Source organism: Bradyrhizobium neotropicale, assembly GCF_001641695.1.
GTDB lineage: Bacteria > Pseudomonadota > Alphaproteobacteria > Rhizobiales > Xanthobacteraceae > Bradyrhizobium > Bradyrhizobium neotropicale.
Genome location: NZ_LSEF01000028.1, coordinates 116,220 through 218,261, shown reverse-complemented (window position 1 = coordinate 218,261; position 102,042 = coordinate 116,220). Strand labels below are relative to the sequence as shown.

102 protein-coding genes, 1 other RNA gene and 2 pseudogenes are annotated in these 102,042 nt (G+C 65.0%); 69 read left to right on the top strand and 36 right to left on the bottom strand.

Annotated elements, in window-relative coordinates:
- Positions 1–556 (top strand): UTP--glucose-1-phosphate uridylyltransferase (locus AXW67_RS43815; RefSeq protein ID WP_245315440.1); only part of this gene is annotated, 556 nt, incomplete at its 5' end.
- Positions 557–637: 81 nt separating this feature from the next.
- Here AXW67_RS43815 and AXW67_RS06910 read toward each other — a convergent pair.
- Positions 638–2,134, bottom strand: a complete 1,497-nt coding sequence (locus AXW67_RS06910) for a GGDEF domain-containing protein (RefSeq protein ID WP_063677250.1) — start codon at positions 2,132–2,134, stop codon at positions 638–640.
- 147 nt (positions 2,135–2,281) lie between these two features.
- Between AXW67_RS06910 and AXW67_RS06905 the strand changes: the two genes are divergently transcribed.
- A complete protein-coding gene (locus tag AXW67_RS06905) occupies positions 2,282–2,545 on the top strand; it encodes a DUF7662 domain-containing protein (protein WP_063677303.1) in 264 nt (87 codons plus the stop codon).
- A 67-nt stretch (positions 2,546–2,612) separates the two neighbouring features.
- Here AXW67_RS06905 and AXW67_RS06900 read toward each other — a convergent pair whose 3' ends face one another.
- Together AXW67_RS06900 and AXW67_RS06895 are read right to left on the bottom strand one after the other, a co-directional pair.
- Positions 2,613–5,489 carry an EAL domain-containing protein gene (locus AXW67_RS06900; protein ID WP_027553894.1) on the bottom strand — a complete coding sequence of 959 codons (2,877 nt, stop codon included), beginning with the start codon at positions 5,487–5,489 and terminating at the stop codon, positions 2,613–2,615.
- A 141-nt stretch (positions 5,490–5,630) separates the two neighbouring features.
- Positions 5,631–6,629: an NAD(P)H-quinone oxidoreductase gene (locus AXW67_RS06895; RefSeq protein WP_063677249.1), complete on the bottom strand. Its 999-nt coding sequence runs from the start codon at positions 6,627–6,629 to the stop codon at positions 5,631–5,633.
- 112 nt (positions 6,630–6,741) lie between these two features.
- Here AXW67_RS06895 and AXW67_RS06890 point away from each other — a divergent pair, with 112 nt between their 5' ends.
- Positions 6,742–6,933, top strand: coding sequence for a DUF1192 domain-containing protein (locus AXW67_RS06890; protein WP_063677248.1), 192 nt, complete (start codon positions 6,742–6,744; stop codon positions 6,931–6,933).
- A gap of 739 nt (positions 6,934–7,672) precedes the next feature.
- Positions 7,673–8,182: a protease adaptor protein RcdA gene (rcdA, locus tag AXW67_RS06885; protein WP_027553891.1), complete on the top strand. Its 510-nt coding sequence runs from the start codon at positions 7,673–7,675 to the stop codon at positions 8,180–8,182.
- A 202-nt stretch (positions 8,183–8,384) separates the two neighbouring features.
- On the opposite strand, the gene rpmE is transcribed toward rcdA, so the two are convergent.
- Positions 8,385–8,612 carry a 50S ribosomal protein L31 gene (gene rpmE, locus AXW67_RS06880; RefSeq protein WP_063677247.1) on the bottom strand — a complete coding sequence of 76 codons (228 nt, stop codon included), beginning with the start codon at positions 8,610–8,612 and terminating at the stop codon, positions 8,385–8,387.
- Positions 8,613–8,811: 199 nt separating this feature from the next.
- Here rpmE and AXW67_RS06875 point away from each other — a divergent pair, with 199 nt between their 5' ends.
- Positions 8,812–10,662, top strand: a complete 1,851-nt coding sequence (locus AXW67_RS06875) for an ABC transporter ATP-binding protein/permease (RefSeq protein ID WP_063677246.1) — start codon at positions 8,812–8,814, stop codon at positions 10,660–10,662.
- A 203-nt stretch (positions 10,663–10,865) separates the two neighbouring features.
- On the opposite strand, the gene AXW67_RS06870 is transcribed toward AXW67_RS06875, so the two are convergent.
- The 3 genes from AXW67_RS06870 to AXW67_RS06860 form a co-directional block, all read right to left on the bottom strand.
- The gene (locus AXW67_RS06870; RefSeq protein WP_063677245.1) at positions 10,866–11,312 is read right to left on the bottom strand and encodes a GNAT family N-acetyltransferase; all 447 of its coding nucleotides are present in this window, start codon (positions 11,310–11,312) and stop codon (positions 10,866–10,868) included.
- Complete coding sequence (locus tag AXW67_RS06865; protein ID WP_027553887.1) at positions 11,312–12,340, bottom strand: peptidoglycan -binding protein; 1,029 nt, start codon at positions 12,338–12,340, stop codon at positions 11,312–11,314. The genes AXW67_RS06870 and AXW67_RS06865 overlap by 1 nt, the downstream gene beginning before the upstream one ends.
- Before the next feature lie 142 nt (positions 12,341–12,482).
- A complete protein-coding gene (locus AXW67_RS06860) occupies positions 12,483–13,499 on the bottom strand; it encodes a hypothetical protein (RefSeq protein WP_063677244.1) in 1,017 nt (338 codons plus the stop codon).
- Between the two features lie 185 nt (positions 13,500–13,684).
- On the opposite strand from AXW67_RS06860, the gene AXW67_RS42650 reads away from it, so the two are divergent.
- The 4 genes from AXW67_RS42650 (at position 13,685) to AXW67_RS06840 (ending at position 19,694) form a co-directional block, all read left to right on the top strand.
- Positions 13,685–13,933: a hypothetical protein gene (locus tag AXW67_RS42650; protein ID WP_161491232.1), complete on the top strand. Its 249-nt coding sequence runs from the start codon at positions 13,685–13,687 to the stop codon at positions 13,931–13,933.
- Positions 13,930–14,946, top strand: a complete 1,017-nt coding sequence (locus AXW67_RS06850; protein WP_063677242.1) for an SAM-dependent methyltransferase — start codon at positions 13,930–13,932, stop codon at positions 14,944–14,946. The genes AXW67_RS42650 and AXW67_RS06850 overlap by 4 nt, the downstream gene beginning before the upstream one ends.
- A gap of 231 nt (positions 14,947–15,177) precedes the next feature.
- Positions 15,178–16,371: an efflux RND transporter periplasmic adaptor subunit gene (locus tag AXW67_RS06845; protein ID WP_145927449.1), complete on the top strand. Its 1,194-nt coding sequence runs from the start codon at positions 15,178–15,180 to the stop codon at positions 16,369–16,371.
- A gap of 167 nt (positions 16,372–16,538) precedes the next feature.
- Positions 16,539–19,694: a multidrug efflux RND transporter permease subunit gene (locus AXW67_RS06840; RefSeq protein WP_063677240.1), complete on the top strand. Its 3,156-nt coding sequence runs from the start codon at positions 16,539–16,541 to the stop codon at positions 19,692–19,694.
- Between the two features lie 133 nt (positions 19,695–19,827).
- On the opposite strand, the gene AXW67_RS06835 is transcribed toward AXW67_RS06840, so the two are convergent.
- A complete protein-coding gene (locus AXW67_RS06835) occupies positions 19,828–20,043 on the bottom strand; it encodes a hypothetical protein (RefSeq protein WP_063677239.1) in 216 nt (71 codons plus the stop codon).
- A gap of 154 nt (positions 20,044–20,197) precedes the next feature.
- On the opposite strand from AXW67_RS06835, the gene AXW67_RS06830 reads away from it, so the two are divergent.
- Complete coding sequence (locus AXW67_RS06830; RefSeq protein ID WP_145927448.1) at positions 20,198–20,542, top strand: hypothetical protein; 345 nt, start codon at positions 20,198–20,200, stop codon at positions 20,540–20,542.
- 34 nt (positions 20,543–20,576) lie between these two features.
- On the opposite strand, the gene AXW67_RS06825 is transcribed toward AXW67_RS06830, so the two are convergent.
- From AXW67_RS06825 to tkt, 8 genes are all read right to left on the bottom strand, one after another.
- Positions 20,577–21,362, bottom strand: coding sequence for an inositol monophosphatase family protein (locus tag AXW67_RS06825; protein WP_063677237.1), 786 nt, complete (start codon positions 21,360–21,362; stop codon positions 20,577–20,579).
- Between the two features lie 85 nt (positions 21,363–21,447).
- Positions 21,448–22,536 (bottom strand): tetratricopeptide repeat protein, encoded by a 1,089-nt coding sequence (locus AXW67_RS06820; RefSeq protein ID WP_063677236.1) that lies wholly within the window; start codon positions 22,534–22,536, stop codon positions 21,448–21,450.
- Positions 22,537–22,545: 9 nt separating this feature from the next.
- Positions 22,546–23,220: a thiamine phosphate synthase gene (locus AXW67_RS06815; protein ID WP_063677235.1), complete on the bottom strand. Its 675-nt coding sequence runs from the start codon at positions 23,218–23,220 to the stop codon at positions 22,546–22,548.
- Between the two features lie 2 nt (positions 23,221–23,222).
- Positions 23,223–24,248 (bottom strand): class I fructose-bisphosphate aldolase, encoded by a 1,026-nt coding sequence (locus AXW67_RS06810; RefSeq protein ID WP_063677234.1) that lies wholly within the window; start codon positions 24,246–24,248, stop codon positions 23,223–23,225.
- 255 nt (positions 24,249–24,503) lie between these two features.
- Positions 24,504–25,571, bottom strand: a complete 1,068-nt coding sequence (fba, locus tag AXW67_RS06805; RefSeq protein WP_027553876.1) for a class II fructose-bisphosphate aldolase — start codon at positions 25,569–25,571, stop codon at positions 24,504–24,506.
- 53 nt (positions 25,572–25,624) lie between these two features.
- Positions 25,625–26,818, bottom strand: a complete 1,194-nt coding sequence (locus tag AXW67_RS06800) for a phosphoglycerate kinase (protein ID WP_027553875.1) — start codon at positions 26,816–26,818, stop codon at positions 25,625–25,627.
- A 180-nt stretch (positions 26,819–26,998) separates the two neighbouring features.
- Complete coding sequence (gene gap / locus AXW67_RS06795; RefSeq protein ID WP_063677233.1) at positions 26,999–28,006, bottom strand: type I glyceraldehyde-3-phosphate dehydrogenase; 1,008 nt, start codon at positions 28,004–28,006, stop codon at positions 26,999–27,001.
- A 170-nt stretch (positions 28,007–28,176) separates the two neighbouring features.
- The gene (gene tkt / locus AXW67_RS06790; RefSeq protein ID WP_063677232.1) at positions 28,177–30,162 is read right to left on the bottom strand and encodes a transketolase; all 1,986 of its coding nucleotides are present in this window, start codon (positions 30,160–30,162) and stop codon (positions 28,177–28,179) included.
- A gap of 288 nt (positions 30,163–30,450) precedes the next feature.
- Here tkt and AXW67_RS06785 point away from each other — a divergent pair, with 288 nt between their 5' ends.
- The 5 genes from AXW67_RS06785 (at position 30,451) to AXW67_RS06765 (ending at position 32,976) form a co-directional block, all read left to right on the top strand.
- Positions 30,451–30,771 carry a DUF4164 domain-containing protein gene (locus AXW67_RS06785; RefSeq protein ID WP_027553872.1) on the top strand — a complete coding sequence of 107 codons (321 nt, stop codon included), beginning with the start codon at positions 30,451–30,453 and terminating at the stop codon, positions 30,769–30,771.
- Positions 30,768–31,151, top strand: a complete 384-nt coding sequence (locus AXW67_RS06780; RefSeq protein ID WP_027553871.1) for a cell division protein ZapA — start codon at positions 30,768–30,770, stop codon at positions 31,149–31,151. The genes AXW67_RS06785 and AXW67_RS06780 overlap by 4 nt, the downstream gene beginning before the upstream one ends.
- Positions 31,152–31,209: 58 nt before the next feature.
- Positions 31,210–31,371: non-coding RNA, 6S RNA (ssrS, locus tag AXW67_RS06775), on the top strand.
- A 206-nt stretch (positions 31,372–31,577) separates the two neighbouring features.
- Complete coding sequence (locus AXW67_RS06770) at positions 31,578–32,174, top strand: 5-formyltetrahydrofolate cyclo-ligase (RefSeq protein WP_063677231.1); 597 nt, start codon at positions 31,578–31,580, stop codon at positions 32,172–32,174.
- Positions 32,152–32,976 carry a TIGR00282 family metallophosphoesterase gene (locus AXW67_RS06765; RefSeq protein WP_063677230.1) on the top strand — a complete coding sequence of 275 codons (825 nt, stop codon included), beginning with the start codon at positions 32,152–32,154 and terminating at the stop codon, positions 32,974–32,976. The genes AXW67_RS06770 and AXW67_RS06765 overlap by 23 nt, the downstream gene beginning before the upstream one ends.
- A gap of 73 nt (positions 32,977–33,049) precedes the next feature.
- Here the strand turns inward: AXW67_RS06765 and AXW67_RS06760 are convergent, their stop codons facing one another.
- The 5 genes from AXW67_RS06760 to AXW67_RS06740 form a co-directional block, all read right to left on the bottom strand.
- Positions 33,050–34,393, bottom strand: a complete 1,344-nt coding sequence (locus AXW67_RS06760; protein ID WP_063677229.1) for a c-type cytochrome — start codon at positions 34,391–34,393, stop codon at positions 33,050–33,052.
- Positions 34,390–36,567: a xanthine dehydrogenase family protein molybdopterin-binding subunit gene (locus AXW67_RS06755; protein WP_063677228.1), complete on the bottom strand. Its 2,178-nt coding sequence runs from the start codon at positions 36,565–36,567 to the stop codon at positions 34,390–34,392. The genes AXW67_RS06760 and AXW67_RS06755 overlap by 4 nt, the downstream gene beginning before the upstream one ends.
- Positions 36,568–36,575: 8 nt before the next feature.
- Positions 36,576–37,040 carry a (2Fe-2S)-binding protein gene (locus tag AXW67_RS06750; RefSeq protein WP_201723644.1) on the bottom strand — a complete coding sequence of 155 codons (465 nt, stop codon included), beginning with the start codon at positions 37,038–37,040 and terminating at the stop codon, positions 36,576–36,578.
- Between the two features lie 336 nt (positions 37,041–37,376).
- On the bottom strand, positions 37,377–38,801 hold the full coding sequence (locus tag AXW67_RS06745) for a methyl-accepting chemotaxis protein (protein ID WP_027553865.1): 1,425 nt from the start codon (positions 38,799–38,801) through the stop codon (positions 37,377–37,379).
- Between the two features lie 183 nt (positions 38,802–38,984).
- On the bottom strand, positions 38,985–40,745 hold the full coding sequence (locus AXW67_RS06740; protein WP_063677226.1) for a methyl-accepting chemotaxis protein: 1,761 nt from the start codon (positions 40,743–40,745) through the stop codon (positions 38,985–38,987).
- 209 nt (positions 40,746–40,954) lie between these two features.
- On the opposite strand from AXW67_RS06740, the gene AXW67_RS06735 reads away from it, so the two are divergent.
- The 10 genes and pseudogenes from AXW67_RS06735 (at position 40,955) to AXW67_RS06695 (ending at position 47,561) form a co-directional block, all read left to right on the top strand.
- Positions 40,955–41,701 carry a YebC/PmpR family DNA-binding transcriptional regulator gene (locus tag AXW67_RS06735; RefSeq protein ID WP_027553863.1) on the top strand — a complete coding sequence of 249 codons (747 nt, stop codon included), beginning with the start codon at positions 40,955–40,957 and terminating at the stop codon, positions 41,699–41,701.
- A 219-nt stretch (positions 41,702–41,920) separates the two neighbouring features.
- Positions 41,921–42,098 (top strand): annotated as a pseudogene (locus AXW67_RS43810) (crossover junction endodeoxyribonuclease RuvC); the annotation flags it as partial.
- 1 nt (position 42,099) lies between these two features.
- Positions 42,100–42,442 (top strand): crossover junction endodeoxyribonuclease RuvC (gene ruvC / locus AXW67_RS06730; protein WP_245315439.1); only part of this gene is annotated, 343 nt, incomplete at its 5' end.
- On the top strand, positions 42,439–43,056 hold the full coding sequence (ruvA, locus tag AXW67_RS06725) for a Holliday junction branch migration protein RuvA (protein ID WP_063677224.1): 618 nt from the start codon (positions 42,439–42,441) through the stop codon (positions 43,054–43,056). The genes ruvC and ruvA, both read left to right, overlap by 4 nt.
- 20 nt (positions 43,057–43,076) lie before the next feature.
- Positions 43,077–44,111 carry a Holliday junction branch migration DNA helicase RuvB gene (gene ruvB / locus AXW67_RS06720; protein ID WP_201723646.1) on the top strand — a complete coding sequence of 345 codons (1,035 nt, stop codon included), beginning with the start codon at positions 43,077–43,079 and terminating at the stop codon, positions 44,109–44,111.
- A 101-nt stretch (positions 44,112–44,212) separates the two neighbouring features.
- Complete coding sequence (locus AXW67_RS06715; RefSeq protein WP_027553859.1) at positions 44,213–45,082, top strand: DUF6869 domain-containing protein; 870 nt, start codon at positions 44,213–44,215, stop codon at positions 45,080–45,082.
- A 104-nt stretch (positions 45,083–45,186) separates the two neighbouring features.
- Positions 45,187–46,107, top strand: coding sequence for a metallophosphoesterase (locus AXW67_RS06710; protein ID WP_063677222.1), 921 nt, complete (start codon positions 45,187–45,189; stop codon positions 46,105–46,107).
- 113 nt (positions 46,108–46,220) lie between these two features.
- Complete coding sequence (ybgC, locus tag AXW67_RS06705) at positions 46,221–46,625, top strand: tol-pal system-associated acyl-CoA thioesterase (protein WP_051310752.1); 405 nt, start codon at positions 46,221–46,223, stop codon at positions 46,623–46,625.
- A gap of 81 nt (positions 46,626–46,706) precedes the next feature.
- Complete coding sequence (locus AXW67_RS06700) at positions 46,707–47,174, top strand: nuclear transport factor 2 family protein (RefSeq protein ID WP_027553856.1); 468 nt, start codon at positions 46,707–46,709, stop codon at positions 47,172–47,174.
- Positions 47,175–47,324: 150 nt separating this feature from the next.
- Positions 47,325–47,561 carry a hypothetical protein gene (locus tag AXW67_RS06695; RefSeq protein WP_063677221.1) on the top strand — a complete coding sequence of 79 codons (237 nt, stop codon included), beginning with the start codon at positions 47,325–47,327 and terminating at the stop codon, positions 47,559–47,561.
- A 53-nt stretch (positions 47,562–47,614) separates the two neighbouring features.
- Here AXW67_RS06695 and AXW67_RS06690 read toward each other — a convergent pair whose 3' ends face one another.
- The gene (locus AXW67_RS06690) at positions 47,615–48,319 is read right to left on the bottom strand and encodes a type 1 glutamine amidotransferase (RefSeq protein WP_063677220.1); all 705 of its coding nucleotides are present in this window, start codon (positions 48,317–48,319) and stop codon (positions 47,615–47,617) included.
- A gap of 50 nt (positions 48,320–48,369) precedes the next feature.
- Positions 48,370–49,296, bottom strand: a complete 927-nt coding sequence (locus AXW67_RS06685; protein WP_063677219.1) for a LysR substrate-binding domain-containing protein — start codon at positions 49,294–49,296, stop codon at positions 48,370–48,372.
- A gap of 271 nt (positions 49,297–49,567) precedes the next feature.
- Here AXW67_RS06685 and AXW67_RS06680 point away from each other — a divergent pair, with 271 nt between their 5' ends.
- The 9 genes and pseudogenes from AXW67_RS06680 to AXW67_RS06640 all read left to right on the top strand — a co-directional run bounded on the left by AXW67_RS06680 (position 49,568) and on the right by AXW67_RS06640 (position 57,781).
- The gene (locus tag AXW67_RS06680) at positions 49,568–50,602 is read left to right on the top strand and encodes an ABC transporter substrate-binding protein (RefSeq protein WP_063677218.1); all 1,035 of its coding nucleotides are present in this window, start codon (positions 49,568–49,570) and stop codon (positions 50,600–50,602) included.
- Between the two features lie 26 nt (positions 50,603–50,628).
- Complete coding sequence (locus AXW67_RS06675) at positions 50,629–51,669, top strand: ABC transporter ATP-binding protein (protein ID WP_063677217.1); 1,041 nt, start codon at positions 50,629–50,631, stop codon at positions 51,667–51,669.
- A pseudogene (locus tag AXW67_RS06670) lies at positions 51,666–52,564 on the top strand (ABC transporter permease). The gene AXW67_RS06675 and the pseudogene AXW67_RS06670 overlap by 4 nt, the downstream one beginning before the upstream one ends.
- Entirely contained in the window at positions 52,561–53,367 is an 807-nt protein-coding gene (locus tag AXW67_RS06665; RefSeq protein WP_063677216.1) for an ABC transporter permease, read from the top strand. Before AXW67_RS06670 ends, AXW67_RS06665 begins: the two are co-directional and overlap by 4 nt.
- A gap of 8 nt (positions 53,368–53,375) precedes the next feature.
- Positions 53,376–54,572, top strand: coding sequence for an NAD(P)/FAD-dependent oxidoreductase (locus AXW67_RS06660; RefSeq protein ID WP_245315438.1), 1,197 nt, complete (start codon positions 53,376–53,378; stop codon positions 54,570–54,572).
- Between the two features lie 19 nt (positions 54,573–54,591).
- Positions 54,592–54,888 (top strand): (2Fe-2S)-binding protein, encoded by a 297-nt coding sequence (locus AXW67_RS06655; RefSeq protein WP_027553848.1) that lies wholly within the window; start codon positions 54,592–54,594, stop codon positions 54,886–54,888.
- On the top strand, positions 54,885–56,303 hold the full coding sequence (locus AXW67_RS06650) for an FAD/NAD(P)-dependent oxidoreductase (RefSeq protein ID WP_063677214.1): 1,419 nt from the start codon (positions 54,885–54,887) through the stop codon (positions 56,301–56,303). Before AXW67_RS06655 ends, AXW67_RS06650 begins: the two co-directional genes overlap by 4 nt.
- Positions 56,300–57,421 (top strand): NAD(P)/FAD-dependent oxidoreductase, encoded by a 1,122-nt coding sequence (locus AXW67_RS06645; protein WP_063677213.1) that lies wholly within the window; start codon positions 56,300–56,302, stop codon positions 57,419–57,421. The genes AXW67_RS06650 and AXW67_RS06645 overlap by 4 nt, the downstream gene beginning before the upstream one ends.
- Positions 57,422–57,433: 12 nt before the next feature.
- Positions 57,434–57,781, top strand: coding sequence for a RidA family protein (locus AXW67_RS06640; RefSeq protein WP_063677212.1), 348 nt, complete (start codon positions 57,434–57,436; stop codon positions 57,779–57,781).
- Between the two features lie 236 nt (positions 57,782–58,017).
- On the opposite strand, the gene AXW67_RS06635 is transcribed toward AXW67_RS06640, so the two are convergent.
- The gene (locus AXW67_RS06635) at positions 58,018–59,346 is read right to left on the bottom strand and encodes a dicarboxylate/amino acid:cation symporter (RefSeq protein WP_063677211.1); all 1,329 of its coding nucleotides are present in this window, start codon (positions 59,344–59,346) and stop codon (positions 58,018–58,020) included.
- Between the two features lie 136 nt (positions 59,347–59,482).
- Here AXW67_RS06635 and AXW67_RS06630 point away from each other — a divergent pair, with 136 nt between their 5' ends.
- Complete coding sequence (locus AXW67_RS06630) at positions 59,483–60,799, top strand: solute carrier family 23 protein (RefSeq protein WP_063677210.1); 1,317 nt, start codon at positions 59,483–59,485, stop codon at positions 60,797–60,799.
- Positions 60,800–60,872: 73 nt separating this feature from the next.
- Positions 60,873–61,709 (top strand): SDR family oxidoreductase, encoded by an 837-nt coding sequence (locus AXW67_RS06625; RefSeq protein ID WP_063677209.1) that lies wholly within the window; start codon positions 60,873–60,875, stop codon positions 61,707–61,709.
- Between the two features lie 29 nt (positions 61,710–61,738).
- On the opposite strand, the gene AXW67_RS06620 is transcribed toward AXW67_RS06625, so the two are convergent.
- The gene (locus tag AXW67_RS06620) at positions 61,739–62,347 is read right to left on the bottom strand and encodes a hypothetical protein (RefSeq protein WP_145927445.1); all 609 of its coding nucleotides are present in this window, start codon (positions 62,345–62,347) and stop codon (positions 61,739–61,741) included.
- 449 nt (positions 62,348–62,796) lie between these two features.
- On the opposite strand from AXW67_RS06620, the gene AXW67_RS06615 reads away from it, so the two are divergent.
- The 11 genes from AXW67_RS06615 (at position 62,797) to AXW67_RS06565 (ending at position 76,156) form a co-directional block, all read left to right on the top strand.
- Complete coding sequence (locus tag AXW67_RS06615) at positions 62,797–63,951, top strand: hypothetical protein (RefSeq protein WP_161491231.1); 1,155 nt, start codon at positions 62,797–62,799, stop codon at positions 63,949–63,951.
- Positions 63,952–63,967: 16 nt separating this feature from the next.
- Positions 63,968–64,537 (top strand): hypothetical protein, encoded by a 570-nt coding sequence (locus tag AXW67_RS06610; RefSeq protein ID WP_063677206.1) that lies wholly within the window; start codon positions 63,968–63,970, stop codon positions 64,535–64,537.
- A 137-nt stretch (positions 64,538–64,674) separates the two neighbouring features.
- A complete protein-coding gene (locus AXW67_RS06605) occupies positions 64,675–65,808 on the top strand; it encodes a helix-turn-helix transcriptional regulator (protein WP_063677205.1) in 1,134 nt (377 codons plus the stop codon).
- A 179-nt stretch (positions 65,809–65,987) separates the two neighbouring features.
- Entirely contained in the window at positions 65,988–67,184 is a 1,197-nt protein-coding gene (locus tag AXW67_RS06600) for a YadA family autotransporter adhesin (RefSeq protein WP_082907804.1), read from the top strand.
- 51 nt (positions 67,185–67,235) lie between these two features.
- A complete protein-coding gene (locus AXW67_RS06595) occupies positions 67,236–68,042 on the top strand; it encodes an NAD-dependent protein deacetylase (RefSeq protein WP_245315437.1) in 807 nt (268 codons plus the stop codon).
- Positions 68,043–68,168: 126 nt separating this feature from the next.
- On the top strand, positions 68,169–70,253 hold the full coding sequence (locus AXW67_RS06590) for a hydantoinase/oxoprolinase family protein (protein ID WP_063677203.1): 2,085 nt from the start codon (positions 68,169–68,171) through the stop codon (positions 70,251–70,253).
- A gap of 2 nt (positions 70,254–70,255) precedes the next feature.
- Positions 70,256–71,914, top strand: coding sequence for a hydantoinase B/oxoprolinase family protein (locus AXW67_RS06585; RefSeq protein WP_063677301.1), 1,659 nt, complete (start codon positions 70,256–70,258; stop codon positions 71,912–71,914).
- Between the two features lie 390 nt (positions 71,915–72,304).
- Positions 72,305–74,020: a pyrroloquinoline quinone-dependent dehydrogenase gene (locus AXW67_RS06580; RefSeq protein WP_063677202.1), complete on the top strand. Its 1,716-nt coding sequence runs from the start codon at positions 72,305–72,307 to the stop codon at positions 74,018–74,020.
- 62 nt (positions 74,021–74,082) lie between these two features.
- Positions 74,083–74,463 carry a c-type cytochrome gene (locus AXW67_RS40280; RefSeq protein WP_245315436.1) on the top strand — a complete coding sequence of 127 codons (381 nt, stop codon included), beginning with the start codon at positions 74,083–74,085 and terminating at the stop codon, positions 74,461–74,463.
- A gap of 38 nt (positions 74,464–74,501) precedes the next feature.
- Positions 74,502–75,269: a substrate-binding periplasmic protein gene (locus AXW67_RS06570; RefSeq protein ID WP_027553182.1), complete on the top strand. Its 768-nt coding sequence runs from the start codon at positions 74,502–74,504 to the stop codon at positions 75,267–75,269.
- Between the two features lie 2 nt (positions 75,270–75,271).
- Entirely contained in the window at positions 75,272–76,156 is an 885-nt protein-coding gene (locus AXW67_RS06565; protein ID WP_082907802.1) for a sugar phosphate isomerase/epimerase family protein, read from the top strand.
- A gap of 49 nt (positions 76,157–76,205) precedes the next feature.
- Here the strand turns inward: AXW67_RS06565 and AXW67_RS06560 are convergent, their stop codons facing one another.
- The gene (locus AXW67_RS06560; protein ID WP_063677199.1) at positions 76,206–76,850 is read right to left on the bottom strand and encodes a glutathione binding-like protein; all 645 of its coding nucleotides are present in this window, start codon (positions 76,848–76,850) and stop codon (positions 76,206–76,208) included.
- Between the two features lie 103 nt (positions 76,851–76,953).
- Between AXW67_RS06560 and AXW67_RS06555 the strand changes: the two genes are divergently transcribed.
- Positions 76,954–77,601: a TetR/AcrR family transcriptional regulator gene (locus AXW67_RS06555; protein ID WP_063677198.1), complete on the top strand. Its 648-nt coding sequence runs from the start codon at positions 76,954–76,956 to the stop codon at positions 77,599–77,601.
- 43 nt (positions 77,602–77,644) lie between these two features.
- Here the strand turns inward: AXW67_RS06555 and AXW67_RS06550 are convergent, their stop codons facing one another.
- Positions 77,645–78,610: a 2-hydroxyacid dehydrogenase gene (locus tag AXW67_RS06550; protein WP_063677197.1), complete on the bottom strand. Its 966-nt coding sequence runs from the start codon at positions 78,608–78,610 to the stop codon at positions 77,645–77,647.
- Between the two features lie 141 nt (positions 78,611–78,751).
- Between AXW67_RS06550 and AXW67_RS06545 the strand changes: the two genes are divergently transcribed.
- From AXW67_RS06545 to AXW67_RS06530, 4 genes are all read left to right on the top strand, one after another.
- Complete coding sequence (locus tag AXW67_RS06545) at positions 78,752–79,120, top strand: YciI family protein (RefSeq protein ID WP_027553187.1); 369 nt, start codon at positions 78,752–78,754, stop codon at positions 79,118–79,120.
- Positions 79,117–80,415, top strand: a complete 1,299-nt coding sequence (locus AXW67_RS06540) for an RNA polymerase sigma factor (protein WP_063677196.1) — start codon at positions 79,117–79,119, stop codon at positions 80,413–80,415. The genes AXW67_RS06545 and AXW67_RS06540 overlap by 4 nt, the downstream gene beginning before the upstream one ends.
- 158 nt (positions 80,416–80,573) lie before the next feature.
- Complete coding sequence (locus AXW67_RS06535) at positions 80,574–81,110, top strand: SRPBCC family protein (protein WP_063677195.1); 537 nt, start codon at positions 80,574–80,576, stop codon at positions 81,108–81,110.
- Between the two features lie 36 nt (positions 81,111–81,146).
- Complete coding sequence (locus AXW67_RS06530) at positions 81,147–81,560, top strand: VOC family protein (RefSeq protein WP_063677194.1); 414 nt, start codon at positions 81,147–81,149, stop codon at positions 81,558–81,560.
- Between the two features lie 108 nt (positions 81,561–81,668).
- On the opposite strand, the gene AXW67_RS06525 is transcribed toward AXW67_RS06530, so the two are convergent.
- The 4 genes from AXW67_RS06525 to AXW67_RS06510 all read right to left on the bottom strand — a co-directional run bounded on the left by AXW67_RS06525 (position 81,669) and on the right by AXW67_RS06510 (position 84,118).
- On the bottom strand, positions 81,669–82,022 hold the full coding sequence (locus AXW67_RS06525; RefSeq protein ID WP_063677193.1) for a hypothetical protein: 354 nt from the start codon (positions 82,020–82,022) through the stop codon (positions 81,669–81,671).
- 374 nt (positions 82,023–82,396) lie between these two features.
- On the bottom strand, positions 82,397–82,576 hold the full coding sequence (locus AXW67_RS06520) for a hypothetical protein (RefSeq protein WP_145927443.1): 180 nt from the start codon (positions 82,574–82,576) through the stop codon (positions 82,397–82,399).
- Positions 82,577–82,750: 174 nt separating this feature from the next.
- A complete protein-coding gene (locus AXW67_RS06515; RefSeq protein WP_027553193.1) occupies positions 82,751–83,188 on the bottom strand; it encodes a hypothetical protein in 438 nt (145 codons plus the stop codon).
- Positions 83,189–83,329: 141 nt separating this feature from the next.
- A complete protein-coding gene (locus tag AXW67_RS06510; RefSeq protein ID WP_027553194.1) occupies positions 83,330–84,118 on the bottom strand; it encodes an SDR family NAD(P)-dependent oxidoreductase in 789 nt (262 codons plus the stop codon).
- A 219-nt stretch (positions 84,119–84,337) separates the two neighbouring features.
- Between AXW67_RS06510 and AXW67_RS06505 the strand changes: the two genes are divergently transcribed.
- From AXW67_RS06505 to AXW67_RS06470, 9 genes are all read left to right on the top strand, one after another.
- Entirely contained in the window at positions 84,338–84,703 is a 366-nt protein-coding gene (locus AXW67_RS06505) for a nuclear transport factor 2 family protein (RefSeq protein ID WP_063677191.1), read from the top strand.
- Positions 84,704–84,825: 122 nt separating this feature from the next.
- Positions 84,826–85,242 carry a YciI family protein gene (locus AXW67_RS06500; protein WP_063677190.1) on the top strand — a complete coding sequence of 139 codons (417 nt, stop codon included), beginning with the start codon at positions 84,826–84,828 and terminating at the stop codon, positions 85,240–85,242.
- 153 nt (positions 85,243–85,395) lie between these two features.
- Entirely contained in the window at positions 85,396–85,800 is a 405-nt protein-coding gene (locus tag AXW67_RS06495) for a YciI family protein (protein WP_063677189.1), read from the top strand.
- Between the two features lie 43 nt (positions 85,801–85,843).
- Positions 85,844–86,206 (top strand): YciI family protein, encoded by a 363-nt coding sequence (locus AXW67_RS06490; protein ID WP_063677188.1) that lies wholly within the window; start codon positions 85,844–85,846, stop codon positions 86,204–86,206.
- Between the two features lie 196 nt (positions 86,207–86,402).
- Positions 86,403–87,155, top strand: a complete 753-nt coding sequence (locus AXW67_RS06485; RefSeq protein ID WP_063677187.1) for a TetR/AcrR family transcriptional regulator — start codon at positions 86,403–86,405, stop codon at positions 87,153–87,155.
- 121 nt (positions 87,156–87,276) lie between these two features.
- Complete coding sequence (locus AXW67_RS06480; RefSeq protein ID WP_027553200.1) at positions 87,277–87,765, top strand: DUF2852 domain-containing protein; 489 nt, start codon at positions 87,277–87,279, stop codon at positions 87,763–87,765.
- Positions 87,766–87,966: 201 nt separating this feature from the next.
- The gene (locus AXW67_RS43075; protein WP_201723643.1) at positions 87,967–88,143 is read left to right on the top strand and encodes a hypothetical protein; all 177 of its coding nucleotides are present in this window, start codon (positions 87,967–87,969) and stop codon (positions 88,141–88,143) included.
- Positions 88,144–88,209: 66 nt separating this feature from the next.
- Positions 88,210–88,464: a hypothetical protein gene (locus AXW67_RS06475; RefSeq protein ID WP_063677186.1), complete on the top strand. Its 255-nt coding sequence runs from the start codon at positions 88,210–88,212 to the stop codon at positions 88,462–88,464.
- A complete protein-coding gene (locus AXW67_RS06470) occupies positions 88,461–88,715 on the top strand; it encodes a hypothetical protein (protein WP_063677185.1) in 255 nt (84 codons plus the stop codon). Before AXW67_RS06475 ends, AXW67_RS06470 begins: the two co-directional genes overlap by 4 nt.
- Before the next feature lie 138 nt (positions 88,716–88,853).
- On the opposite strand, the gene AXW67_RS06465 is transcribed toward AXW67_RS06470, so the two are convergent.
- The gene (locus AXW67_RS06465; protein ID WP_063677184.1) at positions 88,854–89,354 is read right to left on the bottom strand and encodes a winged helix-turn-helix transcriptional regulator; all 501 of its coding nucleotides are present in this window, start codon (positions 89,352–89,354) and stop codon (positions 88,854–88,856) included.
- Positions 89,355–89,566: 212 nt separating this feature from the next.
- Between AXW67_RS06465 and AXW67_RS06460 the strand changes: the two genes are divergently transcribed.
- The 4 genes from AXW67_RS06460 (at position 89,567) to AXW67_RS06445 (ending at position 92,954) form a co-directional block, all read left to right on the top strand.
- Positions 89,567–90,226 carry a 2-hydroxychromene-2-carboxylate isomerase gene (locus AXW67_RS06460; RefSeq protein WP_063677183.1) on the top strand — a complete coding sequence of 220 codons (660 nt, stop codon included), beginning with the start codon at positions 89,567–89,569 and terminating at the stop codon, positions 90,224–90,226.
- 73 nt (positions 90,227–90,299) lie between these two features.
- Positions 90,300–91,880 carry a class I adenylate-forming enzyme family protein gene (locus AXW67_RS06455; protein ID WP_063677182.1) on the top strand — a complete coding sequence of 527 codons (1,581 nt, stop codon included), beginning with the start codon at positions 90,300–90,302 and terminating at the stop codon, positions 91,878–91,880.
- Between the two features lie 42 nt (positions 91,881–91,922).
- The gene (locus AXW67_RS06450; RefSeq protein WP_063677181.1) at positions 91,923–92,213 is read left to right on the top strand and encodes a type 1 periplasmic-binding domain-containing protein; all 291 of its coding nucleotides are present in this window, start codon (positions 91,923–91,925) and stop codon (positions 92,211–92,213) included.
- 30 nt (positions 92,214–92,243) lie between these two features.
- A complete protein-coding gene (locus tag AXW67_RS06445; protein ID WP_063677180.1) occupies positions 92,244–92,954 on the top strand; it encodes an SDR family NAD(P)-dependent oxidoreductase in 711 nt (236 codons plus the stop codon).
- A 61-nt stretch (positions 92,955–93,015) separates the two neighbouring features.
- Here the strand turns inward: AXW67_RS06445 and AXW67_RS06440 are convergent, their stop codons facing one another.
- Complete coding sequence (locus AXW67_RS06440; RefSeq protein ID WP_063677179.1) at positions 93,016–93,534, bottom strand: DUF2231 domain-containing protein; 519 nt, start codon at positions 93,532–93,534, stop codon at positions 93,016–93,018.
- A 118-nt stretch (positions 93,535–93,652) separates the two neighbouring features.
- Positions 93,653–94,063 carry a hypothetical protein gene (locus AXW67_RS06435; protein WP_063677178.1) on the bottom strand — a complete coding sequence of 137 codons (411 nt, stop codon included), beginning with the start codon at positions 94,061–94,063 and terminating at the stop codon, positions 93,653–93,655.
- 980 nt (positions 94,064–95,043) lie between these two features.
- On the opposite strand from AXW67_RS06435, the gene AXW67_RS06430 reads away from it, so the two are divergent.
- The 3 genes from AXW67_RS06430 to AXW67_RS06420 are packed head-to-tail and all read left to right on the top strand — an operon-like array spanning position 95,044 to position 98,371.
- Entirely contained in the window at positions 95,044–96,393 is a 1,350-nt protein-coding gene (locus AXW67_RS06430) for an efflux RND transporter periplasmic adaptor subunit (protein ID WP_082907801.1), read from the top strand.
- 14 nt (positions 96,394–96,407) lie between these two features.
- Entirely contained in the window at positions 96,408–97,139 is a 732-nt protein-coding gene (locus AXW67_RS06425) for an ABC transporter ATP-binding protein (RefSeq protein WP_063677299.1), read from the top strand.
- On the top strand, positions 97,136–98,371 hold the full coding sequence (locus AXW67_RS06420; protein WP_063677177.1) for an ABC transporter permease: 1,236 nt from the start codon (positions 97,136–97,138) through the stop codon (positions 98,369–98,371). Before AXW67_RS06425 ends, AXW67_RS06420 begins: the two co-directional genes overlap by 4 nt.
- Positions 98,372–98,542: 171 nt before the next feature.
- On the opposite strand, the gene AXW67_RS06415 is transcribed toward AXW67_RS06420, so the two are convergent.
- Both AXW67_RS06415 and ggt read right to left on the bottom strand, forming a co-directional pair.
- Positions 98,543–98,830: a hypothetical protein gene (locus tag AXW67_RS06415; RefSeq protein WP_063677176.1), complete on the bottom strand. Its 288-nt coding sequence runs from the start codon at positions 98,828–98,830 to the stop codon at positions 98,543–98,545.
- Positions 98,831–99,114: 284 nt separating this feature from the next.
- On the bottom strand, positions 99,115–100,851 hold the full coding sequence (ggt, locus tag AXW67_RS06410; RefSeq protein WP_063677175.1) for a gamma-glutamyltransferase: 1,737 nt from the start codon (positions 100,849–100,851) through the stop codon (positions 99,115–99,117).
- A 589-nt stretch (positions 100,852–101,440) separates the two neighbouring features.
- Between ggt and tolQ the strand changes: the two genes are divergently transcribed.
- Positions 101,441–102,042, top strand: a 602-nt coding sequence (gene tolQ / locus AXW67_RS06405; protein ID WP_245315452.1) for a protein TolQ, incomplete at its 3' end; no start/stop codon positions are given.

The window sequence follows — 102,042 nt, the reverse complement described above, 5'->3', positions numbered from 1 at the left end:
GCTCGGCCTCGGCCACGCCGTCTGGTGCGCGCGCGACATCGTCGGCAACGAGCCGTTCGCGGTCGTGCTGCCCGACGAGCTCGTGCTCAACACGCCGGGCTGCCTGAAGCAGATGATCGAGACGGCGGCCACCCTCGGCGACAAATCCAACCTGCTCGCGGTCGAGGCGGTGCCTGACCATCTGACCCATCAATACGGCATCTGCGGCGTCGGCAAGCGCAACGGCAAGATGTTCGAGGTCGACGGCATGGTCGAGAAGCCGCCGAAGGGCACCGCGCCCTCCAATCTGTCGATCACCGGCCGTTACATCCTCCAGCCGGAGATCTTCAAGATCCTGGAAACGCAGGAGCGCGGCGCGGGCGGCGAGATCCAGCTCACCGACGCCATGATCGGCCTCGCCAAGTCGCAGAAGTTCTACGGCGTCGAGTTCGAAGGCGAACGCCATGATTGCGGCTCCAAGGCCGGCTTCCTGCGCGCCAACATCGCCTACGGCCTGAAGCGCCCGGAGCTTCGCGACGGATTGATGGCGGAGATGAAGAAGTATCTGGAGCAGTAGCGCGGGCTGCTTGCTCACGCATTATTTCGCCATCCCTCCTGGTGTGGTGCGTGAAACCACACTGGCGGCGAGGACTGCGCCTCACGCCACCAGCGACAGCTTCGGCAGGCTCGCGACCACGGACTGGTTGCGGCCGCCGGCTTTGGCGGCGTAGAGCGCCTTGTCGGCTGCGTTCACCAGGATCGACCAGTCCAGGCCGGCGGTGGGAACGAGGCTCGCGATGCCGCAGGAGACCGTCGACGTCGTCTGGTCGTCGGACCAGCCCTGCACCTTGCAGCGGATCGTCTCGGCGATCTTGAACGCATCGGTGGCCGAGGTGTTTGGCAGCAGCACGGCGAATTCCTCGCCGCCGTAACGCGCGGCGCAATCGCCGGCGCGGCGTACCGAATCGGAAATGCAGATTGCGATGCCGACCAGCACCTGGTCGCCGGCCTGGTGGCCGAACGTGTCGTTATAGGCCTTGAAGTGATCGGCATCGATCATCAGAAGCGCAACGGACGTCTGCTGGCGCATGGCGCGGCGCCATTCCACGTCGATGACGGAATCGAACTTGCGGCGGTTGCGTAGGCCGGTGAGCGCATCCGTCGTTGCCATCTCCTCGAGCTTGCGCTCGGCCTCGGCGCGCCGGCCGATCTCGCGGGCGAGCACGATGGTCGAGCCCAGCACGAACAGTGCGAGCACCAGCACCACGGCGCCGATGCGCAGGGCCTCCGTCCGCCAGAGCGCGAAAACGACGTCGAGCGGCTTTCCCGCCACCACGAACAGCGGACTGGCCCCATTGCTGCGGACGTAAAGGCGCGGCGTTTCGTCGATCGGTCCTTGTCCTGCGAACGAGCTGCCGATCCTCAGATTGTTGGCCTTCCAGCGCTGACGCTCGGAGAGGTTCGTGCCGATCACGTCGAGGTCGAACGGCCGCCGCATCATGATGGTGCGGTCGCGCCTGAGCACGGTGATGGTGTCCTCGGGCTCGAGGCTCAGCCGCTCGAACAATTCATGGAAATAGCTGAAGCGGATCGAGCCGGCGACGACGCCCATGAAGCCGCCATCGGTGTCGCTGATGCGCCTGCTCAGCACGATCGAATAGGCGCCACGGAACAGCGTCGGGCGGCTGATGAACAGGCCGGCGCCGGGATTGTCGCGATGGACCCTGAAATAGTCCTCGTCGCTGCGGTTCTCCGGGACGGGATCGAGCGTGGAGGCGTCGATGGTGAGCCTGCCCTCGGCGTCGAACACCTGGATGGCGCCGAAGTGCCTCGCCGTGGTGGCATGGTCGAACAGGATGAGCTGGCGGATCGGTTTCGAGACGGTGCCGATCTCGGGCAGCAGCATGTTGCTGGCGACCGCCTTGAGCGACAGGTCGTAGACGTCGATGTTGCGGCTGATGTCGGCCTCGATGGTCGTGGCCAGGTTTTCCAGCGTCTGGCGCGCGAGCGCCTCCTCGCCGCGACGCATGTCCAGCATGACGTTGACGCAAATGGCGGAAAAGCCGATCACCGTCACGACCGACGAGACGATCAGCAGCTTCGCCGAAATCCGCCATGGCCGGCGGGCCATGACTTCGCGCCATCCAGACAGCATCGCTTGCTCCCGACACCAACGGATGCGCCCGAATGATTGCGTAGTGTTTAAGTCGGGACCAGGGTAGTGCAATCGGTTAAGAATTGGTTTCCAGGGCGCACGCTTTTAGGCAAGGCAGGCCTTTGGACCAGCGAGATGAGGACGGCGGTGAACGACTACGACGCGCTACGCGATTACCTGATGCGGCAGAAGCAGACCGAGTTCGTGTTGAGCTTTGAACAGATCGAGGAGATCATCGGCGCCGCACTGCCGCGCGCGGCGCACCGCGCCTCGTGGTGGGACAGCCTGCGCAGCCCCGACATCCAGATGCCGCAGCGCGAAGCCTGCCTTGCCGCGGGCTTCGTGGCGACGCGGATGCCGGACGGCCAGAGCGTGCGGTTCAGGAAGCAGCCGAGCCAGCGGCGGCGGTAGGGCTAAGGCGAGCAGCGCATGTCGCTGCCTTCCCTTCTCACCTTGCAAGGGGAGAGGGGAAGGAAGGTCAGCTCGCCGCTTCCAGCCGCACTTCGGTGAGCAGCCGCATCGCGGCGTCCGCGTCCATCGGCTCGCCGAAGGCAAAGCCCTGCGCGTATTCGCAGCCCATCTGGTAGAGCTCGACTGCGTCGGAATCGGTCTCGGCGCCTTCCGCCACCACGTCCATGCCGAGATCATGCGCGAGCGCGATGATCGACTTCAGGATCACCGGGCGCGTGCCGCGGCTGGTGGTGCGGACGAAGGACTGGTCGATCTTGATGGTATCGAACGGGAAGCGCTGCAGATAGGCGAGCGAGGAGTGGCCGGTGCCGAAATCGTCGAGCGAGAGCCCGGTGCCGAGCTCGCGGATCCGCGTCAGCATCTGCGCCGCGTGCTCCGGATTCTCCATCACCAGCGATTCCGTCAATTCGAGCTTGAGCGTGCCGCGCGCGACCGAGGAGCGCGACAGCACGGTGCGGATGTCGTGGATGAGATCGTGGCGGAGCAGCTGCCGCGAGGAGACGTTGACGGAGGCGAAGATCGGCTCGCGCGAGCGCATCGCGCGCTGCCACACCGAAAGCTGCTTTGCGGTCTGGTCGAGCACGAACATGCCGAGATCGACGATCAGGCCGGTCTCTTCTGCGATGCTGATGAATTCCGACGGTGACATGCGCCCGAGCTTGGGATGATCCCAGCGCGACAGCGCCTCGAAGCCGGCGATCGAACGGTCCTCCAGCCGCACGATCGGCTGGTAGAGGATCGTGATCTCCTGGCGCTCGATGGCGCGGCGCAGCTCGCTTTCCAGCGTCAGGCGATCGGTCTTGCGGGCGCGCATCGCCGGCTTGTAGACGTCGATGCGGTCGCCGCCGATGCGCTTGGAGTGATACATCGCGAGCTCGGCGTCCTTGATGATCTCGTCGGTGAGCTGCGTCTGAGGATCAGAGAGCGCCAGGCCAATCGAGGCGGTCAGGAAGATCTCGCGGTCGTTGAAGGCGATCGGCGCGCGGATGGTCTTGCGGATGGTCTCGGCAAAGGCGGTGATGCGGGCGGGGTCCTGCTCCGACAGCAGGATCAGGCCGAACTGGTCGCCGGCAAGCCGCGCCAGCGTATCCTGCGGCTTCAGGATGCGGGTGAGGCGGCGGGCGAGCGTCAGGAGGATGGAGTCGCCGACCGCGATGCCGACGGAATCGTTGACCTGCTTGAAGCGGTCGAGGTCGATCACCATCAGCGTCGGCCGCAGCGTCGGCATGGTCTTGGCGAAATTGGCGACCGCGTTGAGCCGGTCCATGAACAGCTTGCGATTGGGCAGGCCGGTCAGGTTGTCATGCACGGAATCGTGCAGCAGGCGCTCCTCGGCGTTGCGCAGCTCGGTGACGTCGGTGAGCGTGCCGACCACGCGCGAGACCTCGCCGTCCGAGCCGACCACCGGGCGCGCCTTCAGCGCGAACCACATGAAATGGCCGTCCGGGGTGCGCAGGCGGAAATCCTGCACCAGGCGGCCGCGGCGCTGGTCGAGCACGCTGTCGAGCGCGGCGCGGAAGCGATCCTGGTCGAGCGGATGCAGCACTTCGAGCCAGGACGCGGCCGGCCCTTCGAGCGCACCGCGCTTCAGGCCGAGCAGGGCTTCGGTCTCGGGGCTGGTGAAAACCTTGTCGGCGGAGACGTCCCAGTCCCAGATCAGGTCGCCGGAGCCGGCGAGCGCGAGCGCCCGCCGCTCGATGTCGGAGACGACACCTGTGGTGGTGGCGCCGCCGGCAAAGGCGTGCTGCATCACCGTGAATCCGATCAGCATCACGATCAGCACGAGGCCGCCAAGCAGCGCCGGGCCGACGATGTCGTTGGTGACGGAGCCCGCGACCGTCATGCCGGCTGCAACCACCCAGACCAGCAGCAGGAACCAGGTCGGGATCAGCAGCACCGCACGGTCGAAGCCGTGGGTGGAGAGATAGACGATCAGCGCAAAGCCAGCGAAGGCGATCAACACCAGCGACATGCGCGCGATGCCGGAGGCAACGGCCGGATCGAACAGCGCCAGAGCAACCAGGGCCCCGAGGAAGAGGAGCCAGAGCACCGTGATGTGCGAATAGCGCACATGCCAGCGGCTTAAGTTGAGATAGGCGAACAGGAACACCAGCAGCGTCGCCGCGAGGATCGCCTCGCCCGCCGCGCGCCAGATGCGCTCGGCGTTGTTGGACATGTCGAGCACCTTGCCCCAGAAGCCGAAATCGACGCCGATATAGACCAGCACCGCCCAGGCCAGCGCCGCGGCCGCCGGGAACATGATGCTGCCCTTCACCACGAACAGGATGGTCAGCACCAGCGCAAGCAGGCCGGAGATGCCGATCACGATGCCCTGGTAGAGCGTGAAGGAATTGACCTTGTCCTTGTAGGCCTCCGGCTCCCACAGATAGAGCTGCGGCAGCTTGTCGGTGCGCAGTTCGGCAACGAAGGTGACGACGGCGCCGGGGTCGAGCGTGATGCGGAACACATCCGCGGTCGCGCTTTCCTGACGCTCAGGCCGGTCGCCGACCGACGGCGTGATGGTCGCGATGCGCGACAGGCCGAGGTCGGGCCACAGCAGGCCGGATGACACGATGCGATAATGCGGAGCGACGATCAGGCGGTCGAGCTGGTCGTCGGTGTTGTTGGCGAGCGCGAACACCACCCAATTCTGGCCGCCTTCGCGGGCGCGCACCTCGATGCGGCGGACGATGCCGTCGGTGCCGGGCGCGGTGGAAACCTGGATGCGGTCGGTGTCGCTGCGCTGATGCTCGAGAACGCCGGTGAGGTCGATCGCGGGCGCGTCGCCGCGGACGCTGACGGCGTCAAGCGCGCGCGCCGGGCACGCGCCGACAAGAATCATGAGGCCCAGCGCTATGGGCGCGAGGCACCTGATCAGACGCAAGGCCAGTTCTCCGCGTTCGACGCAAACTCTTCAGTGCAAGGCGTTTGTCCGAACGGAACGAGATGGTTCGGCGCTCCGCGATAGATGCCACGAAAGCGAGGAAAATCAAAGGGTTTCCGCCGTCTCCTGTGGGCCTCTGACCTAGACCTCCAACACAATTTTGCCAATATGTGCGCTGGTCTCCATCCGCCGGTGCGCGTCCGCGGCCTTTTCCAGCGGGAAAGTGCTGTCCATCAGCGGCTTGACGCGACCCTCCTGCAGAAGCGGCATCACTTTCGCCTCGATCGCGGCCACCATCGCCGCCTTGTCCGCATTACTACGGGGGCGCAGCGTCGAGCCGGTATGCGTGAGGCGCTTGACCATCACCTTGGCGATGTTGACGTTGACCTTGGGGCCGTTGAGCGTCGCGATCTGCACGATGCGGCCGTCGACCGCGGCGGCGTCATAGTTGCGGTCGACATAGTCGCCGGCGACCATGTCGAGGATCAGGTTGGCACCGGCGTTGTTGGTCTCCGCCTTGACCACGGCGACAAAGTCCTCGGTCTTGTAGTTGATGGCGCGGTCCGCCCCCAGCTTGAGGCAGGCGTCGATCTTGTCCTGCGAGCCGACGGTGACGATGACCTTGGCGCCGAAGGCCTTCGCGAGCTGGATCGCCATGGTGCCGATGCCGGAGGAGCCGCCATGGATCAGCAGCGTCTCGCCGGCCTTGAGGCCGCCGCGCTCGAACACGTTGTGCCAGACCGTCATCAACGTTTCCGGAAGCGCGCCGGCTTCCTTGATCGACAGCGCCGGCGGCACCGTCATGGCTTGGCCGTCCTGGGCGATGCAGTACTGCGCATAGCCGCCGCCGGCGACGAGCGACATGACCTTGTCGCCGATCTTGTGCCGCTTGGCGTTGCTGCCGACAGCCACCACTTCACCCGCGACCTCGAGGCCCGGCAGGTCGCTGGCGCCGGGCGGGGGCGGGTAGGAGCCGGAGCGCTGCGCCACGTCGGGGCGGTTGACGCCCGCGGCCTGCACCTTGATGAGGATCTCGTCGGGGCCGGGCTGCGGAACGGTGCGCTGTTCCGGCACCAGCACCTCCGGTCCGCCGGGCTTGGAGATGGCGACCACGGTCATTTGCGCGGGCAGCTTTTCCATGATTTGTCCTTGCAAGCGTGCGAGATGGATCGAGCGCCATTGATTAGCCAGCGCGGTCCATGCTGGCAACCGTCTCAGCCGCGTTTGGCCGCGCGAAGCAGGAGGAACGTCGATGCCGATGGAAGACGACGACAAGCCTCGCAAGAAGATCAGTCACGAGATCGGACAGGATCTCTCACTGTTGTCGGTGGAGGAATTGACCGAGCGCGTCGCGCTTCTGACGGCGGAGATCGCAAGACTGGAAGAAGCCGCCACCAGGAAGCGCGCCTCGCGCGATGCGGCGAACAGTTTTTTCAAGTCGTAGCAGTGCGCGCGTTTGCGCCGCGTGGCGCCGAACCTCCCCGGCGTCATTCCGGGGCGGCGCGTCAGCGCCGAGCCCGGAATCCATAACCACAGGCCTTTGAAACGGGCAAGCCGATAGAGCCGGGCCATTCCCTCTGCGCGTGGCTATGGATTCCGGGCTCGCGACTTCGCCGCGCCCCGGAATGACGGCGGATAGAGAAACACACAGCGCGTCCGCAACTTCATGGCCGGGCTCGTCCCGGCCATCCACGTCCTTTTATCTCACTCGTCGCTAGCAAGAACGTGGATGCCCGGGACAAGCCCGGGCATGACGGGCCCAGTGCTCCGCAATGCCTCGGCCAATGACCGACATAGCTAATGAACCCTCAAAATAATCGCTCGTTTACGGTCGATTAAGCTTTCGGGTTTATGACTGGAACCGTCCTCGTTTGGACACCGAGTGGCTCCTGTCCACTCTGTTTGACGCCTCCCTGTTATCAACTTTCAAAGCCGCCGGTCTCCGGCGGCTCTTTTTTTGCGTTCAAAGCGTTTTCGAGCGAAGTGGGCACCGGTTCGCGTCAAGAAACGCGTCAAAACAAAAGCCTTCCCTTGCGTCTAGCCGCGGTTGCATTCCGAGGAATGACCCGCGGAAACCATATCCGCGCTTGTCGCTGGACTCCGCGTCCTACCCGCGCAATGATTTGTTCATCATAAGCCGGCGCCAAAGCCGGGCGGTAACAGTTGCGTAAGGGGCGTTAACCATGGAACGTTTGCAAGCCGACGGCGCTCTCGTTCAACTCAGCGAGCGGTTCACCAATTCTGCGGCGTTCGGCGCCCTGTTTCGCGAGGGCATGGACCTCGTCGAAGAGACCGCGGCCTATCTCGACGGCGCCGGCCGCACCGAGGCCAAGGCGCTCGATCGTGCCGTCAGCCTCACCTACGCGACCGAGAGCATGCGCCTTACGACGCGCCTGATGCAGCTCGCCTCATGGCTGCTGCTGCATCGCGCGGTCAAGGAAGGCGAGATGACGCTGGTCCAGGCCAACCGCGAGAAGACCAAGGTCAAGCTCACCGCCGCCGATCCCGGTCCCGCCGACACCATCGAGAAGCTGCCGGGGCAGTTGCAGGACCTGATCCATCGCTCGATGAGCCTCCAGGCGCGCGTGCGCCGTCTCGACACCACCATCCACACGCCGCCGACCGATCGCACCGCGATCGGCAACCCGCTGGTGCCGCACCTCAACGCGCTGAAGGCCGCGTTCGAACGGTAACCGCTCAGGTGTTGTAGGGTGGGCAAAGGCGGCTAGCGCCGTGCCCACCGTTTGTCTTTCGGGATCGCGACGAGAAGCGGTGGGCACGCTTCGCTTTACCCACCCTACAGATCTTGGGCCCTTTTCGAGGGGCGCCCCCAAAAAACAAAAACGCCCCTGGTCTCCCAGGGGCGTTTTTCGTTCGCGGCCGATGGGGCCGGAATCAATCCTTTTTGAGAAAGCCCGAAAACTTCTTCTGGAAGCGCGAGACGCGGCCGCCGCGATCCATGATCTGCGCGGAGCCACCGGTCCAGGCCGGGTGCGACTTCGGGTCGATGTCGAGGTGGAGCTTGTCGCCTTCCTTGCCCCAGGTCGAACGGGTCTGGTACTGGGTCCCGTCGGTCATCACGACCGTAATCGTATGATAATTCGGATGAATTTCGGCTTTCATGGCAATTCGCCGGCGCCCGGCGCCTCTCACTTGAGTGACTATCGATGACGGATTTGGCCGGGTCTATACCCCACAGGGGCCCCTAAAACAAGTCACTGCCGGACCAGCAGAACGGGCTCTCACTTAAGGGACATCCCGGATTTGCCACTCCTCCTGCACCGGCCTATGTGGAGCGGAGTTGTCTATTGGGTCGGATGTCATGAGCGCTGTGGAACGGCTTGACGATCGGTACCGTGATGAGGGCAAAGCCGTGGCTGCCGAGACCCCGTCGATCGAGGCCGAGCTGATCGAGCAACCGGCGAAGGGCCGTGCCCGGCTGCGCCCATTGCTCGCGCTCGCACCCTATGTTGCCCGCTATCGCGGGCGCGCGGCGCTCGCTTTCGTCGCACTGACGGTTGCGGCGCTGACCACGCTGCTGGTGCCGGTCGCGGTGCGGCGGATGATCGATTTCGGCCTCACGCCGGAAGGCATCGCGCTGATCAACAACTACTTTGCGGTGATGATCGCGGTCGTCGCCGTGCTCGCGCTCGCCAGCGCCTCGCGCTACTACCTCGTCATGACGATTGGCGAGCGCATCGTCGCCGACCTCCGGCGCGACGTGTTTGCCCATCTGCTCTCGCTCTCGCCCGCCTTCTTCGACTCCGCGCGCAGCGGCGAGCTGGTGTCGCGTCTCACTGCCGACACCACCCAGATCAAATCCGCGGTCGGCGCTTCCGTCTCGATCGCGCTGCGCAATCTGATGATGTTCCTCGGCGCCGCGGCGATGATGGTGATCACCAGTCCGCGCCTGTCCGGCTTCGTGCTGCTCGCCATTCCCCTGATCGTGCTGCCGCTGGTCGCCTTCGGGCGCTGGGTGCGGCGGCTGTCGCGCAACGCGCAGGATACGCTCGCCGACGCTTCGGCCTATGCCGGCGAATTGGTTGGAGCCATCCGCACCGTGCAGGCCTATACCAGCGAGGGGCTCGCCGAGAAGCGCTTCGGCGGGGAGGTCGAGCAGGCCTATGAGGCGGCGCGCACCTCGACCCAGGCGCGGGCCGTACTCACCGCCATCATCATCTTCATCGTGTTCGCCAGCGTGGTCGCGATCCTCTGGATCGGCTCGCATGACGTGCTGACCGGCGCCATCTCGCCGGGCCGGCTCGGCCAGTTTGTGCTCTATGCCGCGTTCGCGGCCGCCGGCCTCGGCCAGCTCAGCGAGGTCTGGGGCGAGGTCTCGGCCGCCTCGGGCGCCGCCGAGCGCCTGTTCGAGATCCTGCATGTGCAGCCGGAGATCACCGCGCCCGCCTCGCCGCGCGCGCTGCCGACGCCGGCACGCGGCGAGGTCGGCTTCGATCAGGTCAGCTTTGCTTATCCGGTGCGGCCCGACGTCAACGTCCTCGACGCCGTGTCCTTCGCGGTCCGCCCCGGCGAGAAGGTCGCTATCGTCGGCCCGTCCGGCGCCGGCAAGAGCACGATCTTTCATCTCTTGCTGCGCTTCTACGATCCGCGCAGCGGCGCGATCTCGCTCGATGGCGTGCCGGTCAAGACGGCCGATCCGCGCGACTTCCGCGCCCACATCGCGCTGGTGCCGCAGGAGTCCAATGTGTTCGCCGCCAGCGCGCGCGAGAACATCCGCTTCGGCCGGCCGGATGCGACCGATGCCGAGGTCGAGCGCGCAGCCGAGCTCGCGCACGCGGCCGAATTCATCCGCCGCCTGCCCGAAGGCTTCGAGACTTCGCTTGGCGAACGCGGCGTGACTCTATCCGGCGGCCAGCGCCAGCGCATCGCGATCGCGCGCGCGATCCTGCGCGATGCACCACTCTTGCTGCTCGATGAGGCGACCTCCGCGCTCGATGCCGAAAGCGAGACGCTGGTGCAGACTGCGCTCGAGGAGCTGATGAGCCACCGCACCACGCTGGTGATCGCGCATCGCCTCGCGACCGTCTTGTCCTGCGACCGCATCCTGGTCATGGCCCAGGGCAAGATCGTCGAGCAGGGCACGCATGCGGAGCTGGTCGCCGCGAACGGGCTCTATGCACGGCTGGCGAGGTTGCAGTTCGAGGGGGCGTGAGGCGTTCCGGCCGCAGCCCAACTCAAATCGCGAAAACAACCCCATGCAAAGTAGCCCGGCGGTCACCGGCCGTGGGGCGTAAGTGCTTCAAACTCCGGTCATTGCGAGCGCAGCCAAGCAATCCAGACTGTCTCCGCGGCGGGATTCTGGATTGCTTCGCTGCGCTCGCAAATGACGGCTGAGTGGGAGGCTGGCGTTCGCGCCTACGGCTTCCATTCCATCTTCAACACCGGCCGTCCGGAGGTCGGGTTCACGTCGTCGCCCGCACGCGCAAAGCCGTTGCGCTCGTAGAAGCGGATGGCGCGGGCGTTGTCCTTGTTGACCAGCAGCGTGACGCCCGCCGGAGACAGGCGCTTGGCCTCGTCAACCAGCAGCCGCGCCGCATCCGAGCCCCAGTGCTGGGGATCGACCACGAGCTGGTCGAGATAGCCTTCGCCGTCGATCGTGACGAAGCCGATCAGCGCGTTGTCCTGCTCGGCGACGACGATCGAGGCCTTCGGCACCAGGTCCTTGCGCCAGCGTTCGCGCCACCATTCCAGCCGTGCCGCGAAGTCGATCTGCGGATAGGCCTGCTGCCAGGTGCGATGCCAGAGGTCGATCGCGGCCGCCTCGTCCTCGGGGCGATAGGGGCGGAGGTGGAGGGCGCTCACTACCGCTCCGTCAGCTTCAGCTCGATGCGGCGGTTGCGCTTGAAGGCGTCTTCGGTGTTGCCGGGGTCGAGCGGCTGGAATTCACCGAAGCCGGCGGCGACCAGGCGCTGGGCCGGTACGCCGAGCGAGATCAGATATTGCACCACCGAGATCGCGCGGGCCGCGGACAGGTCCCAGTTCGACTTGAAGTTCGGGCCGCTGACCGGCCGCACGTCGGTGTGGCCGTCGACGCGCAGCACCCAGGCGATCTCGCTCGGGATCTTCTTGTCGAGCTCGATCAGCGCGTTCGCCACCGTATCGAGTTCGGCGCGGCCCTCGGGCAGCAGGGTCGCCTGTCCGGTGTCGAAGAACACTTCCGACTGGAACACGAAGCGGTCGCCGACGACGCGGATGTCGGGGCGGTTGCCGAGAATGGTGCGCAGGCGGCCGAAGAATTCGGAGCGGTAGCGCGACAATTCCTGCACGCGCTGCGCCAATGCCACGTTCAGGCGCGCGCCGAGATCGGCGATCCGGTTCTGCGATTCCTTGTCGCGCTTCTCCGAGGCGTCGAGCGCCTCTTCCAGCGCCGCCAGTTGCCGCCGCAGCGCGCTGATCTGCTGGTTCAGCACCTCGATCTGAGCGAGCGCCCGCGCCGAGACCGCCTTCTCCGAGTCCAGCGCCTTGTTGAGCTCGGTGGTCTTGCCTTGCGCGTCGTTGCCGGCATTGGTGAGCCCTTCATAGAGGCCCTTCATCCGGTCACGCTCGGTCTCGGCCGAGGCGAGGCCCGCCTTCAGTTGCGAGACCTGGTCGTCGAGGCTGAGCTTGCCGAGCTTTTCCAGCGACAGCAGCTCGTTGAGCTGCGCGATCTTGGCGTTGAGCTGCTCCAGCGCCTTGTCCTTGCCGGTGACCTCCTGCGACAGGAAGAATTGCACGACCAGGAACACCGACAGCAGGAATACGATCGACAGCACCAGCGTCGACAGCGCGTCGACGAATCCAGGCCAGTAGTTGAAGGGGCCGTCGCTGCGGCGGGCGCGGGCTAGAGCCATTGAATTCTCCGCTTCTCTCGTGTCCCGGACGCGGTGCACCGTGCAACGCTGCTCCGCCGGGACCCATGTTTCAAGTACGCTGGGCCCCGGCTCTGCGACGCACCGCTTCGCGCTGCGTCGCGTCCGGGGCACGATCGTGTTGCTAACTCTTCTCCGGCTGGCGGGCGATGCGCTCCAAAAGGCGCCGGATCTCGCGGTTCTGCTCGCCCTGGCCGTCGGCCCATTCGCGGATCATCTGCTGTTCGGTGCGCATGTGCGAGACCAGCGCCTGGATGGCTTCGGCAAGGCTTGCCATCGCGGCCGTGGTGCCGCGGCTGGCGCTGCCTTCCTCGAGCACCGAGCGTAGCCGCTCGACCGCGGCCTGAAGCTCGCCGCTGGCGACGCCGCCGCCGGCGGCGACCGCAACCTCGCCGCGACCGTATTCGCGCACCGTGGTGGCGAGCCAGTCTTCGAGGTCGGTGTAGAACCGGTTCTGGGCCTGGCTCGATTGCAGGTCGAGAAAGCCGAGGATCAGCGAGCCCGCAAGGCCAAACAGCGAGCTCGAGAACGAGATGCCCATGCCGCCGAGCGGGGCGGCGAGGCCCTCCTTCAGCGTGTCGAATAGCGCGCCGGCATCGCCTCCGACCTTGAGCCCGTCGATCACCTTGCCGACCGAGCCGACCGTCTCGATCAGGCCCCAGAAGGTGCCGAGCAGGCCGAGGAAGACGAGCAGGCCGGTCATGTAGCGGGAGATGTCGCGGGCTTCATCCAGGCGGGTCGCGATCGAATCGAGCAGGTGCCGCATGGTCGTCTGGCTGATGCTCATCCGCCCGGAGCGCTCGCCGCCGAGGATCGCCGCCATCGGCGCCAGCAGTCTCGGGTGCCGGGACGGCGCCAGGCCGGGATCGGCGACGCGGAAATTGTTGACCCAGGAGACCTCGGGATAGAGCCGGATCACCTGACGGAAGGCCAGCACGATGCCGATGAACAGCACCGCCCCGATCAGGGCGTTGAGGCCGGGATTGGCGAAGAAGGCCAGGATGATTTGCTTGTAGAGCACCACGCCGACCAGTGTGCAGAGCACAAGGAAGACCAGCATCCGCACCAGGAAGACGCTGGGCGAGGACAGTTTTGTGTATTCGATGTCCATGGAGGAGCGAGGCGAAGTGCCTGACGGCATGTCCGGTATCATCCGTTACGTAAGCTTGCGTGCATCCGCACTATGGCACACCGCAGGCCCAAAAAAAGCGCCCGATGCGCCGAATTCGCGAAGGGGCCGCGGAACCCAAAGCTGAAATCGCGCTTTGATAGCGGCGTATTCTGCAAAACTTCGGCATTCCACAGGCTTGGGTCGGATTTTTTTGCATGGCGACGTGTCCTGGGGGATTGGCCGTCATCGCGCTCTCGCTCGCGGTCCTGATGGCATTTGCCTCGGCTTTGCAGCAGTGCACCGGCAATTCCGGCTGGGTCGACACCATCTGGACCCTGGCCGTCGGCCTGATCGGCGCGGGCAGCGCCGAACCCCGCCATGCCGCCCTTGCCCCGGAATGGGTCCGCAACGCCCGAACCAGCATGTTCTTTCCCCTACGCCCCGGAGAGGGACCGGCCGCATGAGCGTCGCTTCCACGATCATCGGGACTGCCGAACGCGTGCCCTTGCCGGACCTCGTGATCCGCGCCGCGATCCAGCGCCTGTGCTCGCGCACGGCCACCCGCCTCGCCTGGCACGACGCGGCCGACGATGCCGCCTTCGCAGGGCGGATGATGCTGCGGCCGATCGCCGAGCATGCCGACGTCGAGCACTATCAGACGCCTTCGGCGTTCTTCGCAGAGGTGCTCGGCCCCAACCGCAAATATTCCTCCTGCTTCTACAAGACCGACGCGACCACCTTACAGGAGGCGGAGGAGGAGGCACTGCGCCAGACCGTCGAGCATGCCGGTCTTGCCGACGGGCAGGCGATCCTCGAACTCGGCTGCGGCTGGGGCTCGCTGTCACTCTGGATGGCGCGGCAGTTCCCGCATGCCAGGGTCACGGCGGTGTCGAACTCGCTGTCGCAGCGCGCCTATGTCGAGGAGGAGGCACGGCTGCGCGGCTTGCCCAACCTGCGCGTCGTCACCGCCGACATGAACGTGTTCGCGCCCGAAGGCCAGTTCGACCGCATCGTTTCGGTCGAGATGTTCGAGCACATGATGAACTGGCGCAAGCTGATGACGCGCCTGCGTTCGTGGCTGACGCCCGAGGGGCGCTTCTTCATGCACATCGTCACCCATCGCTCCGGCTCCCATCTGCTCGATCGGACCAAACGCGAGGACTGGATCGCGCAGCTCTTCACTGACGGGATCATGCCGAGCCATCATCTGATCCGGCAGTACGACGATATCTTCGCGATCGAGAAGGAGTGGTGCTGGAGCGGAACGCATTATCAGCGCACCGCCAATGACTGGCTCGCCAATTTCGATGCGCGTCGTGAGGCCGTCGAGGTGACCTTGCGCAAAGTCTATGGCGACGAGACTTACTTGTGGATGCGGCGCTGGCGCTGGTTCCTCCTCGCGATTGCAGGCCTGTTCGGTTATGCCGACGGAACCGAATGGGGCGTCAGCCGCTATCGGATGAAGGGCGCCGAATGATTGCGATGTTCTGTCGCAGCACGCGGTGATGGAACCTGACTCACAATCCGGTGAATCCAGAAAAGCGGCCTGAACTCAGCACGATAAGGTCGTGTGACATTGAGCCGCCCGCGCAATGCGTTGCGTCGCAGCAGGTCCATTCTATTTTGACGGCATCAACCGCACGGAGTTGCCCGGAACAGGCTCGTGCGGAGCGTGATTTTGGTTTCAACAATCGGGGCACTTCTCTCCATGTCAGGACTTCGAGCGCGATCGGCATGCGTTGCAATGATGCTCGCGGCCTTTGCGTCGCTGCTTGCGGGCTGCGATCAATCCAGTTCGGCCGTCTCCGCCGCCCCACCCGTCGATCCTGATGTGAGCATCGTCGTCGTCAAGCCGCAGGCGCGTGCCGTGGTGCGCGAGCTCCCCGGCCGTATCGCGCCGACGCGCGTCGCCGAGGTGCGTCCCCGGGTCTCCGGCATCGTGGTCGAGCGCCTGTTCCGCCAGGGCAGCGAGGTGAAGGCGGGTGATCCGCTCTACCGTATCGATCCGCGCCCCTTCGAGGTCGAGGTGATGGCCAACGAGGCGGCGCTCGCCAAGGCCGAGGCCGCGCTGATGCAGGCGCAGCAGCAGGCGCGCCGCATCGCCACGCTCACCAGCCAGCGCGCGGCGCCCGAAGCCGAGAACGAGAAGTCGATCGCAGCCGAACGTCAGGCCCACGCCGAGGTCGAGGGACGCAAGGCCGAGCTCGCGCGCGCAAAGCTCAATCTCGACTACGCCACCGTGCGCGCGCCGATCGACGGCGTGGTCGGCGCGGCACTGGTCAGCGAGGGCGCGCTCGCGGTCCAGAACGAAACCAATCTCGCGACCATCCAGCAGCTGGATCCGATCTATGCCGACTTCACCCAGTCGGTGACCGAGCTCAACCAGCTCCGCCGCGCCTTCGAGAGCGGCGACCTCGAACGCATCGCCGCCGATGCCGCCAAGGTGCGCCTCGTGCTCGACGACAACACCATCTATTCGCTCGACGGCAAGCTCTTGTTCTCCGACGCCAAGGTCGACGCCCATACCGGCCAGGTGACCTTGCGCGGCGAGTTCCACAATCCAAAGCACGAGCTGCTGCCAGGCATGTATGTCCGCGTGCGCATCGACCAGGGTCTCGATTCCGATGCGATCGCGGTGCCGCAGCAGGCGATCCAGCGCAATGGCGGCGGCGGCAGCGAGGTGTTCGTCGTCAAGGATGACAACCGCATCGCGGTGCAACCGGTGCGCACCGGCTCGGTTCAGGACGGCGTCTGGTTCGTCACCGATGGCCTGAAGGCCGGCGACAGGGTCGTGGTCGAAGGCTTCCAGAAGTTCGCGGCCGGCGACAAGGTCAAGCCGCAATCCTGGTCCGAAGCGGATGCGACCGCGGACAACCGGCATGCTCAGCAGGTCACGCGATAACGCGAAAGCGTCGCCAGGGTCTTTGGTCCTCATCCCGAGGAGCCCGCTGGAAGCGGGCGTCTCGAGGGATGGCCCCCCGGAAGAGAGCCGGGCCTTCATGGTTCGAGACGCGCGTTCCGCGCTCCTAACCATGAGGGACTAATGAAACAACGAGGGTAAAGCGGCAAATGCCGAGCTTCTTCATCGACCGGCCGATCTTCGCCTGGGTCGTCGCGCTTTTCATCTGCTTGATCGGCGCGATCGCGATCCCGCTATTGCCGATCGCGCAATATCCGATCATCGCGCCGCCCTCGATCTCGATCTCGACCAGCTATCCCGGCGCCTCGCCGGAAAACCTCTACAACAGCGTCACGCGGCTGATCGAGGAGGAACTCAACGGCGCCTCCGGCATCCTCAATTTCGAATCGACCAGCGACTCGCTCGGCCAGGTCGAGATCATCGCCAATTTCGTGCCGGGGACCGATACGAGCGCGGCCTCGGTTGAGGTGCAGAACCGCATCAAGCGCGTCGAGGCGCGCCTGCCGCGCGCGGTGATCCAGCAGGGCATTCTGATCGAGGAAGCATCGAGCGCGGTGCTGCAGATCATCACGCTGAACTCGACCGACGGCAGCCTGGATGAGGTCGGCCTCGGCGACTTCATGATCCGCAACGTGCTCGGCGAGATCCGCCGCATCCCCGGCGTCGGCCGCGCCACGCTCTATTCGACCGAGCGCTCGCTTCGCGTCTGGGTCGATCCGGCCAAGCTCGTCGGCTATGGACTGACCGCCGACGACGTCAACAAGGCGATCGCGGCGCAGAATGCGCAGGTCGCCTCGGGCAGCATCGGCGCCGAGCCGTCGACCGCGAACCAGCGCACCTCCTCGCTGGTGCTGGTCAAGGGCCAGCTGTCCTCGCCGGACGAATTCGGCGCCATCATCCTGCGCGCCAACCCTGATGGTTCGACCGTGCGGCTGCGCGATGTCGCACGCATCGAGGTCGGCGGCCTCAGCTATCAGTTCAACACGCGGCTCAACGGCAAGCCGACCGCGGGCCTTTCGGTGCTGTTGTCGCCGACCGGCAACGCGCTCGCGACCGCGAGCGCGGTCGAAGAGAAGATGAAGGAGCTGTCGCGCTTCTTCCCGGCCAACATCTCCTACGAGATCCCCTACAACATCACCCCTGTTGTCGAGGCCTCGATCAAGAAGGTGCTGTCGACGCTGGTCGAAGCGGTGGTGCTGGTGTTCGTGGTGATGTTCCTGTTTTTGCAGAACATCCGCTACACTATCATTCCGACCATCGTGGTGCCGGTGGCGCTGCTGGGCGCCTGTACCACGCTGCTGCTCGCCGGCTACTCCATCAACATGCTCTCGATGTTCGGCATGGTGCTCGCGGTCGGCATCCTCGTCGACGACGCCATCGTCGTGGTCGAGAACGTCGAGCGCATCATGGCGGAGGAAGGCCTGCCGCCAAAGGAGGCGACACGCAAGGCGATGTCGCAGATCACCGGCGCCATCATCGGCATCACGCTGGTCTTGATGGCGGTGTTCGTGCCGATGGCGTTCTTCCCCGGCTCGGTCGGCATCATCTACCGCCAGTTCTCCGTCACCATGGTCGCCGCGATCGGCTTCTCCGCCTTCCTTGCGCTGTCGCTGACGCCGGCGCTGTGCGCGACGCTGCTCAAGCCCGTCGCGGCCGGCCACGGCCACGCCAGGAGGGGCGTGTTCGGCTGGTTCAACCGCATGCTCGAAGGCGGCAAGGAGGGCTATTCCCGCACTGTCGCCTTCTCGATCAAGCGCACCGGCCGCCTGATGCTGGTCTATGCGGCGCTCCTGGTTGGCCTGTCCTGGGCCTTCATCAACCTGCCCGGTGGCTTCCTGCCGGTCGACGACCAGGGCTTCGTCACCACAGACGTGCAGACGCCGTCGGATTCGTCCTATCCCCGCACCGAGGCCGTGATCGAGAAGGTCGAGAAATATCTCGCCGAACGACCGGGCGTGAAGGATGTCACCTTCCTCACCGGCTTCAGCTTCTCCGGCCAGGGCATGAACACCGCGCAGGCCTTCATTACGCTGAAAGACTGGTCGGAGCGCGGGCCGAAGGATTCCGCCGCGGCGATCGTCGCCGACATCAACCGCGACCTGTCCTCGATCCGCGATGCAAAAATCTCAGCGCTGCAGCCGCCGCCGATCGACAATCTCGGCAACTCCTCAGGCTTCTCGTTCCGCCTGCAGGACCGCGGCCAGAAAGGTTATACGGCCCTGATGCGCGCCGCGGACCAGCTGATCACGGAGGCCAATGCCAGCCCCGTGCTGCAGAAGGTCTATATCGAGGGCCTGCCCGAAGCGGGCGTGGTCAATCTCGTGATCGACCGCGAGAAGGCCGGCGCCTTCGGCGTCACGTTCGAGGACATCAACAACACGATCTCGACCAATCTCGGCTCGAACTACATCAACGACTTCCCGAACCGCGGCCGCATGCAGCGCGTCGTGGTGCAGGCGGATAGCCGCGATCGCATGAAGACCGAGGACATCCTCAACTACAACGTCAAGAACAGCCGCGGCCAGCTCGTGCCATTCTCGTCCTTCGCGACGATCGAATGGGCGCGCGGACCGACGCAGATCGCCGGCTTCAACTACTATCCGGCGGTGCGCATCTCGGGCGAAGCCAAGCCCGGCTTCACCTCGGGCGATGCGATCGCCGAGATGGAGAAGCTTGCGGGCCGGTTGCCGCGCGGCTTCGGCTATGAATGGACCGGACAGTCACTGCAGGAGAAGCTTTCGGGTTCGCAGGCGCCGTTCCTGCTCGGGCTGTCGGTGTTCGTGGTGTTCCTGTGTCTCGCCGCGCTCTACGAGAGCTGGACCATTCCGCTCGCGGTGCTGCTCACCGTGCCGCTCGGCGTCACCGGCGCGGTGATCGCGGCGATGCTGCGCGGCCTGCCCAACGACGTCTATTTCACGGTTGGCCTCATCACCATCATCGGTCTTGCCGCCAAGGACGCGATCCTGATCATCGAGTTCGCCAAGGACCTGCGGAAAGAGGGCAAGCCGCTGCTGGACGCCACCATCGAGGCCTGTCGCCTGCGCTTCCGCCCGATCCTGATGACGGGCCTTGCCTTCATCTGCGGCGTGCTGCCGATGGCGATCGCGCACGGCGCCGGCGGCGCCAGCCAGCAATCGCTCGGCACCGTGGTGATGGGCGGCATGATCGCGGTCGTCATCCTCGCGCTTCTGATGGTGCCGGTGTTCTTCGTCTCCGTGCAGCGCGTGCTGGCGGGGGATCGGGAGAAGGTGGCGAAGGCGGAAGCCGAGGCGTACGGGCCGCCGGCGCCGGTGAGGTCGACGTAACTCACTCCGTCATTCCGGGGCGCGCGAAGCGCGAACCCGGAATCCATGGTGCCACCGTCGATGCGGAAGAATGGATTCCGGGCCCGCGCCAAGAGGCGCGTCCCGGAATGACGATGCGGAGGGAGAATGGCGCTCACTCGGCACATGTTTGCTGCGGCAAGGCCTCTACCGGCAGGCTCCGCGCCTCCTGGTCCGCTCCGATATAGAGCGGCAGGCCCTGACCGCAGCTGCCGCCGGTCCTCAAGCGCTCGCCGGCCTCGAATCGCGCCGACAGCCCGTCTCGTCCGATCTTGCGCCAGAGGGTGATGGTGCCGCCGTCGCAGTCGAGGTCGCAGAACAGCGCCGGCATGATGCGGTCGCCGAAAAGTGTCGTTCCGATTGCAGATTGCTTTGCTGGTCAGCAGCTCACCGTTGGCGAGCCTGGTCTCGAGCCTCAGCACATAGCGCCAATCGTAGTCGAGGCCCGGAGAGCCGCTGCGGAAGGGATGTTCGTCGGGCGGGAAATGAATCTGCAGCCGCGCCGCGCTTACCTCGCCGGTGCTGCGCTGGTCGCCGCGGGGCGAGGACAGGTCGATGGGGCGGGCAGGGCTGTAGTTCGCGGCAAAGCAGGAGGTTCCGCCGCGCGCGGGCAGCAGGGGTTCGATGCGCCAGAGGAAAAGCGCAAGCGCCATCGTGGACCAAACTGCTGCGGCGACAACAGCGGCCGTGCGCATCATTCGCTGCTATCTCGGCTTCAAGATCGTCAACAGATCTACGTGCACGAATTCATTGCCGCGCGCGACGCTGTCCGTCAACGGAGGACCGACTGGCCTGTGACGACGTTGAAACGTGCCGCGCCCGTCATCTGAGCGCAGTCAGCACATCGTCTTTGCAGCGCGCCTTCTACTTCCGCAGGATCTTCACCAGCTCGCCGTGCACGAACTCGTTGCCGCAGACGACGTCGCCCGTGACCAGCGCATCGCCTGGCGTATCGATGTCGCTGACGGTGCCGCCTGCTTCCTTCACCATGATCTGGCCGGCGGCGATGTCCCAGGGTTGCAGGTTGCGCTCCCAGTAGCCATCGAGGCGGCCGGCGGCGACGAAAGCGAGGTCGAGCGAGGCGGCGCCGAAACGACGGAGCCCTGCAACACGGTCCTGGATCGCGGTCATCTCGCGGCGGAATTCCTCATGATCGCCGCGGCCGATATGGGGCAGGCCGCAGGCCACCACGCATTCGTTGAGCTGGCGGCGGCCGGCCACCCGCAGGCGCTGATCATTGAGGAAGGCGCCCTTGCCGCGCTCGGCGATATAGAGCTCGTCATTGGCGGGATTGTAGATCACGCCCGCGATCACCGTGCCCTCGCGCGCGAGCCCGATCGAGATCGCGAATTGCGGGATGCCGTGCAGGAAGTTGGTGGTGCCGTCCAGGGGATCGACGATCCAGGTGTGGCTCTTGTCGGTGCCCTCGCGCTGTCCGCCTTCCTCGCCGATGAAGCCATAGCCGGGCCGCGCCTTGGCGAGGTCCTGGTAGAGGATTTCTTCGGCGCGCTTGTCGGCGAGCGAGACGAAATTCGCCGGCCCCTTCAGCGAGACCTGGAGATGCTCGATCTCGCCGAGATCGCGCTTGAGGCTGCGGCCGGCGCGGCGCGCCGCCTTGACCATGACATTGATAGTTGCGGAATACAGCATGAGCTCTGGTCTTGATCGGGGGAGGTGGCGCGGAACCGCGCCCATTTGAGGGGATTGGGTGCCCTGCGAGGGCCTTTGCGTCAAGTCATTTGGTCCCCAGCCACTTCTTCGCGGCAGCCTCTGCCTTGGCCCGGTCGTCGGCGGGCAGGTCGGCCAGTTGCTTGTCGAGCTCCGGATCGCCCTTGCCGGCGGTCTTGGCGACGATGTGCCATTTGAACCCCTCGACCTTGTCTACGGCCACGCCCATGCCGTTGATCAGCACCCAGGCCAGCCGGTTCTGCGCGATGGCGCTGTTTTGGCGCGCCGCCTTGCGGAGTAACGCGACAGCGGCCGGCTGGTTCTTCGGCGTGCCGGTGCCGTTGAACATGGCGATGGCGTATTCGACCTCGGCATCGACATTGTCGGCGAGCGAGGCCGCCTGCAAGAGCCGCACCGCCTTGTCGGGATCCTTGGGCACCCCGGTGCCTTCCTTGTAGAAGGTCGCGAGCGCGTATTGCGCCTCGGGCAGGCCGGCGTCGGCCGCCTGGCGGAGCAACTCGGCGGAGCGCCTGACGTCCTGCGGCAGGGTCTGCCCGTCCAGATAAAGCAGGGCGAGATTGTAGGCGGCCTTCGGCTCGCCGAGCTTGGCGGAGGACGCCATCAGCTTGACCGCCTCGCCCTTGTCGACGGGGCCGCCGCGGCCGGCGATGCGCAGCATCGCCAGCGCGAACATCGCCTCGCGGTCGCCGGCATCCGAAGCGCGCTTATACCAATCCGCGGCCTTGGCGTAGTCGCGCTTGATACCCATCGCGTTGGAATAGAGCTCGCCCAGCATGGTCATCGCCTTGGGATCGCCGGCTTGTGCACGCGCGGTGGCGAGGTCGAAGGCAGTTTTGTACTGGCCGCGCTGATAGGCGCCGAACACCAGGTCGACATTGGGATTGTCGGCCGGCGGCGCGGGGATCACAGTGGCGGCGGGCGCCGGGCTCGGCGAGGCGGAAGGTTTCGGCGCCGGCGCAGGGTCCTTCTTCTTGGTGATCGTGTGCGGCTTCGTCTTTGGCGCTTCTTTGGGTTTTTCGCTTGATTTTGCGGACGGCGGACTCGGGGTCGCCGCCGGCGGGGTGATCTGGAGCTGCGCGGCCGCAGGCGCGGTCAGCACCAGCGTGACCAGGAAGGTGATGCGAGAGAGCTTCATGGTTTGCCGCTAGCCGTGCCCCTGGCGTACGGGGTACGCCGCATGGCCCTTCTTGATCGCAGCGTCGGCGTCGGCCAGCGCGGCTTTGGGCCCGCGCGGGTCGGCCCAGATGAGGTCGCCGACCAGCACGAAATCGGCGCCGCTGGCGGCAAACTCATGAGCTTCCGCAAGCGACGTGGCAAAGCCGACGCAAGGCGGCTCGAACAGCTCCGCCCACCAGTCCAGCCGCTCGGCGATCGCCTCGGCCGAGGGCCGCTGGCCCTGCGCGTCCGGCTCGCCGAACAGCACGTAGTCCGCGCCCATCTCGCCCGCGCTCATGGAATCGTGCCGTGTCGCCAGAGCGCCGACGCCGGCGATGCGATCGGGCTTGAGCGAGGGCATCGCTTCCTCCAGCGCGGCGATGCCGGAGAGGTGTGCGCCGTCCGCGCCGCCGCGCGCGACCAGCTCGGGATGGCCGTCGACCAGCAGCGCAGCGTCCGTGTTCTGCACGAGCGCCGCCAAGGCCTTGATGCGCGAGATCATGGTGCGCTGGTCGGTCTCCTTCAGCCGCAGCAGAACGGCTGCGACGTCGGCGGATGCGAGCAGGCCGGGCAACTCGGCGAGCAGCGAAGCGGGATCATCGACGAGCGGCGTCGCAAGATATAGGCGCGGCGCCGGGCGCGGCGGAGGCGATTTGTTCGACAAGGCTAGGCCGCCTTCTTTTCCAGGCTGTTGGTCCATTCGCCCTTGGCGGCGAGGCCGTTCATCCGCGCGCGATGGCTGAAGGCGCGCTGCCCGGCAGCGACATTCTCCGCCTTGCCGGACCAGGCCTTCTGCGGCGCGGCCTGCAATGCGCGGCCGTAGGAGAAGGTCAGGCCCCAGGGCAGCGGGCCGAGCTTGTGCATGGCGTTGAGATGCGCGGTTGCCTCTTCATCCGACTGGCCGCCGGAGAGGAAGGCGATGCCGGGCACCGCCGCCGGCACGCAGGCCTTCAGCATCCGCACCGTCTTCTCCGCGACTTCCTCGACGGAGGCCTGCTTTGCGGACTTCTTGCCGGCGACCGCCATGTTGGGCTTCAGCACCATGCCCTCGAGCGCGACGCGCTGCACGCGCAATTCCTGGAAGGTCTTGTTGAGCACGCGCTGGGTCACCTCAAGGCAGCGGTCGATGTCGTGATCGCCGTCCATCAGCACCTCCGGCTCGACGATCGGCACGATCTGCGCGGCCTGGCACAGCGCGGCATAGCGCGCCAGCGCATGGGCGTTGACGCTGATTGCCGTCATCGAGGGGATGCCGCTGCCGATGTCGATCACCGCGCGCCATTTGGCGAAGCGCGCGCCGCGCTCATAGTATTTCTTCAAGCGCTCGGCGAGCTTGTCGAGCCCGACGGTGACGAGCTCGCCCGGGCACATCGGCAAGGCCTGCGTGCCCTCGTCGACCTTGATGCCGGGAATGGCGCCACTCTCCTCGATCAGCCTGATCAGCGGCGTGCCGTCCTTGGCGTCCTGCCAGATCGTCTCGTCGAACAGGATGACGCCCGAGATGTACTGGCTCATGGCCTCCTTCGACCGGAACAGCATCTCGCGATAGTCGCGGCGGTTGGCTTCGGTCGATTCCACGCCGATCGCGTCAAACCGCTTCTTGATGGTGCCGGAGGATTCGTCGGCGGCGAGGATACCCTTGCCGGAGGCGACCATGGCGGTCGCGATCCTGTTGAGCTCAGTCAGATTCATCGAGAGGTCCTCCCAAAACGATGCTGCCCTTGCCTGCAAAAATAGACCGTTCTCGGGCAATTGCCGAGTTAACGTTCGTCGCAGGGTAAAGGGGGAGGGAGTGTCGCGCCTGCAAAAAGGTAGTCATTCCGGGATGCGCCGAAAGGCGCAGGCCCGGAATCCATAACCCCAGGCTGTGATTATGGATTCCGGGCTCGCCGCTGCGCGGCGCCCCGGAAGCGGATCGGTTCGCTGGCTTGCGCCACCGCGCGATCGCTACGCGACGCGGGGGTCGAGCTCGCCCTTGGCGTAGCGCTTGGCCATTTCGGCGGTGGTCAGGACCTTCTTGATCTTGGAGGCCTGGCCGGCGGTGTTGAACTCCTGGAGCCGCTGCTTGCACAGCTTGGTCATCGCCTCCATGGCGGGCTTCAGGTACTTGCGCGGATCGAACTCTTCCGGATGGTCCTTGAGGACTTTGCGGATCTGGCCGGTCATCGCCATGCGGTTGTCGGTGTCGATGTTGATCTTGCGCACGCCGTTCTTGATGCCGCGCTGGATCTCGGCGACCGGCACGCCCCAGGTCGGCTTCATCTTGCCGCCATAGGCGTTGATGATGTCCTGGAGGTCCTGCGGCACCGACGAGGAGCCGTGCATGACGAGATGCGTGTTCGGCAGCTTGCGGTGGATCTCCTCGATCACGTTCATGGCGAGGATGTCGCCGTCCGGCTTGCGGGTGAACTTGTAGGCGCCGTGCGAGGTACCCATCGCGATCGCGAGCGCGTCGACCTTGGTCTCCTTGACGAACTTCACGGCCTCGTCCGGATTGGTCAGGAGCTGGTCGTGGCTTAGCTTGCCTTCGGCGCCGTGGCCATCTTCCTTGTCGCCCATGCCGGTCTCGAGCGAGCCGAGCACGCCGAGCTCGCCCTCGACCGAGATGCCGCCGAGATGGGCCATGTCGGTCACGGTCTTGGTGACGTCGACATTGTAGCCCCAGTCACCGGGGGTCTTGCCGTCGGCCTTCAGCGAGCCGTCCATCATCACCGAGGTGAAGCCGGCCTGGATCGCGGTCATGCAGGTTGCGGGCTCGTTGCCGTGGTCGAGATGCACGCAGACGGGGATGTGCGGATAAATCTCGGTCACGGCGTCCATCATGTGCTTGAGCATGACGTCGTTGGCGTAGGAGCGCGCTCCGCGCGAGGCCTGGATGATGACGGGGGCGTCGACCTGATTGGCCGCGTCCATGATCGCCAGCGCCTGCTCCATGTTGTTGATGTTGAAGGCCGGTACGCCGTAATCGTTCTCCGCTGCATGGTCGAGCAATTGACGTAACGTGATCCGAGCCATCTGTCTTTTTCTCCCGTTTGGGCCTGCGGGGCCGCTAGCTATTTGCCGACCGATTACTTGACGCGCAGAACCTCGACGCCGGGCAGGGGCTTGCCTTCCATCCATTCAAGAAATGCGCCACCGGCGGTCGAGACATAGGTGAAATCGCCGCCGACGCCGGCCTGGTTCAGCGCCGCGACGGTGTCGCCGCCGCCCGCGATCGAGATCAGCTTCTTGGCCTTGGTGCGCTCGGCTGCGTGCTTGGCGGCCGCGACCGTGCCCCGGTCGAACGGCTGCAGCTCGAAGGCGCCGAGCGGGCCGTTCCAGACCAGCGTCGCGGCATCGTCGATGGCGGCATGGATGCGGGCGATCGATTGCGGGCCGACGTCGAGGATCATGCCGTCGGCGGGGATCGCATCGAGACCATATGCATGCGAGGGAGCGTTGGCGGCGAAATGATAGGCGACGGTGGCATCCACCGGCAGGATGATGGCGCAATTCGCGGCCTCGGCCTTCTCCATGATGCGCACCGCGGTGGCGGCGAGATCCTTCTCTGCCAGCGACTTGCCGACCGCGACGCCCTGCGCGTGCAGGAAAGTGTTGGCCATGCCGCCGCCGATCACGAGCGCGTCGACCTTGTTGACGAGATTTTCGAGCAGATCGATCTTGGTCGAGACTTTTGCGCCGCCGATGATCGCAATGACCGGCTTGGTCGGCGCTTCCAGCGCCTTCTCCAGCGCATCGAGCTCGGCCTGCATGGTGCGGCCGGCATAGGCGGGCAGCTTGTGGCCGAGGCCTTCGGTCGAGGCATGGGCGCGGTGCGCGGCCGAGAAGGCGTCGTTGACCCAGATGTCGCCGAGCTTGGCCAATTCCGCGACGAAGGCGGGATCGTTCTTTTCCTCTTCCTTGTGGAAGCGGGTATTCTCCAGACAGAGGATATCGCCGTCATTGAGGGCCGCCACAGCCGTGGCCGCGGGCTCGCCGATGCAGTCATCGGCAAAGGCGACGGGCTTCTTCACGACCTTCGACAGCGCTTCGGTGACTTGCTTGAGCGACTCCTTGGGATCGCGTCCCTTCGGCCGGCCGAAATGCGCGAGCAGGATGACCTTGCCGCCCTTGTCCGAGATTTCGGTGATGGTCGGCGCGACGCGCTCGAGCCGGGTTGCGTCAGTGACGCGCCCGTTCTCCATGGGCACGTTGAGATCGACGCGCAGCAGCACGCGCTTGCCCTTCACGTCGACGTCGTCGAGGGTGCGAAAACTGGCCATGTCCTGATACTCGTTAGCTGGCGACGTTATTAGCTGGCGACTTACGGCGCATCGCGCTCGGGTGGATTGCCTTCCTGCCTGGTCGTTACCTTGCCTCCCTGGCGCATCCCGTACGCGATCAATGCGAACAGCAGAATGACGCCAGGAATTCCGATCCAGGCAGGAAGCACTGCGCTCCCCTTAGATCACCTTTGCCATCGCGACGGCGGTGTCCGCCATGCGGTTCGAGAAGCCCCACTCGTTGTCGTACCAGGACATCACGCGCACCAGCGTGCCGTTCTGCACCTTGGTCTGGTCCTCGTGGAAGGTCGAGGAGTGCGGGTCGTGGTTGAAGTCGATCGAGACGTTCGGCGCCGTGGTGTAGCCGAGAATGCCCTTGAGCTGCTGCTCGGAGGCGCGCTTCATCGCCGCGTTGACTTCCTTGGCGTCGGTGGCGCGCTTGGCGACGATCTTGAGGTCGACGACCGAGACGTTCGGGGTCGGCACGCGGATCGCGACGCCATCGAGCTTGCCCTTCAGTTCGGGCAGCACGAGGCCGATCGCCTTCGCAGCACCGGTCGAGGTCGGGATCATCGACATCGCCGCGGCGCGGCCGCGGTAGAGGTCCTTGTGCAGCGTGTCCAGCGTCGGCTGATCGCCGGTATAGGCGTGGATCGTGGTCATGAAGCCGGTCTCGATGCCGACGAGGTCGTTCAGCACCTTGGCGACCGGCGCGAGACAGTTGGTGGTGCAGGAGCCGTTGGAGACGACCAAATGATCCTTGGTCAGCGTGTCGTGGTTGACGCCGAAGACGATGGTGGCGTCGGCGCCGTCGGCGGGCGCGGAGACCAAGACGCGCTTGGCGCCGGCGACGAGATGCGCGGAGGCCTTGTCCTTCGCGGTGAAGATGCCGGTGCATTCCAGCGCGATGTCGACGCCGAGATCCTTCCAGGGCAGCTTCGAGGGATCGCGCTCGGCGGTCACCTTGATCTTGTTGCCACCGAGGCTGATCGAGTCACCATCGACGGTGACAGTGCCGGGGAAGCGGCCGTGAACGGAGTCGAAGCGGAGCAAATGAGCATTGGTCTCGACCGGGCCGAGATCGTTGATGCCGACGACCTCGATATCCTTGCGGCCGGACTCGGCGATAGCGCGCAGGACGTTGCGGCCGATGCGGCCAAAACCGTTGATTCCGACGCGGACTGCCATGTTTCGTCTCCTTATGACCGTTCAATGACGCGTGTTCAATGACGTCTGTCATCCCGCGCGACGCGCGTAACGCGCCGGCGAGGGTTTTTTAGGGCGGACGCCCGGTTCGGCCGGGCGGTGCGTGATCATATGAGGAGTTACGTAGTCCTTTTTCAGGGCAAGCTCAACTCTCAGGTTACGCGCTTCAGCACAGCGTTAACCGCAGCCTCGGCAGTAATGCCGAAGTGCTTGAAAAGGTCCTTCGCCGGCGCGCTCGCGCCGAACGAATGCATGCCGACGAATTCGCCGTCCTGGCCGATCACGGCGTCCCAGCCCCAGCGCACCGCGGCCTCGATCGCGATCTTGACCGGCGCGTTGCCGATGATGGCGGCGCGCTTGGCCTCTGGTTGCGCTAACAACAGCTCGAGCGAGGGCACCGAGACCACCCGCGACGGGATGCCGCGTTCGGCGAGCTGCTTCTGGGCCGCGACCGCGATCTCGACCTCCGAGCCGGAGGCGAACAGCGTCGCCTTGGCTTCGCCCTGGGCCGCGACCAGCTCGTAGGCGCCCTGCTGGCAGGGGTTCTCGTTCGGCGCGGTGGTGCGGAGCTGCGGCAGGTTCTGGCGCGTCAGCGCCAGCACCGTCGGGCCGTCGATGCGGTTGAGCGCCAGCTCCCAGCACTCGGCGACCTCGATCGAGTCGCAGGGGCGGAACACGCGCATGTTGGGAATGGCGCGCAGCGCCGCCAGATGCTCGACCGGCTGGTGGGTCGGGCCGTCCTCGCCGAGGCCGATGGAGTCGTGCGTCATCACGTAGACGACGCCGGCGCCCATCAAGGCGGCAAGGCGCATCGCGGGACGCGCATAATCGGTGAACACCAGGAAGGTCGCCCCGTTCGGCGCGAAGCCGCCGTGCAGGAAGATGCCGTTCAAGGCCGCGGCCATGCCGTGCTCGCGGATGCCGTAATGGATGAAGCGGCCCTTCGGCGTCTTGGCCGAGAACGCGGTTGCCGACTTCGCCTTGTTGTTGTTGGAGCCGGTGAGGTCAGCCGAGCCTGCGAGAAACTCCATCGGCATCGCGGCCGCGATCACCTCGATCGCCGCTTCCGAGGACTTGCGGGTCGCAGCCGTCAGCGGCTTCTCCAGGAGCTCCTTCTTGTGCGCGCGCAGCGCCTTCGCGAGCGAAGCGGGACGTTCGTGGCGCAGGCGGCGCTCGAACTCGGCGCGCTTGCGGCTGCCGAGCTCAGCGAGCCGTCCTTCCCATTCCTGGCGCGCAGCCGCGCCGCGGCTGCCGGCTTCGCGCCACGCCTTCAGCACGTCGTCCGGCACTGAGAACGGCTCGAGCGAGATGCCGAGATTTTCCTTGGCGGCCTTGAGTTCGTCGGCGCCGAGCGCCTCGCCATGCGCCTTCGCGGTGCCGGCCTTGTGCGGCGCGCCGTAGCCGATGGTGGTGCGGCAGGCGATCAGCGTCGGCTTGTTCGACTTCTTCGCGCGCGTGATCGCGGCGGCGATCGCAGCCTGGTCCTGGCCGTCGATCTTCTCGGCAGCCCAGCCTGCGGACTTGAAGCGCTTCACCTGGTCGACGGAATCGGAGATCGAGGTCGGGCCGTCGATCGAGATGCCGTTGTCATCGTAGAGCACGATCAGCTTGTTGAGCTTCCAGTGCCCGGCCATCGCGATCGCTTCCTGCGACACGCCTTCCATCAGGTCTCCGTCGGAGGCGAGCACGAACGTGTGGTGGTCGACGATCTTCTTGCCGAACTCGGCAGCCAGCATCTTCTCGGCCAGCGCCATGCCGACGGCAGTCGAGATGCCCTGGCCGAGCGGACCGGTCGTGGTCTCGATGCCCTTGGTGTGGAAGTTTTCGGGGTGCCCCGGGGTCAGCGAGCCGAGCTGGCGGAAGTACCTGAGCTGGTCCAGCGTCATGTCGGCATTGCCGGTGAGGAAGAGCAGCGAATAGAGCAGCATCGAGCCGTGGCCGGCCGAGAGCACGAAGCGGTCGCGGTCGGGCCAGTTCGGCGCGGCGGCGTCGAACTTCAGGAACTGTGTGAACAGCACCGTGGCGATGTCGGCGGCGCCCATCGGCAGGCCGGGATGGCCCGATTTCGCCTTCTCGACAGCATCCATCGAGAGGCCGCGGATCGCGTTGGCCATACGGGTGTGGTCGACCTGCGTCATGTTGAAAATCCGTCTGAAATGAAGCGCTTGGCAGTGGCGTGGGACCGCGGGGGAAGAGCCTGGCGGCCTATGGGTCGAGGGTGGGGATAGCATCTCGGTTCCGGGAGTCCAAGGCAATCAAACGCCGGTTTGGCCGCAAAAGTTGCTTATCGGTGCATAGTTTCCCGCCGGCGTTGCGCATCGCTTCCCTGCCACGTAAATTTCCGCTTGTAACCGCTTGCCGAACCGAGTCTTTTGCCGGACGGCAGGCCCCGGGGACAAAGGCCACAAGGTTCCGCCGCTGACTGCATGAACGATCGCGTTTCCAACAGTTCCGCCATGACGGAATCGTCTGCCGTCGAGATCGAGATCGCGACCCGCAGGCTCATGGCAGCGCTCGATGCGCTCGAAAGCGCAGTCGAACGGCGGCGCGATGCCGATCGCGACGAGAACGAACTCGCGACGCGAATCCAGGCGCTCGGCGCCGATCGCTCGCGATTGGCTGATGAACTCGACGGTGCGCTGGTGAAGGCACGCAAGCTCGAGCGCACCAATCGCGAGATATCGGAGAAGCTGGATTCCGCGATCGTCACGATACGCTCGGTGCTCGATACCGGAGAGGACGGATGAGCCACATCAACGTCACCATCAACGGCCGGCAATACCGCATGGCCTGCGAGGAGGGCCAGGAGGTGCGGCTGCTAAAGCTCGCAGAAAGCCTGGAGACGCGAATCCAGTCGCTGCGCGGAAAGTTCGGCGAGATCGGCGATGCGCGTCTCACCGTGATGGCGGCGCTGACCGCCTGCGACGAGCTGGTCGATGCAGGCAACCGCATCCGCACCATGGAGCAGGAATTGAACGAGCTGCGGGATTTCCGCAATGCCGCCGTCGAGCGCGCCCGGATGACCCAGACCGCAGTCGTCAACGCGCTGAACGCCGCGGCCGAGCGCATCGAGAAGTCGACCCAGGTCCTGAACCGGACCGTCGGCGGCGGGATCGCGATCGGTTAGTTGGGGGCTCGATGCCCCCGGGCTGGCGATTCGTCGGCTTCGTTGTTAGATTGCAAAAGCGAGGCTGCGGCGCACGTCAGGAGCCATAATATCCCCGGGGCCTTATCGATCCTTTAGGGAACTGTCCCTGGCCGGGCCCGTGGGCCCGGACATATGGTGCCCACCTACTTTCGTAGGGAACTCCGGGATCGAGTGCTTCAACGGCGTCCGCGGCTTCGCGCTTCTACCTTCTGGTCTGTGCCTGTCGAAATTTGCGTCCCCGACACGCTCGCGGTTCAATCCAAGTCTCGGTGTCATGTCCGCGAGAGCGGGTATCAAGGACGCCGCGGCGTCGAGGTTCTTGCACTGGCGTCTCTGGAAATTGGATCGCCTGCATGCACGGGCGATGATGGCGGAGCGGGGGCTCTGCCTTCGGGGAAAACGCAGATGACCTACTCCAAATCCGAACTGCGTGCCAAGGCTCTCGCCAAGCGCGACGCGCTCAGCGAGAAGAAGCGCAGCACAGCCGCAGCAAAACTCGCCAAGCGCGGCCTGCCGTTCGAGCTGCTCCCCGGAAGCATCATCTCCGGCTATTCGCCGATCCGCAGCGAGATCGACCCGGCGCCGCTGATGGTGAAGCTCGCTGGCGAAGGCGCGCGGCTCGCGCTTCCTTGCGTTACCGCGCGCGGCCAGTCGCTGATCTTCCGCATCTGGCATCCGAACGACCGCCTGATGCTGGGTCCGCTCGGCATTCCCGAGCCGTCGCCGGCCGCGGCCGAGGTCATCCCGGACATCATGCTGACGCCGCTTGCGGCCTTCGACCGTCTCGGCCATCGCATCGGTTACGGCGCGGGGCATTACGACTTCACCTTCGCGCATTTGCGCAAGACCAAGCACGTCGTCGGTATCGGCCTTGCTTTCGCGGCGCAGGAGATCGAGGCGGTTCCGGCACTATCGCACGACGTCGCGCTGGATTATGTGCTAACGGAATCGGACGTGTTCGATTTCCGGAGTTCTGAAGTTGCGCATTCTCTTCGTGGGTGATGTCGTCGGCCGAGCCGGGCGTGCGGCGATTGCCGAATATCTGCCCGGCATGGTCAAGGATTGGTCGCTCGATTTCGTCGTTGTCAACGGCGAGAACTCCGCCGGCGGTTTCGGCATCACCGAGGCGATCTACCAGGAGCTCCTCGATGCCGGCGCCGACGCGGTGACGCTCGGCAACCATTCCTGGGACCAGCGCGAAGCTCTGGTGTTCATCGAGCGCGCGGAGCGCCTGGTGCGGCCGGCGAACTATCCGCGCGGCACGCCCGGCCGCGGCGCGGCGCTGGTGGAGACCAAGAACGGCAAGCACGCGCTCGTCGTCAACGCGCTCGGCCGCGTCTTCATGACCCCGTTCGACGACCCCTTCGCCGCGCTAGAGCGCGAGCTAGGCGCCTGTCCGCTCGGCCAGGCCGCCGACGCCATCGTCGTCGATTTCCATTGCGAGGCGACCAGCGAGAAGCAAGGCATAGGCTTCTTCTGCGACGGCCGCGCCAGCCTCGTCGTGGGCACGCATACGCATGTGCCGACCGCCGATCACCAGATCCTCAGCGGCGGCACCGCCTACATGACCGACGCCGGCATGACCGGCGACTACGACTCCATCATCGGCATGCAGAAGGAAGAACCGCTGCGCAGGTTCACGTCGGGCATTCCGTCAGGCCGTTTCGAGCCGGCCGCGGGCGCCGCGACGCTCAGCGGTGTCGCGGTGGAGACGGATGATGCGACGGGGCTCGCGCTGCGGATTGCGCCGGTGCGCGCGGGCGGCCGGTTGGAGCCCGCGACGCCGCGGTTCTGGTTGAGCTAATTGGCGGCACCGCACGTTCAATGCACCCTCTCCCCTTACAAGGGGAGAAGGTGCAGCGGCATTGGCGGCGCGCTTACTCCGCCGTCTGCTCTCTCAACTCCGCAACATCCCTCGCCGTCAGCGTCGAGCCCTTGGTGCCGAACCGCGCCGTCACGTAATTGGCCACCGCCGCAATCTCGTCGTCGGTATAGGCGTTGCCGAATGCGGGCATCGACAGCGCACCGTCCGGCGTGTGGCGCTTGGTGCCTGAGAGCACGATCTGTGCGACGTTGATGGCGGCCGGGTCGTTGACGGCCCAGGTGCCGGTCAGCGTTGCCATCGGCGACACCGGGCTTTCGCCGCTCCAGCCATGGCAGCTGACGCAGGCGCTGGCGAAGACCTTCTTGCCGCGCGCATCCGCCGTGACGCCGTCCCTGTGCGAGGCGGGCGCGACCGGCGCCGTGCCTGCGGGGAGGTCAGGCGAGGGCTGCGGCGGCACGCTGCGCAGGTAGGCGACGATGGCGCGGATGTCTTCGGGAGCGAACTGGCTGAAGCTGCGATCGACCGCTTCGCCCATCGGACCCGAGGCCGAGCCGTGGCCCGGCGCATGGCCGACCGACAGATAGGCGATGAGATCCTCATCACGCCAATTGCCGAGACCGGTGGCTTTGTCGGAGGAGATGTTGAAGGCGCGCCAGCCGGCGGTGACGGCACCGGCGAACTTCTTGCGGTTGTCCAGCGCAAAGCCAAGATTGCGCGGGGTGTGGCACTCGCCGCAATGCGCCAGCGCTTCCGCCAGATACGCGCCTCTGTTCCACTCCGGGCTCTTCGAGGTGTCCGGCGTGAAGCGCGTGTCCGGATTGAACACGACCGACCAGAACATCATTGCCCAGCGCTGGTTGAACGGGAATGACAGCGTGTTGTCCGGCGCCTTCGCGCGCACCGGCGGCAGGCTGAAGAGATACGCCTTCACCGCCAGCACGTCGTCGTCCGTCATGTAGGTGTAGGACGTGTACGGCATCGCCGGGTAGAGCTGCGCGCCGTCATGGCGCGTGCCGCGCTGGACCGCGTTGAGGAAATCCTGGTCGCTGTAATTGCCGATGCCGGTTTCCTTGTCCGGCGTGATGTTGGTCGAATAGAGCGTGCCGAACGGAAGCTTGAAGCCGAGCCCGCCGGAATATTCCTTCTCGCCCGGCTTGGTGTGGCAGACCATGCAGTCGGCCGCTTTCGCAAGATATTCGCCGCGTTCGATCAGGCTCGCCTTCTCCAGCGAGGCCGGCACGCCGGTCGGCTTGCCGGCGCGGTAGTCCGCCAGCGCCACCTTGGCGCCGCCGGCGAAGTCGAGCGGGTGCGGCCCGCGGATGTACCAGACGCCAACCGCCATCGCGACGACGGCGATCACGACCAGGCTTGCGAAGATGCGCATCGCCCCACTCATGCTTTCTTCCCCACAGCCAAAGCTTTCCGATCGATCGGCAGGCGCCGCAGCGCCACGCCGGTGGCGGCAAGAATCGCGTTGCGCAGCGCCGGCGGTCCGGCGTTGACGCCGGCCTCGCCGATGCCGCCTGGCGCCTCGCCGCTCTTCACCACGATCACCTCGATCTTCGGCGTCTCGTTGATGCGCATCATGCGGTAGTCGTGGAAGTTCGACTGCTGCACGCGGCCCTTGTCGATGGTGATCTCGCCATAGAGCGCGGCGGTGAGACCGAAGATCAGGCCGCCCTCGATCTGCGCTTTCACCGTATCCGGGTTGACCGCGATGCCGGTGTCGACAACGGAGGTGACGCGGCGGAGCGTGATCTCGCCGATATCGTCGATCTCCGCTTCGACCACGGTTGCGATGAAGCTCTCGAACGACGGTTGCACGCAGACGCCGCGGCCGACGCGCGCCGGCAGCGGCTGGCCCCAGCCGGCTTTCTCGGCTGCGAGGTTGAGCACCGCGAGCATGCGCGGGTTCTTCGTCAGCATGGAGCGGCGGAATTCAACGGGATCCTTGCCGGCCTTGCCCGCGAGCTCGTCCATCGCGCATTCGACCGCGAACACGTTGTTGTTCGGGCCGACGCCGCGCCAGAAGCCAGTCGGCACCGCCGGCGGCTCGGCACGGACATATTCGACGTGGAAGTTGGCGAAGTCGTAAGGCGCATCGACCGCGGCGTCGACGGCGTCGATGTCGATGCCCTTCTGGAACGCCGGCGGCAGCCAGCGCGCCAGCACCGCCGAGCCGGCGACCTTGTACTTCCAGGCCGCGACCTTGCCGTCGACCAGCGAGGCGCTGATCTGGTCGCGATAGACCGGACGATAGACGTCGTGCTGGATGTCCTCCTCGCGGGTCCATATCACCTTGACGGGATAATCGACCTGCTTGGCGATCTTCACCGCGGTGATCACCATGTCCGGCTCGAGCTTGCGGCCAAAGCCGCCGCCGAGCAGGTGGTTGTTGACGATTACCTTGTCGACGGGCAGGCCGGCGGCCTTCGCCGCCTCGGACTGCACGCGCGTCATGATCTGCGTGCCGGTCCAGATCTCGCAGGAGTCCGGCTTCACATGCACGGTGGCGTTGATCGGCTCCATCGACGCATGCGCCAGGAACGGCAGCTCGTAGGCAGCCTCGAACCTGTCGCCGCTCGAAAGGCCTTTTGCGATGTCGCCGGTGGATTTTGCGACCGCGCCGTCCTTCGCGCCGGCGGCGCGCAGATCCTGCCAGATGTCCTTCGTGGTGAGCTTCGCGTGCGGACCTTCATTCCACTCGATCTTGAGCGCTTCGAGGCCCTTCTTCGCCGCCCACATGTGATCGCCGATGACAGCGACGGTGTCGTCGAGCGCCACGACCTTGCGCACGCCGGGAATCTTCACCGCCGCGCTGTCGTCGACCTTGCCGACCTTGCCGCCGAACACGGGGCAGGTCGCCACCGTCGCGATCTTCATGCCGGGCAGGATCGCGTCGATGCCGTAGACGGCCTTGCCGTTGACCTTGTCCGGCGTATCCAGCCGCTTCAGCGACTGGCCGATATAGACGAAGTTTTTGGGGTCCTTCAGCGCAACATCCTTCGGCGGCGTCTGGCCCTGTGCGGCCTGCACCAGCGCGCCGTAGGCGAGCGTGCGGCCGCTTCCCGCATGGGTGACTTCGCCCTTCGACGCCGTGCAGCTCGCGGGCTCGACGCCCCATTGGTTCGCTGCGGCCTGCACCAGCATCGCGCGCGCGGTCGCGCCGGCCTTGCGCAGCGGCGTCCACCAGGCACGGATCGAGTTGGAATTGCCGGTGACCTGGAGGCCGAAGGTGGGATTGCCGTAGAGCTTGTCGTTCGGCGGCGCGTGCTGGACCTCGACCTTGGCCCAGTCGGCGTCGAGCTCTTCGGCCAGCACCGCCGAGATCGAGGTGTAGGTGCCCTGGCCCATCTCGACCTGCGGCATGATCAGGACGGTGTGGCCGATCTCGTCGATGCGGATGAAGGCGTTAGGCGCGAATTTGCCGTCGGTCGCGTCGCTCGGCTGCACCGGCTCGTTGACGGCGGCGCGCAGCGGCAGGTGGAAGGCCAAAAGAAAGCCGGTCGCAACGCCACCGGTCAGCAGCGCGCGGCGCGAGACGCCTTGAAGAGTCTTGTCTGCAATCATGGCGGACCTCACGACTGACGGCCGGAGGCGGCCTGCTTGATCGCCTCGCGGATCCGCACATAGGTGCCGCAGCGGCAGATGTTGCCGGCCATCGCCGCGTCGATGTCGGAGTCATCCGGATTTGGCGTTGCTGTCAGCAGCGCCGCGGCCGACATGATCTGGCCGGACTGGCAGTAGCCGCACTGGATCACTTCGAGATCGAGCCAGGCCTTCTGCACCTTCGCGCCGGCCGGCGTGCTGCCGACGGCTTCGACGGTGGTCACAGTGCGGTTCTCGACCGCGCTCACCGGCAGCACGCAGGAGCGCACGGCCTTGCCGTCGACATGCACCGTGCAGGCGCCGCATTGCGCGATGCCGCAGCCGAATTTCGTGCCGGTCATTCCGAGGATGTCGCGCAGCACCCAGAGCAGGGGCATTTCGGGCGGGGCGTCGAAGGTTTTCTTCTCGCCGTTGATTGTCAGCGTCGTTGCCATATGCATCCCCTTACTCAATGGCCGCGGGCAGCGGACATTTGCGAAATCGCCCGCCCATATCGCACTGAAGCAGCGCGCGAGGCGACAAAATTTTCGCAATGCAGATTTGCGCGCGCGACGCAGCAAACAATGCGTTTCACGCAATCGTGCTGGACGATCGCTTCAGTTTTGGACTATTTTATATGATAAGCGTCATTTTGTGACGCATTTTCTTCACATGCGGGCACGATCATCGCAAAACGATCTTCGAATTCGCAAGCTGTGCGATGCGGAAATTCGTGCGATTGCGAAAGGCCCGCGAGCGCGGGCGTCGCGTGATCGGCGTCCGGCCGGCCGTCAGCCCTGCCGGAAGCCCATCCGGAAAGCGCCCCAGTGCCTGCCGCGGACCACGATCGGCGAGGACAGGTCCTTCATCAGCACGAATTGTCCGCCGCCCATGTCGCGGCGGTAGGTCTGGAGCAGGAACGGCTTGGTGTTGGCCGCGACCTTCTTCACCGCGCGATCGGTGAACAGGCGCCGGTTGCGGCAATTGGCGTTGTTCCAGACCGGGTCCTTGCCCTGCGGCAGGCGGTAGTTCGGATTGTGGGTCGGCAGATAGCCGCCCTTGGCCCAGGCGACGCAGAACACGATGCGGGGATCGGATTTCTGGATCGGGTCCTGGATCGCGGGCAGCACGCGGTCGGTGAAGTCGACGTATTTGGTGAGATACTGCTTGGGATCGGTGCCCGGGATCTCCCGATAGGTCTCGTCCATGAGCTGGTCGAGCGTGATCTCGCCGCGGTCGATCGCGGCCTCGAACTCGGCCGAGATCCGCTTCGCGGTGTCGACGACGGCGCGGATCAGCGGCGCGTCAGACGTCTCCACGCCGCTGTCGGCGATCAGCGCGATCAGGCCTTCGGAGACGTCGAGCAGCTTGGCCACCCGCTCGTCGGCGTATTTGAGGTCGCGGGAGGAGAGGTCGACGCCCTTGGCGAGTTCGTTGAGCTCGCTGATGACCGTATCGCAATGGCCGAGATTGGAGGTCGCGGCGCGCGTGACGCTGCCGATCTCCGCTTCGACCGACGCAAAGCCCTGCTGCACGCGAGTGATGATGCCGGAGATCTGCTGGGCGCCTTCGCCGGCGGTCTTCGCGCGCTGCGAGGCGTCGCTGCTCTCGCCGATCAGGCCTTCGATCTGGCCGTCGAGATCGCGCACGGTGTCGGAGATCTGATGCGTGGCTTGGCGGGTCGCCTCCGCAAGGTTCTTCACTTCGCTTGCGACGACCGCGAAGCCGCGGCCGGCGTTGCCCGCGCGTGCCGCTTCGATGGTGGCGTTGAGCGCCAGCAGGTTGGTCTGCTTTGCGATCGCCTCGATCGAACCGGAGACTTTCGCGACCTGTGCCAGTGCCGAGCCGACTGCGCTGAGCCGTGCCTCGATCCGCCCCACCGCCGCAACGAGTTCCGAGATGTGGCTGACCGCGGTCTCGACCGCATGACGCGACTGGGAGATCTCGCCGACGGCTGCGGATGTGGTCGATTGCACCGCCTGTGACGCATTGGCGATGTCGTGATTGGCCGAGACCATCGTCTCGGCCGTCTTCTGCAGATGGTGAAACCGTTCCGACTGGCTCGAAACGCGGCTTGCAACCTCCTGGACGTTGCCGGCGATATCGGCGAGTTCCACGCCGAGACCGCCGATGCGGTCGGCGAGCTGGTCAATCAGACGTTCGGCCAGCGTCCGGTTGGAGCCGGTGTCCAGTACTGCAAGTTGTGCAACGGACATGTTCGCGAGTTCTCCAGTCAGAGCCGTTCGCCGGCCCGCGCGGCATTCCCATTCCAAGTTTAAAAGGTGATTCGCGCGTCGGCGTCTTGCCTGAGGGTGCACCAAGGGCGCGAATTGTCATCGCTCCCTGATTTTTTGTTGAAGCATGATCTTTCGGAAGACCGCGCTTCTACGGATCGTGCTCTAGAGTTTGTAGGCCGTCCTGAATCCGCCCCAGTGCCGGCCCTGCACGCGGATTGGGACATCGATCTCGCGCATCATCACCGTATTCCCGTTCCCCATGTCGCGCGCATAGCTCTGAATAAGATACGAGCGCAGGTTGCGCGCGGCAGAGAGCCCGGCCGGATCGTTGAAGATGCGCCGGTTGCGACTGTTGGCTGTGTTCCAGGCGACATCGCCCGGTCGCTGCGGTTGCGAATAGATCCTGTTGTGCACCGGCAGGAAGCCGTTGCGGTCGACCATGGCGCAGAACGCCATGCGCGGCTCCTTCGCCAGAAAGGCTTCCTGGAACGGCGGCAGTGCCCGGTCGGCCCAGTCCAGATATTTCGTGCGGTATTGTTGCGGATTGGTGCCGGCAATCTCCGCATAATCTGTGTCGAAGAGGTCATCGATCTTGACGTCACCGCGCGCGACCGCCTGCTCGAAGATCTTCGTCAGCGCGCTACCCGCTTCCATGGCACGGGTGACGAACTCGGTGTTCTCCTCGTGGATCGACCACATCCGGTCTTCGATCTTCTCGGCTAGCTCCGCATTGAGACCGATGAATTGCGCGCGGGCGCCGGCCTTGGATTGCTCAATCACGCGCAGGCGGCAGGCGCCGACGCCTTCGAGCGTGCCCTCGATCACCGCGTGCAGCGCGAGCGTTGCCGCGTCCGCGCCGCCGATCAGCACCGCGTCCATCGCGATCTCGTACACCGGCATCACGCCGCGGGCGTTTTCGAGCTTGAGATGGCAGGGAAGGCGCTCGGTCTTGCGGCGATCGTCATGCTCACTCTGGCTGAGCAGGACCGCGCAGCGCGACTTCAGCTTCTGTGCGAACGTGGTGACGGCCTTGCCGGCGCTGGCGACGTTCTCGCCATGGGTCTCGGCGGCCTTGGTCGCGGCGTCGATCTCGGCCGCGCTCTCGCCGACCGAGACGATGAATTGCGACGCGCTGGCGGCGTTGCCGGAGACCTCGCTGGTGGTCGCGTTCTGCTCCGCGACCGCGCCGTCGACGGTCTCGAATACCGGGCGGATCGCCTCGATTGCCTGCGAGATGCGGTGCACCGCATCGGCCGAACTCGCGGCGTCCTTCTGCAGCGCGTCGATCTTCTTCGTGATTTCTTCCGTCGCACCCTGGGTCTGCACCGCCAGCGCCTTGACCTCGGTGGCGACGACCGCGAACCCTTTCCCCGCCGCGCCGGCGCGTGCAGCCTCGATCGTCGAGTTGAGCGCGAGCAGCGTCGTCTGCCTCGCGATCTGCGCGATCAGGTTGACGACATTGCCGATCGCGGCCGAGGACTCGCGCAGGCGGTCGACATTGGCGCGGGCCTCCTGTGCGGCCGCGCTGGCCTCGTCGGCGAGCTTTCCGGCGGCGCGGACCTGCGCGCCGATTCCCTGCGCGGATTGGGTGAACTTGTCGGCGGCCTCGGCGAAGGTGGATGCGGTCGACTGGGCGGCGTTGGTGCGTCCGGTCAGCGCATCGGTGCGCGCGCGGATGGTGGCAAGCGTCGCGGCGGTAGCCTCCGCACCGCCGGCGACCGAATTGGCGGCACGTTCGAGCTGGCGAATCATGGCGCCGAGCTCGAGTTCCAGCAGCTCCAGGATTTCGCGGGCCGAATCGCCCTCGGCGGCCTGGGACGTTTCTTGGGGCGGCTCGGAACGCGCAGCTAACGCCTCGGCCTGCGGGGCTGCCACAGGCGCGGACATGTCCGGCTCACGCTTGCGAAATAATGCGAACGCCATCAGGTCACTCTTGTCGGTGGACGAGCGGACGCTATTTTCGCAAGCCGAAATGAAGTCAGGGTTAACAATGCCTCACCGTAAGGCATGTGCCCTTACGATGTTACCTTAAATCTGAGAGAACCCTTTCATTCCGGTGGGTTGGCGGCCTATAAGGCCGCGCTTTCCCCCTGATTGGCGGACGACCCAAGAGACCACTCGAAGAGACCAGCATGGCCGGACATTCCCAATTCAAGAACATCATGCACCGCAAGGGGCGGCAGGATGCCCAGAAGTCGAAGCTCTTCGGCAAGCTGGCGCGGGAAATCACCGTCGCGGCCAAGCTGGGCACGCCCGACCCCAACATGAACCCGCGCCTGCGCGCCGCCGTGATCGCCGCGCGCCAGGAGAACATGCCGAAGGACAATATCGAGCGCGCCATCAAGAAGGCACTCGGCAGCGACGGCGAGAACTATGACGAGATCCGCTACGAGGGTTATGGCCCCGGTGGCGTCGCCGTCATCGTCGAGGCGCTGACCGACAACCGCAACCGCGCGGCCTCCGACATCCGCTCCTTCTTCACCAAGTCGGGCGGCAATCTCGGCGAAACCGGCTCGGTCTCCTTCATGTTCGACCGCACCGGCATCATCGAATATGACCGCAGCGTTGCCTCCGACGACGCGGTGCTCGACGCCGCGATCGAGGCCGGCGCCGACGACGTGATCTCGAGCGAGAGCGGCCACGAGATCTACGCCTCGACCGAGAGCTACCGCGACGTCGCCAAGGCGCTGGAAGCCAAGTTCGGCGAGCCGCGCAAGGCCGCGCTGATCTGGAAGCCGCAGAACACGGTCTCGGTCGATGATGAGACCGGCGAGAAACTGCTCAAGCTGATGGACCTGCTCAACGAGCATGACGACGTCCAGAACGTCTACGCCAATTTCGAGGTGTCGGACGCGCTGATGGCGAAGATGGGCGGCTGAGCCTCATTCTCCCTGTCGTCGCTCGGCTTGACCGGGCGCCCAGTATTCCAGAGACGCCAGCGAGATACGGAGAAGCCGCGGCGTACTGGATACCCCGCCTTCGCGGGGTATGACGCCATGGTGGGCAGCGCTGGGCACTCAACCACGAGACCCCACTTCCCCTGTTACTTCCGTTCTGTTTCTGTTTCCCCCGCAGCAGCCAGCCGCTATCACTGGCCGATGACCGCGCTCCCGATTCGCCAGCCCGTCCGTATCATCGGCATCGACCCTGGCCTCCGCCGCACCGGCTGGGGCGTGATCGAGGCCGAGGGCAATCGTCTCATCTACGTCGCCTGTGGCTCGGTGGAACCGCCGGACGACTTGCCGCTGTCGAGCCGGCTGCTCGCGATCCATGAGGNGGCGGTCCTGTCCGATCACAAGCCGATGGAAGCCGCCGTCGAGCAGACTTTTGTGAACAAGGACGGCGTTGCGACGCTGAAACTCGGCCAGGCCCGCGGCGTCGCGATGCTGGCGCCCGCGATGTTCGGCATCACGGTCGCCGAATACGCGCCGAACCAGGTCAAGAAGACGGTGGTCGGCGCCGGTCACGCCGACAAGCACCAGATCGCGATGATGCTGAAGATATTGCTGCCGAAAGCCGAGCCACCATCCGCGGACGCCGCCGACGCGCTCGCCATCGCCATCACCCACGCCCATCACCGCCAGAGCACGGCGCTAAGGCTGAAGGTAGTGGGGCTATGATCGGCAAGCTCAAGGGTCTGATCGATTCCTACGGCGAGGATTTCGTCATCCTCGACGTCGGCGGTGTCGGCTATCAGGTGCACTGCTCGACGCGCACGCTGCAGCATTTGCCGTCACCGGGCGAGGCCGCCGTGCTGTCGATCGAGACCTATGTCCGCGAGGACCAGATCAAACTGTTCGGCTTCCGCACCGACCAGGAGCGCGAATGGTTCCGCCTGCTCCAGACCGTGCAGGGCGTCGGCGCCAAGGTCGCGCTCGCGGTGCTCGGCACGCTGCAGCCTTCCGATCTCGCCAACGCCATTGCGCTGCGCGACAAGGCCGCGGTGTCGCGCACGCCGGGCGTCGGCCCCAAGGTCGCCGAGCGCATCGTCACCGAATTGAAGGACAAGGCGCCGGCCTTTGCCAATGTCGATCCGCACGTCGTGCATCTCGCCGGCGCCGTCGACGACCAGCGCGCCCCGCGCCCGGTTGCTGACGCGATCTCCGCGCTGGTCAATCTCGGCTACGGCCAGCCGCAGGCGGCGGCCGCCATCGCGTCGGCCTCGCGCAGCGCCGGTGAAGGTGCCGAGACGGCGCAGCTCATTCGCCTCGGCCTGAAGGAGCTCGCGAAGTGAGCGACCCCAAGGCGTCCCGCATGGTCTCGCCCGAACGCCGCAGTGACGATGTCGGCGACACCGCACTGCGCCCGCAGTCGCTGTCCGACTTCGTCGGCCAGCAGCAGGCGCGCAAGAATCTCTCGATCTTCATCGAGGCCGCGCGCAAGCGCGGCGAGGCGCTGGACCATGTGCTGTTCGTCGGTCCCCCTGGTCTCGGCAAGACCACGCTGGCGCAGATCGTGGCCAAGGAGCTCGGCGTCGGCTTTCGCGCGACATCAGGCCCCGTGATCGCCAAGGCCGGCGATCTCGCGGCGCTGCTGACCAATCTCGAAGAGCGCGACGTGCTCTTCATCGATGAAATTCATCGGTTGAGTCCCGCAGTGGAAGAAGTGCTCTATCCCGCGATGGAGGACTTTCAGCTCGACCTGATCATTGGCGAGGGCCCCGCGGCGCGCTCGGTCAAGATCGAGCTCTCGAAGTTCACGCTCGTCGGCGCCACCACGCGCGCCGGCCTTCTGACAAATCCCTTGCGCGACCGCTTCGGCATTCCGGTGCGGCTCAATTTCTATACGGTCGAGGAATTGGAAAGCATCGTCACCCGCGGCGCGCGCGTGCTCAATGTCGGCATGAGCGCGGACGGCGCCAACGAGATCGCGCGCCGCGCCCGCGGCACGCCGCGCATCGCCGGCCGCCTCTTGCGCCGCGTGCGCGATTTCGCCTCGGCGGCGAATGCCGACGAGATCGACCGCAACATCGCCGACCATGCGCTCAGCGCGCTCGAGGTTGACGCTGCAGGCCTGGACGCCATGGATCGCCGCTACCTCACGACCATCGCGCTGAACTATAGCGGCGGTCCGGTCGGCGTCGAGACGATGGCGGCGGCGCTGTCCGAGCCGCGCGACGCGATCGAGGACATCATCGAGCCCTATCTGATCCAGTGCGGCTATCTGCAGCGCACCCCGCGCGGTCGCCTGCTGACCTCGCATGCGTTCCGCCATCTCGGCCTCACTGAGCCCAACCGCGATCCGGCACAGTTTGGCCTGTTCGGCAGCGACCAGGCCGAGGACGACTGACTGCCACAGTCGGTGAACCCACCGGTTCCCACCTGTCACTAATGCGGACGCGCGGCGATCGGGGTCGCCGCTCGCGCACATTGGCAAGGGAGTGGGAAGGAATGGGGCTGACGGACAACGCGACATTGCTGGAGGCCATCGCGGCCGTGCCGCAACTGCGCACGCCCGACGAGACCGAGGCGTTTCTCGATCCGATGCCGCTCGGCGAGCTGGCGTCGATGTGGTGCGCGCTGCAGCGCGTCAGCCGGCGCGACCAGGTCGGCAGTATCTGGGCCATCAAACTCTACTTCGATCATCTGCCGCATCGCAGGCCCCAAGGCGCGCTCGATCTCGTGCTGGAGGTTCTCAAGACGGAAGCCGACAAGCAGACGGTGATGCAGCTCAACGACAAGTTCCTGCTGGCGCTGTTCTACGCACATGGCGCTGAGGTGATCGCGCGCATCGAGCAGGAGGCGGAGCGCAATGCGCGCCTGCGCTGGCTGCTCGGCGGCGTGCATTTCGCGCAAGATGATCCCGTGATGTCGCGTGTCGCAAAAATCGCCGACGAGCAAGCGTGGCGGGCCGATCACATCGCGCAGCGCACGCCGCGCGAGCCGCTCGACTGCGCCGGCATGACGCTTGCGGAATTAGCCCGCGCCTGGGTCGAGCAATATTCCAAATCCGAGCGTGACCAGGACGACAATCTGTTCGCGATGATGGATTTCGAGCGCGACCTGCGCGAGGACGATCCCGACCGGATGATCGACCTCATTCTCGAGATCCTGAGGATCGAGTCCAATCCCGTGCTGCTGTCGCTGCTCGCCGCCGGTCCGCTCGAGGACGTGATCAGCCTCGCCACGATCGACCGCATCGAGCGCGAGGCCTGCGTCAACACACGCTTTCGCGATCTGCTCGGCGGCGTCTGGTACTACCGCGCATCCGACGAGTTGAAGTCGCGGCTGGATGCCTTGGTCGGGCAGGAGCGCTGGTAATCTGTGCAGACGGTCTGCACGAGGATGCAGACGGTCTGCACGAGCGCATCCCAATTCCGCTCCAATCGGACCGCATCAAGGAGGGGCATCACGATCGGGGTTTCATGATCTCTCGGCGACATCTCATCCGTTCCATTGGCGGTCTGTCCGCCCTCGGCGTCTCGACCGCTGCCTATGGCGTCGGCGTCGAGCCGGTGATGCGGCTTCGCGTCACCCGCTATCATCCGGCCCCGCGGCAATGGCCGGCGGATTTTCCGCTGAAGATCGCCGCGATCGCCGACATTCACGCCTGCGATCCCTGGATGTCGCTGGAGCGGATCGAGGCCATCGTCGACCGCGCCAACGGGCTGAACGCCGATCTCATCGTGCTGCTCGGCGATTATGTCGCCGGTCTTCACCACGTCACACGCATCATTCCGTCGAGCGAATGGGCCGCGGGTTTGGCGCGCCTCAAGGCGCCGCTCGGCGTCCACGCCGTCATGGGCAATCATGACTATTGGGAGGACAACACCGTGCAGCGGGCAGGGCGCGGGCCGACGGTCGCGCATCGTGCGCTGGAAGCGGCCGGCATTCCCGTCTACGAGAACGATGTGGTGCGCCTCACCAAGGACGGCAGACCGTTCTGGCTCGCCGGCCTTGGCGATCAGCTCGCTTACCTTCCTGCGCGACGCTTCCGGAGCATGGTGCGCTTCGGCGCCGACGACCTCTCCGCGACGCTCGCAAAGGTCACCGACGACGCGCCGGTGATCCTGCTCGCGCATGAGCCCAACATCGCGCCGCGCGTGCCTGCGCGCGTCGCGCTGCAACTGTCCGGCCACACCCATGGCGGCCAGGTTCGCCTGCTCGGGTGGTCGCCGGCAGTTCCGCCGCAGCATGGCCTGCGGCTCGCCTACGGCCACTTTCGGCTGAAATGCGACGTCATCGTCTCCGGCGGCCTCGGTTGCAGCATCATGCCGGTCCGCGTCGGTGTGCCGCCGGAAATCGTCGAGGTGACGCTGGGGCGGACAGCGTCGCTTCTGTCCTAGTCGCGCTTGCGCGGCCGGCCGTTTTTGCGCAAAACGGGCCGGTAGCGACAAGCGAAGAGGCTCGCGACGTGACAGCTCATCTCGACGGCGAGATCCGCGACGGCCGCCATCACATGCAGGTCCGCGTCTATTACGAGGACACGGATTTTTCCGGCATCGTCTATCACGCCAATTATCTGCGCTTCATGGAGCGCGGGCGCACCAATCATCTGCGGCTGATGGGCGCCGAGCAGCAGGCGCTGTTCGAACAGCCCGCGACGGAAGACGCCGGCTTTGCCTTCGTGGTGCGCTCGATGCATCTGGATTTCCTGAAACCGGCGCGGATGGACGACGTGCTCGACGTCGTGACCTGGCCGATCGCGGTGAAGGGCGCTTCCATCATGCTGGCGCAGGAGGTGCGGCGCGGCGAGGACGTGCTGGTCAAGGCGGAGGTGCGCGTCGCCTTCATCAGCGGCGGCCGGGCCCAGCCGATCCCGAAATCGATCCGCGCGCTGATGAAGGCCGATGTGATTTCGTGATCGGGCGATAGGCGATGGCCTCTCGACTCCGGCTGTTGCGGCGATAGATTTGCGCTTCCCGATCAAACCGATGAGGCCGTCATGTCGCGCCCGCCGCTTCCGCCCTTTACCCGTGAGACTGCTGCGCAAAAAGCCCGCATGGCCGAAGACGCCTGGAATTCGCGCGATCCCGCGCGGGTCGCGCTCGCCTATACCGAGGACAGCCGCTGGCGCAATCGCTCCGAGGTCTTTCAGGGCCGTGAAGCCATCGTCGCGTTCCTCACCCGCAAATGGGAAAAGGAGCTCGACTATCGCCTGATCAAGGACCTCTGGGCCTTCGACGGCAACCGCATCGCCGTGCGCTTCCAGTACGAATGGCACGACGCGAGCGGCCAATGGTATCGCTCCTACGGCAACGAGCAATGGGAGTTCGACGAGCACGGCCTGATGAAGCGCCGCGAAGCCTCGATCAACGACATCGCGATCGCGGAGAAGGATCGCCGCTTCCACTGGCCGGCGCCGGGACCGCGGCCTCAGGATGTGCCGGGGCTGGGAAGCGATCCGTTTTGAGCTAGGCGCAGCTACGCCCTCTCCCACAACGGGAGAAGGAAGGGTCACTTGTCGCATTTTGCGCTGCGATCAGAAGAATAATGAGCAGCCTTTTGGAACGGCTCAGTTTTCAATTCGTTCCTCAGAATGCTTATCTGAGGAGGATGAAAAATGAGGACAATGATTGTTGCAGTTTCTGCTCTCGCCCTCATAGGGACCGCGCCGGTCGTGTTTGCGCAAGGTACCTCGAGCAACGCACCGGGCCAGGAGATGCAAACCAAGGCGCCTAAGAAAGTCCACGCGGAACATAAGATGCACCACGCCATGGGTTCCAAGAAGAGCCATTCCGGTGCGTCCAGTGCTGCTCCTGGTCAAACCACCGGCATGAGCACGAAGCGCAACTACTGACGAGCCTCTCACGGTTGCCCAATAACTAGAGGCGCCTCGGAGACCAAGGCGTTTTACCGCCGCGTCAGAAATCTTGTGATCGCGCCGCCGAGCTTTGCGCTGTCCAGCGGCTCGGCGAGCGAAGCTCTGGCCGCAGCCACGACAGCATCCGGTGCGTTGCCTTCGCGCAACTTGCAGCAGACTCGGGCGAACGCCACGTCGAATTCGGGATGCGGCTGCACCGATAGCGTCGTGCCGTTGGCGTAGAGCAGGCCGGCATGCGGCGCGAAGTCGGATGACATGATCGTGCGAGCGTCGCTGGGGGCTTCGATCACCTGGTCCTGATGCGAGCAGGCGATCGCGAGCGCTTCGCCGTCGACGACGCCGTTGTCCGGCGTCACCTGATAGACGTGTCGGCCGATGCCCCAGCCCTTGTCCGATTTGCGCACCGTGCCGCCGAACGCCTGTGCGATCAGCTGATGGCCGAAGCAGACCCCGACCATCGGCGTTCTGTTAGCGTGGGCGGTGCGTACGAATTCCTCGAGCGGCGCGATCCAGTCGAGCCCGTCATAAACGCCGGCTGCCGCGCCGGTGATCAGGATCGCGTCCAGCTGGCGCGGATCGGGGAGAGCCTCGCCATCGGGGATGCTGACGATGTCGAAGGCGGCCGAGGGATCCGCGGTGCGGACCATGCGCGCGAACATGTCCGGAAACGAGCCATGACGTTCGCGATACTTGTTTGGGACGTGGCCGGTCTCGATGATGGTGATGCGTGCCATGTGCTACCTGCCGAAAGAGGACATCATAACAGTCCGCGCAAGCGGGCCCGTCAACCCGGCGCGGCTTCATGCGTGGGTTGTTCGTCGAGCACGGCAAGTGACTTGCGCACGGTCTCGACGAAATCCAGCGCCACCGGCGAGGGACTGCGCTGCGCGGGAAAGACGGCGGAGAACTCGAAGTCGATGCGCGGCAGGAAGGGGCGCACGACGATGCCGCGGGTGGAGAATTCCTGCGCCGTGAAGGGATCGCAGATCGCCACCCCAAGTCCCGACGACACCATGCCGCACATGATCTCCGAAAGCGTGGTCTCGACCCGCAGCACGCGGTGAACATCATGGCGGTGGAATATCTGGTCGATCAGATGCCGGCTGGCCGATCCCGCCGACAGCGACACGAATGTCTCGCCCTCGAAATCGCGCGGCTCCAGCATCTCTTTTTCGGCGAGGTGATGTCCGGTCGGCAGCACGGCGACGCGCGCCAGCGCCGGCAGCCGCAGGCTCGGCAGGCCGGAATGGGCGATCGGCACCTCCGCAAAGCCGATGTCGCACTGGTTGTTCAGCACCCAGTCGACCACGATCGGCGAGATCACGCCGAAGAAGGCGAGGTTGAGGTTGGGCCGCTCTTTCAGGAAATGCCCAGCGAGCCGCGGCAGATAGCCGTTCGACAGCGCCGGCAGCGCGGCGATCCGGAGCGAGCCGGTGCGGCGGCCGCGGATCTCCTCGGCAGCCGCGGTGATGCGTTCGAGGCCGACGAAGGAGCGCTCGACCTCCGTGTAGAGCGCTGTCGCTGCCGCAGTCGGCACGAGGCCGGTGCCGCGCCGCTCGAACAACTCCATCTTCAGCAGCGCCTGGAAGTCACGCAGCAATCGGCTGACCGCCGGCTGCGTCACCGTCATCAGCTTGGCCGCCTCGGTGACGCTGCCGGTCAGCATCATCGCGCGGAAGGCTTCCACCTGCCGCGAATTGATCCGCGCCATCCCATCTTCCATTCATAACATTTCGGCATGCAGAGGGTGCCATTATTCATTGGACGATGGAAGGATAGCTCTGCGATCTTTTTCATCAGTGCTGTAGACAGCCCGTTTTTCCGGCAGATCGGAGCCAAAAGCCCCCGATTGCCGCCAAAACCTGGTGAGCGGGGGCCGGAGCCCTGCTGGAACCGGGATTTGCGCCAAGGGGAACGCGGACTGTGCTTTGGCCGTCTGATCGTCGACACGTCCCTCATCCCGGAATTGGAGATTGGTCCTTATGAAGACTCTCAGCCTTCTCACAGCGGTCAGCATCGCGGCGCTCGCCGCGGCCCCGTCGGACGCCTCGGCCCAGCAAAAGACGCTTTATGTCGCCGGCTATGGCGGCTCGTTCGAGAAGACGATCCGCGACGAGGTGATCCCCAATTTCGAGAAGGAGAACGGCGTCAAGGTCGAATACGTCGCCGGCAACTCCACCGACACGCTGGCCAAGCTCCAGGCGCAGAAGGGCAACCAGCAGATCGACGTCGCCATCGTCGACGATGGTCCGATGTATCAGGCGATCCAGCTCGGCTTCTGCGGCAAGCTCGACGGCCTGCCGGCCGATCTCTACGACACCGCGCGCTTCAAGGACGATCGCGCCGTGGCGATCGGCATCGTCGCCACCGGACTGATGTACAACACCAAGGCCTTCGCCGAGAAAGGCTGGGCGCCGCCGACCTCCTGGAACGATCTGAAGGACCCGAAATACGCCAGGCAGCTCGTCATCCCGCCGATCAACAACACCTATGGTCTCGAAGCGCTGGTGATGCTGTCGAAGATGAACGGCGGCGGCGAGTCCAATGTCGAGTCCGGCTTCAAGATCTTCAAGACCGACATCAATCCGAACGTGCTCGCCTATGAGCCGTCGCCTGGCAAGATGACCGAGCTGTTCCAGTCCGGCCAGGCCGTCATCGCGGTGTGGGGCACGGGCCGCGTGCAGAGCTTTGCCAACACCGGCTTCCCCGTCGATTTCGTCTACCCGAAGGAGGGCGCGGCAACTCTGCTGACGACAGCGTGTCCGATCACCAAGCCCAACGCCTCGCCGCTTGCGGTGAGCTTCGTCAAGATGCTGCTGGATCCGAAGGTCCAGCTCGTGATGCTGAAGGATTACGGCTACGGCCCGGTGCTGAAATCGCTCAAAGTGCCGCCGGAACTCGGCAAGATGGCGCCGATCGGCGAGCGCGCGGCAAAGCTCTACAATCCGGACTGGACCGTCATCAACGCGAAGCGCGAGGAATGGACCAAGCGCTGGAATCGCGAGGTCGAGCGCTGACCTGATCACCTCCACCGGAGAAAGCCATGGCCTATCTCGAGCTCGATCGGGTCGCCAAGCAGTTCGGCGCGATGACTGTCGTCGACGGCTTCAGTCTCGCGGTCGGCAAGGGAGAGTTCATCTCCTTCCTTGGCCCCTCCGGCTGCGGCAAGACCACGACCCTGCAGATGATCGCGGGCTTCCTCGATCCCACCCGCGGCGCGATCCGCCTGGAGGGCAAGGATCTGACCGCGATCCATCCGGCCAAGCGCGGGCTCGGCATCGTGTTCCAGAGCTACGCACTGTTTCCGCACATGACCGCGGCGGAGAACGTCGCCTTTGGTCTGGAGATGCGGAACGTGCCGCGCAGCGAGCGGGCCGAGCGCGTCCGTACCGCGCTCGCGATGGTCGGCCTTGCCGGCTATGAAGACCGCCATCCGCGCCGCATGTCCGGTGGACAGCAGCAGCGCGTGGCGCTGGCCCGCGCGCTGGTGATCAAGCCGAGCGTGCTGCTGCTCGACGAGCCGCTGTCGAATCTCGATGCCAAGCTGCGCGAGGAGATGCAGATCGAACTGCGCCAGATCCAGCGCACGATCGGCACCACCACGATCCTGGTCACCCATGACCAGAACGAGGCGATGTCGCTGTCCGACCGCATCGTGGTGATGAGCCAGGGGCGCATCGAGCAGATCGGCACGCCGCAGGAGACCTATGAGCGGCCGGCCTCGGCCTTCGTCTCGCAGTTTCTCGGCAAGACCAACGACTTTGCTGCGACGATCGATCGGACCAGCGCGCCCGCGCGGCTGACCGCAGGCTCCTGGAGCGTACCGGCACCAGCCGGGCTAAGCGGCCCGGTGACCGTCAGCGTTCGTCCTGAACGGATCGGCTTCGGCGATGTCGGTCTCTCCGCGAAGATCGTTACCCGCATCTTCCAGGGTAATCACTGGCTGTTCCAGTGCGACAGCGAATGCGGCCCCGCGATCGTGATCCGCCAGAACGACGGTCAGGCGCAGCCGTCCGAAGGAGAGGCGGTTCGTCTCGTGTGGCGTCCGGAAGACATGAGTGTGCGCGCTGGAGCGGCCGCATGAGCGCGGTCGCCGACACGGCGCCGCAGGCCGCCGCAAAGGAGCGCGGCGCTCGCGCGCCCTGGGCGATGACGGCCCCCGCCTTGATGCTGTTCGTCGGCGTATTGCTGATCCCGCTCGCGATGACCGTGCTGCTGTCGTTCCACGATTGGGGCCAGTACAAGGGCATCGAGCCGGTCTTCATCCTGAAGAACTGGCATGAGATCGCGACCGACCCCTATTACGCCGAGATGTTCTGGCGGACGTTCCGCATCGCGATCCTGACTACGCTGCTCACCGCAGTGTTGGGCGCGCCCGAAGCCTACATCCTTAACCGCATGAGCGGGCGCTGGAAGAGCTTCTTCCTCCTCGTCATCCTCGGACCGCTGCTGATTTCGGTGGTGGCGCGCACGCTCGGCTGGGCGCTGCTGTTCGGCGGCAACAATGGGCTCGTCAACAAGCTCCTGATGTCGCTCGGGGTGATCCGCGCACCCATTCCCTTCATGTTCACCGAGACCGGCATGGTCGTCGCGCTCGCCCATGTGATGATGCCGTTCATGGTGCTGTCGGTGTGGGCGGCTCTCCAAAGGCTCGACCCGCAGATCGAGAACGCCGCGATGTCGCTCGGCGCCGGCCCCGTGACCATCGTCCGCCGCATCGTCATGCCGCAGATCATGCCGGGGTGCTGTCGGGCGCGATCATCGTGTTCTCGCTGTCGGCCAGCGCCTTTGCCACGCCCGCGATCATCGGCGGCCGCCGGCTCAAGGTCGCGGCGACGCTCGCCTATGACGAGTTCCTCAACACGCTGAACTGGCCGCTCGGCGCGGCCGTCGCCACACTCCTGCTGGTCGCGCTGGTGCTGATTGTCGTCGGCAGCAATGCGCTGATCGAGCGGCGCTACGCCGAGGTGTTCCGATGAGACGGAATGGCCCGCTCGCGCTGATCTTCCACACCATCTTCGTCACCGTTATGGTGGCACCGATCCTGGTGGTCTGCCTCGTCGCCTTCACGCCCGAGGGCCATCTGTCGCTGCCGACCAACGGCTTCTCGCTGCGCTGGTTCAGGACGATTGCGAATTATCCCGAATTCGTCCACGCCTTCTGGGTCAGCCTTGGGCTCGGTGCGCTGTCCTCGTTCGTGGCGCTGTTGTTCGCGGTGCCGGCGGCGCTCGCGATCGCGCGCTACAGGTTTCGCGGCCGTGATGCGCTTGCGGCGCTGTTCCTGTCGCCGCTGATGATTCCGCATGTCGTGCTCGGCATCGCATTCCTGCGGTTCTTCACCTCGGTCGGGCTCAGCGGCAGCCTTGCGGCGCTGATCATCGCGCATGTCATCATCGTGTTTCCGTTCGCGCTACGGCTGACGCTCGCGGCCGCGACCGGCATGGACCTCTCGGTCGAGATGGCGGCGGTCTCGCTCGGCGCCAATGGCTGGACGCTGTTCCGCCGCGTGACGCTGCCGCTGATCCTGCCCGGCGTCATCAGCGGCTGGGCGCTCGCCTTCATCCAGTCCTTCGACGATCTCACTATGACCGTCTTTCTCGCCGCGCCTGGCACCGAGACGTTGCCGGTGCGCATGTTCCTCTATATCCAGGACAACATCGATCCTCTGGTGACGTCAGTCTCGGCCTGCGTGATCGCAATCACCATGACCGCCCTCATTCTGCTCGACCGCTTCTACGGGCTCGACCGCGTGCTCGCCGGCAAGGGCGATACGGGACGATAGGAGAACCCATGTCTAAAGCGTTTTCAAGCGAAGTGGACGCCGGTTCGCGTGAAGAAAACGCGTCAAAACGAAAGTCTGACTACGACGTCGCCGTCGTCGGCGGCGGATTGCTCGGCTCCGCCATCGCCTGGGGCCTCGGCCGGCTCGGCAAGACCGTCGCCGTGCTCGACGAGGGCGACATCACCAAGCGCGCTTCGCGCGCCAACTTTGCGCTGGTCTGGGTGCAGAGCAAAGGGCTCGGCATGCCGGCTTATACGGTTTGGACCGTGCGGGCGTCTGGAGCCTGGGGGCGCCTCGCTGCGGAGCTGAAGCAACAGACCGGCCTCGACGTCTCTCTTCAGCAGAATGGCGGCTTCCATCTCACCCTCGGCGAGGACGAGTTCGGCCAGCGTACCGAGCTGGTCAAGCGCATGCATAACCAGGTCGGCGCGGCCGACTACAAGATGGAGATGATGCCGGCGTCCGAGGTGAAGAAGGCCTTGCCGCTGATCGGTCCTGAGGTTTCCGGCGGCAGCTATTGTCCGCTCGATGGTCACGTCAATTCGCTGCGCACGTTCCGCGCTTTCCATACCGGCTTCAAGGCGTTCGGCATCGACTATTTTCCGGAGCGTCCGGTCTCGGCGATCACGAAGAGCGGCGGCGAATTTCGGCTGGCGACACCGAAGGGCGAGCTTCGCGCCGCCAAGGTCGTGCTTGCGGCCGGCAATGCCAACCAGACGCTCGCGCCGATGGTCGGTCTCTACGCGCCGATGGGCCCGACCCGCGGTCAGATCGTCGTGACCGAGCGCACCGTGCCGTTCCTGCCGCATCCGCTGACCACGATCCGCCAGACCGACGAGGGCACGGTGATGATCGGCGACAGCAAGGAGGACGAGCTCGACGATCGCGCGCTGAAGCACTCGATCAGCGCGGTGATGGCCGATCGCGCGCAGCGCACGTTCCCGCATCTGGCGCGGCTCAACGTGGTCAGGAGCTGGGCCGGCATCCGCGTCATGCCGCGGGACGGCTTTCCGATCTACGACCAGTCGGAGACCCATCCCGGCGCCTTCGTCGCCTGCTGCCATTCCGGCGTGACGCTCGCATCCAACCACGCCTTCGAGATCGCGCGCATGGTTGCACAGGGCGCGCTCGAGCCGGAGCTGGTCGGCGCGTTCTCGGCCAGCCGCTTCGGCGGAGCGGGCGCGGCCAACAACGGTGGCTACTAGAGATTCCAAGAGGCATCCCATGTTCAAACGATCCGAACAGGACAAGCGACCGCCCGTGCAGATCTTCGTCGACGGCGTTGCCGTCGCGGCGCGGCAGGGCGACACCGTTTCCGCTGCGCTGCTGGCGTCGGGGCGCGACGTGCGCCGCTCGACCGCGGTGAGCGGAGCGCCGCGGCTGCCCTACTGCATGATGGGGGTGTGCTTCGACTGCCTCGTCACCATCGACGGCGTCGGCAACCGGCAGGGCTGCCTGGTGCCGGTCGCCGAGGGCATGCAGATCGAGATCCAGAAGGGCAAGCGGGAGATCGGAAAATGACCACGACACCTTCCCGCGAAAACTATGATTTCGTGGTGATCGGAGCCGGGCCCGCCGGTCTCGCCGCCGCTGCGACATCTGCCGAGGCCGGCCTGTCGACACTGCTGCTCGACGAGAATATCGGCCCTGGCGGCCAGGTGTTCCGCGCCATCGCGTCAACACCGGTGACCGCGCGCGAGCAGCTCGGCACCGACTATTGGGTGGGTGCCGATCTCGTGCAGGCGCTGCGCGCGGGCAATACGGAAGTTGTTCAGCGCGCCACGGTCTGGAGCCTCGATCGCAATCTCGAGATCGGCGTCTCCATCGGCGGCGGGTCCTCTTTCGTCAAGGCGAGGCGCGTGATCCTCGCGACCGGCGCGCTGGAGCGGCCGTTCCCGATTCCCGGCTGGACGCTGCCGGGCGTGATGACCGCAGGCGCGGCGCAGACGATGTTGAAATCGTCGGCGCTGGTTCCGGACGGCCGCACGGTGATCGCGGGGCAGGGGCCGCTGCTCTGGCTGCTCGCCGCGCAGATTTTGCGCCTTGGCGGCCGCATCGACCGGATCCTCGACACCACGGAGCGCGGCAATTATTTCGCCGCGCTGCCGCACGCCTTCGCCTTCCTGACCTCGCCCTATTTCGCCAAGGGCCTCGCCCTGATGCGCGAGGTGCGGGCCAAGGTGCAGGTCGTCTCCGGCGTCGCCGAGCTTGCGGCGGTCGGCGACGGCCAGCTTGCAAGCGTGAGCTATGTCGCCGGCGGCAAGCGCGAGACCATTCCTGCGGACCTCTTGCTGCTGCACCAGGGCGTCGTGCCCAACGTCAATCTCGCGATGGCGGCCGGCGTCGAGCATCGCTGGAACGAGCTGCAACTCTGCTGGTCGCCGGTGCTCGACGCGAGCGGCAATTCGTCGATCGAAGGCATCGCGATCGCCGGCGATGGCGCCGGCATCGGCGGTGCGACCGCGGCCGTGGTGCGCGGCCGCATCGCGGCGCGCGCTGCCGTGGAGGCGCTGGCCCCTGTGGCCGCCGCGAAGCTTCCGCCGTTGGCGACGCTGCGTGCCGAGCTCGCCAAGGCCGAGCGCGGCCGCGCCTTCCTCGACACGCTGTTCCGCCCGTCGCCGCAGTTCCGCATTCCCTCGGGCGATACCATCGTCTGCCGCTGCGAAGAGGTGACGGCGAAGGACATTCTCGACGCGGTTGCAATCGGTGCGACCGGGCCCAATCAGCTCAAGGCCTACCGCCGCACCGGCATGGGGCCGTGCCAGGGCCGGCTCTGCGGCCTCACCGTCACCGAGCTGATGGCGCAGGCGCGGGCTAAGAGCCCGCAGGAGATCGGCTATTACCGGCTGCGCGCGCCGGTCAAGCCGATCACGCTCGCCGAGCTCGCCGCCGTTCCGAAGAGCGAGGACGACGTCAAGGCAGTTGTGCGCGGATGACGAAAACAGTGGATGCAATCGTCGTCGGCGGCGGCATCCACGGATGCTCGACCGCGCTGCATCTGTGCCTCGCCGGCCTGAAGCCGGTGCTGATCGAGAAGGACTATGCCGGCCGGCACGCCTCGGGCGTCAATGCCGGCGGCGTGCGCCAGCTCGCGCGGAACATTCCCGAGATCCCGCTGTCGATCCGCTCGATGGTGATATGGGAGAAGATCACCGAGCTCGTCGACGATGATTGCAGCTTTGAGAGCCACGGCCAGGTTCTGGTCGCGGAGAACGAGGACGAGCTCGCGGTCTGCCGCGCGCGCGTCGCCGAACTGAATGCGCTCGGCTTCACCCATGAAGAGCTGATCGACGCGGCCGAGCTGCGGCGGCTGGTGCCTGCCGTGGCCGACACCTGTCCCGGCGGCGTCGTGTCGCGCCGCGACGGCGCCGCCAATCCGGCGCAGACGACGACGGCGTTCCGGCGCAAGGCGGAGCAGCTTGGCGCGACCGTGCGCGAAGGCGTCGCCGCCACCAACATCCGGCAGAGTGATGGCCTCTGGCACGTCGATGTCGCCAGCGAGAGCTTTGCCGCGCCGGTGCTGGTCAATGCCGCCGGCGCCTGGGCAGGGAAGATCGCGGCCGCGCTCGGCGAGCCCGTTCCGGTCGAGACCGTGGCACCAATGCTGATGATCACCTCGCGCGTGCCGCACTTCATCGATCCCGTCGTGATCCTGCGCGGCCGCAAACTCTCCTTCAAGCAGTTCAAGAACGGCACCGTGCTGATCGGAGGCGGACATCTGGCAACGCCCTACCAGGACCGTAATGAGACCGTGCTGGACTGGAAGAGGCTCGCCGTCAGCGCCCGCACCGTATTCGAGCTGTTTCCGGTGATGCGCAGCGCGACAATCGTGCGCGCCTGGGCCGGCATCGAGGCGAAGATGAAGGACGACCTTCCCGTGTTCGGGGCTAGCAGTCGCCACAAAGGTCTCTATCACCAGTTCGGCTTCTCGCTGCACGGCTTCCAGCTCGGCCCCGGCGCCGGCGCCGTGATGGCGGAGTTGATCGTCAATGGGGGCACCCGGACCCGCGTCAGCGATCTCGGCATCGACCGCTTCCATCCTTCCACGCTCTAGCAAGAGGACATCATGAGCATCACCCGCAGCATCCGCACGCCCATCATGCACCGCGCGGTCGAAGCCAACGGCTTCGTCTTCGTCGGCGGCACCATCGCCGACGACACCTCCGTCTCGATGGGCGAGCAGACCCGCAACATCCTCGGCAAGATCGCGGGCTATCTGAAAGAGGCCGGCACCGACACCTCGCGCGTCGTCAGCGCCTCGATCTTCGTCACCGATCTCTCCAGGAAGAGGGAGATGGACACGGCCTGGACCGAGTTCTTCGGCGACGATCTGCCGACGCGCGCAACCGTCGGCGTCGCCGATCTCGGCGGCGGCGCTCTCATCGAGGTCGTGGTGACCGCGCTGAAGGGTTGACGAGACCGCAAGGGCGGCACTCACCAAGACTGCGTGCGCCACGCGGCGCGGCAGCGCTCTCCGCAACATTCCTCAAAAGCCCGACACCCTGCCCTCAGCGGTCGGGCGGAAAAATTTAGTATGATTAGGTGATCACAACGCGTCAGTTGTGACGCGCATCTCACCAATTTGCTACTCCGGGAAACTACCGCGGTGGAAACCCCGGCGCGTGTGTTCGTGTTTGCGCAGCTTGCGCCTCACGCGCTGCCGCCCGGCTCCAGCGCCTCGCCCATCTCCAGCGGGTGGGCCATGGTCTCGTGCAGCGCATCGCGGTCGAGCTCGCCTTCGGAGATGCTGATGACGACGCAGGCGACGCCGTTGCCGATCAGATTGGTCAGCGCGCGGCACTCGCTCATGAACTTGTCGATGCCGACCAGGATCGCGATCGACTGGATCGGGATATCAGGCACGATCGAGAGCGTGGCGGCGAGCGTGATGAATCCGGCGCCGGTCACGCCCGAGGCGCCTTTCGAGGTGATCATGGCGATGCCGAGGATGCCGAGCTCCTGCCAGATGGTCAGATGGGTGTTGGTCGCCTGCGCCAGGAACAGCGTCGCCAGTGTCATGTAGATGTTGGTGCCGTCGAGGTTGAAGCTGTAGCCGGTCGGGATGACGAGGCCGACCACCGAGCGCGATGCGCCGAGATGCTCCATCTTCTGGATCATCTGCGGCAGCACCGTCTCCGAGGAGGAAGTGCCGAGCACGATCAGAAGCTCGTCCTTGATGTAGGCGATGAAGCGCAGGATCGAAAAGCCGGCGAGCCTTGCGATCGCGCCGAGCACGATCAGCACGAACAGCATGCTGGTGAGATAGAACGTGCCGATCAGGGCGGCGAGGTTGAGCAGCGAGCCGAGGCCGTAGGCGCCGACGGTGAACGCCATCGCGCCGAAGGCGCCGATCGGCGCCACGCGCACGATGATGCGGATGATGCCGAAGAACATCTTTGCGGCCTTGTCGACCGCCTCCGCAATCGGCTCGCCGGCCTTGCCGAGGAAAGCGATGGCGAAGCCGGAGAGGATCGAGATCAGGAGCACCTGCAACAGGTCGCCGCGCGCGACCGCGCCAAAATAGCTGTCGGGGATGATCGCCATCAGATGGGCGACGATGCCCTCTTCCTTCGCCTTGGTGACGTAGGTCGCCACCGATTTCGGATCGATCGTGGCCGGATCGATGTTGAAGCCGTGCCCGGGTTGGAGCACCTCGCCGACGAGCAGGCCGACCGCGAGCGCAACGGTGGAGACGGTCTCGAAATAGATCAGCGCCTTCAGCCCGACCCGGCCGACGCGCTTGAGGTCACCCATCGAGGAGATGCCGTGCACGACGGTGCAGAAGATCACCGGCGCGATCATCATCTTGATCAGCGCGATGAAGCCGTCACCAAGCGGCTTCAGTGCCTTGCCGAGATCGGGGTAGAAGTAGCCGATCAGCACCCCGAGCACGATCGCGATCAGGACCTGGACATAGAGGACCTTGTACCAGGGCTGGTGACGGCGATGGACGGCTGGCTGGATCGCAACTTGTGTCATATTGTGTGCCCCGCAACGCGTCGATCGTGCATGATCGACATCTTGTGATGGTCACCCCAGAAGCGACAATCACATTTTTGTCGGTTCGCACGAAGATTGATCGCTGCACTGCACTTGAGACGCACCTGGGGGGAACATGTCGACTGCAATGGGCTCCGAAGAGCAAGCGCGAAGCTATTTTCCGCGCTGGAAACTGAAGACCTCCGGCGTGATCATGCCGGAGGAGCGTCTGCCATGGGGCCAGACGATCGTCTCCGGCCTCCAGCACGGCGTCGCGATGTCGGGCGGAACGATCATCGCGCCGCTGCTGATGGGGTTCGATCCCAATGTTGCGCTCCTGTTCTCCGGGATCGGCACGCTGATCTTCTTCGCTGTGGTCGCCGGACGCGTGCCGAGCTATCTCGGCTCCAGCTTCGCCTTCATCGCCGTCGTCATCGCCGCCACCGGCTATTCCGGGCACGGGCCGAACCCGAACCTGTCCGTCGCGCTCGGCGGCATTATCGGGGCCGGCGTGCTCTATGGCGTAATCGCACTGATTGTGATGTGGTCCGGGGTCGGCTGGATCGAGCGGCTGATGCCGCCGGTCGTGACCGGCGCCGTGGTCGCCGCGATCGGACTCAACCTCGCGCCCGTTGCCACCAAGGCGGTGAGCGCCAGCGCGTTCGATACCTGGATCGGGATTGTGACCGTGCTGATCATCGGCGTGATCGCGGTGGCGGCGCCGGGGCTTTGGCGGCGTCTGCCGATCATCCTGGGCGCGATCGGCGGATATCTGTTGTACTGGCTCTGCGCAAATGGCCTTGGTCTCGGCAAGCCGATCGACTTCACCCAGCTCTCGGCCGCGCCGTGGATTGGATTACCGAATTTCACGGCGCCGAGCTTTCATGCCGATGCGATCTTCCTGATCGCGCCGGTCGCGATCATCCTCGTCGCCGAGAACCTCGGTCACATCAAGGCCATCGGTGCGATGACGGGGCGCAGCCTCGACGACTATCTCGGCCGCGCGCTCCTTGGCGACAGCCTCGCCACGATGGTGTCAGCCTGCGGCGGCGGCACCGGCGTCACCACCTATGCCGAGAACATCGGCGTCATGGCGGCGACGAAGGTCTATTCGACGCTCTTGTTTGCCTTTGCCGCCACGGTGTCGATCCTGCTCGGCTTCTCGCCGAAGTTCGGCGCGCTCATCCTCTCGATCCCCGGACCCGTGATCGGGGGGCTCTCGATCGTGCTGTTCGGATTGATCGCCGCGATGGCGGGCCGGATCTGGGTCGAGAACAAGGTCGACTTCGCAAATCCCGCCAATTTGATTACCGTCGCCGTGGCGCTGACGGCAGGCGCCGGCGATCTCACGCTCAAATTCGGTGCGTTCACGATGGGCGGGATCGGCACTGCGACCTTCGGCGCCATCATCCTCTATCAGATCCTGACCGGGCCGCTCGCGCGCACGGAATGAATCCCAGGGATGCGCCGCGGCGATGGAACAAAATTCCTGTTCCGTCGATGACGAGACGTACCGGAGAAAACTCATGCCACATACCGATCGCTCATCCCAACTTCCCTCCCGCCTCGTCGGTCAATATGCGCTGGTGACCGGCGCCTCTCAGGGCATCGGGCGCGCGGTCGCCATCCGGCTCGCCCAGGAAGGCGCGACCGTCGCCATCAACTATTACGATCATGCCGGGAGGGCGGAGGAGACGCTGGCGCTCGCGCGGACGGCCTCGAGCGACCGCGGCCATGGCAAGCTCGATCATGTCGTCGTCAAGGCCAATGTCGGCAATGATCAGGACATCGCCGCGATGTTCGAGACGATCTTGGCACGCTGGAAGCGCCTCGACTGTCTCGTCAACAATGCCGGCTTCCAGATGGAGTCGCCAAGCGAGGCGCTCGACGTCGAAACCTATCGCCGCATCATCGACGTCAATCTGAACGGCGCCGTGCTCTGCGCGCAGAAGGCGCTCGCCCATTTCGTCGCGCGCGGCGGAGGCGGCACCATCATCAACTGCTCGAGCGTCCACCAGATCATCCCGAAGCCCGGCTATCTCGCCTATTCGATCAGCAAGGGCGGCATGGCCAACCTCACGCGCACGCTGGCGCTCGAATTCGCGGGCCGCGGCATTCGCGTCAACGCGGTCGGGCCCGGCGCAATCGACACGCCGATCAACGCTGCCTGGACCGGCGATCCCGAAAAGCGCGGCGTCGTCACCAGCCACATCCCGCTCGGGCGGGTGGGGACGCCGGAAGAGATCGCCGCCGTCTTCGCCTTCCTCGCCTCGGACGAGTCCAGCTACATCACCGGGCAGACCATCTATGCCTGCGGCGGCCTGACGCTGTTTCCCGAATTCCGCGAGAACTGGGCGAGCTAATGCGTGCGCCGACAATATTCCGCTGAAGGTCAACCGGTCGCCGGCCGTTCGGCCCCAGCAGGAAGATGGCGGCCTCGACATTGTCGAGAGTTTCGGTGAGGACCGCCTGCGCCGTCTTGCGCTGATCGAACAACTGGCCGATCGCGACCGCGCGCTGAAAATGCGGCACGATCAGCGTCCCGCTGTCTCACCGCGTCATCGACGATCCCGTGCGTCCCATCCCTGCGGATGTTGAGCACCGAGGAACTCGTCGTAGCCTTTTCCAGGTTGACGCAGACGACGTCGGTGATCCCCTGCGGTTCGACCCATTCTTTGTGGAAGCGCGTATCGCGGAGCTCGGCTTCGGGAACGATGTCGGTCGGCGTATAGATCAAACCGGATTCGATGAAGGTTGCCGCCGGGAATACCGGATTCATCGGCATGTACTTCTCGAAATAGAGCTGCGTGTAGTGCGGGTCGTCGTTGAACAAATGCAACGCGGCCGAACTTTCGCTGGCGACATCGTGCCAATACAGCACGGCCGAAGAGCCGCCGACGATGCAGGAGTGCTCCAGCGCCCGCAGCCACAAGGTCGGATCGAGTGCGGCGTCGTAGATATCGCCGATCAGCTCTGAGAGCATTGAGGCTTCAGACGTCACGGCCAACTCAAACCGTATCGAGCATGCATTCCCGGTATTCTCGGCATTTGCGCCTGGCTGCGGTCGCGAAGCATACCGCGGCAAACAATCTGCGCGAATATTGCAGATTGATTTCGAAGTTCAAAGTGGCGAGATCGTTGTCGATTGATGGATTCCTGCCGTTTCTTTGGGCATTGTGACCGATGTTTCCGGCGCCGATCGAATGTTGAGGTCTCCTGGAATTTCTCCGCCATCCCGTAGAGCGCGTCGCTGCCGCCGACAACGGCTCCCTCAATCGCCCTGTCGCGATGCATTCCGATGCCATTCAGCAACAGTCTGCAAAAAGTAAGATGCCGCCGTCCGGTTCTCCGCCGAGTTCAACCGAACGGTTGATGTCCGGCATGCTGCCCTGGCCCACAGTCCCAGCGACCCGATCAAAGTCGGTCGGAGTTCTGGAACTGAGAGCGCAAATGCCTCGTATGATCGCCGAAACAAGGCTTCGTTTGATCAAATCCATTGGTGGCGCGGCCGCGCTCGCCGTCTTCGTCTTGGCGCTTGCTGCGAGGAGCGAGGCAGCGGGATGGGTCTGCGGCGAGGCGGGGACGGGGACCGCCCTCGGCTCCGCAACCGGTAATTATGCGTTAGCTTGCGGCTACATCAGCACCGCGAGCGGTGAGTCCAGCTTGGCGGTCGGTAACAATACCACGGCGAGCGGGGATATCAGCACGGCGGTCGGCGTCGGCGCGCGTGCAATCGGCACGGGCAGCACGGCGAGCGGCGTTGGCAGCTACGCGACTGGCGACTACAGCGTCATAAGCGGCGCCAACAGCATCGCAACGGGCGCCGGAAGCACTGCGTTGGGGGGCGGCGAATTTACTGGGGTCGGTATCCACAATGCTGCTTTCGCGTCCGGGAGTTACAGTGTCGCGATCGGAGGTGGCGGCGACGGAAGCGCTGGTCTGGGCGCACAATCCATCGGGGACAAGTCGATCGCGATCGGCCTCAGCAGCGTCGCGGCGGGGGTGTCCTCGACGGCGATCGGGAGCGGAGCCAGCGCCGCTTCGAACAGCGCGACCGCGATCGGCACTGGCGCCACCGCCAGCTTCGCGAACTCTACCGCCATCGGATCCGGCGCGACGGCGACGGCCGCCAACCAGGTCGCGATCGGCACGGCAAGCAACACGTATCGCCTGGCCGGTGTCGCGTCGACTGCGAGCCTTGCGGCCCAGAGTGGACCGGTGTCCTTCGTCACCACGGATGCGGCCGGCAATCTCGCGACGTCGAGCTTCAACCCGGCGAGCCTCACCTCATTGCAGTCGCAGTTCACCTCACTGCAATCGCAGGTGACCTCGTTGCAGTCGCAGGTGATGGACAACCGGCTCGAGGCGCGCAGCGGCACCGCGGTTGCCCTTGCCGCCGGCTCGATGCCGGCGCTGCAAGCGGGCCGCAAGTTCGCGCTCTCGGCCGGCTACGGCAATTTCGAGGGCGCCAACGCCTTTGCGGTCGGCGCCACCGCATTGCTCTACGACGGCAAGAGTTACGCGATCATCGCCAATGCCGGCGGCGGCATCGGGCTCGAGCGCAATGTCGCGGGTGGTCGCGGCGCCGTGTCGATCCAGTGGTAGACGGAACGCATTCGCCATGACGCTGCGTTGGTTGAGTGCCGGCCTTGGGCTTTTGATCCTGGGGGCGGCGGTGACGAGCTCCGCGCAGCAGACGCCGCCGCAGCCGCATCAGGCGCCTAAGCCCGCCAATATCGACCGCAACGGCGTGCTGATGCTGATCCGCTCGACGCTGCTCGCGCTCGACCATGCCAACAAGACCGGCAACTACACCGTGCTGCGCGATCTCGGCGCGCCCGGTTTCCAGGTGAATACCGCAGCAAGGCTCGCGGAGATCTTCGCCAAGCAGCGCGGCGACAAGCTTGATCTCTCCGGTGTCGCGGTGATCGATCCGCAATTGTCGCTGTTGCCGCAGATCGAGCCGAACGGGCTACTGCACATGGCGGGGTTCTTTCCGTCGGTGCCCTCGCAGGTCAATTTCGAGCTGCTGTTCGCGCCGGTCGAAGGACAGTGGCGCGCGTTCGGCGTGTCATTGTCGGTCGGTCAATCCGCACCGGTGGCGCCTGCCGCGCCCGAGGCTCCTCCGGGCAAGGCAGTCGTCTCGCAGAAACAAGCGCCGCCGCCGAAGCCGAGCGCGCCTGCGAAATAGCCGACGCGGTGGACGGAGGATGATGCGCATGCGCTTTGAGTATTCGCGCACGTGACGTTTTGCAGTCGTCGCAAACGTTGTGGTAGTCTTGATCCGCAAATGCCCCGCATGATGTTCGCTATGATCAAGAGCCGGCCGTGACGTCTGAAGCCGCTTTGCTGTCAGAGCTGATCGGCCTCGTCTACGACGCCGCGCTCGATCCCACGCTTTGGCCGCGGGCCCTGGAGCAGGCCTGCCTGTTCGTCGGCGGCTCCTCCGGCGTGCTGTTCTGGCACGACGCGGCTGCCGAGCAAACTTCGGCGCTGCACCTCTTCAACGAAGAGCCGACCTACACGAAGCTCTATAGCGAGAAATATCTTCCCTTGAATCCCTGCTACCCGGCGGCGACTTTCTTCGAGGCCGGCGTCGTCTACGGATCGACCGAGCTCGTTCCGTTCGAAGAGATGGCGGACACGCGCTTCTATGCGGAGTGGATGAAGCCACAGGGCATGGTCGATGCGCTCGCGGCCAATCTGGAGAAAGGGGCGACCATCTCCTCGGTCGTCAGCGTTCGGCTGCATGAGAAGGATGGCCTTGCCGATGCCGACCACCGCCGCCGGCTCGGTCTCATCGTTCCGCATTTCCAACGCGCGGTGTCGATCGGGCGGCTGTTCGACCAGAGCAAGGCTGCGCAGTCAGCCCTGATCCAGACGCTCGACAACGTGACGGCCGGCGTCTTCCTGGTCGGTCCGGGCGGGCGCCTGGTTTTCGCCAACGTGCCGGGACGCGCCATGCTGGACGAAGGTGCGCTGCTGACCGAGCGGATGGGCGTGCTGACCGCGGCCGCGCCGGCCGCGCAGCGCGCGTTGCGCGACGCGCTCGTTGTCGCCGAGACCGGCAATGCGACGGTCGACGGTGCCGGCCCGATCCCGCTCTCGGCCGCGCTCCCGGGCCGCTGGTTTGCCAGTGTGCTGCCGCTGACCTCGGGCGACCGCCAGCGCACGGGCGCGCTGCATTCGGCCGTTGCCGCGGTCTTCGTCCGCAAGACCTCGCCGGCAAGCCCGCCGCCGCTGGAGGCGCTCGCAAGGCTCTACAAGCTCACGGCCAGCGAAATCCGCGTGCTCGATGCCGTCATGAAGGTGAGCGGGGTGAAGGCGCTGGCGGAGACGCTCGGGCTGACGCAGGCAACCGTGAAGACGCATCTTCACAACGTCTTCCGCAAGACCGGCACCACGCGGCAGAGCGAGCTCGTGAAGCTGATCGCCGGATTCGAGGCGCCGCAACCGCAGTGATCATTGCATCGGCGCGGCTCGCGGCGATGCGACATTGCAACACCGTCCTGAAAACAATTCGCCCAGAGGTGGCATAAAGGCCGATAGCTGCATTCTTCAACCGAACGGTTGATGCGCGACAACGGTCCTTTGCTTCATGTGTCGCCGAACAGGCGAACAAGAAAATGGGGCGTTACGTCATGGTCTCTTTGCTCTCGCGCGGAACGTCCAACCGGTTCGCATCTTCCGGCCTTGCACGCGTTCCGCTGGCCCTTTGCGCCGCTGTGATCGGCGCCGCTATCGGCGCCGGGCCGGTTTGGGCTGCCGACTACGCCGCGGGCGGCGGCATCGTGAACGCGCCATCCGGTGCCGCGACCGCGATCGGCAGCTTCGCAAACACGACCGGCGAGTTTGCAACCGCCGTCGGCTCCCAGGCCCATGCAAACGGTGGCGGTGCGAGTGCATTCGGCTTCAATGCGGGCGCCGCTGGCGACGGTGCCACCGCCGTCGGTAACTCCAGCGCTGCGACCGGCCAAAGTGCAACGGCAACGGGCACGAATGCCCATGCCACCGGCGATTTTGCCACCGCCACCGGCGCGAACAGCCAGGCCGACGGTCTCAACGCCACGGCAAACGGCCAGAACAGCCAGGCGCACGGCGCTGCGGCCAGCAGCTATGGCCAGAACAGCCTTGCGGCCGGTCCCAACGCGACTTCGATCGGCCAGAACAGCAAAGCCACGGGGGACAATGCGACCGCGCTCGGCCAGGGCAGCGTCGCGGACGCCGTGACGGCGACGGCGATCGGCCAGGGCAGTAACGCTCTTGCCGCCTCTGCCACCGCCGTCGGCCAGGCCAGCGCGGCGAACGTCACCGGCGCAACGGCTGTGGGCAGCAATGCCAGCGTCACCGGGATCAATTCCGTTGCGCTCGGCGTCAATGCGACGGCCACGGCCGCGAACGCGGTTGCGATCGGTGCCGGCTCGGTCGCCAATGCCGCCAACACCGTCTCGTTCGGCAGCGCCGGCAACGAACGGCGGCTGACCAATGTGGCTGCCGGCGTCAATCCGACCGACGCCGTCAATGTCGGCCAGCTCAACGGTGTCACCTCGAATTTCCAGTCCCAGATCAGCTCGCTCCAGGCGCAGATCGGCAACAACCTCACCGAGGCGCGGCGCGGCATCGCCGCATCGGTCGCGGCCGCAAGCGCGCCGATGCCCTCGGCGCCGGGCAAGACCACATGGCAGGTGCGCGGTTCGGCCTTCCACGGCGAGGGTGGCTTCGGCTTCGGCTTTGCCCATCGTCTCAACACGGCGATGCCGCTCACCATCGTCGGCGGCTACGGCAATGGCGGCGGCACCGAGCACACCGCCTATGTCGGTGTCGGCGGGGAGTTTTGAGCGCAGGCCCGCACCTGGAAAAAGAGCGCGGCGCAGATTACATCTGCGCCCATGGCAAGACATCCGCTCGAGGAATTCGTTGATCGGCACGAACGTCTGTTCGTGCTGACCGGGGCCGGCTGCAGCACGAATTCGGGCATCCCCGACTATCGCGACAGCCACGGCAACTGGAAGCGGACCCAGCCGGTCAACTTTCAGGCCTTCATGACCGAGGAGCGCACGCGCCAGCGCTACTGGGCGCGCAGCCTGATCGGATGGCGGCGGTTCGGCCAGGCCCGCCCGAACGATGCGCATCATGCGCTGGCCCGGCTCGAAGCAAATGGGCGGTGCGAGATGCTGCTGACGCAGAACGTTGACCGGCTGCATCAATCGGCCGGCCATCGCCAGGTGATCGATCTGCACGGCCGGCTCGATCTGGTCCGCTGCATGGGCTGCGGCCGGAAGACCCCGCGCTATGAGTTTCAGGATGCCCTCGGTAGCGCCAATGCGGTATGGCTGACGCTTGATGCCACGGATGCGCCGGACGGTGACGCCAACCTGGAGCACGCGGATTTTGCCTCCTTCAACGTGCCGGCCTGCGAATCCTGCGGCGGCATCCTCAAGCCCGACGTCGTGTTCTTCGGCGAGAATGTCCCGCGCGACGTCGTCGCAACGGCGCAAGAGCACCTGGAGCAGGCCGACGCCATGCTGGTCGTCGGCTCCTCGCTGATGGTCTATTCCGGCTTCCGCTTCGTTCAGACGGCCGCGCGCCGCCAGATCCCGATCGCCGCGGTCAATCTCGGCCGCACCCGCGCCGACGATCTGCTCGCGCTCAAGGTCGAGGAGCGCTGCGAAGCGGCGCTGGCATTCCTGCTTTAGACGCGCGCTCCTGCCGCATAGGTGCCACGCAAAGCTGTCCGGTGGCTTCACCACCGGCGCGGTCGCTGGTATGAAAATTGCTGCGGTTTCGATCCCAGTTTGACGATCAGCACGGAGAGTTCTGGAATGCTTGAAGGAGCCGAGGTGCGGCTTGCCGTCGATATCGGAGGCACGTTCACCGACATCGTGCTGGACGTAGGCGAGACGCGCAAGACGCGCAAGGTGCTGACGACGCCGCAGCGGCCCGAGCAGGCGGTGCTGGACGGGATGCGTCTCATCCTCACTGACGCGCGCGCACATATCAGCGACATCGACGTCTTCATTCATGGCACGACGCTTGCCACCAACGCCATCATCGAGCGGCGTGGCGCGAAGACGGCGCTGATCGCGACCGACGGCTTTCGCGACGTGCTCGATATCGGCACCGAGAGCCGCTACGACCAATATGACCTCTCGATAGACAAGCCGAAGCCGCTGGCGCCGCGTTCCCTGCGCTTCACCGTGCCCGAACGCATCGATGCGCATGGTGCCGTCCGCCTCGCGCTCGATGAAGCGGCGGTGCGTGCGCTCGTGCCGAAGCTGCGCGCGCTGAAGGTCGAGAGCGTCGCGATTGCTTTCCTGCACTCTTACGCCAATCCCGAGCACGAGCGTCGCGCGGCCGCGATACTCGCCGAGGAGATGCCCGGCGTCTCCGTGGCGCTGTCCTCGGCGGTCTGTCCCGAGATCCGCGAATATGAACGCACCTCGACGGCGGTCGCCAATGCCTATGTGCAGCCGCTGATCGACGGCTATCTCGCCCGCATGGCCGATGCCTTGCAGGTCGAGCAGTTCCGCGGCGCCATCTATCTCGTCACCTCCGGCGGCGGCGTCACCTCGATCGAGACGGCGCGGCGCTTTCCGGTGCGTCTCGTCGAGTCCGGACCTGCCGGTGGCGCGATCTTCGCGGCGCAGATCGCCGCTCGGTCAGGGGAGAGCAAGGTGCTCTCCTTCGACATGGGCGGCACCACCGCAAAGATCTGCCTGATCGAGAAGTTTCAGCCGGAGACCTCGCGCGTGTTCGAGGTCGATCGCGCCGCGCGCTTCCTGAAAGGCTCAGGGCTCCCGGTGCGCATCCCCGTAATCGAGATGGTCGAGATCGGCGCCGGCGGCGGCTCGATCGCCCATGTCGATGCGATGAAGCGGGTCACCGTCGGCCCCGAGAGCGCTTCGTCCGAACCGGGACCGGCCTGTTATGGCCGGGGCGGACAGCGCCCCGCCGTGACCGATGCGGACGTCGCGCTCGGCATGATTGACCCCGACGCCTTTGCCGCCGGCACGATCAAGCTCAGCCCCGAGCTTTCGAAAGAGGCCTTGCTGCGCGACGTCGGCGAGCCGCTCGGTCTGTCGGCGGAAACTGCGGCCTACGCCGTACACGAGGTCGTCTGTGAGAACATGGCGAGCGCGGCGCGCGTGCACGCGGTCGAGCGCGGCGCCGTGGTCGGCCAGCACACGCTGATCGCGTTCGGCGGCGCCGCGCCGCTGCATGCGGCACGTGTCGCCGAGAAGATCGGCGTCTCCCGCGTGATCGTGCCGTCGAATGCCGGCGTCGGCTCGGCGGTCGGATTCCTTGCAGCCCCCATCGCTTATGAGCTCGTACGCAGCCGACACGTCCGGCTCGACGATTTCGACACCGAGGCGGTGTCGGACCTGCTCCAGGAGATGGCGATCGAGGCGCGCGCGCTGGTCGAGCCCGGTGCGGCCGGTGCGCCCGTGCACGAACGCCGTTCCGCGTTCATGCGCTATGTCGGCCAGGGCCACGAGATCGCGGTCGAGTTGCCGAACCGGCGGCTGACGACGGCCGATCTCGCCGGCCTGCGCCAGAAGTTCGAGGCCGATTATGCCGCGATGTTCGAGCGGCCGATCCCGGGTGCCGCCATCGAGGTCTTGAGCTGGTCGGTGCTGGCGACCACCGAGCCGCGCAATCCGCCCACGGTCGCGGCCGTCGCGCGCAAGCCGGCCGGCAAGGCCTCCGGCAGCCGGAAGTTCTTCGACGGCCGGGCAGGCGAGGTCATCGAGATTCCGCTCTATCGCCGCGAGGACATGGCGCCGGGCACGACCATCGCGGGACCGGCCGTGATCGCGGAAGACGAAACGTCAACGTTCGTCTCCACCAGTTTCGACGCCCATATCGATGGTGCCGGCAGCATCGTCATGGAACGAAAGGCGGCATGATCATGAGCAACGCAAGCGGCGCGAGCCTGATCGATCTCCAGATCATGTGGCACCGGCTGATCGCCGTGGTCGAGGAGCAGGCGCAGGTGCTGCTCCGCACCGCCTTCAGCCCGATCGTGCGCGAATGCGGCGACCTTTCGGCCGGCGTGTTCGACCTCAAGGGGCGGATGCTGGCGCAGGCGGTGACGGGTACGCCCGGCCACGTCAACTCAATGGCGGAATCGGTCAAGCATTTCATCGCGCACTTTCCAATTCAGTCGATGAAGAAGGGCGACGCCTACATCACCAACGATCCCTGGATGGGCACCGGCCATCTCAACGACTTCGTCGTCACCACGCCCTGCTTCAAGGACGGCAAGGTCGTCGCGCTGTTCTCCTGCACCAGCCATCTCATGGACATCGGCGGCATCGGCTTCGGGCCTGATGCCACCGACGTGTTCATGGAGGGGCTCTACATCCCCATGCTGAAGCTGATCGACGGCGGCGTCGTCAACGAAACGCTGATGGCGATGATCCGCACCAACACGCGGCTGCCGATCGACACCGAGGGCGACACCTATTCGCTCGCCGGCTGCAACGACGTCGGTTGCGAGCGCCTCGTCGAGATGATGACCGAGTTCAGCATCGACACGCTCGACGAGCTTGGCGACTACATCTGCGACCGCTCGCGCGAGGCCGTGCTTGCGGAGATCGCGAAGTTGCCGAAGGGAAGCTGGCGCAACAGCATGGTCGTCGACGGCTATGATGCGCCGGTCACGCTGGCCGCGACGCTGACGATCTCGGATATGGGCATTCACGTCGATTTCGACGGCACCTCGGCCGCTTCGAAGTTCGGCATCAACGTGCCCTTGTCCTACACCACCGCCTATACCGTGTTCGGCCTCGGCTGCGTCGTCGCCTCGCAGATCCCGAACAATGCCGGCTCGTTGTCACCGCTCACGGTATCGGCGCCTGCGGGCGCGATCCTGAATGCGCCCAAGCCCGCGCCGGTGGCCTCGCGCCACGTGATCGGCCAGATGCTGCCCGACGTGGTGTTCGGCTGCCTGCGCCAGATCATTCCCGAGCGCGTGCCGGCCGAGGGCACCTCGTGCCTGTGGAATCTCAACGTGCGCGGACAGACACGCTCTGGTGCCGGCGGCAATTACGGATTCTCGATGGCAGTGACCAGCAATGGCGGCACCGGCGCGCGCTTCGGCAAGGACGGGCTGTCGGCGACCGCCTATCCCAGCGGCGTGCGCGGCACGCCGGTCGAGATCGCGGAGACGCAGACGCCGCTGATCTTCTGGCGCAAGGAGCTGCGTCCGGATTCCGGCGGGGCAGGGCGCACGCGCGGCGGGCTCGGCCAGATCATCGAAGTCGGCAGCGGCGTCGATGCGCCGTTCGAGATCCTGGCGGCCTTCGACCGCATCGATCATCCGCCGCGCGGCCGTGACGCTGGACGCGATGGCGAAGCCGGCTATGTCGGCCTGAAGTCGGGACAGAAGATGCGCGGCAAGGGTTTTCAGATCGTGCCGTCTAACGACCGGCTCGTGGTGATGACGCCCGGCGGTGCCGGCATCGGCGATCCCCGCGAGCGCGATCGCGCGGCCGTCAACAGCGACGTCGAGAGCGGATTGGTGTCCTCAGACAATGCGGTTGCGATCTATGGCCGCGCGGGGTGACGGGCTCGGCTGTATCCCCTGCGTCACGCAGCCCGGTCCCGCCGACAGTGCTTTGCGGGTAACTCGCTTCGGTCCGAAATTTGTCGATTGAGACGAAACGGTCAGTGTTGCTGCCGTTTTCAAATTCGCCCTCGCGTCAAATTCACGCCATGCGCGCATTCCGTCTTTGCACTCCCTGTGATCCGGCGTACTCTTTGACGCCGAGCAGAAGTGCAACAGCAATCACTCCAGTGAACGTAGCTCCTTTGGCGACATGCGCCGAAAGAGAGGGACATCTGTTGGCAGCTCATGTCCGATGGAGAACAATCGACACGTATTGAACTGCAAACGTCCCTCGCGGCGGCGCCTATAAGACGCAATCATCAAGCACAAAAGCGGGAGGAAGTGCCTATGAGGAAGCAGTGGCTTAACTCGGGTTTACCTGTTCTTGTCGGTGCAACGCTTGCGGCGTCGGCGGCGTTGGCTCAAGCCGTGGATACGGCCCGGATCGAGGCTGCCGGTCAGAACGATTGGCTCACCTATCACGGTTCATACAAATCCTATCACTACAGCCCGCTCGCGCAGATCAACGCGAACAACGTCGGCAATCTGGGCGTAGCCTGGATGCACATTCCCGGACGATCGACGCGCGGCCTGCAGTCAATGCCGCTCGTGGCCGATGGCGTGCTGTATTACTCGGGTTCTTACAGCCGGGTCTTTGCGCTGAATGGCGCGACGGGCGAGGTCATCTGGTCGTTCTTTCCGGAGCTGGATGAAGCGCTGATCAGCCGACAGACCCACTCTCCTTACAACCGCGGCGTAGCTCTCGGTGAAGGCAAGGTCTTTGTCGGTACGATGGATGGCCGTCTCATCGGGCTGGATGCGAAGACGGGAAAGGTCCTTTGGGACACCAAGCTGATCGACTCGCAGAAGCTCACTGTCGGCTTCACCGGCGCTCCGCTTTACGCGAAGGGGAGCGTGATCATCGGCGCGCAAGGTGGTGAATGGCCGGGCCGTGGCCCGATCTTCGCCGTCGATGCCGCCACCGGCAAGAAGAAGTGGGAGTTCTTGACGGTCGCAGGCACCGACGAGGCCATGAAGACTTGGGGCAGCGATTCCTGGCGCACCGGCGGTGGTGGCGGCTGGATGCCGGGCACCTACGACTCCGAGACCAACACCATCCTGTGGGGTACCGCGAACCCGGCACCGCTCTACGATTGGTCGGGCACTGATTACAAGACGCAAGGTGCGCGTCCCGGCGACAATCTCTATACGAGTTCGGTGATCGGTCTCGATATCGATAGCGGCAAGCTGAAATTCTACCATCAGGAGCTGCCGCACGACGCCTGGGACTTCGACAGCGCCGTCGGCGAGTTCGTGATGCTCGAGCGCGACGGCCAGAAGCTCGTGGTTCATCCGAACAAGAGCGGCTACATCTTCGTCTATGACCGCAATCTCGGTTTGAAGAACGTCTGGCGGATCACCGAGAACAGCAATTTTGTGAAGAACATCGACCCCAAGACCGGCGAATTGGTTGGCCGGCGTGACTTTAAAGCAGGAAAGGTAGACGAGCCGCTGTGTCCGCACATCTCCGGCGGCGTCAGCTTCAACGCCGGCTCCTACAACCCGAAGACGGGCCTCTACTACAAGCTCGGCCAGGAATGGTGCATGACCCTCGAGGTCATGAAGACGACGCCGGTGACCGCCCCGCAAGCACAGCTCAATATCGGGGCCGATTTCAAGATTGCGCCTCCGCCGGGTGGGGAGATTTATGGTCATCTCGACGCGCGCGATCCGGTGACCGGGGCCAAGAAGTGGGAAGTCCGCTTCCCCGAACCACCGCTCGCGAGCGTGCTGTCGACCGCGGGTAATCTCGTGTTCGTGCCTGACTCCCGCGGCATCATTCATGCCTACGATGCCGAATCGGGGACCGAGCTGTGGAATCACAACAACGGCACCGGCCATCAGGGCGGAATCGTCAGCTACTCTGCCGGCGGCAAGCAGTATATCGCGGTGACCGCGGGCTTTGGCGGCATGGCGTCGGACGACTACGCGCCGACCTTCGGCGGTGTTTACAAAAGCATGCCGCGCGACGATGGCGCGCTCATCGTCTACAGCTTGAAATAGGTCGTACGGATGACCTGTCGGGGAGCGGGAACACTCCCGCTCCCCGCGCATTTCAGTGGTTGATGGACTTTGCGAAAACGGAGCGGTACCCAGTGAAATCGAATTTGGGGACCATGACGTTATTGCCGGCGGCCGCACTGGCTGTCTCCCTGGCATGTGGCGTGCCGGTCCATGCGCAGTCTGCCACTCCTGCACCGGACCAGGAGACATTCGACGTCGGGCAGTTGTTTGCAACGACCTGTGGCTGGTGTCATTCCGATGGGGGGCGCGCGGCCGGCAAGGGGCCGCAGCTCATGAATACGACACGCGACGACGCTTATCTTCGCAGCCGCATCAAGAGCGGCAAGTCAGGCGCGATGCCCGCATTCGGCGAGACCTTCAGCGACGCGCAGATCGACCAGATCATCACATACATCCGGCAACTCAAGCCGCGCGAGGGCTGAATCGCGAAAGACCCGATCCATCCAAATGAGGACGCGGAATGAAGGCAATTGTCCCGGTCATCGTCGGCGCCGCCATCGGGCTATCAGGACCGGCGCAGGCGCGAACCCTGGACGCGATCCGCTCGAGCGGCGCGATGGGGCTCTGCGCGCATCCCAACTCGCTTCCCTTCGCGCGCAAGGCCGGCGATCCGCCCGGCTTCCAGGTCGAGTTGGGACAGGTGCTGGCAGGCGAGCTCGGTGTCTCGCTGAGGCTCGACTGGATCATCACGCAGTACCAGATGCGGAGCGCCGGCTGTGACATTCTTCTGGATGTCATCGCCGACCGTGAAGCGCAGGGTGAGACCCGCTTGAGGATCTCGAAACCGTACTATCGCACGGGCGTCGCGCTCGCAGTGCCGTCATCAAGCACGCTCACCTCGTTCAAGAGCCTCAACGGGTCTACCAAGGTGGGGGTGCAGGTCGGATCTGTTGCCGCCATGATCATCGGTCAACGGCACGTGCCCACATCGACCTTCGGCTTCGAGAGCGACAGCCTCGATGCCGTGTCAAACCATGAGATCGATGCCGCTGCGGTGACGCCCACCGCGGCGAGCTATTTCAATCTGACGCATCCGGACAAGGCACTCCGGATCCTGGATCGCGACGAGAGCGTGGCCGATCTCAACTGGAATGTCGCCGTCGGCATGGTTCGCCCGGATGATGCGTTCAGCGAAGCCATCGACGCAGCGCTGGAACGGCTGCGGAACGACGGCACGATCGATCGGATCTATCGCCGCTACGGTATCGTCCTCGAGGCGCCGAGATAGCCGTGCGCCTCGGCCCCGGTAGTCCAAAGGGCTCGATCAATCGAGGCGCGCCACCTAGCAGGCGCGATGTCCTTCAAGGTTTGGCCGCCGGAGCGGCAATGGGAGCGGCTTCGGCATCCGCCGGCGAGGGACGCAGGATCGGTCTCCAACTCTATACGGTCCGCGACCTCCTAAAGAACGACTTTGAGGGCACCCTGCGCAACGTTGCTCTCTTCGGCTATAGCGAGGTGGAGTTCGCCGGCATTCTCGGCCCTGACGTAAGGCGCACCGGCGAGCTTTTGCGCAGCCTCGGTCTCAGCGCACCGTCGTTGCATCTCGAATATGGCAATCTGCGGGACAAGACCGGATCATCGTTCGACCTCGCCCATTCGCTTGGCAGCCGGTTCGTCGTCTGTCCATGGCTTGATCCGCCGGAGCGACAGACGATCGATGACTGGAAGCGGATTTGCGACGAGTTGAACAGGATCGGTGAACTGGCGGCGCGTGCCGGGCTGACGCTCGCCTACCACAATCATGATTTCGAGTTCGCAGACCTCGCTGGCGGCATCTTGCCGTACGACGTTCTGCTCAGCCGCACGGACGAGCGCTTCGTCAAGTTCGAGCTCGACGTCTACTGGGCAACCAGGGGCAATCTCGACTCCGCGCTTGTTCTGAGGGCACATCCATCGCGATTTCGCCTGCTTCATCTCAAGGACATGGCGACGGATGGATCGACCACCGAGCTGGGGCGTGGCACGATTGATTTCGCTGGGATACTCGACGCTGCGTTTGAGAGCGGCGTGCAGCATATGTTCGTCGAGCAGGATATTTCGGCCGATCCCTTGCGAAGCATTGAGATCAGCATCGCTTTCCTTCGCCGCCAACCGCATTTTGCGCAGGGCAGATGATGCTGCCGTCCCGGCCCGGAGGCCGGGACGACGATGCCTCGACTGTTCGCTACGCCGCCGCCTTCCGCCGCGCCTGCTCGGCCTTGTACAGCTCGAACTCCTCCGCGATCGCCTTCGCGATCGAGGGGCGCTGACGTAGGCGCTCGTAATAGGCCTTCACGTTCGGCCATTTCGCGAGCTCGATCGGCGGCGTCGCCATGGTCCAGTTGATGACCGTGACGAGATAGGCGTCGGCGACGCTGAAATGGTCGAGCAGGAACTCGCGGTCCTGCAGGTAGTTGTCGAGATAGTCGAGCCGCGACAGGTTCTTCTCCAGCACGTAGGCCTTGGCCTCCTGCGGCGCCTTGCGGTCGAGCACGGGCACGAACAGACCCTTGTGCAGCTCGGTGCCGATGAAGCAGAGCCATTGATGCAGCCGCGTGCGATCGATGCCCGGTGGCGTGCCGATGCCGGATTGCGGAAAACGGTCGGCGACATATTGCAGGATCGCCGCGTTCTCGGTCAGCACCACGCCCTCGTCGGTGCGCAGCGTCGGTACGAGGCCGATTGGATTGACGGCGCGGAAGTCGGAGCCGTCGTTCAACACTTTCTTGGTCGGCGGATCGACTTCGAGATAATTCGCCTCGGCGCCGGCTTCATACAGCGCGACGCGGGTCGCCATCGAGCAGGCGAGCGGTGAGAAATAAAGGTCCATCTGTAGCCTCCTTGGGCAACTCCTCGAGTTTCGCTCAATCTGGCCAGATTGATTTTTGTACTGTCTTGCATAATATGAAACAGGTCAAGGATTATCTTGCGAAATGGTACAAAAATCGAAAGGGCCGCCCGCGGCCCCCGAGCAACCGAAACGCCGCGGCCGCCCGCGCGCCTACGAGCCCGATGTCGCGCTCGGCAAGGCGCTCGATCTGTTCCGCAAGCAGGGTTTTGCGGCGACCTCGCTCGACGATCTCAGCGAAGCGACTGGCATGAACCGGCCGAGCCTCTACGGTGCCTTCGGCGACAAGCGCGAGCTCTACATCAAGAGCTATCAGCGCTACCGCGAGGAGGCGCGCGCATCGATGGTCGCGATCTTTCGCGAGGAGATGCCACTGCGCCAGCGGCTGGAGCGCATCTTCGCCTCGGCGCTGAACATCTATCTCTCCGGCGACACCGGTCCGCGCGGCTGCTTCACGGTGGTGACCGCGGCTTCCGAAGCCGTCGGCGATCCCGAGATTCGCGCCATGGTGCTCGATGGGCTCACCGAGCTCGACAAGGCCTTTGCCAATTGCTTCCGCAGGGCGAAAGAGAAGGGCGAGTTACCGGAGACGGCCGATCCCGCCGTGCTGGCGCAGCTCGCCTCCGCGACCGTGCACACCATCGCCATCCGCTCCCGTGCCCGCGTGCCGCGCAAGGAGCTGGAAGCGATCGTGTCGGGCGCGATCGATGTGATGGTGGGAGCCAAACGTTAGGCCGTCGCCGGGACGACAGTGAGTGTGTGGCGCAAGCGAGCGCCTAATACCCCCTGGCCCGATCCACCACATTCTCCAGCGCGCTGCCGGCCTCGAACCGGGCGATCTGCTCGGCGACATAGGCCGAGATCGCCTCGGCGTCGGTGTCGGCCGCGTTGTGCGGAGTCAGCACCACCTTCGGATGGGTCCAGAGGCGGCTGTCCTGCGGCAGCGGCTCCTGCACGAACACGTCGAGCGAGACGGCGCCAAGGGTGCCGTCGTCGAGGCAGGAGAGAATGTCGGCCTCGTTCTGCAGGCCGCCGCGGCCGGCGTTGATCAGCACCGGCGCGCCGAGCGGGCTCTTCCGGTTGAGCTTTGTAAAGACGTCGCGATTGAGGATGCCTTGAGTGTCCGGCGTCAGCGGCAGGAGGCACACCAAAATGTCGGTCGCATTCAGGAACGCATCGATCTGCGCGGTGCCGTGAAAGCATTCGACGCCCTCGACCGCGCGCGGGCTGCGGCTCCAGCCTGCGACGCGAAAGCCGAGCCGCCTCAGCACCCCGGCCGCATCCGCACCTAACGTGCCGAGCCCCATGACGCCGACCGTGACCGCGCTCGCCGGCCACTGATATTTCGGCTCCCAGCTCTTCTCACGCTGCGACTGCCGCAAGTAAAGCTCCTGGCGATGGTGCATCAGCACGTGCAGCACGACATATTCGGTCATGCGATTGGTCAGGTCGGGCACGGCGACGCGGACCAGCGGTACGTCGGGCAAGCTGCGGTCGGCCATCAGCGCATCGACGCCGGCACCCAGATTGAAGATCGCACGCAGGTTCACAAATGCGGCGAGCTCGCCCGGTGCCGGCTTCCACACCGCGGCATAGTGCACCTCGGCCGGATCGAGCCCGGCGTCGGGCAGCAGTACCACGCGGCGGCCGCCACAGACCGCCTCGAACCGGGTCTTCCAGCGCGCCGGCAGCCAGTTCTGCTGGGTGCTGTTGATCAGGACGGCCAGTGTGCCTTTGGTCATTCCAGGTGCCTCATCGGGTTCCGCTTTTGAAGGCCCTCCTTGGCACGAACGGACGGACTTTTCTTGCAAATTATTTCCGCATCGCTGTCGGGGCAGGGCATATTGGCTCGTCTTCAAAACGAGACGAGGAAAGTGCCACCCATGCTCTATGCCATCCTTTGCTATCACGATGAGGATTTCGTCGGCTCCTGGAGCAAGGACCAGGACGATGCCGTGATGAAAAAGCTCGCCGTGGTGCAGGAGAAGCTCACCAAACAAGGCCGGCTCGGGCCGGTGGCGCGGCTGTTGCCGACCACTGCGGCCGCGACGCTGCGCAAAGAGGATCCGCCGCTGGTGCTCGACGGCCCCTATGCCGAAACCAAGGAGCAGTTGCTCGGCTTCTACATCGTCGACTGCAAGAATCTCGACGACGCGCTCGACGTCGCGCGCGAGCTCGGGGCCGCCAATCCCGGCGGCGCGTATGAGGTGCGTCCGGTCGGCGTGTTCAGACCCGGAGGGAATTTGACGTGAGCGACACCGATGCCGCCTGGATCGAGACCGCGCTGACCTCGGCGCGACCGCAGGCGGTGGGTGCGCTGCTCCGCTATTTCCGCGATCTCGATATGGCGGAGGAGGCGTTCCAGAACGCCTGCCTGCGCGCGTTGAAGACCTGGCCGCAGAACGGGCCGCCGCGCGACCCCGCCGCCTGGCTGATCATGGTCGGCCGCAACGTCGCGATCGACGAGGTGCGCCGCACTCGCAAGCAGGAGCCGCTGCCCGAGGACGATCAGGCGATCTCCGATCTCGGCGACGCCGAAGGTGAGCTTGCCGAGCGGCTCGACGGTTCGCATTATCGCGACGACATCCTGCGGCTGATGTTCATCTGCTGCCATCCGCAACTGCCGGCGACGCAGCAGATCGCGCTCGCCTTGCGCATCGTCTCCGGCCTCACCGTCAAGCAGATCGCGCGCGCCTTCCTGGTCTCGGAAGCGGCGATGGAGCAGCGCATCACCCGTGCCAAGGCCAAGATCGCCGAGGCCGGCGCGCCCTTCGAAGCGCCCGGTGCGGTCGAGCGTTCGGAGCGCCTCGCCGGCGTCGCGGCGATGATCTACCTGATCTTCAACGAGGGCTATTCGGCGAGCGGCGATACCGCCGAGATCAGGAAGCCGCTCTGCGAGGAGGCGATCCGGCTGGCGCGGCTGCTATTGCGGCTGTTCCAGAGCGAGCCGGAGATCATGGGACTTACGGCACTCATCTTGTTGCAGCATGCGCGCAGCGCCGCGCGCTTTGCCAAGGACGGTTCGCTGATCCTGTTGGAAGATCAGGATCGCTCGTTGTGGAACGGCACCATGATCGCCGAGGGCCTGGCGCTGATCGACAAGGCGATGCGTCACCATCGCAGCGGCCCCTATCAGATCCAGGCGGCGATCGCGGCGCTGCATGCGCGCGCTTCGACGCCGGAGGAGACCGACTGGACGCAGATCGACCTGCTCTATGGCGCGCTCGAGCTGGTGCAGCCTTCACCGGTGGTGACGCTCAACCGCGCGGTTGCTGTCTCGAAGGTGCGCGGGGCGCAAGCTGCGCTCGACCTGATCGAGCCGCTGGCACCCAAGCTTGCCAATTATTTCCATTTCTACGGCGTGCGCGGCGCCTTCCTGATGCAGCTCGGCCGCAACGACGAGGCCCGCGTCGCCTTCGACCGCGCCATCGCGCTCGCCAACACCTCGGCGGAAGCCGCCCACATCCGCATGCATCTCGATCGCCTGATCAGGGACAGCCGGCCGAAGGGGAACGGAAGTTCCAGGCAAGGCGCGAAGGCGAATTAGGGCAGGCTCGCCTCCACACCGTCATGGCCGGGCTTGTCCCGGCCATCCACGCTCTGCCTTTGACGCGGGGGCGGGTAGCCTGCCGAAAAAGTTCTGTTCCACGCTGTCGATCCCATCCTTCCCCGTTCGTCCTTAGCCCATAACCCACGGAGCCATTCATGCTGAAAGCTGTTGCCATTTTCGCCGTCGTGATCGCGGTCGGTCTCGCCGCCGTCCTCGCCCTCGCGCTCACTAAGCCCGACACGTTCCGCGTCGAGCGCCGTCTCGCCGTGAAGGCGCCGGCCGAGGCGATCTATCCGCTGGTTGCAGATTTCCACCGCTGGACCGGCTGGTCGCCCTATGAGGGCCGCGATCCCGCGATGAAGCGCACTTTTGGCGGAACCGCGCAGGGCAAGGGCGCGACCTATGCCTGGGACGGCAACAACAATGTCGGCGCCGGCCACATGGAGATCCTCGAGGCGGACGTGCCGTCGAAGGTCCGCATCAAGCTCGATTTCGAGCGGCCGTTCGAAGGTCACAACACCGCGGAGTTCACCTTTGTGCCGCAAGGTGATGCCACACTGGTCACATGGGCGATGTACGGTCCGGCCCCGTTCATGTCGAAGATCATGCAGGTCTTCGTCAACGTGGACAGCATGATCGGCAAGGATTTCGAGGCCGGCCTCGCCAGCCTGAAGAAGCTCACCGAGAAGTGACGCTCACTGCCCAAGGAAACCAAGAGGAGAGAAACGATGCTCAATCCCTATCTGTTCTATCAGGACACCTGCGAAGCGGCTTTCAACTTTTACGCCAAGGCGCTGGGTGGAAAGATCGAGGCGATGCTGCGCGCCTCCGAGGCGCCGGCGGACATGCCCGCCACACCCGGCCGCGAGAAGACCATCATGCACGCGCGGATGTCGCTGCCCGACGGCAGCGTGTTGATGGCCTCCGACGCGCCGCCCGAGCATGTGCAGAAGCCGCAGGGCTTTTCGATCTCGCTCACGCTGACCGATCCCGCGGAAGCCGAGCGCAAGTTCAATGCGCTCGCCGACGGCGGCACCGTCACCATGCCCTTCAGCAAGACGTTCTGGGCCAAGGGCTTTGGCATGTGCGTCGATCGCTTCGGCATCCCCTGGATGGTAAACTGCCCCGCCGAAGGGATGTGAGCGCAGATTCGATCGCGTCGATGGCGCGATGACACCAATGCCCTCTCGCGCTGTTGGCGCGAGAGGGCGCAGAAGCAGTCCTCACCGCCGCCGGGACCGCGCGCTGCTTCAGCGGATCGATCCGGTGACATCCTCTTGCGGCGCCGGTGGAACACAGCGCGGACAGATCACGAGCTTCGATCCGAGCTGCCTGTCGTTCTCGGCCTCGATCTCGTCGTGCACCGCCCACCACGCCTCGGAATACGGGCGCAGCGTGCCCAGCACTCTCTCACGTTCCTGATTCGGGTTGGTGTCGTTCTCCGCCGGAGCACGATCCGCATTGCGATGCTTTGTGACAGCCGTGCGGTTCGGGTCCCGACCGAGTCCGTCCCATGCGATCGGGCGACGCTCCGAGGCCGGTGCATTTGCGCACCCAGTGAGCGCGGCGCAAAAACTGAGCAAGATGACGATGTATCGAGTCATGCCGGACCTGTTGTGCGGTACGCACCACGCAACATCCGCGTGGCAGCCTTCGCATCGCGATTGTTAAATCAGACCTAAGGGAAACGACGTCGCCGGCACGGCCGAATATGACTCTTGCTTTCGCCTCATTGTGCAGGAGCGCGCGTGAGCTTTCGCGGAATGAAGCGGACTGCATCGCACAACAATTGGCGCAATATTAGGCTGTGAACTTCGCGTCAGAATCGATAGCCTTGTCTCATAAGATTTAAAAACTGGGGTGGACGTCACTTGAGAGGGGAGCGACCGATGGCAGCGGCGCTACAAATCAACTTTGCCCTGTGGGGGATGCTCATCTGCGCCAGCATGAAGCTGGCTCCGATGATTCAGACTCTCTTCTAGGAGAGCAGCCAGTTCACGACGGCCAAGGCTCCCTCTGCGAGCGCGTAGAGCCAGCCAAGGGTTGCGACGGCGCTCGTGATCAGCAACGCAGCAGTGACGGCCTGCTCATTCCATTTTCGTAAGTGCGATGACTGGTCTTGCGCATCGGGATGTCCGTCGGTGCTGATGCTGGTCATGAATATCTCCGCGGACATCCGTGTCGTGCGGCGTCATGTATGCCAAGCCAAGTTGGCGTTAGTGTGACGCGGTTCACACTTGTAGCGCATTTGTCCGGCGTGATGCGCGCAAATTGTGTGCGTCGGTTCCGACTAATCATCTTCCGCGGCGCGGATAGCTGATTGCGAAAAACGCTATCGACAGCGCGGATAGATTGCGGCGAGTTCGCGCCCTTTCAACAGCAGCAGTCGCGAGCTCAGTCCACCATGGCGGCTGATCCAGTTGCGCACCGGGCCTGGATAGGCCTGCAGCACGGCTTCCGACGCTTCCGGCTCGGCATAGAAACGCCCGCTCCGGTCTACCGAACGCGCGGCATGAAAGCCGAGCACCGCGCGCTTCGTAACGCAGATGCGCTCGCCCGGCACGATGCTCAGCACCAGCGTGCAGGCCGACAGGCAGGGGCCGTCGATCACCACGCGGTCGCCGCTCTCGCGCACCTTCTCGAACAGGTCGAGGAACGGTCCAACCTGTCCGCCCGGACTCTGCATGATGCGGATTTCGGCCGAGGCGGGCGCGGCCGCGAGCAGGGCGAGCGACCACATCAAGGCTTTGACAAAGACGACGCGTCGCATGCTGCTCTCCCAGAGCTCGATTCGGAGGGTGGGTTAGCCCTGCGGCTGCACAAAGCGCAGTCCGCTAGGCCTAACCCACCACTTTCATAGCCGCGGCGCCGGACGTGGTGGGTTACGCTGCGCTAACCCACCCTACAATTCTCATCCGTTGCGGCGCTGGCCGCGCAGCGTCGGCAGACCGATGCCAGCCGCATCGAAGCCGCCATCAACGGCCAAAATTTGGCCGGTGATGTAGCTTGCGCGGTCCGAGCACAGGAAGAAGATCGCTTCCGCAAGTTCCTCCTCCAGGCCGTAGCGGTTGAGCGGGATGGCGTCGTGGTAGTCGGCGCGGATCTCCGGCGTGTGCACCTGCTTGGCCATCGCGGTCTCGACCGGCCCCGGCGCCACCGCGTTGACGCGGATGTTGAGGGAGGCGAGCTCGACCGCGAGCTGCTTCGTCAAATGCGCGAGCCCGGCCTTGCTGGTGCCGTAGGCCGAGCGCAGCGTCGAGGCGCGCACGGCCGAGATGGAGGTGATGTTGACGATGGCGCCGCCGCTCGCCTCGCGCATCATGGGCACCGCCGCCTTGGTGCAAAGGAAGGGCCCGGTGAGGTTGACCTCGAGCACACGGCTCCAGTCGGCATCAGACGTCTCCATCAGCGGCGCGAACACCGCGATCCCGGCATTGTTGACGAGCGCATCGAGACGGCCAAGGCGCTGCTCGATGGTCTTCATTGCCGCACCGACCGCAATCGCGTCGGAGACGTCGCAAGTCAGCGCCAGTGTGGTTTCGCCCTGACCGATCTCGGCCACCGCGCGGCCGAGCAATTCGCCCTCGATGTCGAGCAGCGCCACGCGCCAGCCCTCGGCGAGGAACTTCTTGGCGGCCGCAAGCCCGATGCCGCGTGCGGCTCCGGTGACGAGGGCGACTTTTTGCGGGGCCTGCGGCATCTCTTGATCTGTCCTGTGTCCGAAAGGTTGGTCGCGCGCGAGCGCCTGGCCCCTTTTACTTCGCTTTCGAGCGGCCGAGAAAGGTCTCACCGATCGATCCCGGTGCGGCGCCGATGGAGGAATGGCGGCCGGGCATGACAACGTGCCCTTGGAACCGCGCCGTGTCGGCACGACGGTGCTTGCTTCGTCTTCCATTGAAGCCAACGGGGAGATGTGACCATGCCTGACGACCGCGAGCGCCTGATTCGAAACCTGTTCGCCGCCTATCTTGCCAATGACCGGCAACTGGTCAGCGACGCGCTGGCCGATGACTTCCGCTTCACCAGCCCCTTCGACGACGACCTCGACAAGGAGGCCTATTTCGAACGTTGCTGGCGCGATACCGGCTGGATCGCCCGCCACGACATCGAGCGCATCTTCGTCGCCGGGGATGAGGCCTTCGTGACCTATCACTGTCTGGCAACAGATGGCAGGAGCTTTCGCAACACTGAGTTCTTCGCCTTCGCCAGTGACAAGGTCCACCGCATCGACGTTTATTTCGGCGCGGCTCGCCAGGATGGTCGGTTCCTCCCGCAGCCGCGCTGATGGCGCGCCATGACCTCCGAAATAATTCTCGTTCCCGTGTCGGTTCTGTACAACGGCGTTCGTCTTACAGGGGAGCGCGGGTCAAGCCGGTCCGCCCCCAAAGAACGTCACGGAGCAGGTCGATGCGTTTCATGGTGATCGTCAAGGCAAATCAGGACACCGAGGCCGGCAAGATGCCGACCACAGAGATGCTGGCCGCCATGGGCAAATTCAACGAGGAGATGGCCAAGGCCGGCGTGATCGAGGCCGGCGAGGGCCTGCATCCGACGGTGAAGGGCGCTCGTATCCGATATTCGCCCGCCGACGCCAGCGTCACCCGCGGCCCGTTCAATCTGTCGCGGGACCTGATCGCCGGCTTCTGGATGATCAAGACCTCTTCGCTCGACGAGGCGATCGCGTGGATGAAGCGCGCGCCGTTCGAGCCCGGTTCCGAGATCGAGATCCGCCAGGTGTTCTCGGTCGAGGATTTTGGCGAAGCCTTCACGCCCGAGCTGCGCGAGCAGGATGACCGCACCCGCGCCCACGCGGCGAAGAAATAGCCTCACCGTCATTCCGGGGCGATGGGAAGCATCGAGCCCGGAATCCATCGGGCCGCGATGACTGCGGATGATGGATTCCGGGCCTGCGCCTCACGGCGCATCCCGGAATGACACGGAAGACATTCGCGTGTTCACGACAAAAAGAGAGCCCTCATGCGATTCATGATGCTGATGATCCCCCTCGGCTACGAGACCGCACCGCCGGACGTGCAGCTCGATCCGGAACGCGTCGCCGCGATGATGCGCTACAACGAGGCGTTGAAGGACGCGGGCGTTCTGATCACGCTCGACGGCCTGCATCCGCCGTCGAAGGGCGCGCGCGTGTCGTTTGGCACCGGCGAGCCGATCGTGACCGACGGCCCCTTCACTGAGGCCAAGGAAGTTCTCGGCGGTTACTGGATGATCGAGGTTGCCTCGCGCGAGGAAGCGATCGCCTGGGCCAAAAAGTGCCCGGCCTCGCCGAACGAGGTCATCGAGATCCGCCAGGTGCAGGAGATGAGCGATTTCCCGCCCGAAGTGCAGGAAGCCGCCGCCGGCTTTGACGACCTGAAGAAGTAGCAGCAGTCGCGTTCGATCAATCATCACCAAGGGAGAAGCAACGATGAGCACCGACACCTATCTCGCCGTTTTCCTCGGCAGCAAGACGAGCCCGAAATGGGCCGCATGGAATGCGATGTCCGAGGCCGAGCGCAAGGCGAAAGAGCAGGAAGGTATGGCGGCCTGGAAAGCCTGGGCCGAGAGGCACCAGGGCGCGATCCAGGCGATGGGCGGCCCGCTCGGCAAGACCAAGAGGGTCGACGGGAAGGGCGTTGCCGACATCGCCAATGAGATGGGCGCCTTCACCGTGGTCCGCGCCGCCTCCCATGAAGCCGCGGCGAAGATGTTCGAAAACCACCCGCACTTCGCGATCTTCCCTGGCGAGCGCGTCGAGATCATGCCGGTCCTGCCGATCCCGGGCGGTTAGTCGATCCCCGGACACCCACACGTCATTCCGGGGCAGCGCGCAGCGCTGAACCCGGAATCCAGAAGTCGTGGCGCGAGATTCCGGTTCGGCCCTCCGGGCCGCCCCGGAATGACTGCCGTGACCGTGGAAGTACGGGTTAATCACACCCCGTTCCCGCTAGTGACCTTCGCGCGCGGCTCATGTAAAAGCCGTTCACATGAGCTGGCGCAAGGAGCAGGGCCGCGCTGAGCGCGGCTATCACCACGGCAATCTGAAGGAAGCCTTGTTGCAGGCGGCGCTCGGGCTGATCGCCGAGAAGGGCGCGGCCGGCTTCACGTTCGCCGATGCCGCGCGCATGGCCGGGGTCAGCGCGGCCGCCCCGTATCGGCATTTTCGCGACCGCGACGAGCTGTTGTCCTCGATCGCGCAGCGCGGCTTCGAGCAGTTCGAGGCGCGCCTGACCGCGTCCTGGGACGACGGACGGCCCGACACGATCACCGCGTTCGAGCGCGTCGGAAAGGCCTATCTCGCCTTTGCCCGCGAAGAGCCCGCCTTCTATGCCGCGATGTTTGAATCCGGTCTGCCCACCGATGCCAATCCGGCGTTGATGGCTGCGGGCGAACGCGCGTTCGGCGTCATCCGTGCCGCCGCCGAGCGCCTCGCGGCGCTGACGCCGCCCGGCACGCCGCGCCCGCCGGCGATGATGATGGCGCTGCACATCTGGTCGATGTCGCATGGCGTGGCCTCGCTGTTCTCGCGCGGCGATGGCGCGCGTCGCAAGCTGCCGATGTCGCCCGACGAACTGCTCGAAGCCGAGGTGCTGATCTATCTGCGCGGTCTCGGATTCCCGACCGACCGCCGTCCCGCTGCGAAAGGTGCCGAGCCGCCGCCCGTGCCACCGGAGGCTTCCTCCGGTTCTGGCGTGCCTCCCGGCGGTACTCCAGGTGGTCCTTGGGGCAAGCCGAAATAAAGTTGCGCAAATAAATCGGCGCGCCTGTCAGGCGGCCGGCTTGACAAAAATGCGGGATGGTCTAGCTATGTAAATGTTATTTACATTCACAACGGCTTTGATGCCGTGATGGAGATGGGAAATGGCCTACACCGCTGATGTCAATCGATGGCGCGGCCCTTCGGAACAACCGTACGAACGCCCCCACATGCTCGACACGCCCTGGCATCCCGGCTGGATTGCCGTGACCATCCTCGGCTTCATCATCTGGTGGCCGATCGGCCTTGCCCTTCTCTTTTTCACACTCGGGAGCAGAAGAATGTCGTGCTGGAGTCACCAGGATCGCTGGCAGAACAAGATGGAGCGGATGCAGTACAAGATGGATCGCATGCGCGATCGCATGGAGCGCCGCGGCTTCGGCTTCGGTTTCGGCCCGCCGTCATCCGGCAACCGCGCCTTCGACGAGTACCGCGCCGAGACCCTGCAGCGGCTCGAGGAAGAGCAGCGCGAGTTCAAGGACTTCCTGACCCGTCTGCGTCACGCCAAGGACAAGGAAGAGTTCGACCAGTTCATGGCGCAGCACAAGACCCGTCCGACGCCGCCGCCGAGCGACCAGCCGCCGCAGGGCTGATCCTGAACGCCGAGCCTCTCAAAGCCTTCAGGCGCATGCCCCCAAAGTCCTGATGGCCCCGAGCCGCCCGCCTGCGCATCCCGTAGGCGGGCGGTTTGGTTTTTGCGGGGGAGCAGAACCAACCGCCGACGATCCGACACTAAGACTTGCGCGCGCCGTCTCGCCGGGTCCGCGCAGCTTCACGTCTGGGTCACGCGCGTCATGGACCTCTATACCCGCCTGCTGCTCGGCGTAACCGCGTTCGCGGTGCTGGGCTACATCAGCTTCGTCTATGGCAGCTGCTCGACCGATCCCGCCTGCCATTTTCGCCTCTGCGCCGGCGGCCGCTCGTTCTGCGGAGTGGTCTACGGGAACGGGCAGGACAGCTGGGCGCCATAGAACCCGATCCGTGCGGGGACCGACCAAGTCCTGACAACGCATTCCGCGTTGCCGCCGGGTACCACCATGACCGACGCCGAACGCAAGCAGATCAGTGAGCGCATCGCGCTGCTCGAGCGCGCCTCGGCGCTGTTCTGGCGGTTCGGGGGCTGGTTGCCGATGGCGATCGCGTTCCTCAATGGATGGCCGAACGAAGTCCAGCTCTATCCGTGGCAGGTCGGCGAGTCCTGGAGGCTCTTTCTCAGCCTTTTCGTCTACCAGTTCGCTGGGCTCGCACTCGATCGCGCGATCTCGTTTGCGAAAGCGAGCCTCGATTCATGATCCTGCTTCGCGACTTCGCGCTCTACGTCCTGCCGGTGCTCATTGCACTCGGCGGTTGGCTCCACGCGTTCAGCCTGCGCAAGCAGGCCCGGCGGAGTTGCGCGCACAGCTCCCGCGCGCAGATCGCGCTGACGCCAAGGCGGGCGATGGAACGAACATTGACCGTCAGGCGCAACAAAATGGCGCACAATCTTGACGAGCTGAACTCCTCTGTGGCCACTCGCGACAGCGAGACTTCTGCTCTCCAATGAATGCCCGTTTGCGAATGTCCCAGCTCAAGCACCTCTCGCTCGACACCGCGATGCTGCCCGAGCGCGACCGCCTTGCCGTTTGGCGGGAGGTCTATGGTCGCCTGTTGTTCAACATCGAGGGCGCCGTGGCAAGCCGCGCTATCTCGCGCGCGCGGCCTCGCGGGCTGCGATCTCCTCGGCCGTGCCTGTCGCCGCGCCGGGGCCCGCATGCACATGGACCTCCTTCGCAATGATCGGCTCGCCGCATTCGGAGCAGACCATGACCGGGTCGAACATCTTGCCGCAGTTCTTGTGCTCGTGGAGCAGGGGGCGGCCGCGCTCATCCACCATGTGGGTGTCGCCCCAATGCACGATCGCCATCACCACCGGATAGAGATCGAGTCCCTTCTGGGTGAGGATGTACTCGTGCCGCGTCGGGTTCACCTGATAGGGCGCGCGCCTGAGTACGCCGAAACTGACGAGCTTCTTCAGGCGGTCGGCGAGGATGTGCCTGGTGACGCCGAGCCGTGACTGAAACTCCTCGAACCGGCGCACGCGCAGGAAGCAGTCGCGCAGGATCAACAGACTCCAGCGATCGCCGATCACGGCCACCGTCCTGGCAACCGAGCACTGTTCCTGCTCAAGCGAATCCCACCGCATCCGTCCGATCCTCGAAACAGCTGAATTTCCAATGCGTTCTTCGCACCGACAATATAAAATTCCAAAATGGAATGAAAGTCCTCAACCATCACGATCTGTGCTGACGTAAGCTTATTTTTGCTTCGGTTTGACAGTTCTATTTTAGAACTATATGGTCGCCGCAAGATGAGCTCTCAGGGCTCAACAAGCCAAATCGGCGGGAGGATGTGACCATGTCGAGCGCGCGACCGCTGCGGGTGCAGTTCCTGTTCGATTTCGGCAGCCCCAACGCCTATCTCTCCGACCGCGTCATCCCAGACATCGAGAAGCGCACCGGCGTGACGTTCGACTATGTGCCGGTGCTGCTCGGCGGCATCTTCAAGCTGACCGGCAATTCGTCGCCCGCCGATTCCCTGAAGGGCATCAGGAACAAGCGCGAATACATGGAGGTCGAGACGGCGCGCTTCCTGCGCCGGCACGGCATCACGGGATTCCGTTCCAACCCGTTCTTCCCGGTCAACACGCTGCAACTGATGCGCGGCGCCGTCGCGGCCCAGGAGCTCGGGCTGTTCGCGCCGTATTTTCGCGCCGTCTACCACCACATGTGGGAAGAGCCGAAGAAGATGGACGATCCCGCGGTGATGCGCGCGGCGCTGACCGCCTCCGGGATCGATTTCGATCTCATCGCGGCAAAGTCGCAGGAGCTCGCGGTCAAGAACCGTCTGATGGAGCTGACGCAGGATGCGGTTGCTCGCGGCGCGTTCGGCTCGCCGACCTTCTTCGTCGGCGACGAGATGTTCTTCGGCAAGGATCAGCTCCGGGACGTCGAGGAGGAGATCCTCGCCCAATTGTCGCAGGTTACGCCGCGCGTCGCGTCCGCCGCTTCGGCCTGATCCGCTCCGCTTCATTGCTCGCGCGCAAGAGAGCCCGGTCACGGGCCTGCGCCTGTCCACCAGGGAGGACCGCATGACCAGCAACGACGTCGATATGGCCGATCTCATCGCGCGACTGCCGCGCAGAGTTCACGAGGTCTATGCTCCCTTCGCCGAGACCTCGCCCGATCTGCCTGCCTTCGTCGAGGCCGGCCGCGTCTGGACCTACCGGCACTTCTCCGATGCCGTGGATGCGGCCGCGAAAGATCTCGCCGATCTCGCGATCAGGCCCGGCGATCGCGTCATGGTCGTGAGCGAGAACAGCGTCGCGCTCGGGGCCATGCTGTTCGCGGCAAGTACCCTCGATGCCTGGGCCATCCCCGTCAATCCGCGCCTCTCGGCGCGCGAGCTCGATCTCATCGCGACCCACAGCGGCGCACGCCGCGCGCTGTTCAATGCCGCCTTGTCGAAGGATGCCGCCGATCATGCGAGCCGCACCAGCGCAAGCTTGCGCGCCGTGGGCCCGTTCGGCGGCATCGGCGTCGGCGCGCTGCATGAGGCGGCGAAGGTCGAGCCGGTCGAAGCGCTCAGCGAACGGCAGGTGGCCGCGCTGATGTACACCTCCGGCACCACGGGCGCGCCGAAAGGCGTGATGCTCAGCCATCGCAATCTGCTGGTCGCGGCAAAGGTCTCGGGCAATCTGCGCCGGACCGCGCCGGGCGATCGCATTTACGGCGTACTGCCGATGTCGCACATCGTCGGCTATTCGATCCTCCTGATCTCGACGCTGATGCACGGTGCCGCGCTGCATGTCGTCTCGAAGGCCGATCCCGCGGCGCTTGCCCGTGCTCTGGCGGAGGAAGGCATCACCACGCTGTACGGCGTGCCCGCAACGTACCAGCGCCTGCTCGAATACAAGGCCGTCAACGGCATCGCGCAGCTCAGCCGCGGAAACCTCCGTCTGATGTGCGTCGCCGGCGCGCCGCTCGATCTCGAGCTGAAGCGCCGGATGGAAGAGGAGTTCGGCGTCTCCCTCCTCAACGGGTATGGCATCACCGAGTGCTCGCCGGGCCTTGCCGGCGTGCGCGAGGAAAATCCGGCGGCCGACGAGACGGTGGGCCCCTTCCTGCCGGGCATCGATCACAGGATCGTCGATCGCGACGGGCGGCAGGTCGGCATCGGCGAGGTCGGCGAGCTGCATGTGCGCGGTGCCAACATCATGCTCGGCTATTACCGCGCGCCTGATTTGACGGCGGCCGCCATCGATCGCGACGGCTGGTTCAACACCGGCGATCTCGGCCGGATGAACGAGCGTGAGCAGCTCTACATCGTCGGACGCACCAAGGAGATGATCATCCGCTCCGGCTTCAATGTCTATCCGGCGGAGATCGAGGCGGTGCTCAACACGCACCACGACGTCGTGCAATCGGCGGTGGTCGGCCGCCCCGTGGATGGAAACGAGGAGGTTGTCGCCTACGTCCAGCTGTTGCCGGGTGCGCGCGTCGACGCCGAAGCGCTGAAATCCTACGCGGCGAGCCAGCTCACAGCCTACAAGCGGCCGACCGAGCTGATCGTGCTCGATGCGCTGCCGGCAGCCTCGACCGGAAAAATCCTCAAGCACAAGCTTCGCGAGCTCGCGCTTGCCGGGACCGCAGATATGGCGGCGACAGGTTGACCGCTGCGCCGGACGCGCGAGTCGTTTTCAGGGCAAGGGGAGGTGTCGAATGTTCAGGGCGCCGACATCGGCGATGCCAACTATCTCCATGGGACCCAGCAGGGACAGATCCTTGAGCAGGTCCTGAAGCAGTGCGGCGATGATCTCTCGCGCGAGAACGTCCTCAAGCAGGCGAGGGGCATCCGCGGATTGTCATTGCCCACGCTCGTGCCGGGAGTGACAATCAACACCGGCCCGGGCAACAGTATGGCCTATACGCAGTTGAAATTGCAGCGCTGGACCGGAAGCTCCTGGGAGCAATTCGGCAATGTGCTGAGCGCGGACGGTGATTGAGGCTCCGGTATCCAATCCTCGGAGGGTGCAATGAAGACGGCAATCGTGATCGGCGTCGGCCCGGACCGCGGCTTAGGAGCTCAGCTCTGCAAGCGTTTCGCGGCTGATGGACTGAAGGTGATCGTCGCAGGGCGGACGTTGTCCGCATTGCAGGCCGTCGCGCGCGATATCGAGCAGGCGGGTGGTGCGGCCGTGCCCTTTGTCGCGGACGCGACCAAGGAAAGCGACATCGTCGCTCTGTTCGATGCCGCGGGCGAAGACCTCGATCTCGCCATCTACAACGCCGGCAACAACACGGCCGGCAGGATCATCGAGCTGGAAGCCGACTATTTCGAGAAGGCCTGGCGCGTGGTCTGCTTCGGCGGCTTCCTGTTCGGCCGTGAGGCGATGCGCCGCATGACGCCGAAGAAAACCGGCACGCTACTGTTTACCGGCGCCAGCGCTTCGCTGCGCGGCCGCTCCGGCTTCGGCGCGTTCAATTCAGCGAAGGCGGGCCTGCGCACGCTGGCGCAGGCGATGGCCAAGGAGTACGCGCCCGACGGCATCCACGTCGGCCATGTCGTGGTCGACGGCGCGATCGCCGGCGACAAGATCATGACGCGCTTTCCGGATCTGGCAAGCCGCGAGGACAGCCTGATCAGCATCGAGGGCATCGTCGACGGTTTCGCCTTTCTCTACCGGCAGCCTCAGCGCGCCTGGTCATTCGAGCTCGACGTGCGGACGTCGAAGGAGAAGTGGTAGGGCAGGGAGCACGGCCGGGCGCCGTCGGCGACGCCAGGCGTCTATGTCTGACCCGTTCCGTTCAGGCGGCGTGCCGATGGCTCTCGCCGCCGTGGGGCGGCGTGACCGGCTCCGAGCTCGTCTGGCCCGGCGCGTCCATCACTGCAACGTGGTGACGGTACACCATCTCCCAGCCCTTCCAGCCGGTGAAGAGGAGGATGCCGACGACGATCAGGGACAACACCACGCCCCAGGGCTTGATCGCGGCCTCGGCGCCTTGCGCATAGCGAAGGTAGAAATTGACCAGCGCCAGCACGACCGCCGCAAGGTTGCCGACCATGTGGTACCAGGCGTCGTTCAGGCTGCGAATGCGGGCCTCGCTCAGGAAATCCGTAAAGCCGGCTATGGCGGCGACAAGCGCCATGACGATGCCGGCGCCGATCAGCCACATTGCGGCGCGGGCCCAGAAACCATCGCCGGTTCCAATGAAGGCCAGATCGGCAATGGGGGCGCCGACCAGGAACGCGACGGGAAACGGGATGATCATCGGATGGAGCGGGTGATCGCCGATGGCGGCGGTCGTCTTGGGGTTGATGCTCATGGCAAAACCTCGCCGAAAGTGATCTTCCGGAACAATTTTCGGGACGCGTGCAGGTTCCTCCGTATCCGCCGGACAGAGGCAGCCTGGCTGACCGGCGCAGCCGGTATCGGCCGTGCGGCTAGAAGAATGTACAGAGGAACGCCGCCGCGTCCTCGGAGAGGCCGACGATCTTGTTGGTCGCCTGGCGATAGAATTTGAAGTTGAGCTCGGTCTCGGGACGGCCGTCCTTCCAGTCGGCGAACGGTTTGAGGCCGCTCCGCCCCAGCGGCCGCTTCGCCAGCGCGGTGCGACGGACGGTGATGCTGACACGCGGTGTCTGCCGGGCGATGCCGCGCTTCTTCGCGACCGCCTCGGCGGATGTCACCACGCCGCGCGCGATGAGACCTTGACCGCCCTCTTTCTCGCTTGCGAACAGGAAGATCGCATCGCCCGCCTTGATGTGCTTGCCGTCATACATCGTCTTCTGCGCCGGGAATGCGAAGGTTCGCGCCCGCGGGTCGCGAATTTCAGCCTTGATCGCGAACGCCATGCATCTCCTCGTCATGCGGTAAAGGGCATCGTCCGTATTTGACTCGAGTGTCACGATCTGAATCTGAAAAACTGAGCCAGCGGGGAAATAAAGACTGCGGACCGGGGTTGTACGCCTTGCCGGGATTTTGCTTCACCCTCCCGGGGCTGGACCAACGCCGCCTGTCGGTATTTCAAGCAGGCGGCGTTGACGTGAAATGCCCCGATTCCTTTCGCGGATGTCCTGGTTGATTCCCGAAGGACTGATAGTTTCTGACAGACAAGTCAGTTTTGGCGAGGGGCATCGTGGCAGCTTTTCGCCGCGCGTGGCGCACGAAGGATTGCTGAAAGGAGGGACAGAAAAGCGCAGAGTCCAGGAATATTCTGTACCTTCTGGTGTTTCGCAGTGATCGGGGTCGGGCCCTACCGCCTCGACCGCGATTGGCGCGTTAGAGCGTTGGCCAATACGCTCCACGCAGCATTTCCAAACAACTATGTCCAATGCGCAACATAGCCTTGAAAGGGAGTGCAGAGATGAAACACGTGTTAGCCTCTCTTGTAATTGGTGCCTGCCTACTGCTTCCCTCCGCGAGCGTGGTCTTCGCCGACAATCCCCATGGCTCGGCTGCCGGTCTCGGTGTGACGAAGGGCCAACCTGGTACGCAGCCGTCCGGTGCTTCGGGCGGCGCATCGTGCGGTACCCTCTCAGGCGGTACAGCCGGTGGTCCTCCGGGTCAGCTGGGCGCGGGCGGCCTCAGCAGTATGTCCCCGTTCGCTTTGGACGTTGTGGGCGTACAAAAGAACTACGCTGGAACCCCAACAAACCCGGGAAACTCAACCAGCAATGCACACGCCAACTCCCAGTACGATGTCGCTTGCTTCCAACATCAAGCGCCGTAGCCCTGAAGAGCGCGGGGCTCGGTTACGTTTTCCAGGCGTTACGCCACGCGAAGCGTAGTTGATGCTCCGCGCAAGGTGGGGGCGAGAGGGGGTGACAACCCCATGCGTTTCGTCGCGACGGCCATTCTGCTGAGCACGGTGGCCGCGGGTCTTGGCTACACATACAGCCGGGGAAGCTCTTCCGAGACCTTCCTCACCGCCCCGGTCGAACGGGGCAACATCTCGACTTTGGTGAGGGCCAGCGGCACCGTCGAGGCAGTCGCAAGCGTCGATGTCAGCTCGCAATTGTCAGGGCGAATTGCGGAGGTGTTCGTCAATTTCAACGATAGCGTAACGGCCGGGCAGCCGATTGCGCAAATCGACCCGGAGATCTTTGCTGCCCGGGTCAATGAAGCGAGAGCCGCGCTGAGAGTGGCGAGAGCTACCGCCCAGGTGCAAGACGCCGCGCTGGAACGAGCGAAGGTGGCGGTGGCGAATGCACGGACTGGCGAAAAGCTGGCGGAGGATCAATCGGCCGCAAATGGGGCGAGGCAAGACGAAGTCGAAAGGGAATTCCAGCGAAAGCTCGCATTGGCCCGCACTGGAAGCGGAACCGAACGAGACTTGAGCCAGGCACGGGCTCTGCGCGACGCGGGCGCCGCGGACCTGCGTGGCTCCCTGGAGCAGATCCAGATGAAGGCCGAGGCTATTGCGATCGCGAAAGCGGAAGTGCACATGGCCGAGGCCAATCTCGAGAATGCACAGGCTGTTGTCGAGCAGAGGCAGGCGGCACTCGATCAGGCGAAGCTTGATCTTGATCGTACCGTGCTCCGCGCGCCGATCGATGGGATCATCATCAAGCGGGACGTCAATCCCGGACAAACGGTCGCTGTCAGCCTCGAAGCCAAAACATTGTTCAAGATCGCGAACGATCTGCGCGAGATGGAGGTCCATGGCAAGATCGACGAGGCGGATGTCGGCCAGTTGAGGGCGGGGCAGACCGCGCAGTTCACAGTGGATGCTTATCCCGATCGAACCTTCAGTGGACGGGTTCTACAGATCCGCAAGTCTCCCGAGGTCGTGCAGAACGTCGTCACCTATACGACGATCGTGTCCGCATCAAATCCGGATCTCCTGTTGCTGCCGGGAATGACGGCCCAGCTTCGCATTGTGGTGAGTGATACTGGCGGGATCATCAAGATTCCGAGCCAGGCGCTGCGTTTCCGGCCAAGCGATGCCAACCCCACGTCTGGTCAAGAGAATGCCGACCAGGGCGCCTCCAAGGCCTCCGCGACGGTCTGGCTGGTCGGCGACGATGGGCGACCAACGCCGGTCCCAGTGAGACTCGGCGTGAGCGACGACAACAGTGCAGAACTGCTGGAGGGCCCGCTTGCGGAGGGCCAGCAAGTGATCATCGGGATTGCGAACACCCAGAAGCAAGGGGGCAATTTCGGCCTGCGTCTCGGATTTTGAGATTGGATTCAACGATGCCGCCGCTGGTCCGAACCGCCGGGCTTTCAAGGCACTATTCCTGTGGAGGGACGATCGTTCGCGCAGTATCGGACGTGTCGCTCGCGATCGAGCATGGCGATTTTGTTGCAATTCGCGGCCGCTCGGGTTCCGGAAAGTCGACGCTGATGAACCTTTTGGGGCTCTTGGATCGGCCGGATTCCGGCGAATATGCGCTCAACGGCCGAGAGGTTGCAAAGCTGAGCGAGGATGGACGCGCGACCATCAGGAGGCACGACATCGGCTTCGTATTCCAGGTGCCGGCCCTTCTGCCGCGGGCAACTGCGCTGGAAAATGTCGAACTTCCGCTTGTTTACGCCGGCGTTCCTCCCTCTCGACGACGTCGCGCAGCCAAAGAAGCGCTTGAGCGCGTAGGCCTGGCCGACCGCGGGCATCATTGGCCAAATCAACTCTCGGGAGGAGAGCAGCAACGGGTCGTCATTGCCCGTGCGACGGTCAACGATCCTGCTCTCATCCTGGCTGACGAACCGACCGGTTCGCTGGATAGTGCTACCAGCGATGAGATTCTGTCGCTGTTCGAGACTCTTCACCACGATGGTCGCACGATCATCGTGGTGACCCACGCGACCGACGTCGCCGACCGCGCGCGGCGACAGATCACGCTGCACGATGGGCGAATCATCAAGGACGCCCAAGTAGCAGCCAGGAATTCGCCTTTGAATACCGCAGTCCTGGGTTCTTCCCCATGAGAGGTCTGGAAAGCTTGCGAATCGCCACGCGGGCGCTTCGCGTCAACAAACTGCGAAGCGCCCTGACCGTGCTTGGGATCGTCGTTGGCGTGGGGGCCGTGGTCTGCATGGTGTCGGTGGGAGCCGGCGCACAAGCGGAAGTTTCGGAGAAGATCCGCACGCTGGGAGCCAACCTCCTGCTCGTCATGCCCGGCGCCAGAAATTCCGGCGGAGCAAGGCTTGAATCGGGAACGCAGCCCACGCTGACGGAAGAGGATGCTGCTTCAATCCGCCGCGAACTGGTGGACGTGCGGGTCGCGGCTCCGCTGTTGTCGCGTTCGATTCCGCTGGTCGCCGCCAACAAGAACTGGGTGACGGTCGTGGCCGGAATCAATGCCGACTATCTGGTGGCCCGCGAATGGCAAGTCGCCGATGGCCGGTCCTTTACGAGCGACGAGATCGTATCCGGAGCCAAGGTTGCCATCGTCGGATCGGTGATCGTCGAGGAGCTTTTCAATGGGCGCACGGGACCGGGAGAGACGCTTCGGATTGGCAACGTTCCCTTTACCGTGATTGGCGTGCTGGGCAAAAAGGGGGCAGGCGCGGCAGGCCGCAGCCAGGACGATGTCGTGTTCATCCCGCTGTCAGCCGCGAAAAGCCGGGTGCTGGGCGCCGTGCGCGGCACAACGCGCGAAGCATTGGATTTCATATCGATCAAGGTATCTGACGCAACTGCGATGCCGGAGATCGAACGGCAGATCGAGACGCTGCTTCGCCAGCGGCACCGCATTCGCGCCGACGCCCCCAGCGATTTCAAGATCGAGAATCCAGCGGATATTCTGTTTGCACGAGGCGCCGCCGTGCGTCTCCTCGGCACTCTGTTAATCGCGGTGGCAGCGGTTTCGCTGGTCGTTGGCGGAATTAGCATCATGAATATCATGCTGGTTTCGGTGACCGAACGTACCCGCGAAATCGGTTTGCGCATGGCGGTTGGGGCGAGCCGCCGCGACATCCGATGGCAATTCCTGATCGAGGCCCTGATCTTGTCGCTGATGGGAGGGCTTGTGGGTGCGGTGTCGGGAGCTGTCGCGGCAGTCGCAATCGCGTGGAAAGCTGGTTGGCCTATCCTGATCAGTCCCTGGGCGATCGTGCTGGCTTGCGGATTTGCGGGCTTCATCGGAATTTCTTTCGGCCTCTATCCGGCCCATCGGGCAGCAAGGCTTGATCCAATTGTGGCGCTGCGCTTCGAATAGGCGATGAGCTGAAAGGGGGCTTTGGTTTTTCCGCGCGATGCGATTTCGCGGCGGCGAAACGCTCGCGACCGCGAGCCCGTAGGCTCAACCTCCATTATTCCAGCATCGTTCGAGCTCCACGCGCGAACGTCGAGGAAGAAGCCGTGAGGCCTTGTCCCTTTGCCTCGTCGATCAGGCGGCAGCCTTGTTCTTGATGGCTCCGATGATCGCGGTGAGGATCGCCCCGCCGGCGCCACCAGCGACGACTTGTGACACAATGCCGCCAATACTCAGGTTTCCGGATTGTACTGCAGCCATGATGGACGGAAGCAGCAACGTAACGACCTGGCCGAGCACTCCGCCACCGACCAGACCCGAAATGACATTTCCGGCCATTCCGAGATCAAATGTCGGCGAAGACTTGCCGGCGCCAATTCCACCAAGCGCGCCTGAGACGAGGTTGATCAGAATCTGTTCCATGCGGATCTCCCGTACGAGGTCGTCAGGCGGTTCGTCAGCATCTCCTATTGGTGGTATTTTCGAACTGCCCGCACCCGCATCGTCAGCGGCTTCCAGGTAAAGACAATAGAGTGTGTTGCTGATCGACCGGTGAAATAACCCTCGCGCGTGGCACAAACTGCATAGCGACGTTTTCAGCGCGCCACTGTCCGTCGAAGGGCAGTCCCGTCGGGTGGGTTAGCAAAGCGTAACCCACCGCTCTTGTTGCGGCCGGGCCCGTCTGACTAACCCACGCTACGAGGTTCTCAGTACCCGGCAGCCAATCCCGAGTTGCGGCGTGGGTCGTTCGCACCGTAGTAGCGGTTGTTGCCGACTTGCTTGCCGTTCAGTGACGGCGCGCCGACGATGATGACCGCGAGATGGTTGGCCGGTTGCGGCGGCCCGAACTTGTGGCCCATGCCTTCCAGAATCTTTTGCGTATCCGGTGACAGCGCATAGGTCTCGAGATTGGTCAGGTCCGGCAGCCATTGCTGGTGGATGCGCGGCATATCGACGGCTTCCTGCGCGTTCATGTCGTAATCGATCGCGTTGATCATGGTCTGCAGGACAGCCGTGATGATGCGGCTGCCGCCGGGCGTGCCCACCACCATGACCGTCTTGCCGTCCTTGGTGACGATGCTCGGGCTCATCGAGGACAGCGGCCGCTTGCCCGGAGCGATGGCATTCGCCTCGCCCTGCACCAGGCCATACAGGTTCGGCACCCCGATCTTGGCGGTGAAGTCGTCCATTTCGTCGTTCAGCAGCACGCCGGTCTTGGCCGCCGTCACCTTGGCGCCGAACCAGTCGTTCAGCGTGTACGTCACCGAGACCGCGTTGCCGTCCTTGTCCGCGATCGAATAGTGCGTGGTGTTGCTGCCCTCGTGCGGCGCGACGCCCGGCCTGATGTCCTTGGAGACGCCGGCCTTGTTCGGATCGATCACGGCGCGGATCTTGGTCGCGTAATTCTTGTCGAGGAGGCGGTCGAGCGGGTTCTTCACGAAGTCCGGATCGCCGAGGTAGCTGTTGCGGTCCACGTAGGCGTGACGCATGGCTTCGATCTGCACGTGCACGGCCTGCGCGGAGTGGTAGCCCAGCTCCTTCAGCGGATAGCCCTCCAGGATATTCAGGATCTCGCAGATGATGACGCCGCCCGAGCTCGGCGGCGGCGCGGAAATCACGTGGTAGCCGCGATAGTCGCATTCGACGGGTGCAAGCTCACGCGTCTTGTAGCCGTCGAGGTCGTCCTGCGTGAGCAGGCCCTTGCCGGCCTGGCTCGATGCCACGATGGCGCTGCCGACCCAGCCCTTGTAGAAGCCGTCGGTGCCTTTGCTGCTGATCTCGCGCAACGTCTTGGCGAGTTCCGACTGCACCAGCTTCTCACCCACCTGGAACGGCTGACCGTTGTTGAGGAAGATGGCGGCCGATGCGGGATCGTCCTGAAAATCCGCGGTGGCGGTACGCAATAGGTCGATGTCGCCCTGGTCCAGCGCAAAGCCCTGCTCGGCGAGCTGGATCGCGGGGGCGAGCAAGTCGGCGCGCTTCATGGTGCCGTACTTTTCGCGCGCATATTCCATGCCCGAGACGGATCCTGGAACGCCTACGGCCAGGTGCCCCTTGGTCGAGATGCCCTTGATGACGTTGCCGTCCTTGTCGAGATACATGTTCGCAGTCGCGCCCTTGGGCGCCGTCTCGCGGAAGTCGAGGAAGGTCTTGCGGCCGTCGGCGAGCTGGATCGTCATGAAGCCGCCGCCACCGAGATTGCCGGCTGCCGGATAGACGACGGCCAGGGCATAACCGACGGCCACTGCGGCATCGACCGCATTGCCGCCGCGCTTCAGCACATCGACGCCCACCTGGGTCGCCAGATGCTGCGCGGACACCACCATGCCGTTTTCCGCGGCGACCGGCGCGACCGACGCCGCGCGCGCGGGGCTGAACGTTGCGAGGCTGACCGATACGATCGCGGCGACGATCCACCGCAGGCCTGTCTGTGGTTTCGGCACGGGAAGCTCCTTGGGCTGGGCCGGTGATGCCGGCACATATTGTTGTCCGCCAGCGCAGCCTATCAGCTCGTGCCCGCTGTGAAATCCGAAGTGGAACGGTGGGGTTGTAGCGCATGCTGCGCTCCCAGGAGAGGGGGAGCCAATCGTGAAGTGGCCTCAACGACGGTGAGAATCCCCCTGTGGCCTCCTTCCCTGGCCTCCCCGCAAGCAGGAGGGAACCGATCCGGGTCGGGGCAGGCAGCCCCGATACGTCAGCCACCGCGCCCCACCTTGTCCGTGCCAGCAGGCGCCCAACCGCCTGTGCCGTCTCCCTTTTCGGCCGCCAAATTCGTCTCTGGTAACCCCGCATTAACTATCGTCGGGGTCTGGTAAAAGCTGGCAAGTCGCGCCCAAAGGCTTAGTCGAGGCCCATAGTTTTGACATCTTGGCAGGGAAAGCAGACGGCCGGCTTTGGACGGGCCGCTGCAATCCAAAAAGACAAGGCTTTGTGCAGGCTTGTGAGCTGCGCGCGACCCGTGCGGCTTTGGGTAACCGGCAGCCATATTGCTCCCGGAGGATATGGAACGATCGCCTTGAGAGGATACTGCTTATGAATCCGGCCGACGTGGCTCAGTCAGCCCTTCCGGTTGCTGCCTCCGCCGACGTGTCGCTGATCGCGCTGTTCTGGCAGGCTCACTGGATCGTGAAAGGGGTCATGCTGGGCCTTCTGTCCTGCTCGGTATGGGTCTGGGCGATCGCCATCGACAAGATCTTCCTCTACGCGCGCACCCGCCGCTCGATGGACCGCTTCGAGCAGGCATTCTGGTCCGGCGAGTCGATCGAGGAGCTCTATCGCACGCTGTCGGCCAAGCCGACGCATTCGATGGCGGCCTGCTTCGTCGCGGCGATGCGCGAGTGGAAGCGCTCGTTCGAGAGCCATGCGCGGTCGGTCGCGGGCCTGCAGATGCGCATCGACAAGGTGATGAACGTCTCGATCGCCCGCGAGGTCGAGCGGCTGGAACGCCGGTTGCTGGTGCTGGCGACCGTCGGCTCCGCCGGCCCCTTCGTCGGCCTGTTCGGCACGGTCTGGGGCATCATGTCGAGCTTCCAGTCGATCGCGGCGTCGAAGAATACCTCGCTGGCGGTGGTGGCGCCGGGCATCGCGGAAGCGCTGTTTGCGACCGCAATCGGCCTTATCGCCGCCATTCCTGC

What these genes read in the sequence shown, in the direction of transcription:
- AXW67_RS06640 (WP_063677212.1), top strand. Translation starts at nt 57,434, where the DNA reads ATGAGCATCACCCGCAGCATCCGCACGCCCATCATGCACCGCGCGGTC.
- AXW67_RS06480 (WP_027553200.1), top strand. Translation starts at nt 87,277, where the DNA reads ATGGCCTACACCGCTGATGTCAATCGATGGCGCGGCCCTTCGGAACAA.
- AXW67_RS06525 (WP_063677193.1), bottom strand. Translation starts at nt 82,022, where the DNA reads ATGACTCGATACATCGTCATCTTGCTCAGTTTTTGCGCCGCGCTCACT.
- AXW67_RS06820 (WP_063677236.1), bottom strand. Translation starts at nt 22,536, where the DNA reads ATGAAGCTCTCTCGCATCACCTTCCTGGTCACGCTGGTGCTGACCGCG.
- AXW67_RS06585 (WP_063677301.1), top strand. Translation starts at nt 70,256, where the DNA reads ATGAGCAACGCAAGCGGCGCGAGCCTGATCGATCTCCAGATCATGTGG.
- AXW67_RS06770 (WP_063677231.1), top strand. Translation starts at nt 31,578, where the DNA reads ATGACCTACTCCAAATCCGAACTGCGTGCCAAGGCTCTCGCCAAGCGC.
- AXW67_RS06875 (WP_063677246.1), top strand. Translation starts at nt 8,812, where the DNA reads ATGAGCGCTGTGGAACGGCTTGACGATCGGTACCGTGATGAGGGCAAA.
- AXW67_RS06435 (WP_063677178.1), bottom strand. Translation starts at nt 94,063, where the DNA reads ATGGCGTTCGCGATCAAGGCTGAAATTCGCGACCCGCGGGCGCGAACC.
- AXW67_RS06530 (WP_063677194.1), top strand. Translation starts at nt 81,147, where the DNA reads ATGCTCAATCCCTATCTGTTCTATCAGGACACCTGCGAAGCGGCTTTC.
- AXW67_RS43075 (WP_201723643.1), top strand. Translation starts at nt 87,967, where the DNA reads ATGGACCTCTATACCCGCCTGCTGCTCGGCGTAACCGCGTTCGCGGTG.
- AXW67_RS06610 (WP_063677206.1), top strand. Translation starts at nt 63,968, where the DNA reads ATGACGCTGCGTTGGTTGAGTGCCGGCCTTGGGCTTTTGATCCTGGGG.
- AXW67_RS06590 (WP_063677203.1), top strand. Translation starts at nt 68,169, where the DNA reads ATGCTTGAAGGAGCCGAGGTGCGGCTTGCCGTCGATATCGGAGGCACG.
- AXW67_RS06845 (WP_145927449.1), top strand. Translation starts at nt 15,178, where the DNA reads ATGTCAGGACTTCGAGCGCGATCGGCATGCGTTGCAATGATGCTCGCG.
- AXW67_RS06800 (WP_027553875.1), bottom strand. Translation starts at nt 26,818, where the DNA reads ATGGCCAGTTTTCGCACCCTCGACGACGTCGACGTGAAGGGCAAGCGC.
- AXW67_RS06910 (WP_063677250.1), bottom strand. Translation starts at nt 2,134, where the DNA reads ATGCTGTCTGGATGGCGCGAAGTCATGGCCCGCCGGCCATGGCGGATT.
- AXW67_RS06455 (WP_063677182.1), top strand. Translation starts at nt 90,300, where the DNA reads ATGACCAGCAACGACGTCGATATGGCCGATCTCATCGCGCGACTGCCG.
- AXW67_RS06490 (WP_063677188.1), top strand. Translation starts at nt 85,844, where the DNA reads ATGAGCACCGACACCTATCTCGCCGTTTTCCTCGGCAGCAAGACGAGC.
- AXW67_RS06510 (WP_027553194.1), bottom strand. Translation starts at nt 84,118, where the DNA reads ATGCCGCAGGCCCCGCAAAAAGTCGCCCTCGTCACCGGAGCCGCACGC.
- AXW67_RS06890 (WP_063677248.1), top strand. Translation starts at nt 6,742, where the DNA reads ATGCCGATGGAAGACGACGACAAGCCTCGCAAGAAGATCAGTCACGAG.
- AXW67_RS06475 (WP_063677186.1), top strand. Translation starts at nt 88,210, where the DNA reads ATGACCGACGCCGAACGCAAGCAGATCAGTGAGCGCATCGCGCTGCTC.
- AXW67_RS06755 (WP_063677228.1), bottom strand. Translation starts at nt 36,567, where the DNA reads ATGATTGCAGACAAGACTCTTCAAGGCGTCTCGCGCCGCGCGCTGCTG.
- AXW67_RS06850 (WP_063677242.1), top strand. Translation starts at nt 13,930, where the DNA reads ATGAGCGTCGCTTCCACGATCATCGGGACTGCCGAACGCGTGCCCTTG.
- AXW67_RS06500 (WP_063677190.1), top strand. Translation starts at nt 84,826, where the DNA reads ATGCGTTTCATGGTGATCGTCAAGGCAAATCAGGACACCGAGGCCGGC.
- rcdA (WP_027553891.1), top strand. Translation starts at nt 7,673, where the DNA reads ATGGAACGTTTGCAAGCCGACGGCGCTCTCGTTCAACTCAGCGAGCGG.
- AXW67_RS06495 (WP_063677189.1), top strand. Translation starts at nt 85,396, where the DNA reads ATGCGATTCATGATGCTGATGATCCCCCTCGGCTACGAGACCGCACCG.
- AXW67_RS06580 (WP_063677202.1), top strand. Translation starts at nt 72,305, where the DNA reads ATGAGGAAGCAGTGGCTTAACTCGGGTTTACCTGTTCTTGTCGGTGCA.
- AXW67_RS06840 (WP_063677240.1), top strand. Translation starts at nt 16,539, where the DNA reads ATGCCGAGCTTCTTCATCGACCGGCCGATCTTCGCCTGGGTCGTCGCG.
- AXW67_RS06830 (WP_145927448.1), top strand. Translation starts at nt 20,198, where the DNA reads ATGAATCTGCAGCCGCGCCGCGCTTACCTCGCCGGTGCTGCGCTGGTC.
- AXW67_RS06470 (WP_063677185.1), top strand. Translation starts at nt 88,461, where the DNA reads ATGATCCTGCTTCGCGACTTCGCGCTCTACGTCCTGCCGGTGCTCATT.
- AXW67_RS06655 (WP_027553848.1), top strand. Translation starts at nt 54,592, where the DNA reads ATGTTCAAACGATCCGAACAGGACAAGCGACCGCCCGTGCAGATCTTC.
- gap (WP_063677233.1), bottom strand. Translation starts at nt 28,006, where the DNA reads ATGGCAGTCCGCGTCGGAATCAACGGTTTTGGCCGCATCGGCCGCAAC.
- AXW67_RS42650 (WP_161491232.1), top strand. Translation starts at nt 13,685, where the DNA reads ATGGCGACGTGTCCTGGGGGATTGGCCGTCATCGCGCTCTCGCTCGCG.
- tkt (WP_063677232.1), bottom strand. Translation starts at nt 30,162, where the DNA reads ATGACGCAGGTCGACCACACCCGTATGGCCAACGCGATCCGCGGCCTC.
- AXW67_RS06750 (WP_201723644.1), bottom strand. Translation starts at nt 37,040, where the DNA reads ATGGCAACGACGCTGACAATCAACGGCGAGAAGAAAACCTTCGACGCC.
- AXW67_RS06745 (WP_027553865.1), bottom strand. Translation starts at nt 38,801, where the DNA reads ATGTCCGTTGCACAACTTGCAGTACTGGACACCGGCTCCAACCGGACG.
- AXW67_RS06560 (WP_063677199.1), bottom strand. Translation starts at nt 76,850, where the DNA reads ATGGACCTTTATTTCTCACCGCTCGCCTGCTCGATGGCGACCCGCGTC.
- AXW67_RS06635 (WP_063677211.1), bottom strand. Translation starts at nt 59,346, where the DNA reads ATGACACAAGTTGCGATCCAGCCAGCCGTCCATCGCCGTCACCAGCCC.
- AXW67_RS06860 (WP_063677244.1), bottom strand. Translation starts at nt 13,499, where the DNA reads ATGCCGTCAGGCACTTCGCCTCGCTCCTCCATGGACATCGAATACACA.
- AXW67_RS06665 (WP_063677216.1), top strand. Translation starts at nt 52,561, where the DNA reads ATGAGACGGAATGGCCCGCTCGCGCTGATCTTCCACACCATCTTCGTC.
- AXW67_RS06690 (WP_063677220.1), bottom strand. Translation starts at nt 48,319, where the DNA reads ATGGCACGCATCACCATCATCGAGACCGGCCACGTCCCAAACAAGTAT.
- fba (WP_027553876.1), bottom strand. Translation starts at nt 25,571, where the DNA reads ATGGCTCGGATCACGTTACGTCAATTGCTCGACCATGCAGCGGAGAAC.
- AXW67_RS06695 (WP_063677221.1), top strand. Translation starts at nt 47,325, where the DNA reads ATGAGGACAATGATTGTTGCAGTTTCTGCTCTCGCCCTCATAGGGACC.
- AXW67_RS06520 (WP_145927443.1), bottom strand. Translation starts at nt 82,576, where the DNA reads ATGACCAGCATCAGCACCGACGGACATCCCGATGCGCAAGACCAGTCA.
- AXW67_RS06865 (WP_027553887.1), bottom strand. Translation starts at nt 12,340, where the DNA reads ATGGCTCTAGCCCGCGCCCGCCGCAGCGACGGCCCCTTCAACTACTGG.
- AXW67_RS06465 (WP_063677184.1), bottom strand. Translation starts at nt 89,354, where the DNA reads ATGCGGTGGGATTCGCTTGAGCAGGAACAGTGCTCGGTTGCCAGGACG.
- AXW67_RS06415 (WP_063677176.1), bottom strand. Translation starts at nt 98,830, where the DNA reads ATGGAACAGATTCTGATCAACCTCGTCTCAGGCGCGCTTGGTGGAATT.
- AXW67_RS06700 (WP_027553856.1), top strand. Translation starts at nt 46,707, where the DNA reads ATGTCGCGCCCGCCGCTTCCGCCCTTTACCCGTGAGACTGCTGCGCAA.
- AXW67_RS06645 (WP_063677213.1), top strand. Translation starts at nt 56,300, where the DNA reads ATGACGAAAACAGTGGATGCAATCGTCGTCGGCGGCGGCATCCACGGA.
- AXW67_RS06595 (WP_245315437.1), top strand. Translation starts at nt 67,236, where the DNA reads ATGGCAAGACATCCGCTCGAGGAATTCGTTGATCGGCACGAACGTCTG.
- AXW67_RS06650 (WP_063677214.1), top strand. Translation starts at nt 54,885, where the DNA reads ATGACCACGACACCTTCCCGCGAAAACTATGATTTCGTGGTGATCGGA.
- AXW67_RS06660 (WP_245315438.1), top strand. Translation starts at nt 53,376, where the DNA reads ATGTCTAAAGCGTTTTCAAGCGAAGTGGACGCCGGTTCGCGTGAAGAA.
- AXW67_RS06570 (WP_027553182.1), top strand. Translation starts at nt 74,502, where the DNA reads ATGAAGGCAATTGTCCCGGTCATCGTCGGCGCCGCCATCGGGCTATCA.
- AXW67_RS06715 (WP_027553859.1), top strand. Translation starts at nt 44,213, where the DNA reads ATGGGGCTGACGGACAACGCGACATTGCTGGAGGCCATCGCGGCCGTG.
- ruvB (WP_201723646.1), top strand. Translation starts at nt 43,077, where the DNA reads ATGGTCTCGCCCGAACGCCGCAGTGACGATGTCGGCGACACCGCACTG.
- AXW67_RS06440 (WP_063677179.1), bottom strand. Translation starts at nt 93,534, where the DNA reads ATGAGCATCAACCCCAAGACGACCGCCGCCATCGGCGATCACCCGCTC.
- AXW67_RS06460 (WP_063677183.1), top strand. Translation starts at nt 89,567, where the DNA reads ATGTCGAGCGCGCGACCGCTGCGGGTGCAGTTCCTGTTCGATTTCGGC.
- AXW67_RS06555 (WP_063677198.1), top strand. Translation starts at nt 76,954, where the DNA reads ATGGTACAAAAATCGAAAGGGCCGCCCGCGGCCCCCGAGCAACCGAAA.
- AXW67_RS40280 (WP_245315436.1), top strand. Translation starts at nt 74,083, where the DNA reads ATGGACTTTGCGAAAACGGAGCGGTACCCAGTGAAATCGAATTTGGGG.
- AXW67_RS06685 (WP_063677219.1), bottom strand. Translation starts at nt 49,296, where the DNA reads ATGGCGCGGATCAATTCGCGGCAGGTGGAAGCCTTCCGCGCGATGATG.
- AXW67_RS06740 (WP_063677226.1), bottom strand. Translation starts at nt 40,745, where the DNA reads ATGGCGTTCGCATTATTTCGCAAGCGTGAGCCGGACATGTCCGCGCCT.
- AXW67_RS06545 (WP_027553187.1), top strand. Translation starts at nt 78,752, where the DNA reads ATGCTCTATGCCATCCTTTGCTATCACGATGAGGATTTCGTCGGCTCC.
- AXW67_RS06505 (WP_063677191.1), top strand. Translation starts at nt 84,338, where the DNA reads ATGCCTGACGACCGCGAGCGCCTGATTCGAAACCTGTTCGCCGCCTAT.
- AXW67_RS06675 (WP_063677217.1), top strand. Translation starts at nt 50,629, where the DNA reads ATGGCCTATCTCGAGCTCGATCGGGTCGCCAAGCAGTTCGGCGCGATG.
- AXW67_RS06680 (WP_063677218.1), top strand. Translation starts at nt 49,568, where the DNA reads ATGAAGACTCTCAGCCTTCTCACAGCGGTCAGCATCGCGGCGCTCGCC.
- AXW67_RS06630 (WP_063677210.1), top strand. Translation starts at nt 59,483, where the DNA reads ATGTCGACTGCAATGGGCTCCGAAGAGCAAGCGCGAAGCTATTTTCCG.
- AXW67_RS06760 (WP_063677229.1), bottom strand. Translation starts at nt 34,393, where the DNA reads ATGAGTGGGGCGATGCGCATCTTCGCAAGCCTGGTCGTGATCGCCGTC.
- rpmE (WP_063677247.1), bottom strand. Translation starts at nt 8,612, where the DNA reads ATGAAAGCCGAAATTCATCCGAATTATCATACGATTACGGTCGTGATG.
- AXW67_RS06625 (WP_063677209.1), top strand. Translation starts at nt 60,873, where the DNA reads ATGCCACATACCGATCGCTCATCCCAACTTCCCTCCCGCCTCGTCGGT.
- AXW67_RS06485 (WP_063677187.1), top strand. Translation starts at nt 86,403, where the DNA reads ATGAGCTGGCGCAAGGAGCAGGGCCGCGCTGAGCGCGGCTATCACCAC.
- ruvA (WP_063677224.1), top strand. Translation starts at nt 42,439, where the DNA reads ATGATCGGCAAGCTCAAGGGTCTGATCGATTCCTACGGCGAGGATTTC.
- AXW67_RS06895 (WP_063677249.1), bottom strand. Translation starts at nt 6,629, where the DNA reads ATGGAAAAGCTGCCCGCGCAAATGACCGTGGTCGCCATCTCCAAGCCC.
- AXW67_RS06615 (WP_161491231.1), top strand. Translation starts at nt 62,797, where the DNA reads ATGCCTCGTATGATCGCCGAAACAAGGCTTCGTTTGATCAAATCCATT.
- AXW67_RS06515 (WP_027553193.1), bottom strand. Translation starts at nt 83,188, where the DNA reads ATGCGACGCGTCGTCTTTGTCAAAGCCTTGATGTGGTCGCTCGCCCTG.
- AXW67_RS06430 (WP_082907801.1), top strand. Translation starts at nt 95,044, where the DNA reads ATGCGTTTCGTCGCGACGGCCATTCTGCTGAGCACGGTGGCCGCGGGT.
- AXW67_RS06710 (WP_063677222.1), top strand. Translation starts at nt 45,187, where the DNA reads ATGATCTCTCGGCGACATCTCATCCGTTCCATTGGCGGTCTGTCCGCC.
- AXW67_RS06425 (WP_063677299.1), top strand. Translation starts at nt 96,408, where the DNA reads ATGCCGCCGCTGGTCCGAACCGCCGGGCTTTCAAGGCACTATTCCTGT.
- AXW67_RS06780 (WP_027553871.1), top strand. Translation starts at nt 30,768, where the DNA reads ATGAGCCACATCAACGTCACCATCAACGGCCGGCAATACCGCATGGCC.
- AXW67_RS06445 (WP_063677180.1), top strand. Translation starts at nt 92,244, where the DNA reads ATGAAGACGGCAATCGTGATCGGCGTCGGCCCGGACCGCGGCTTAGGA.
- AXW67_RS06550 (WP_063677197.1), bottom strand. Translation starts at nt 78,610, where the DNA reads ATGACCAAAGGCACACTGGCCGTCCTGATCAACAGCACCCAGCAGAAC.
- ybgC (WP_051310752.1), top strand. Translation starts at nt 46,221, where the DNA reads ATGCAGGTCCGCGTCTATTACGAGGACACGGATTTTTCCGGCATCGTC.
- AXW67_RS06600 (WP_082907804.1), top strand. Translation starts at nt 65,988, where the DNA reads ATGGTCTCTTTGCTCTCGCGCGGAACGTCCAACCGGTTCGCATCTTCC.
- AXW67_RS06535 (WP_063677195.1), top strand. Translation starts at nt 80,574, where the DNA reads ATGCTGAAAGCTGTTGCCATTTTCGCCGTCGTGATCGCGGTCGGTCTC.
- AXW67_RS06835 (WP_063677239.1), bottom strand. Translation starts at nt 20,043, where the DNA reads ATGCCGGCGCTGTTCTGCGACCTCGACTGCGACGGCGGCACCATCACC.
- AXW67_RS06825 (WP_063677237.1), bottom strand. Translation starts at nt 21,362, where the DNA reads ATGCTGTATTCCGCAACTATCAATGTCATGGTCAAGGCGGCGCGCCGC.
- AXW67_RS06420 (WP_063677177.1), top strand. Translation starts at nt 97,136, where the DNA reads ATGAGAGGTCTGGAAAGCTTGCGAATCGCCACGCGGGCGCTTCGCGTC.
- AXW67_RS06810 (WP_063677234.1), bottom strand. Translation starts at nt 24,248, where the DNA reads ATGAATCTGACTGAGCTCAACAGGATCGCGACCGCCATGGTCGCCTCC.
- AXW67_RS06785 (WP_027553872.1), top strand. Translation starts at nt 30,451, where the DNA reads ATGAACGATCGCGTTTCCAACAGTTCCGCCATGACGGAATCGTCTGCC.
- AXW67_RS06735 (WP_027553863.1), top strand. Translation starts at nt 40,955, where the DNA reads ATGGCCGGACATTCCCAATTCAAGAACATCATGCACCGCAAGGGGCGG.